The organism is Mesorhizobium sp. J18 (assembly GCF_007829525.1).
GTDB lineage: Bacteria > Pseudomonadota > Alphaproteobacteria > Rhizobiales > Rhizobiaceae > VLJP01.
The window spans coordinates 1-95,837 of record NZ_VLJP01000005.1; the positions used below are offsets into that span (position 1 = coordinate 1).

The window sequence follows — 95,837 nt, forward strand, 5'->3', positions numbered from 1 at the left end:
AGGATCGTGTCACTACTTACTATTCGGAAGGCACGGCCCTCGCGCCCCGCTTCCCGACTGCCCTCATTCTCTCAATGGCCAGACCGGCAACGGGGAGGCATGTGCCGCGGTTCACCCTGTCCTTTGAGGGGGAGGGTCGGCGAGCAATCGGGAGCAGAGCGAAGGATTGCGAGACGAGGTGGGGGTATGGAGGATCAATAGGCCTTGACCCTAAACAATCCGCAAGACGCGCAGGAGCTTCAGCAGCCGCGGCAGGGCAGGCTCGGTGTTGATCGCGCAATAGGTCTGTCGGATGTCACCGCCATAGCTCTCCTTGTGCTGTGCCAAAGTCTTTGTCGGATAGACGAAGCGGTTTGCGAGCGCGTTGGTATAGATGAAGCGGAAAGCGCGCCTGATCAGCCAGTTCTTGGTGAATTCCTTATCCTCGATCCGCCGGAAGGGCATGATGCCGAGATACAGGGTTTCGATGCCTTCGGACTGGAATTTCTCGATCGCCGTCCGCAGGAGGAAATAGGTGGCAAGGGAATCGGTTTCCGGCAACCAGCGCCGCGTGGCGGAAAGATAGCCGATCAGCCTGCCGTCGCGGTAAAGCGGATCGAAAAAGGCGAAGGCGACCGGTTGCCGGTCCCTGTCGAGGATGAAGAATTTGCGCACGCCCGGCTCGTCGTCGAGCACGACCGGCCGCACGAGAAAGGAAAGCTCGCGGCTCTTGGTCGTGCGAGTACGACGCCAGCCTTCGGAGATCGCGCGCACACGCCCGGGATCAAGATCGCCGAGCGACATCTCCTCGACCACATGGCCGCTGCGCGTAAAACGATTCACCGCGGTGCGGAAGCTGCGCCGCCTTGGCCCGGCAAAGTCATAGGAACGGAGATCGACGAAGGTTTCCGCGCCAAGCTCGTTGACGAAGAAGCCGCGCTCGGCAAGCAGCTTTGCCATGCCATGCGTGGTCTGCCAGAAGCTCACATCGCCCTTCTCGGCGATGAAGGCGTCGATCAGCGCGCCCCGACGCTCCCTTGGAGCCAGGGGATCGGCGAGGACAAAGGCCGCGCTGCCGACCATCTTGTAGCTGAGAAAGCCCTGCTCGTCGCCGAAATGCAAAAGGCCCGGCTGATGCGCGACGGAATAGGCGAGCACGAAATCGCCATGGCGCTCGAGAAGCCGGTGGCGCGAGGAAACGTCTATTTGGTGCATCAGGGAGACTTTAGAACGAATATCGCAGGCGGAATCGGCCTGGCGGCCGCATCACATGCGACAAGACCGATCACACTGGCCGCTGTCAACTCCGCCTTGGAAAAACGTGCCCCGACTCGGCACCGGAAAGCGGCGCGGATGCCGCGCGAAAGCTGCGGCTATTTCTTCCCGCGGGCAGGCCGCCCTGCATGGATAGACGAGGTGGCGGAAACGGCATCACTGGCCGGAAACGTATCCTCGAGCCCCTCCTGCAATTCCTCCTCGAGATTCTCGGCCTTCTTTTTCGGCGGAAGCGTCTTCCGGTGTTCATCCGGACCGCCGGTGCGGGTTGTGCCCGTCACCGATACGGGGTCGCTTGCCGGAAAGGTGTCTTCCAGGCCTTGCTCGAGTTCCTCTTCCTCGACCTGCGCATCCCGTTCCCGCCGGCCGGGTTTGTCCTTGATCTGGCGGGATTTCGGCCCCTTCTTCGCATCGGACATTCGATGTTTCTCCATTTGCAAAGAAACGCAGCCGACCGCGTCCGGGTTCCCGCCATCGAGGATTTATGCCGCGTCGCGCGCCGCCTCCGAAAGGAAGGTGAAGACATAGTCGGAGAAGGAACGCCAGCACTCGACGCGGAATGTCTGCTCGTCCGTGCGCAACAGCACGATTTCTGCCTTGCCGAGCACGGTCCGGGAGCAGGCACCCACGGGAAATGCCTCAAGGGAAAGGTCCTGCGGACAGCCGCCGTTCAGCACCGCCTCGGCATTCGGGCCGGAGACGAAGATCGCGAGATTGCGATGCGAAACATCGACCGCGGAATGGAGCGCCCTGACCCTGGACAGGGCGGCGGCAAGGTCGGCCTCGTCCTCGTCGATGATCAGCCATTCGTCGGGGCCGAGCCAGAGCGCCATGCGCGATCCCGATGCCGCGGATGCTTTCGGCTTCTGCGGAAGCTTCACGCCGAGCGCCTTGGAAAGCGCGGCGATGCTGGCATCCGGTGCGCGCAGGGAAATCCGGCTTGCCGGCTCGCCAGGAACCACGGTGACGCCCTCGCCCGCCGCATGACGGCCGGCAAGCGCGAGCGTTCTGCGTGCGACCTCAACCATGGAGATGCTCCCCTTTCTCGTCGAAGAAGATCGGCGACACCACTTCCACTTCGATCACCTTGTCCGGCATCGGCACGAAGAGCCTTTCGCCCATGCGCGCCCGGCCATCGGCAATGAGCGCAAGCGCGATCGAATGGCCGCAATTCTCCGACCAGTAGGAGGAAGTCACATGACCGATCATCTTCATCGGCACCGGCTGCTTCGGATCGGCAACGATCTGCGCCCCTTCCTCGAGCACCGTCTTCGGGTCCCTTGTCCTCAGCCCGACAAGCTGCTTGCGTCCCTTGGCGGTCAGGTCGGGGCGCATCAGTCCGCGAATGCCAACGAAATCGCTCTTCTTCTTGCCGATGGCCCAGTCGAGCCCGGCATCGTTTGGCGTCACCGTGCCGTCGGTATCCTGCCCGACGATGATGAAGCCCTTTTCGGCGCGCAGGACATGCATCGTCTCGGTGCCATAGGCGACGGCGTCATGCTTCTGCCCCTCGGCCCAGACGGCTTCCCAGACGGCAAGTCCATAGTCGGCCGGCACATTGATCTCGAAGCCGCGTTCGCCGGAGAACGACATGCGGAAAAGCCGGGTCGGCACGCCGCAGATCCTGCCTTCACGCACCGACATGTGCGGCATCGCCTCGTCGGAAATGTCGATGCCCTTGACCAGCGGGGCGATGATCTCACGGCTCTTCGGTCCCTGCACCGCAATGACGGCCCATTGCTCGGAGATGGAAGTCAGCCAGACCTTGAGATCGGGGAACTCGGTCTGGAGATAGTCCTCCATGTGGTTGAGCACCCGCGCCGCGCCGCCGGTCGTTGTCGTCACATGGAAGCGGTCCGGCGCAAGCCGGCCGACAACGCCGTCGTCATAGATGAAGCCATCCTCGCGCAGCATGACCCCGTAGCGGCAGCGGCCGACCTCGAGCTTCTGCCACGGATTGGTGTAGAGTAGTTCCATGAAGGCGGCGGCATCCGGCCCGACCACCTCGATCTTGCCGAGCGTGGAGGCGTCGAAGATGCCTGCCGTGGTCCTGACCGCCTTGCATTCGCGATTGACGGCCGCATGCATGTCCTCGCCCGGATTCGGGAAATACCAGGCCCGCTTCCACTGGCCGACATCCTCGAAGACGGCTCCATGACTTTCGGCCCAGGAATGCATGGCGGTGCGGCGTGTCGGCTCGAACAAGGCTCCGCGCGCATGGCCGACCAGCGCACCGAAGGTGACCGGCGTATAGGGCGGGCGGAAGGTGGTGAGACCCACCTGCGGGATCGGCTTGCCGAGCGTCTCGGCCGCGATTGCCAGACCGTGCATGTTGGAGGTCTTGCCCTGGTCGGTCGCCATGCCGTTGGTGGTGAAGCGCTTGACATGCTCGATGGAGCGCATGCCCTCGCGCACCGCAAGGCGGATATCCTTCGCCGTCACGTCGTTCTGGAAATCCACGAAGGCCTTGGCATTGGAGTCCTCGCCCGGAATCGAACCCAGCATGCCGCCGGTCCAGTTTTCCGAGGTTTCAGCCTTGATGCTGACGGGTTTACCTTTTTTCCCGCTGCTTTCCCGAGCAGCCTTCTCGCCCGCCGCGACTGCCTCCTCGATCACGGACGCCAGATCATCCGTGCCGTTGCAGGCGCCGACGGAAACAGCATCTTGAGCATATTCGCCCGGCAAGAAGCGCTGGGTCGCCTCATCAAAGGCGAGCTTGCCGCGCGATTGCGAGAAGAGATGGACGGCCGGCGTCCAGCCGGAGGAAGTCAGCAGCGCATCGACAGGAATAACACGCGTCGAGCCGCCGGATTTCGGCTGCACCGCGATAGAGGAGACCCGCAGCCTGCCGCCAGTCCTCACCACCATACAGCCGACGAGCACCTCGATGCCGAGCGCGCTGGCCTCTTCCACCGCCGGGCCGGCCGGCGCGTCGCGAACATCGACGATCGCAGCGATCTTCACACCGGCTTTATGCAGGTCGATTGCCGCCGCATAGGCCGAATCGGTAGCGGTATAGACACCGACATTGCGGCCCACCGCGACGCCGTAGTGGTTGAGATAAGCGCGCGCCGCCGAGGCAAGCATGATGCCGGGGCGGTCGTTGTCGGCAAAGACCATATGCCGCTCGATGGCGCCCGTCGCGAGCACGACACGCCTTGCGCGCACTTCCCACAGACGCTCGCGCGGTGCAGCCGCATCCGGCGCGGACACATGCTCGGTGACGCGCTCGACAAGCCCGACCATGTTTTGAGCGTAATAGCCGAAAGCCGTGGTGCGGGTGAGCAGGCGGACATTGTCCATGGTGGCCAGCTTCACAGCAGCCTCTTGCGCCCATGCCCAGCCGTCCTGGCCGTCGATCCGCGCTCCCGCCTCGAAACGCAGCGCGCCGCCGACCTGGGCCTGCTCGTCCGCAAGGATGACGCGGCAGCCCGTCTCCGCCGCCGCCAGCGCAGCGGCAAGGCCGGATGCACCGCCGCCGATCACCAGCACGTCGCAATGGGCATAGCAATGGCCGTAACGGTCCGGGTCCGGCTGGTCGGGTGCAACGCCGAGGCCGGCCGCCTCACGGATACGCGGCTCGTAAAACTTCGTCCAGGCGGCCTTCGGCCACATGAAGGTCTTGTAGTAGAAGCCGGCAGAGAACATGGGGGAGGCAATGTTGTTCATCTCGCCCACGTCGAAGGCGAGCGACGGCCAGCGGTTCTGCGAAACGGCGGTCAGGCCGTCATATAGCTCCTGGACAGTTGCCCGCACATTCGGCGTCTTGCGCGCGGCGTCGCGATGGATGCCGACCAGCGCATTCGGCTCCTCGGCACCGGCCGAGAGGATGCCGCGCGGCCGATGATACTTGAACGAGCGGCCGACCAGGTGCACGCCGTTTGCCAGCAGTGCAGAGGCGAGCGTGTCGCCTTCGAGGCCCGAATAGGACTGGCCGTCGAAGGTGAAGCGGGCGGTTCGGGCGGGTGTCAGACGGCCGGCCGAGGAGAGGCGATAGGTTTCGGACATCAATATTCTCCAGCCGGCAAAGTGTCTGCCCTATGTCGCCTCATCGAGAACTCCCCTTCAACTCCGGCTTCGGCTCTCCGGCCTTGTAGGTCATGAGGAACTTGTCGCTCACGGTGTCGCGCACCGCATTGAAGAAGCGCGCGCAGCCATGGATATGCCGCCAGCGCTCGTAGACGATGCCCTTCGGGTTCGAACGGATGAAGAAATAGCCCTCGAAGTCATCGTCCGAAATGTCCGTGATGGGTGCGGGGCGCGCGATATGCGCCTCCCCGGCATGACGGAATTCGAGCTCCGGACGCTCTTCCTCGCAATAGGGACAACGGATGAGAAGCATGGACCTAGATCTTCTCCTTGACGACGGCTGTCTCCGGGTCGCCCGTATTGGGCGTGCCGGCAGGCTCTATCAAAAGCAGATGGGTTTCTTCTTCCGCGACGGGGCAATGCTCCACGCCCTTCGGGACGACATAAAGCTCGCCAGGACCGAGCGTGACGTCGCCTTCGCGCATCCTGATCGTGAGCCTGCCCTTCAGGACAAGGAAGAAATCGTCCGTTTCGGGATGCGAGTGCCAGACGAACTCGCCCTTTACCTTCACCACTATGACGTCGTTGCCGTTGTAGGCGGCGACGATCTTCGGCGACCAATGCTCGCTGAACAGCGAAAGCTTCTGCGCCAGATTGACGGGTTCGGGCATCGCTTTCTCCCTAATGCGCCACGGCCGCCGCGGCGGCTTCGTCGATCAGGCGGCCGGTGCGGAAGCGCTCCAGCGTGAAGGGCGCATTGATCGGATGCGGATTGTCGTTGGCGATGGTGTAGGCGAAGACGTGGCCGGAACCGGGCGTGGCCTTGAAGCCACCCGTACCCCAGCCGCAATTGACGTAAAGGCCCGGCACCGGCGTCTTGGCAAGGATCGGCGAGCGGTCCGGCGTCACATCGACGATGCCGCCCCAGCTCCGCAGCATCTTCATGCGCGCGAAGACGGGGAACATCTCGCAGATTGCGTCCAACGTGTGCTGGATGATGTGGAGGCCGCCCGTTTGCGAATAGGAGGTATACTGGTCCGTCCCCGCACCGATGACGAGTTCGCCCTTGTCCGACTGCGAAATATAGGCATGCACCGTGTTCGACATGACGACGCAGGGGAAGACCGGCTTGACCGGCTCGGACACCAGTGCCTGCAGCGGATAGGATTCGAGCGGCATCCTGAGATCGGCCATCTGCATGATGACCGACGAATGGCCGGCGGCCACGACGCCGATCTTCTTCGCGCCGACGAAGCCGCGCGTCGTCTCGACGCCGGTGACATGCCCGTTGGGGGAGCGGCGAATGCCGGTGACCTCGCAATTCTGGATGATATGCACGCCGCGCGAGGAGGCTGCCCGCGCATAACCCCAGGCGACCGCGTCGTGTCGCGCCGTACCACCCCGCCTTTGCAGCGCCGCCCCCATGACCGGGTAACGCGCATTTTTGGAGATGTTGAGCGGCGGGCAGTATTCCTTCGCCTGTTCCGGCGTCAGCCATTCATTGTCCACGCCGTTCAGTCGGTTGGCATGGATATGACGCTTGAAGACCTGCACGTCATGGACATTGTGCGCCAGCATCATCACGCCGCGCGGGGAATACATGACATTGTAGTTGAGGTCCTGGGACAGGCCGTCCCACAGCTTAACGGCGTGGTCGTAGATCGCCGCGCTTTCGTCATAGAGGTAGTTGGAGCGGATGATGGTTGTGTTGCGACCTGTATTGCCACCGCCGAGCCAGCCCTTTTCCAGCACCGCGACATTGGTGATGCCATGCTCCTTGGCGAGATAATAGGCCGTCGCCAGCCCGTGGCCGCCGGCACCGACGATGATGACGTCATATTCCTTTCGCGGCTCGGGCGAGGACCACTGCTCCTCCCATCCCCTGTGGCCCCGCATGGCCTCGCGGGCTATGGCGAATACGGAATATCTACGCATCTGTCTCGGCTCTCTCGGCTGAATGCGCACGGGGACGCGCATTGCTGAAGCGAGCTTTATCACTGGTGTGGTGGATTTGAAATTCGTCATACAATGGATCGAAGGCGACAAACGAATTTCCAATCCGAAAACCACACCAGGATCATAAGCTTGCTAGTGTCCTTGTCGAAACCGGAATTCGCCTAGCGCCTCCCGGAAGTGATACGAATTTCGGTTTCGGGACACTAGCCAAAAGCTTCTGCCAGTTTTGCGCTGTTTGCGACGGGCCTTGCCGCTTTGCGTCGGATCGGAGATTCACGGCAGGCAGTTGTCCGGTTTCGGGTGGCAGGTAGCGGTATTTCCATAAATCGTGGTTCATGGACATTCCGCTGCCAAATACCGAAGCTCTGCGCGGTTTCAGGTATTTTTACCGCCGATCTCCCTCGACAAAGTCGCGCTGTTCTGCTATCAGCCGCCCCATTTCGCGGTGGAAACGCCGCGGAGGCATGAGGGTTTTGCCCAGTGCCTTTCGTCATCAACGGCTAGACAGGATCACCAGGTGCAGGTACTCGTCCGCGACAACAATGTTGACCAGGCGCTTCGCGCGCTGAAGAAAAAGATGCAGCGCGAAGGCATTTTCCGCGAGATGAAGATGCGCGGGCACTACGAAAAGCCCTCCGAGAAGCGCGCCCGCGAAAAGGCCGAGGCCGTCCGCCGCGCCCGCAAGCTCGCCCGCAAGCGCGCCCAGCGTGAGGGTCTTGTCGGCGGCGGACGCGCGCCGGCCCGTTGAGGCCGCGCCTAGATTTCGTCCTTTTCGAAGGTTAACGGCCAAAGGGTGGCGCGATCGATGTATCGTCGCCGCCTTTTTTGTTGACCAGGATGGACCCGACGGACAACGGGACATAGATTTTTTTGCGAGAGGAAGAGGCGGGACCGGGATGGAAAATTCAGCAGCCGTCAGCAGCAATCTGATCAAGCGCGGCAATTTCATATTCGCGCTGTCGGCATTGGTCATGCTCGCCGCCTGCCAATCCTCCAGCGGTCCGGTTGCCGACCTGACGCGGATCGACACCGCGCAGGGCTCCGAAGAGAACATCGGCTCACTCAGCGCCGTCATTCAGCGCAGCCCTAACGATCCGCAGGCCTATAATGTGCGCGGTTCGGCCTATGGCCGGGCGGGCAGGTACAATGAGGCGCTGAAAGATTTCGACCGCGCCATTCAGCTCGATCCGAACTCGGCGCAATTCTACGCCAATCGCGCATTGATCTATCGCTATATGGGCGAACAGGAACGGGCGATAGCAGACTACAACCGCGCCACCCAGCTCGATCCCAATTACGATTCCGCCTATATCGGCCGCGGCGAGGTCTACCGGCTCGCCGGCCGCACCAACGAGGCATTCCAGGACTTCGACAGGGCGGTCAAGCTCGACACCACCGATCCCCGCGCCTATCACCGCCGGGGCCTGCTCTATCAGGCGAGCGGACAGCATCAGTTCGCCATCGAGGACTTTTCCACGGCGATCTCGCTGGCTCCCAACCAGCCCTATGGCTACAATGGCCGCGGCATCTCCTATCTGGCGCTTGGTGACGACGAGAACGCGTTCTCCGATTTCAACACCGCGATCCGCCTCGACGAGAAGGTTGCTGAAAGCTGGGCCAACCAGGCCCTGGTTTACGAACAGCGCGGCGAGACAGCCAAGGCGGCGAAGTCCTATGCCCGGGCGGCGCAACTGGACCCCAATTACAAGCCGGCACAGGACGGCCTCCTCAGAACCCGCAGTTCCTGACGCGGTTCGTGTAAGGCACCGCCAGGACCAGGGCGACCGGGAGAGACGCGGACAGATCGGCTTCGAGAGCTACCTGCCGGAAGCCCGCGAGCGGACGATCTGACGTTTGATCTTCATCTTGTCCTCCAGCGTCAGCTCGCGCGACGCGCCCGTTCGGGATTCCACGGACATAGGGGACCCGCCGCAGCCTGAGAGCACTGCGGCAGCTATCGTCAGGGCGAGGAGTGCGGCAAATGTCTTCATGCGTCGGACATTAGCCAAGGCCGAGCCTGTTTGAAACCGGATTTTGTCGCAACTTCTGGCGTCATTCACATCTGTTGCATGTCTTTCTGGAACCAGACACCGCACCCACGGGTTTTGCCAGACGACAGGGACATCAACAGGGATTTTACCTATGAGGAAACAGATATTGACCGCTGCGGCGCTGATGACGCTTGCCGTCACACCCGCTCTTTCGCAGGATCGCGTGGAATTGGGCATGCTCGACTGCCTCATCGAAGGCGGCGCGGGCTTCGTTGTCGGCTCCTCCAAGGATCTTGCTTGCACCTTCACCCCGGCCGGCGGCCAGCGACCGCCGGAAAACTACTTCGGCGTAGTCAACAAGTTCGGCCTCGATGTCGGCGTGACGGGCGATGCTGTCATGCAATGGCTGGTGCTGGCTCCGACCGCCGATGCATATGCGCCGGGGGCTCTTGCCGGCGACTATGTCGGAGCGAGCGCCGAAGCGTCGGCAGTGGTCGGCGCGGGAGCCAATGTGCTCGTGGGCGGTTCGGATGAGACCTTCACACTGCAGCCGGTCAGCGTGCAGGCGCAGACGGGGCTGAACCTCGCGCTCGGCGTATCGTCCTTCCAGTTGCGCGCGGTGGCCGACTGACGATCATGGTCTGGATCAGGCGATGGAACGCGATGGCACTTTCGCCATCGCGTTTCCTGCTTGAAGCTCCGTTGTCCTGGAGGCGATGCGCCGGAATCGCTGAAAGTGACACATCATCGTCTCTCAAGGGCGGACAATGCCTGAAACAGCCAATCTCGTTGCCTTCGCCCTGATCGCGCTCGGAATGGTGCTCACGCCGGGCCCGAACATGATCTATCTGGTTTCGCGCTCCATCAGCCAGGGGCCCAAAGCCGGACTGATTTCGCTTGGCGGCGTGGCGCTGGGCTTCGTCTTCTACATGCTGTGCGCCGCTTTCGGCATAACGGCACTGGTCTTCGCCGTTCCCTATGCCTACGACGCACTGCGCCTCGCCGGGGCCGCCTATCTGCTCTGGCTTGCCTGGCAGGCCGTAAAACCCGGCGGACGTTCGCCGTTTCATATCCGGGAATTGCCAAGGGACCGACCGGGGAAGCTTTTCATGATGGGGTTCCTCACCAATCTTCTCAATCCCAAGATCGCCATGGTCTATCTGTCGCTGCTGCCCCAGTTTATCGACCCTGCCCGCGGCAGCGTGCTCGGCCAGTCGGTCGCGCTCGGCTCGACACAGATCGCGATCAGCGTCACGGTCAATGCTTTCATTGCGATAATGGCCGGGTCCATCTCGCTTTTCCTCGCTCGCAACCCGCTTTGGCTGAATATCCAGCGCTGGTTGATGGGCACGGTCCTGGCAGGCCTGGCGATCAGGATGGCAACGGAAGCAAGGCGATAGGGATGGCTCAGCCAGTGCGGGCGCCGGCTGCGGCCTGGCGGCGGCGCACGAACTCATAGGCGACTGCGCCCAGCACCGTCATCGCGATCATGATCAGCGCCAGCGCGTTGACAGCGGGCGTGAGGCCCGTCCGCACCTTGGTGGCGATGAACACCGTGAGCGGCGTTTCGAAGCCGCGCACGAACAGCGTGGTGTTGTAATTCTCGATCGATTGCAGCACGGCGAGGAAGGCCGCGGCAATCAGCGCCGGCCTGAGGAAGGGCAGGAGAATGCGCCGGAACACCATCAGCTTCGACGCGCCGAGGCTGAGTGCTGCCTCCTCCTGCGTGCGGTCGAAGCGCTGGAGCCGCGCCGCCACCATCAGCATGACATAGCAGATGATGAAGCTGGTCTGCGCCACGACGATCAGGAACACCCCGCCGCCGACGCCGAGCTGGCGCCATAGCACCAGAGTCGCGATGCCGATGACCACGCCGGGTGTCAGCAGCGGCGAAACCATCAGCGCATAGAGGAAGCCGCGCGCCCGCGCATGCAGGCTGGTGAGGATCAGTGCGGCGGCCGTGCCGATCGGCAGCGAGATCAGCACCACGAAAAAGGCGACCACAAGGGAGGTCCACACCGATTGCCACATGGCGCGGTCCCTCGCGAGCTCGGCGAACCATTGCAGCGTGGTGCCCTGCCACGGTGTCACTGTCGGGAAGCGGCTCGTGTTGAAGGTTGCCGCTGCCATGATCGTCAGCGGCGCGAACAAGTATACGAAGAATGCCGCCAGGTAGAGGCCGAACAGGAAGCGCGAGATGCGGTCGGCCCGGATCATTTCGCCACATCCGTCAGGTTGACGCGGGCAAGCTTCAGCGTCGCTAGCACCACCACCAGGCACAGCACCAGAAGCACCAGCGCATAGGCCGCTCCCCGGTTCCAGTCCCCGCCTTCGAAGAACCAGTTATAGATGATCTCGGTGAACCAGCGGCTGCCGGGCGCGCCGAGCAGCGCCGGCGCGACATAGGAGCCGGCGGCCAGCATGAAGGTGAAGACGCAGCCGGTCGCGATGCCGGCCTTTGCATGCGGCATCACCACGCGCCAATGGATGCGCCAGGTCGAGGCGCCAAGGTCGCGCGCGGCTTCGATCTGTGCTTTCTCCAGGCTCTCGATCGAATTGTAGATCGGGAACAGCATGAAGAGAATGTAGGCATAGACCATGCCGGCCAGCACGCCGGCATTGCCGTACCAGCGCACCGGCTGGTCGATGATGCCGATGCCCAGCAGCGCCGCGTTGAGGGGCCCGCGGAAAGCGAGCAGGATGTACCAGGCGAGCGTACGCAGCACCTCGTTGATCCAGAAGGGGATCGTCAGCGCCAGAAGCGCAATTCCCAACTGACCGGGCGTGGCGTGCTGGGCGAGCCAGTAGGCAAGCGGGTAGCAGACCACGAAGGTGGCGAAAGCGACGAAGGCGCTGGCCCACACGGTTTTGAAGAAGATGGCGCGGTGCACGCCTTCCTTTGCAAGATAGAGGATGTTGTCGAGCGAATAGACATCGTCCGGCCCGCCGACCTGCGCCGGCGGCAGGTTGGGCCTCAGCGCGTAGTCGATCATCATCACATTGGGCGCAAGCACCATGCCAGCCAGCCACAGGAAAACGAGCCCCACGAAGACGGTGGCGAGACCGCCGCCGAAACGCCTGTAAAGTTCAGCCATCGGGCAGCACCACCGCATGGCTGGAGGCAAAACCGAAGGAGGCGCGGCTGCCGATCTCCGGCGCGCTGGAAAGATCGGTCGATGGGATGGAGGCGATCAGCGCCGCGCCGTCATCGAAGCGGCCATGCGCGAGGGCGAATGCGCCCTCGAAGTCGATGCGCTCGATGCTGGCGGAAAGCGTGTTGTCGCCTCCGGCGCCCGGCACCAAGGCCTCGGGCCGCACATAGAGCTTCGCGCCCTGCCCTGCCGAAACGCCCGGCCCGGCGCGCCCGCGCAGGACGCCGAGCCCTGTCTCGACCGAGGCAATCCCGTTCTCCACGGCCATCACCTTGCCGGAAATGGCGTTGGTCTCGCCGACAAAGGTGGCGACGAAGGGCGTCGCAGGATTGTCATAGAGGTCGCGTGGCGCGCCGACCTGCTGCAACACGCCCGCCGACATCACCGCGATGCGGTCGGACATGGCAAGCGCCTCCGACTGGTCGTGGGTGATGTAGATGAAGGTGACGCCCGTGCGCTTCTGGAGCGCGCGAAGCTCGGCGCGCATGTGCTGGCGCAGCTTCAGGTCAAGCGCCGAAAGAGGCTCATCGAGCAGCAGCACCTGCGGCTCGACCGCAAGAGCGCGCGCGATTGCCACGCGCTGCCGCTGGCCGCCGGAAAGCTCACCCGGCATGCGGTCGCCGAACCCCTCCAGCGCGATCAGCTTGAGCAATTCGTCGGCTTTCCTTCGCCTTTCCGCCTTGGACGCGCCGCGCGCCTCCAGCCCGAAGGCGATGTTCTCCCACACGGGCATCAGCGGAAACAGCGCCAGTGACTGGAAGATCATCGCCGTCGGCCGCTGGTTGGGGCCGAGGCCGGCCATGTCGCGGCCGCCGATCAGGATACGCCCCTCGGTCGGCTGCAGGAAGCCGGCGATCATGCGCAGGATCGTCGTCTTGCCGCAGCCGGACGGGCCGAGAATAGAGAAGAACTCGCCGCCTTCGACGATGAATGTCACGTCGTCCACGGCACGGGTCGCACCAAAGGTCATGCCGACCTGGTGAAGCTCGACGGAATAGGACATCGTCCCCCTCTGGGTGGGCGGGAGGGGCCGCTCGCGGCCCCTCCCGCAAAGGTATCAGGCCGAGAGGAAGCGGTCCTGATATTCGTTTCGCTTGGTGACGTACCAGCTCTCCTGGATCGGCCACCACCACAGCTTGTCGAGCGCGTCGTCGGGATAGGCGGCGGCGAAGAAAGCCTTGGCGTCGTCCGAAAGCAGGTCGGCCGCACCGACCGCCGTCGAGTTGATCGAGGTGGCGTTGGTGTAGAGCGCACCGGCTTCCGGGGTCAGGAACCAGTTGATGAAGGCATAGGCTTGCTCGACATTCTCCGCTCCGGCCGGGATCGAGACGCCTTCCATCCAGGCGAGAGCACCTTCCTTCGGCGCGATGAAGCCAACGGACAGCCCCTCCTTGGCCAGAGCGGCGGCCGAGGAATCCCAGGTCTGGCCGATGGCCGCGCCATTCACACGGAACGCGCCCTGAGCTTCGTTCTCGTTGTTCCAGAACTGCATGATGTTGCCCTTGCGCGCGATGGCCTCGGCAAGGATCACGTCAAAGATCTCGACCTGCGCGTCGGGATCGGAGAAGGCGTCGAGCAGAGGACGCGGCAGCTTGCCTTCCGCCTCCAGCCACAGGCCGAGGCCGACGAGGCTCGAATGGGCGCGCACGGTGGCCTTGCCAGCCATCTCCTCTTTCCAGATGTCGCCGTAGGAGGCGGTGCCGTATTCCAGCGGAGCCTGCTCCTTGTCGAAGGCAAGCGCCTCCGTGCCCCAATCGGTCGGCACCTGATAGCGCTTGCCGTCCACCACCGCGCCGAATTTTGCGGAATTCTCCCAGGCGCTCGCCAAGCAGCGGGAGACCTCGACCTTGGACTCGTCGATCGGCTGGACCAGCCCAAACTCTACATAATTGGGCACGCGGTCGACCGACGGCCAGATGATATCGAAGCCCGTGCCGTTGTTGGCGCGGAGCTGGTTCAGGAGCTCGTCATTGGTGCCGTAAGGCGTGTAGTTCGGCTTGATGCCGGTGGCGGATTCGAAGGCTGCCAGAATCTCGTCATTGATGTAGCCCGCCCAGGCGAAGATGTTGACCGAGCCGGAAGATCCCTGCGCGAAACCCCTGCGGGAAACGAAGGGGGCCGCCAGCGTCAGGCCGGCGGTCGCCGCGGCACTTTTCAGAAGCGTGCGCCGTTTGATCATTGTCATCGGAAGTTCTCTCTGTTGGTTGCCTATCGATTGCGTTTATTTTCACTATGATACATTTCGATGACAATGAAAGTGCAATCCGGCAAGTGAGCCGGCTTATGTTTTCGTGAATGGAAAGCGGGATGCCCGGCCGTAGGGCCGGGCGTTGGACAAAGAGCGGCTGGAGCCGTTCAGTGATCCATCGCCTTGACGATGTCCTCGGTCATCTTCTTGGCGTCGCCGAGCAGCATCATGGTGCCGTCCTTGTAGAACAGCGTGTTGTCGATGCCGGCATAGCCGGAGCCGAGCGAGCGCTTGACGAAGAGGCAGGTGCGCGCCTTGTCCACATCGAGGATCGGCATGCCATAGATCGGCGACGACTTGTCGTCGCGCGCGGCGGGGTTGGTCACGTCATTGGCGCCGATGACATAGGCGACATCGGCCTGCGCGAACTCGGAATTGATGTCCTCGAGTTCGAAGACCTCATCATAGGGAACCTGCGCTTCGGCCAGCAGCACGTTCATATGGCCGGGCATACGGCCCGCGACCGGATGGATGGCGTATTTCACCTCCACTCCATTGGCCTTGAGCTTGTCGGCCATCTCACGCAGGGCATGCTGAGCCTGCGCCACGGCCATGCCGTAGCCGGGCACGATGATGACCTTCTGCGCGTTCATCATCAGATAGGCCGCGTCATCGGCCGAACCTTGCTTGACCGTCCGTTCGATGCCGTCTTCCGCGGCAGCCGTGGTCTCGCCGCCGAAACCGCCCAGAATGACGGAGACGAAGGAGCGGTTCATGCCCTTGCACATGATGTAGGACAGGATCGCGCCCGACGAACCCACCAGCGCGCCGGTGATGATGAGCGCCAGGTTGCCGAGCGTGAAGCCGATGCCGGCGGCGGCCCAGCCGGAATAGGAGTTGAGCATCGACACGACGACCGGCATGTCAGCACCGCCGATCGGGATGATGATGAGCACGCCGAGCACCAGCGACAGGAGAACGATCAGCCAGAAGACCGTGTGGCTCTGCGTCGTCACCAGCATGATGACGAGCACGACAAGTGCAACCCCGATCGCCGCATTGACGATGTGGCGCGCGGGCAGGAGGATCGGCTTGCCCGACATGCGCCCGTCGAGCTTGAGAAAGGCGATAATCGAGCCGGTGAAGGTTATGGCGCCGATGGCCACGCCCAGCGACATCTCGACAAGGGCCTGGGCATGGATGGCCCCGATCGTGCCGATGCCGAAGCTTTCCGGCGCATAAAGCGCGGCCGCCGCCACCATCACCGCTGCAAGACCGACCAGGGAGTGGAATGCCGCGACAAGCTGCGGCATCTTTGTCATGGCGATGCCGCGCGCGATATAGGCGCCGGCGCCGCCGCCAATGGCCAATCCCAACAGGATCAGGGCGAAGCCGCCTGCGGACGGTGTCGCAATGGCGAGCGTGGTGAGGATGGCGATCCCCATGCCGACCATGCCGTAGATATTGCCCTGGCGGCTGGTCGTGGGATGCGACAGGCCTCGGAGCGCCATGATGAAGAGAACGCCCGAGACGAGATAGAGGAAGGCCGCGATATTCTGAGACAAAGCCGCCCCCTACTTCTCTTTTTTCTTGTACATCGCCAGCATGCGCTGCGTGACGAGGAAACCGCCGAAGATGTTGACCGACGCCAGCACCAGCGCGATGAAGCCGAAGCCAGTGGCAAGCCCGCTTGCCGAGATTCCGACCGCGAGAAGCGCGCCGACCACGATCACCGAGGAGATGGCGTTGGTTACCGACATCAGCGGCGTGTGCAGCGCCGGGGTCACCGACCAGACCACATAGTAGCCGACGAAGATCGCCAGCACGAAGATCGCGAAGCGGAAGACGAAGGGATCGATCGCGCCGCCGGACACGGCCTGTGCGACGTTGCCGACTGCATCCGCCGCACCTTCCATGTCCTGCATGGCCATGCGGACCGCGGCCGACGCCTGGTCGAGCTGATCGAGCGCCTGTTCGAGAGCAGTCTTTTCCATCAGGCTTTTCTCCCTGACCTGGCCGAGGCGGCCTTGCGCGCCGGTGCTTTCCGGGTAGCGGTTGGCTTTGCGGCCGCCGCACCGGCTTCAACGGCAGCATCCTGGAAATTGGGATGCACCACCTTGCCGCCATGAGTAAGCATGGTGGCCTTCACAAGCTCGTCCTCGGGATTGATCGCCAGAAGCTTCGTCTCCTTGTCGATCAGTGTCTCGAGGAAGGCGTAGAGGTTCTTGGCGTAAAGCAGAGATGCCGAGGCGGCGACCCGGCCCGGCACGTTGAGATGGCCAATGATCTTCACGTCGTTTTCGGTCGTGACGATCTCGCCAGGGACCGCGCCTTCGACATTGCCGCCGCGCTCGACCGCCAGATCGACGATGACCGATCCCGGCTTCATGGAAGCCACCATCGCCGCCGAAACCAGCTTCGGCGCCGGCCGGCCCGGAATGAGCGCGGTGGTGATGACGATGTCCTGCTTGGAGATATGGTCGGCGACGAGCGCGGCCTGCTTGGCCTGATACTCCTTCGACATCTCCTTGGCGTAACCGCCCGCCGTCTCGGCAGCCTTGAATTCCTCGTCCTCGACGGCGACGAACTTCGCCCCGAGGGATGCGACCTGCTCCTTGGCGGCAGGCCGCACGTCGGTGGCAGTGACCACCGCGCCCAGGCGGCGCGCGGTGGCGATCGCCTGGAGGCCGGCGACGCCTGCGCCCATGACGAAGACCTTGGCGGCCGGAACGGTGCCGGCGGCGGTCATCATCATCGGCAGGGCCCGGTCATATTCGGCGGCTGCATCGATGACGGCGCGATAGCCCGCGAGATTGGCCTGGCTGGACAGAACATCCATGACCTGCGCGCGCGTGATGCGCGGCATGAACTCCATGGCGAAAGTGGTCAGGCCCGCCTTTGCCATCCGGTTCAGGGACGCGTTCGCCTGATAGGGGTCCATGGTCGCGATGACCAGCGCGCCGCTCTTGTAGCCGGCGGTCTCGGTATCGGTGGGCCGGCGCACCTTCAGCACCACATCGGCCCTGGCGACATCCGAAGCCTTGCCGATCTTCGCGCCTGCACCCTGGAAATCGCCATCGGTGATTCTGGAGGCGCGCCCGGCCCCCGCTTCGACAATGACGTCAAAACCGAGTGCCGCAAGCCGTTTCACCGTCTCCGGCGATGCGGCGACGCGCGTCTCACCGGCGTCCCCTTCCTTCGGCACGAAAACTGTCTGTCCCACCCCTCAATCCTTTCGGTTGGAACGCACTCCCCCCTGACGCCTGCCCAAAACCTGCCGCAGGCGGACTGCAAAAAGACAGCCAGCCCCGGCGCTATTCGCGCAGAAGCCAGATCCCCGCCGCGCTGATCAGGATGAAAAGAACGAAACTGGAGAAGAAGCCGGCACTGGTGAAGAAGCCGAAAGCCATTGCGATAAGGATCGCGATGACGTGAAGCGTGCCGTATTTCGCGAGCGTCAGGAACAGCGAATAAGTGCGCTCATGCTCCTTGTAGTCCATTTCAGCGCCGGTTTCGGCGGGAGCGTGCGGCGTATTATCGGCCATCGTTAAACCCTTTGGATTGCAACTCGCAGTCGGAATAGCGAAAAGGCAGGACAAGGGCAATGGGAGGATTGCCGCATCCTGTGTCTCGGCGGCGTTATCCGCTGCCGGTCGGCCGCCGACTGGCGATTGGTTCAACAGGATCAGGAAAGCCAGCGCTTGCGCCGCTTATAGTGCTTTACATCACGGAAGGAGCGCCGCCCCTCGCCGCCAACGCCGAGATAGAATTCCTTGACGTCCTCGTTCTCGCGCAGCGCGGCAGCCTCGCCGTCGAGCACGATGCGCCCGGACTCTAGGATATAGCCGTATTTCGCGTAACGCAGAGCGACATTGGTATTCTGCTCGGCGAGCAGGAAAGATACGCCCTGCTCCTCGTTGAGCTTCTTCACGATCTCGAAGATTTCCTCCACGAGCTGGGGCGCGAGGCCCATGGAAGGCTCATCGAGCAGGATCATCTTGGGCCGCGACATCAGCGCGCGTCCGATCGCCGTCATCTGCTGCTCGCCGCCCGAGGTATAGCCTGCCTGGCTGTTGCGGCGTACCTTCAGGCGCGGGAAATAGGTATAGACGAGTTCAAGATCCTCGCGGATCGCCGCCTGCCCGTCGCGGCGCGTAAACGCACCGGTCAGGAGATTGTCCTCCACCGATAGATGGCCGAAGCAGTGCCGCCCTTCCATGACCTGGATGCAGCCGCGCTTGACCAGCTCATTGGCCGACTGGTTCTGCACCTGGGCGCCATCGAAGACGATATTGCCCTTCGTCACTTCTCCGCGCTCCGCCCGCAGAAGGTTCGAGATCGCCTTAAGCGTCGTCGTCTTGCCCGCGCCATTGGCGCCGAGAAGCGCCGTGATGCCGCCACGCGGAACAGAGAGAGAGACCCCCTTGAGCACGAGGATGACGTGATCGTAAATCACCTCGATATTGTTGACCTCGAGGATGGTGTCCGCCGGGTCGAGCGAGGTTGCAGCGGCTTCGGCCATATCTCAAATCCTGCTTCGGGAAGGACCGGCCCCCGCCAGAGGCGAGGGCCAACCGCGAAGGCGCTTATTCACACTCGTTCATCGTCCACGGCTGGTTGGCTTTGGCGTATTCTTGAGCCGCCTGTTCCACCATCGGATCGATTATCTCGCGATCTGCGGTGAGGACGTCCGATACCTTGGTGAACTTCGAGCCGTCCCACTCGACCATCCATGCGCCGGCATTGCCGGTATGGTTCGCGCAGCTCGTAGAGAAGGGCGCCATCATGCCTTCCACGCCGATCTCCTGCAGCTTGGCCTCATCGATCTTGATGTTCTCCAAACCCCAGCGCAGTTGTTCCTGGTTGATCGTGTTCGTGCCCGCGTGCTCCTGCGCAGCCTTGACGGCCTCGGCAAGGATGACAGACATCAGGACGCCCCGCTGGTATGCGGTGCTATCGAATTCGCCGCTCTCCTTGTTGATCTGGGACTTCCCGGCATCGACCACATGCTTCTTGATGTCCTGCATGACCTTGGCTTCCGAGTCCGGGAAGTTCCAGCTCAGCGCCCGATAACCCTTGCCGTCCTCACCGACGAGCGCCAGGTCCGGCTCGTGTGCGCCCCMCCAGACACTGACGAACTGGTTCATCGGATAACGTGTCTTGACGGCCTCGTTGACGGCGGCGGCGTTCATCGCTCCCCAGCCCCACATGAGCACGAAATCAGGGCGCTCGCGCCGGATCTGCAGCCATTGCGCCGACTGGTTCTGCATCTCCTTCAGGCCGACAGGAATGGGCAGAAGCGTGAAGCCGTACTTCTCCGCCATCGTCTCCAGAAGCGGAATCGGCTCCTTGCCGTAAGGATGGTCAAGATGCAGCAGCGCGATCTTCTTGCCGTTCAGGCTTTCCGGATTGCCGCCGGAGATGCCCTGGATGATCATGGACGCGCCGTCCCAATAGGAGACCGGCGGATTGAACGCCCATTTGAATACCTTGCCGTCCTGCATGGCCGAGAACCCATAGCTCGGCGCGTACATCGGGATTTTGTCGACATTGGTCCGTGGCAATACCTGCAGAGTGATGCCGGTCGACCAGGGCTGGCTGACCAGCGCGCCTTCGGCCTTGGTTTTCTCGTAGCACTCGACGCCCTTTTCGGTGTTGTATCCGGTCTCGCACTCATCGAACTGGACCTTGACGCCGTTGATGCCGCCGTCGCGCTCGTTCAGCATCGTCATATAGTCGAGCTGGCCATTCATATGCGGCGTTCCTGTCGCGGCAAACGGCCCTGTCCGATAGGACATGTTCGGAAGCTTGATCACGTCCTCCGCAGAGGCCGGCATTGCGAATCCAACCGCAATGGTCGTGGCAAGCAGGGCTGCCTTGATCGAGATGTTCATATTCATTCCTCCATTCTCGCCTGATCTTTTCAGGCTCCTCCGTTCCAAGTCCTCAGGCGTCCCGCCATTTTAATGCGGGAACGGCCATATGATCAGCTTCTCGCGAATGATCGCCCAGAAACGAGCAAGTCCGTGCGGCTCAACAATCAGGAAGAAGATGATCACCGAGCCAATGATCATCGTGTTCAGATGTTCGGCGGTCGCAGGGGTGACGGGAATGCCCATGGCCTGCGGAAGGGTGCCGAGTATGACCGGAAGCGCGACGATGACAATGGCACCCAGATAGTTGCCGAGTATGGAGCCGAGCCCGCCGATGATCGCGATGAAAAGCACCCGGAAAGAGAGCGACACGTCGAAGAGGTTCGGCTCCGCCGCGCCTCGCCACGCGAAGACGAAAAGCGCCCCCGAGACGCCGATGATGTATGACGAGACGGCGAAAGCCGAGAGCTTCGCCTTCATGAGGTTGATTCCGACCAGCTCGGCTGCGATGTCCATGTCGCGCACCGCCTTCCACATCCGGCCGATACGGCCCCGCGTGATGTTGATCGCGAACCAGGTGATCACGGCGACGATCACGAGAACGAAATAATACTGGGTGACGGAACTCGCCCGCGGCCCCGCGAATGTGATCCCGAACACGGAAATGTTCGGAACCTGAATCGCTCCCGACACGCTGTAATTGTACAGCCAGCCCCATTTCTCGAAGAGCCAGACCAAGAAGAACTGTGCCGCCAGTGTCGTGATCGCCAGATAGAAGCCCTTGATCCTCAGCGAAGGCAATCCGAACGCCACACCGACTGCGGCCGAGAAGAAGCCCGATAGCGCGACCGCCACCACGATGTTCAACTCGGGAAAGATCGACATCAGCTTGTAGCAGGCATAGGCGCCGACACCCATGAACGCGCCCGTTCCGAGCGAGAGCTGTCCGGCATATCCCGTCAGGATGTTGAGGCCGAGTGCCGCCAGGGAATAGATGAGCACCGGAATAAGCAGCGCGCGGAAGGCGAATTCGCTCGCCGTCAGCGGAAAGACGACAAAGGCGAGCAGCAATATGAAGGCGAGCAGCCAGGCGTCCTGCCGTACCGGGAACAGGGCGTGATCCGCCTTGTAGGTGGTCTTGAACTGGCCCGCCGTACGATAAAGCATCCGCTTACACCCGCTCGATGATTTTTTCGCCGAAGAGGCCCTGCGGCCGGAAGAGCAGCACGATCAGCGCCAGCACATAAGCGAACCATGCCTCCGTATTGCCGCCGAGCAGCGGCTGGCCCCAGTAGATCTCGAAAAGCTTTTCCAGGATGCCGATGGCCAATCCGCCGATGATCGCACCGGTGACGCTTTCCAGGCCGCCCAGCATGAGCACCGGCAGCGCCTTGTAGGCGATAACCTCCAAGGCAAACGAGACGCCGGCCCGAGCTCCCCAGACGATGCCGGTGGCCAATGCGATGATGCCGGCGATGAACCACACGATGACCCATATGGTCGAAAGCGAAATGCCGACCGAGAGCGCGGCCTGATGGTCGTCGCCCAGCGCGCGGATAGCGCGGCCGATCTTGGATTTGTTGAGAAACACCAGAAGCGCGATCACCAGCAGGACTGCGCCTATGACGGCCGTCACGTCCTTCTGCTCTATCAGAAGGAAGCCGCCGAACGGCTCGAATTCGAAGCTTCCCGTCGGGATGTAGAGCTGTTCGGTGATCATCACCTTGTTTTCGCCGCCGAAGATGATCTCACCCAGGCCGATCAGAAAGAGCGTCACGCCAATCGTGGCCATGAACAGGATGATGTCAGGCTGGTTGACCAGCGGCCGTAGCACGACGCGTTCGACCGCTATTGCGAGGATCAGCATGACGAGAAGCGTCAGCGGCAATGCCAGCAGCGCCGGCACCCCATGTTCGTAAAGGCCGACAAGCGTCAAAGCGGCGAAGACGACCATGATGCCCTGCGCGAAATTGAAAATCCGCGACGATTTGAAGATCAAGACGAAGCCGAGCGCGATCAATGCGTATAGAACACCGCTTACCAGACCTTCCCACAGGACCTGAAGCAGGAAATCCGGCGCGCCGATCATATCGGCAAAAGGTTGGACGATGATGGAATTCAAGAAATCCACGGGTTGCCCCCTCTGTGATTATCCAACGCGTAGATCACCATCATCGTCCCTGTCGCTCCTATCCGGCGAGCCCTGGGAACAACCCCAGCAAGCCGATGATGATCAGATAGATGGCGACGATGTAATTCAGCAGCCGCGGTACGATCAGGATCGCCACACCGGCGATCAGTGAAAGAAGCGGGGAAAGCGGCAGATTTTCCATGAAGTCGTTCTCCTTCTCAGTGCGGAACGCCGAGATAGGCGTCGATGACCGCCTGATCGTTCTTCACTTCGTCAGGCGGACCGTCGGCAATTTTCTTGCCGTAATCGAGAACGACCACCCGATCGGAAAGATCCATGACCACGCCCATATCGTGTTCGATCAGCGCGATGGTGGTGCCGCGCTGCTGGTTCACGTCGATGATGAACCGGCTCATGTCTTCCTTTTCTTCGAGATTCATGCCCGCCATGGGCTCGTCCAGCAGAAGAAGGCTCGGCTCCATCGCCAGCGCCCTTCCAAGCTCCACCCGCTTCTGCAGGCCATAGGGCAGCTTGCCGACGGGTATGTGGCGAATGTGCTGGATTTCGAGGAAGTCGATAATCTCCTCGACCTTCTCGCGATGCTCGATCTCCTCGGCGAGCGCCGGCCCGTGCCACAGCATCTGCCAGCCTATGCCACGTTTCATCATGACCGAGCGGCCGGCCATGATGTTCTCCAGCGTCGACATGCCCTTGAAAAGAGCGACATTCTGGAAGGTGCGGGCAATGCCCTGACGCACGGCATGATGCGGCTTCATCGCCCGGCGCTCGATACCGCGAAAGATGATGGTGCCTTGCTGCGGCGTGTAAAAGCCGTTGATGACGTTGAGCATGGATGTCTTGCCGGCGCCGTTCGGGCCGATGATGGCACGTATCTCGCCCTTGCGCACGTCGAAGGAAATGTCGGTGATCGCCTTCACACCGCCGAAGGCGAGCGACACGTTGCGCACCTCCAGAAGCACGGCGCCCTTGGCGATCCCATCATCGGGTGCGGTGAGCTGCGTGTGATCCGGCCGCTGGTTCATTCGGCGGCCTCGCGGATCGTTTCGGCCGGGGCCTCATATATCTTCGCATCGACGATCCTGATCGTCGCGCTGATCTTGCCCTTGCGACCATCCTCATAGGTGACTTCCGTCTCGACATATTTCTCGGCCGAGCCGTCATAGAGGGCTTCGATGAGTTCGCCATAGCGCTCGGCTATGAAGGAACGGCGAACCTTCTGCGTGCGCGTCAGTTCGCCATCATCGGCGTCGAGTTCCTTGTGCAATACGAGGAAGCGCCTGATCTGTGAACCCGCCATCAGCGGCTCCCTGGCCAGCCGCCGGTTGGTCTCGTCCACATGGGCGGCGATGATTTCGTAGACGCGCGGATGGCCGGCAAGCTCCTGATAGGAGGCATAGGCGATATTGTTGCGCTCGGCCCAACTGCCGACGGACTGCAGGTCGATATTGACGAAGACGGCGCAGAAATCGCGTCCGTCCCCGAATGCGACCACTTCCTTCACATCGGGGAAGAATTTCAGCGCGTTTTCGATATATTTCGGGGCAAAAAGCGCGCCCGAAGCCAGACGCCCGACATCCTTGGCACGGTCGATGATCTTGAGATGCCCGTCGCGGTCGAAGAAACCGGCGTCGCCCGTATGCACCCAGCCATCGGCGGTCTTGGTCGACCTGGTCGCCTCCTCGTTCTTGTAATAGCCGATGAATACGCCGGGCGAACGGTAGAGGACCTCGCCATTGTCGGCGATCCTTATCTCGACCTCGGGGGAAGGAAGGCCGACAGTATCCGGCCTGATCTGCCCGTCCGGCTGGGCGGTGATATAGACGGTGGCTTCCGTCTGGCCGTAGAGCTGTTTCAGGTTGAGCCCGATCGAACGGTAGAAGCTGAACAGTTCAGGCCCGATGGCCTCGCCGGCCGTGTAGCCCACACGCAGCCGCGACAGCCCGATGCGGTTCTTCAGCGGGCCGTAGATGACGAATTCGCCGATGGCATAAAGCAAACGGTCGAGGAAGCCCACTCGCTCCCCGTTCAGCAGAGGTTCGCCAACCTTGCGCGCATGCTTCAGGAAATAGTCGAAAAGCCGGCGCTTGAACCGCCCGGCATCCTCCATGCGCACCATGATCGCCGTCAGCATGTTTTCGAAGACGCGCGGCGGCGCGAAGAAATAGGTCGGAGCGATCTCGCGCCGGTCCGCATCGACCGTGTCGGGACTTTCAGGGCAACTGACACAGAAGCCGGCCGTATAGCATTGGGCATAGGAGAAGAGATGATCGCCGACCCAGGCGAGCGGCAGATAGGCGATCGTGCTCTCGTCCGCGCCGAGATTGTCGAAGGCATTGCCATTGATGGCCGATTTCACAAGATTGTCGTTCGACAGCATCACGCCTTTCGGGCGCCCCGTCGTGCCCGACGTATAGAGCATGATGGCAAGGTCGGAGCCCCTGCCCTGCTCCACCTCCGCAAGCCATTCCTTCCCGGCGCCGGCATCTTCGGCAAGACGTTTCAGGCCGACGGCGCGCAAATCCTCGTAGGCGTGGAGATGCGTATGGTCATAGTCGCGCAGGCCGCGCTTCTCGTCATAAACGATCTCGGTGAGCGACGGGATGCGCTCGGCGATCGACAGGAGCTTGTCGACCTGCTCCTGGTCTTCCACGACGGCGAAGCGCACCTCGGCGTGATCCAGCACATAGGCCATCTCCTCGGCCACCGAATCGGCATAGACTGGCACCGGCACCGCTCCCAGCGACTGGATGGAGGCGAAACTCCAGTATAGCCGCGGCCGATTGGCGCCGATGATCGCGACCTTGTCACCGCGCCGCAAGCCGATCGCCTTGAGGCCGAGCGCGAAGGCGCGCACCTCGTCAAGCTGCTCGTCCCAGGTCCAGCTTTGCCAGATACCGTAGTCCTTGTGGCGCATGGAAGGACGGCCGCGGAAACGCTCTGCGTTCAGCAGCAGATATTTCGGAAACGTATCCGGTGACGCCGATATTCGCGTCAATCCTGTTCCTCCCGCAGCAGCGCTTGCCGCCATTCTCCCCACAACCATCCCGAATGTCAGAAATGGCGCTTTTCACCGAAGTTTCCACGAAACGCCCCTCCAGGCAACATGCAGCTTGACAGACACCGTGCCAGATTGTCTTTATAGTGAGCCTGCTTGTGTCACGAGCTATGGTCTTCGCACGTCTGGAAGCGGAAATTCAGGCTCCGTAGCCGTTCAGAGCGGCGATATCGAGCACGCTGATGCGGCCGTGCTCGGCCCGCACGACTCCTTCCTCCGACAATTCCTGAAGGCTGCGATTGACCACCTGCCGAGACAGGCCGACAAGCAGCGCCAGCTCTTCCTGGCTGATCTCGATATCGTTGCCAACGGCAGGATAAAGCACCGGATTGAAGAACCAGGAAAGGTTGCGTGCCACGCGCGCTTTCGGGTTCAGGATGCGGTCATATTCGATGGTGGCGATGAATTGCCCCATTCGCTCATTGAGCTGACGCACGAGAAAGCGGTTGAAGCCGGTGCTGTTCTCGTAGAGCCACATGAAAGTGGCGCGCGTCATCAGGATCATGCGCGTGTCGCGCAATGCCACCACGTCATATTTGCGGGGCTCGCCCTTGAGGACCGAACCTTCGCCGAACCAGCCGCCGGTGGTCACGCCGGCAAAGGTCATCGCCTTGCCGCTATGCGAAATCGTGCTGATCTTGATCAGCCCCTCGCCCACGCCGGTCCAATGGTCAAGCGGATCGCCTCGATGGCAGATATAGGCACCTTTGGAGTACTGCCTCTCAATGGTGCCGCGTCGCGCCCGTTCGAGTTCGTCTTCCTTAAGTTCGCCGGCCCATATCGTGGCGCGGACAATGTCCTCTCTGGTGCTCATCTTTCTCCGAAGCAACGGCGGAGACCGATCCGGCCGCCCATACCCATCGTGTTTATGAACGCGCGATATGGCGATGACAAGGAGAACACCGCAATTGGCAGATGCTTGGGCCAGCCCTGCCGATTTCACGTTGCAGGGCCGCTTCACGGTCCAGGATCAAAATAGTCTGATCGAAAATGGCGCCAGTCACTCCGCCGCGGCAAGGGCGGGGGGCCGCTCTCCCGACTTGAACCGCTCCACAAGCCGCTTTCTTTCGTCGGCGGCACGTTCGGCATTCGCTTCCTTCACATGGCCGAAGCCACGAATGAGCGCCGGCACGGATGCGAGTGCGGCAGCCGCGTCGATGCTATCGGTGGAAAGATCGCGCTCGATCATGTCGAGATCGGCTTCGTACTGGCGCAGCAAATCGCGTTCCATGCGCCGTTCCGCCGAATAGCCGAAGATGTCGAGCCAAGTGCCGCGCAGTCCTTTGAGGCCGGCAAGCACGCCGAAGAGCCTCATCACCCATGGCCCGAAACTGGATTTGCGCAGCCTGCCGTCTTCGTCACGCCGTCCAAGGATGGGCGGTGCGAGATGGAATTCCAGCCTGTCATAGGCTTCAAACTGGGCCGCGAGCTGCCGCCGGAAGGAGCCGTCGGTATAAAGCCGCGCCACTTCATATTCATCCTTCACGGCCATCAGCTTGAACAGATTGCGGGCAGCAGCCTCCGTCACCGTCGTCGAGCCGGGTGCTGCTCTTTCCTCAGCCGCCCGCAGCCGGGCGATGCGCTCGCGATAGCGGCGTGCATAAGCCTCGTTCTGATAACCGATCAGGAATTCCGCGCGCCGGTCGATCACCTCGTCGAGCGTTCGGGAGAGGGGTGCAGATTCCTTCTTGCCTGTCGCCCCGGCGACGACATCGAGCACGAATTCCGGATCATGCGCCGCGCGCCGACCCCAGCGGAATGCCACGACATTCATCGCCACCGCCTGTCCGTTGAGCTCGATCGCCTTCTCGATGGCCTCGGCCGAAACCGGCAATCCGCCGTGCTGATAGGCGAAGCCGAGCATGAACATGTTGGAGCCGAGCGAATTGCCGAACAGCGTGGAGGCCGTTCGGGTTGCATCGACGAAATGCGCCCTGCTTTCACCTGCGGCTGCACGGAGTGCCTTCTTCAGGCGCTCGACAGGAAGGGAGAAATCCGCCGAACGCGCGAAGTCACCAGGCATGACCTCGGCCGTATTGGCGATGACGAGCGTGTGACCCTCGCGGATCGCGCCGAGCACCTTCTTGGCGCCGGAGACGACAAGATCACAGCCGAGCACGAGATCGGCCTTGCCGGCCGAGACGCGGATCGCGTGAATATCGGCCGGGGATTTTGCGATGCGCAAATGGCTGAACACCGCTCCGCCTTTCTGGGCCAGACCGGCCATGTCGATGACACCGGCGCCCTTGCCTTCCAGATGCGCCGCCATGCCCATAACCGCGCCGATGGTGACGACGCCCGTGCCGCCTATGCCGTCGATGATGCCTGACCAGCCATTGTCCAGGGGATATGCCTTCGGCTCGGGAACCCCGGCAAGCGGGTCCGTCGTTCCTGCAGCGCCCTGCGCCTTCTTCAACTTCGCACCATGAACCGTGACGAAGGATGGGCAGAAGCCGTTGAGGCAGGAGAAATCCTTGTTGCAGCTCGACTGGTCGATGCGCCGCTTGCGACCGAATTCCGTCTCGACGGGCTGAACCGAGACACAGTTCGACTTGACGCCGCAATCGCCGCAACCCTCGCAGACAAGCTCGTTGATGAGCACGCGCCGATCCGGATCCGGAAACGTGCCGCGCTTGCGACGACGTCGCTTCTCGGCGGCGCAGGTCTGGTCGTAAATAAGGACGGAAACGCCCTTCACCTCGCGCAATTCGCGCTGCACCCGATCGAGATCGTTGCGGTGATGGATCGTGGTTCCGGCAGGGAACGCGGCCGGTCCCCCATATTTCTCAGGCTCGTCGGTGACCACGGCGATGCGCTCGACACCCTCGGCGCGCACCTGATGGGCGATCATGTCGACGCTGAGACCGCCCTCATGGGGCTGGCCGCCGGTCATGGCCACCGCATCATTATAGAGGATCTTGTAGGTCATGTTGGCGCCGCTCGCGATGGCGAAACGAAGCGCCAGCGTGCCGGAATGATTATAGGTGCCGTCGCCGAGATTCTGGAACAGGTGATCGCGCTTCGAGAAGGGTGCCTGGCCGACCCATTGTGCACCCTCACCGCCCATCGCCGTGAAGCCGACTGTCGACCGGTCCATCCACAGCGCCATGAAATGGCAGCCTATGCCGGCCGCAGCAAGGGAGCCTTCCGGCACCTTGGTGGAGGAATTGTGCGGACAGCCGGAGCAAAAATAGGGCGTGCGCGAGGCGACGTCCCTGGTGTCCGCGAGCATCGCCTGGAACTGCCGCAGGCGGGAGACGCGGGCCGAGATTTCCTCCGATGGGCCAATGACCTTCAGGACGCGCTCGCCTATGGCGATGGCGATGTCGTTCGGGTCCAAGGCGCCCATGGCCGGGAAGAGACGCTCGCCGCGCTCGTCCTTCTTGCCGATCACCTGCGGCTGGTTGGCCGTGCCGTAGAGGTTCTCACGCACCTGCACTTCGATCAGCGAGCGCTTCTCCTCGACAACAATGACGGTCTCGAGGCCTTTGACGAATTCCTGAAGGTGCTCCAGATCCAAAGGCCAGGCGCATGCCACCTTGAAAAGGCGTATGCCGAGTTGATTGGCCCTTGCCTCGTCGATCCCCAGGTCGTCCAGCGCCTGGCGTACGTCGAGATAGCTCTTGCCGATGGTGATGATGCCGAGCCGCGCCTTGCGGCCGCCCGAATAGACGATGCGGTTGAGATTGTTGGCACGCACGAAGGCGGCGGCGGCGGCGCGCTTGTATTCGTGCAGCCGCATCTCCTGGGTGATCTGATCAATCTCATGACGGATATTGAGTCCGTCAGGCGGCATGTCGAACTCCGGCAGGATTATGTTCAGCCGCTCGAGCGCCACATCCACCGCGGCGGTCGATTCGATATTGTCCTTGACGCATTTGATCGCCGCCCAGGTGCCGGCGAAACGCGACAGGGCATAGCCATAAAGCCCGTAGTCGATGAGTTCCTGGACGCCGCCCGGATTGAGCACGGGGATCATCGCGTCGATAAAGGCGAATTCCGACGCATGGGCGACAGTGGAGGATTCGGCGGTGTGGTCGTCGCCCATCAGGGCGAGCACACCGCCATGCCTGGATGATCCTGCCAGATTGGCATGGCGGAAAACATCCCCGCTGCGGTCGACGCCCGGGCCTTTGCCGTACCAGACGGCGAAAACGCCGTCATATTTGCCCTCGCCCAGAAGCTCCGTCTGCTGCGATCCCCAGCAGGCGGTTGCGGCCAGTTCCTCGTTGAGCCCCGGCTGGAAGACGATATTGGATTCCTGAAGCTGCCGCTTCGCCTTCCACAATTGCTGATCGAGACCGCCAAGAGGAGAGCCGCGATAGCCCGATACGAACCCGGCCGTATTGAGGCCGGCTCTCCGGTCGCGCTCGCGCTGCATCAGGAGCATGCGCACGATGGCCTGCGCGCCGGAAACGAAGATGCGCTCCTTCGACAGATCGTATTTGTCGTCCAGCATCACATCGTGAAGGGTCATTCAGTCATCTCCTCCCGGCCACCCGCGACTCATGGCCCGGATCAAAGGTATTTGCCGTCTAGTTTTTCGTCCCTTTGAAAGGGCGTCAAACGAAATCATGTCCGGCGCCGTCGGACGCAAGACAGGGTGCCCGAACGGGATGGAATGTGAAATATTGTTGCCCGGGCCCCGCAAACGTCAGGCTATCGGCCAGCCGTCCCGGATTCCATCCACTCACCGAAAGTTGAAAAACCGGCACCCTGCGCTCCCCACGAAGCCTTGGACATTTTCTTGCCATCTTTGCTTTTTCTGTGCGCGCAAAGCTGCTAAGGAACCGCCGCCTTGACCGGCACGAGTCGAGCGTGGCGGTGCGATCAAATGAAATATCGAAGACAAATCGCGCTTGCGGCATGCCAGATGGAAGCCGTCTCCGGAGAGGAGCAGCTCGATCCGGAAGGAAAGATAAAAGCGCGCACAGCGCTTGAGGGGGAATTGGGAGTGATCATGAAAAATTTGTGGCCCACAGGGCTGTTTCATGCTGGTTCGGAGGAATAGCCCGATGCGAGCCATAGCTTTAATCATCCGCATCATCAGCAGTATCAACAACATCATCGGAAATGTTTTTTCCTGGCTGTCGCTGGCCATCGTCCTGGTGTGCTTCACGGTCGTGGTGCAACGCTACGTCTTCGCGGTCAGCCATGTCTGGATGCAGGATCTGTATGTCTGGCTGAACGGCGCGATGTTCACGGCAGTGGCCGGCTTCGCGCTCCTGCGCAATGATCATGTCCGCGTCGACATCTTCTACCGCCCCGCGAGTGTGCGGCGTAAGGCGATCGTCGATCTGGTCGGCGTGATCCTGTTTCTTCTACCCTTCTGCTATATTGTCTACGCTTATGGCTGGACCTTCGTCGCCCGGTCATGGCGACTACACGAGGCTTCGGGCAATGTCGGCGGCATGCCCGGACTCTACATCCTGAAATCCTTCATCATCGCATTCGCAGCTCTCGTGGCCCTTCAAGGCATCGCCATGGCGCTGCGCAGCGTGCTCGTGCTGGCCGGCAGGGAAGACCTGCTGCCCGAGGATCTAAGATACGAGAGTCCACTGCAAGAACATCACGAGGCGACTGTCTGATGGACCCGGTATTTATTGGAGAACTCCTTTCCGGGCTGATGTTCTTCGGAATCATCGGCTTCCTCATGCTGGGCTTCCCGGTGGCCTTCACGCTGGCAGGCGTCTCGCTGCTGTTCGGCGCTGTCGGCATGTGTTTCGGCGTGTTCGACCCTTCGAATTTCGGCAGCCTCGCCAATCGGTATATCGGCTACATGACCAACGAGGTTCTCGTGGCCGTGCCGCTCTTCATCTTCATGGGCGTGATTCTCGAACGGTCGAAGATCGCCGAGCAACTGCTCCTGACCATGGGCAAGCTGTTCGGCAATCTTCGCGGCGGCCTGGGCATGTCGGTCATCGTCGTCGGCGCCTTGCTCGCGGCCTCCACCGGCGTCGTGGGCGCCACCGTCGTCACAATGGGCCTGATCTCCCTGCCGGCCATGCTGCGCGCCGGCTACAGCCCCAAGCTCGCCAGCGGCGTCATCTGCGCTTCCGGCACATTGGGGCAGATCATACCGCCCTCAACGGTGCTCATCTTCATGGGCGACATGCTTTCCGGTATCAATGCCCAGGTTCAGATGGCGAAGGGCAACTTCGCCCCCGTACCCGTCTCGGTGGGCGATCTCTTCGCCGGCGCCCTGCTGCCGGGCCTCCTGCTGGTCGGGCTCTACCTCGCCTGGACGATATTCAAGGCAGTTTTCGACCCCGAATCCTGCCCCGCCACACCTGTCCCGCAAGATGAGAAAAAGCACCTTTTCGGTGAAGTCGTCACCGCACTGATCCCGCCTCTGCTTCTCATCCTGGCGGTCCTGGGTTCCATCCTTGGCGGCATCGCCACGCCGACCGAGGCCGCTTCCGTCGGGGCGGTCGGCGCGATGATCCTGGCAGCCTTCCGCTGGCGGCTGTCGTTCAAGGTCCTGCGGGAATCGATGATCTCGACAGCTACCATTACCTGCATGGTCTTCATCATCCTGTTCGGAGCATCCGTGTTCTCGATCGTCTTCCGCCTCATGGGCGGCGACAATCTGGTGCATGAGTTCCTCTCCAGCCTTCCCGGCGGACCGCTTGCGGCGGTTGCTATGGTGATGCTGATGATGTTCCTGCTGGGTTTCATCCTCGACACCTTCGAGATCATCTTCATCGTCATCCCGATCACCGCACCGATACTGCTGGCCCTGGATGTGGATCCCGTCTGGCTCGGCGTGCTGGTCGGCGTAAACCTGCAAACGAGCTTCCTGACGCCGCCTTTCGGCTTCTCGCTCTTCTATCTGCGCGGCGTTGCGCCATCGAGCGTATCGACCAGCATGATCTATCGAGGCATCATACCTTTTGTTGGTCTTCAGGTGCTTGCGATAGCGATCATGTTCATGTTCCCCTCGATCGCCACATGGCTGCCGAGATGGATCTACAGCTAGGATAATCCTGTGTCGGTCAGATTTGACGATACCTACCAGTCTCTTCGCGAAACGATCGAGGAAACGATCGATGCCATCAAGGGCCGCGTCGTGACGCTGGGCGAGATAGTCGAGCTGACCGGCGAACAGGGCCTTCTCCTGCTTTGCTCCATCCTTACGTTACCGTTCCTCCTTCCCGTCTCTATCCCGGGAGTAAGCACGGTCTTCGGCCTCGCAATCATCCTGATCAGCGTCGGCATCACACTGAACCGGACCCCTTGGCTGCCGAAGAAGATCACCGAACGGCCGATCGACGCCGAGAAGCTGGTGCCGACGCTGCGGAAGGGAGCCGGGATCATCCAGAAGATAGAGGGCGTCATCCGCCCTCGTCTGCCGGGGCTCGCACAGGGAGCGGCGATCAACCGCATCAACGGCCTTGTCCTGATTCTCGGCGGGGTTCTTCTGATGTTTCCGCTGGGGCTGGTGCCCTTCTCGAACACCTTGCCGGCTTTCGGCATCCTGTTCCTGGCGATCGGCATCGCGCAACGGGACGGCATGTTTGTGCTTGCGGGCTATGGGATGACGATCGCCACGATCGTTTATTTCTCGGCTCTGGCTTATGCGGCTGTCGCCGCTGGCCGCGGGCTCGCCTCGATGTTCGGCGGATAGATCTATCCCGTCGATTGCATTTCTGCCAGATACAAAAAGCCCGGGCGCAACCCGGGCTTTTCATAGACCTGCTCTCGGCGATCAGAGCTTGAAGTACTTCTCGCGAGCGGCGATGAAGCGAGAGTCGGTTCCTTCGGTCTTCTGACGAACGATCTCGAGCGCCGAGATAAAGCTCTCGGTCGTCTTCTTGGTCAACTCGTCACCGGAATCGCGCAGCTCGGCAAGAATCTCGGCGGATGCCTTTGCGCCCGCTTCGAGAATGTCATCCGGGAACTGCTGAACCTTCACGCCGTGCTCGTCGATCAGGGTCTTGAGCGCGCGCGGATCATTGGCCTGGAAATCCGAAGCGACCTGGTCGTATTCGGCCTGGCAGACATCCTTGATGAGCGCCTGCAGGTCTTGCGGAAGCTCCTGATATTTCGCCTTGTTGACCACCAGTTCGGTCGCAAGGCCCGGCTCGACGAAGCTCGGGAAGTAGTAGTTCTTTGCGACCTGATAGAAGCCAAGCGCCAGATCATTGTAGGGACCGACGAATTCCGCAGCGTCAAGCGTGCCGGACTGCAGAGCCTGGAAGATTTCGCCTGCGGCCATGTTGGTGACGGTCGCGCCGAGCTTCTCCCATACGCGGCCGCCCAGGCCCGGAGTGCGGAAACGGATGCCCTTGATCGAATCGACGCCCGTCAATTCATCGCGGAACCAGCCGCCGGCCTGCGTGCCCGTATCGCCCGACAGGAAGCCTTGCACACCGAACTGATCATAGATCTCGTCCCAGATTTCCTGACCGCCGAGGTGCCGCACCCAGGCAGTAAGCTCGCGCGAGGTCATGCCGTAAGGCACGCCGGTGAAGAAGCTGAGGCCAGCACTCTTGTTCTGCCAGTAGTAGGCCGCGCCATGGCTCATTTCCGCCGAGCCGTCGATGACGGCATCGAGCGACTGCAACGGCGGAACAAGTTCACCGGCGGCATAGACCTGAATGGTCAGGCGTCCGCCGGAAGCAGCCGTGATGCGATCAGCAAGACGCTGTGCACCTACGCCGAGGCCGGGAAAATTCTTCGGCCACGTGGTGACCATGCGCCAGGTCTGGTTGCCCTGCGCGATTGCCGGTGCCGCGAGCGCGGCCACGCCGGCGCCGGCGAGGCCAGCCTTCTTCATGAATGAACGACGATCCATTGAGTTACCTCCCATATTTGGATCCCAAGAGCGTACGAGCGGATGGACGCAAACCTGTCATCCTCCCCCGAAGCCGGGCCGTATCAATACATGCTGGATTTCGCAAGTCCAATCCCATCTGCCTGCGGCAGGCCTGACGACATTGTGCGATGTGAGATTGGCAAACGACCCGCATCAGGCATAGATGTAGCCGTGGATCGGTGCCCGCACCGCCCTTTCAGGATCGAAAGCAATGCTACAGCCTCTGGTCGCCGTCTCGACCGATACGAAGCAATTCGAGAACTATCTCTGGCACTCCACGCCGGAGCAGTATCTCGAAGCCGCGATTTCCGCCGCCGGCGTGCTGCCGGTCCTCGTCCCTTCCTTCGGCGGCCGGCTCGACCTCGACAGCCTCCTGGCTTCGGTCGACGGCGTCATGCTGACGGGCTCGAAGTCTAATGTCGATCCGGAGCTCTATGGCGGAGAACGCAGCGAGCAGAACGGTCCCTACGATCCGAGGCGGGATGCCACGACCCTTCCGCTCATCCGCAAGGCCATTGAACAGGGCATTCCGCTGCTTGCGATCTGCCGCGGCATACAGGAACTGAATGTGGCGTTAGGTGGCACGCTGGCGACCGAAATCCAGGAGCGCGAGGGTATGCTGGACCATCGGGCACCGGAGAGCCCAAGCCAGGACGAGCGATTCGCCATCCGCCAGCCCGTATCGATAAAAGCCGGCTCATGTCTCGCCGATGTTTTGGGACCGGGCGAGGTCATGGTCAATTCGGTGCACCGCCAAGCCATCGATCGTCTCGGATCAAATCTTCAGGTTGAGGCCGTGGCGAGTGATGGAACCGTAGAGGCCGTCTCGGTCAGGAATGCCCGAGCCTTTGCCATGGGCGTTCAATGGCATCCTGAATACTGGGCAAAGAGCGACCAGGCGTCCGGCCGCATCTTCAAGGCTTTCGGCGAAGCCGTGCGCGCGCACGCCGCCGCCCGCCTTGCCATGAAAGCGGCAGCGGAATAGCCCCGCTCACCGCATGGCAACGAGCGAAACCAGCGGAGCGTGAGGCCGGAACGTCTCATAGGCGACGCCGTCGGCGACCGAGAATTCCAGCACGGCGCCGCCATCGGCCTTGGCGAAAGTGACGGAACCGTCACTGGCTTCGCGCCAGTAGCGGGCTTGCTCGAGGCCCGGCATTACTGTCGAACAGGTCCTTTCCACATACAGTTCCGCAAGTCTGTCCGAAAGGGCCTCGCCCTTGGTAACGGCACAGGTGCCTTCCTGGCCGACCGCGACGACGCGATAGCGCGAAGGCGCCGACGCTTCCTTCACGGCTGATACGGTCGAACCGCCGTCCTCCGGTGCCGACGTGACGGCTGCCGCGGCGCCGATGAAACCAACGGCGGCGACGGTCGCGATCAACAAGCGCATCTTTTCTGCCCCTTTTGTTTTGAGCTTGGCTGCCGCTTTTTGCTGCGGCCTGCCCGTTCCTTAGGAGCAGAATGTGGCGATTATGGTTAACGGATTCCTTATCAGGCGGAGCGCCGCGCGATTCCGACCGATTCAGGCACGGGTGTCAGAGCCTTCCCGTCATTGAACCAGCTTATCAGATTATCGACCATAAGGTCGCCCATTGCCTGGCGGGTATGCACGGAGGCAGACCCTACATGCGGCAGAAGGCAGGCGTTGTCGACCCGCAGGAGGCTTTCCGGGACATGCGGTTCCCTGGCGAAGACATCCAGCCCGGCTGAAAGGATCGTCCCGTCGGCAAGCGCCTGGGCGAGCGCTTCCTCGTCCACTGTGCTTCCACGGCCGACATTGACGAAAATACCGTTCGGCCCCAGCGCCTCGAACACTTCCCGCCCGATGACCTTCTCCGTGGCGGCGCCGCCGGGAGCCACGCAGATCAGCGTATCGACGGCTTCCGCCAGCGACAGCAGCGTCGGATGATAGGTATACGGACAGGCCTCCACCTTGTTCCGGTTATGATAGCTGATCGGCAGGCCAAAGGCTTCGAGCCTTCGCGCAACGGCCATGCCGATGCGCCCGAGGCCGAATATACCGATGCTGCGGCCGCGCAGCGTCCCTTTTGTCAGCGGATACGGCCCCTCGCCTGCCCAGCGCCCCGCCCGGAGCCAAGCCTCCGCCTTCGACAGCTCGCGGACGGTGTTGATGAGCAGACCGACGGCCAGGTCGGCCACTTCATCGGTCAGCACATCGGGCGTGTTGGTGACCATGATGCCCTTGGAAGCCGCATGCTTGGCATCCACGGCATCATAACCGACGCCGAAATTGGCTATGATCTCAAGATTGGGCAGCGCATCGATCAGGCGGGCATCAACCACAGTCATGGCAGCGATTCCAGCCACTTTTTCCGCCGCCTCGGGGCTAAGCAAATCCGGATCCGAACGCTCGATACGGATCACGCTGAAGTTCTCCTCCAGGCGCCCGAGCGCATGAGGAAGGAGCTTTCCGGGTACAAGGATGGTATTTGCTGACTGTCTCAAGATCGTCATCCCTTTGAAGATGCTCTTCCAGCCTAGGCAGCCGGAACGCGTCTCGCAAGGCTAAGCATGTCGGATGTTTACACAGTCCGGCCGTTTCGAGGCTACCGCTCCTGCGGCTTGCCGGTCGATTGGCGGATATGCAGTTCCGGCCGGATAAGCTCCTGCGTCAGATTGACCTCGGCACCGTTCAGCCGATCGAGAAGGACGCGCGCCGCCCGCCGCCCCACTTCGCGCTGCCCGTTCCATACGGTCGTCAGCGCGGGCGTGGCAATGGCTGCCTCTTCAAGATCGTCATAGCCGGTGACCGAAATATCCATGCCCGGAACCAGCCCCGCCCGCGCAATGCCGTTCATCAGGCCAATGGCGACGAGATCGTTCCAGCAGACGGCCGCGGTCGGCTTGTCCTTGGCCGCCAGGAACTCGCCGGCAACTTCAAATCCCGCCTGCTTGGTTCTTGGGCCGGGAAAGCGCCATTCGGGCCGGACTTCCAGCCCTGCCTTTTCCATTGCCGCCACATAGCCCTGATAGCGATGCCGGCCGGTGGAGGTCTGATCGGTGCCGCCGATCATGGCAATGCGGGTATGGCCGAGGGAGATCAGGTGATTGGTGGCGAGACCCGTGCCGTAGGCGTCATCGCCGCGAAATACGGGAACATTGGCGCCCTCGACGCTGCGGGCGATGAGAACGGTGGGCAGACCGTTCTGCTCGACCATGCGGATATCCTCAGGCGGCGTGCCGATCGCCGGGGACATGATGACACCATCGGCGCCGAGCTGCAGCAGCGTGTCTATGAAGGTGCGCTGTTTCTCGAGCTGGTCGTAGTGGTTAGACAGCAGGAATGTCTGCCGCGACCGGTCGAGCTCGCTTTCGATTGAGCGCAGGATTTCGGCGAAGAATGGGTTCATGATGTCGTGCACTACGACGCCAATGATCCCGGACCGGGATGTGCGAAGGCTGGCGGCACGACGGTTGTAGATATAGCCGATCTCGCGCGCATGTTCCTTGATGCGCTCGCGTGTGGAATCGGCCACCAGCGGGCTGTCACGCAGTGCCAGCGAAACGGTGGCGGTCGAGACGCCCAAGGCCTCGGCGATCGTCGAGAGCTTTATCTTCTGCGCCAGGGCTTCCCCTCCGCGGACTTGTCTAAACAGTTTAAATCCGCCTTATGGCACCGAGCCCGAAGGGTCAAAGCTTTTTTGCCAGCGTCTCGTTCTCGGCATTGGGCGCGGCACGGGTCCTGACCCGCAGGCGGTGTTCGCGATGCACGATGTAGAGACCGCTGGCCACGATCACCGCCGCGCCCGCAAGCGTCCAGCCATCGGGAAACTGGCCAAAGACAAAGTAACCGAAAGCAATCATCCAGACCATCTGCAGATAGGGATAAGGCGCCAGAGCGTGGGTCGTGGCCTGCCTGTAGGCCAGGATCAGCAGATAGTGACCGAGGCCGCCAAACAGGCCAAGGGCCAGCAGAATCGTCCAATGCCACAGCTCGGCTGGCAATGAAGCATATTGCGGCACGATCGGCAGCATCAGGATGACCGGCGTCAGCGCCGAATAGAAGATCAGGCTCTCGGCCGTCTCTCTCGCCCCCATGCTTCGCGTCATGATCACATAGAAGACATAGCTGAGCATCGAGCAAAGAGAGAAAACATAGCCAATGCCGAAAACACCGAAACCCGGACGCGTGATGATCAGCACGCCGACGAAACCGACCAGAACTGCGCTCCAGCGCCGCCAGCCCGCCCATTCTCCCAGAAGCGGCCCTGCCAGCGCGGTGGTCACCATGGGCGCGAAAAAGGCGATGGATACCGTTTCGGCAAGCTGCAATGTCTGCAAAGCGAAGAAATTGAATATGGTGGAGCCGAACAGGAAGCCGCCGCGGAGCACCTGCATTGGCAGGCTTGTGGTCCTGAAGGCAAGATGGCTTCTCCAGGTGCGCAGGAAAAAGAGCACCAGCACCAGATGCACGGCAAAACGCATCCATGCAATGAAAGGTGCGGCCATACCCGTCCCCACCAGATATTTCGCGCTGGTGTCCAGACAGGAGAAAAGGAAGCCGGCTGCGAAGACGAGCGCGATTGCCGAACCCGGCGTTGCGCTCTCGGTGGGTCTGTCGATTTTACTCACGCTCCGGGCGCGGATTTGTTGATGTCAGGCCTTCTTTCCGCGAGTCGGCGAGGCCTTGCAAGTCAAATTCCAATACGGATAAGGGAACGATCAGGCGGCCTCTTCTTCCGCCTCGCTTTCGTCGGGCAGTTGCTCCTCGCCATTCTGGGAAAGATTGGTCTCGACGCGCCGCAAAAGCTTCGCCAAGGCCTTCTGCTCTTTTTTATCGAGCCCTTTCAATGCCTGCTTTTCGGTTCGACGCACCGATTTCTCGATTGCGCGGATTGCTTCCTGGCCGGTTTCGGTCAGAAAGACATGTGCCTGGCGCGCATCCTGATCCGACGCCCGCTTTTCGAGAAATCCCTGGGCCATTAGCCGGTTGATCGTCTTTGTGATCGTGGGCGGCCGCACGCCCAGCTTTGTGGCGAGCTGACTTGGTGTCTGCCCATCCTCACTCGCAAGCGCGAGCATGATCTGATCCTGCCCTGCATAGAGCCCCAGGCTGAGAAGGCGTGTTGCGAGCGAAGTGCGCGATAGCCGGGCCGCCGATTGGAGTCGACCGATAACCGCGCCCTTGGCAGTCTTCGTCATGCAGGCCCTCCTTTGTTCCGGCACCTTGCCTGATGCCCATGCTGCACGATAACTTTGCCGGCACAATCGCGCCAATGCCAGAACGGCATGTCAATCTGATGACACGGAAACCGCCCATGCCTTCACGGCCGGAAAAGATTGCCGTCCTGCCGCTCGGCGCAACCGAGCAGCACGGACCGCACCTGCCCTTCGAGACGGATGCCATCATCGCCGAGGCTATCACCTTGCGCGCAAAGGCAAAACTGCCCGCCGACCTCAATATCGATTTCCTTCCGGTCGAGAAAGTCGGCTATTCGATTGAACATTCGGATGTCGCCGGCACGAAAACCCTTGCCTATGACGATGCGATCCGACGCTGGATCGGCATCGGCGAGAGCCTCTTCAGGACCGGCACGCGCAAATTCGTCATGCTCAACGCCCATGGCGGCAACTCGCCCCTGATGACGATCGTGGCGACGGAACTGAGAGCGCGTTTCGGAATGCTGGCGGTCGCCACGAGCTGGACGCGATTCGGCTATCCTGACGAAATCGTGACTGCAGAGGAAAAGGCGTTCGGCATTCATGGCGGACTGATCGAGACCTCGGTCATGCTGGCGCTGCGGCCCGATCTGGTCGATATGGCGAAGGCCCGGAACTTTCCCTCCAACCAGGAGGATTTCAGTCGCGAATTCAAGCATTTGCGCGCCTACGGGCCACATGCCTTCGGCTGGATGATGCGTGACCTCTCCAAGGAAGGAGTGGCGGGAAACGCTGCTGCCGCCACCGCCGACGCCGGCGAGAAGATCCTCGACAATGCCGTTGCCGGCTTCATCGAGCTTCTGGTCGACGTCGATCGCTTCGATATGTCCCGGCTGGCGTGAAGCGGGTCGTGCAATTTCGGATGTGCCGGCCTATATGGAAGCCATATTCATCACATACCGCCCGCGAGGGAATTCATGGCCGATACACAGACGCAAATCCCGGTCACGGTGCTGACCGGCCATCTCGGTTCCGGCAAGACCACGCTGCTCAACCGCATCCTCTCGGAGGATCATGGCAAGCGTTATGCCGTCATCGTCAACGAATTCGGCGAAATCGGCATCGACAATGACCTGATCGTGGAATCCGACGAGGAAATCTACGAGATGAACAATGGCTGCGTCTGCTGCACTGTGCGCGGCGATCTCGTGCGTGTCGTGGAAGGGCTGACCCGCCGTCCCGGCCGTTTCGACGCCATCATCGTGGAAACCACCGGGCTGGCCGACCCCGCACCGGTGGCGCAGACCTTCTTCATGGACGATGATGTGCGCGCCAAGACGCGGCTTGACGCCGTGGTGGCGCTGGTCGATGCCAAGCATCTGCCGCTGCGGCTCAAGGACAGCAAGGAGGCCGAGGACCAGATCGCCTTTGCCGATGTGGTTCTGCTCAACAAGACGGATCTCGTCAGCCAGGAGGAGTTGACCCAGGTCGAAGCGATGATCCGTGCCATCAATCCTTCCGCACGCATCCATCGCACCACGCGCGCCGGCATATCGCTTGACGAGGTTCTCGACCGTGGCGCATTCGACCTGAAGCGCGCGCTCGACAACGATCCCCACTTCCTCGACCACGATCATCCGGACCATGTCTGCGGGCCGGACTGCGATCACGACCATCATCACCACCATGATCATGATGGACATGACCACCATCATCACGGCGAGCTTTCGGCCATTCACGACGTGACGGTAAATTCGATCTCGTTACGCGCCGGCGAAATGGACCCGAAGAAGTTCTTTCCCTGGATTCAGAAAACGACCCAGATGGACGGCCCGAACATCCTGCGGCTGAAGGGCATCATTGCCTTCAAGGATGATCCGGAACGCTATGTCGTGCAGGGCGTACATATGATCATCGAGGGCGACCATCAGAGACCGTGGAAGGACAATGAGAAGCATGAAAGCCGTCTTGTCTTCATTGGCCGCGACCTCGACGCCGAGCGGCTGAAGCGCACCTTCGAGGCGTGCCAGGCGGCCTGACGAAAGAATGCCAACCGTTGCCCCGCTCGATCTCGATGGCCACTGCGTGGCCGTCGCATGGCTTTCCGACATTCCCCATTTCGCGCTTGCGGACGGGATAGTCCACCGTCTCGACAACGGCCACAAGCATGTCGAAGCGCATGATGGGCTGCTCTGCGCGGTTACAGACCTCGACGGCAGAACGTTGATCACCGGTGGCGAGGACGGCAAGGTCATGTCGGTCGCTTCCGACGGGACAGCGGTGCAGTTCGCCGAACTCGGTCGCAAATGGATCAGCAGCGTTGCATCGGGACCGCAAGGTGCGGTCGCCTATGCCAGCGGACGCGCCGCCTATGTCCGTTTTGCGGACGGGAACACCCGCCAGTTCGATCATCCGCGATCGGTGGAAGGACTGGCCTTCGCGCCGAAGGGAATGCGCCTGGGCGTGGCCCGTTACAACGGCGCAACGTTGCATTTTCCGGCAACCGAAGGCAAGCCGACCGAACTCGAATGGGCCGGAGCGCATACCGGCATCACCTTCTCGCCCAACGGTGAATTTCTCGTCACCACCATGCAGGAAAATGCGCTGCATGGCTGGAAGCTCTCCGACGGTCGCCATATGCGCATGACCGGTTACCCGGCCAAGGTGAAGAGCATATCCTGGAGCGTGAAAGGCCGCTGGTTGGCAAGCTCCGGAGCCCCAGCCGCAATCGTCTGGCCTTTTCAGGGCAAGGACGGCCCGATGGGCAAGGCGCCGCTGGAACTCGGCACGCGCGGCGACCAGATGGTCACGTCGGTTGCCTGTCATGTTACAGACGACATAGCAGCCATCGGCTATACGGACGGCATGGTGCTGGCGGCCCGCTTCGCCGACGAGAAGGAGGTCTTGCTGCGCCGGCCCGGCAAGGGAGCCATAACCAGCATGGCCTGGGACCGCGAAGGCCGCCGCCTCGCCTTCGGCACGGAAGCCGGCGATTGCGGCGTGATCGACATTTCGGCCTGAATATCTTGGGAACTTTTCGGCCCGCGGCCGCTTGTGCCGGCAGCGAGAATTTCCATGATTTCCCAGGATGACAAGGAAGCGCGGTCCAAGACCCTGAAAACGGTGCGCGAGGAGGCGGAGGGCTGCACACGCTGCGATCTCTACAAGAACGCGACGCAGACCGTCTTCGGTGAAGGCCGGCGCTCGGCAAGGGTGGTTTTCGTAGGCGAACAGCCGGGCGACAAGGAGGACATCGAAGGGCGCCCATTTGTGGGGCCGGCCGGGACGCTGTTCGACAACATCCTCGAGGAAGCAGGCATCGACCGGAAGAAGACCTATGTCACCAATGCCGTGAAGCATTTCAAATTCGAACCGCGTGGCAAGCGGCGCATCCACAGCAAACCCAATGCGGGTGAAATCCGCGCCTGCCGCTGGTGGCTGGACCAGGAACTGACCATCATCCGGCCGGACGTGGCCGTCGCCCTGGGCGCGACCGCAGCACGGGCCCTGACCGGAAAGCAGGTGCCGATCACCAGACTGCGCGGCAGCGTCGTGGAAAGCGCCGAGGGCGTTCCGGTTCTCATCACCGTTCACCCCTCCTATTTGCTGCGCATTCCCAATGCAGCCGAGAAAGAGCGGGAGCGCGAGCGGTTCGCAAAGGACATGCGCAAGGTGAAGGAGCTGATGAAGGGTTAGCGAGATGAACTCAGATGGGATCATCTCGCTCTGATGTCGTCGGTGCCGGGTTTACCGAACAAGCACCGCCCGCAGGTCGTTGACATTTGTTCCCGTCGGTCCCGGAACGAAGAGATCGCCCAAAGCTTGGAATGCGGCCCAGGCGTCATGTCCGTTGAGGAGTGCCTTCGGATCAAGCCCTGCCTCGCGCAGCCGCGAAGCAGTTGTGAAGTCGGCAAAGGCGCCTGCATTGTCTTCCGAGCCGTCGATTCCATCCGTATCGGCAGCAAAGGCATGGATACCCGCAATACCGTCTATGCCGAGCGCTAGGGCGAGCAGGAATTCCGTGTTGCGTCCGCCGCGCCCGCCCTTCTTACGGATCGTCACGGTCGTCTCGCCGCCTGAAAGCATCACGACCGGTTTTGCGAAGGGCCGGTTCTTCCGCGCTATCTCACGCGCGATGGCCGCATGGACCGAGCCCACTTCGCGGGCCTCCCCCTCGATGGCGTCGGAAAGGATCACGGCCTCGATACCTTGCCGCCGCGCTTCCGCGGCGGCCGCTTCGAGCGAGACGGCGGCCGATGCGATGACATGCACTTTGTTGCCGGCGAAACGCTGATCATCCGGATACGGGGCATCGGCCTCCGGCGATTCCAGATGGCGCATGGCGGCAGGCGGGAGATCGAGACCATAGGTCTTGACGATCCGAAGCGCGTCTTCGCGGCTGGCCGCATTCGGAACGGTGGGCCCCGAGGAGACCAGGGCAGGATCGTCGCCGGGAATATCCGAGACGACAAGGGTTACAACGCGCGCCGGATGCGCAGCAGCGGCCAATCGGCCACCCTTGATCACAGACAGGTGCTTGCGCACCGTGTTCATGGCGGAGATCGGCGCACCCGAGGAAAGCAGCGCCTTGTTGACGGCAATCTCGTCCTCCAGTGTCAGGCCGGTCGGAGGCGCCGGCAACAGTGCCGACCCGCCGCCCGAAATCAGCGCCACCACGAGATCGTCCGGCGTCAGATTGCTGACGAGATCAAGCAGGCGGCGGCTTGCCTCCAGCCCCGCCGCATCGGGCACCGGGTGCGATGCCTCCACCACCTCGATGCGTTCGCATGGCGCGCCGTAGCCGTAGCGGGTGACAACGAGGCCTTCCAGCAGCCCTTGCCATTCCCGTTCGAAGGCCTGCGCCATTTGCGCGGCGCCCTTGCCGGCGCCGACAATGATGGTGCGTCCCTTCGGCGGCTTCGGCAAAAAATTGCGGATTGTCTTTGTAGGGTCGGCCGCGGCCACAGCGGCTTCGAAGAGGGAAGTGAACAGAGTACGCGGCTCGATCATGCGGCAGCATCCTGTAAATGGATCTCAACCGCCGGCCTTCCCTTCATTCTTCACTGCCCTCCCCGCGACGTAGACCTCCCGCACGGCGCGGTCGTCGCCGAGTGTCTGCAGGAGAAAGAGCTCTTCCGCAAGGGTCCCGACCCTTTCCATACGCAGGGCCATCCCCGGTGTCGCCTTCGCATCGAGCACGACGATATCCGCATCCGTACCGGGCTCCAGCGTACCGACATGATCGACGAGCGACAATGCCTCGGCATTGCCGCGCGTGATCTGCCAGAAGGAAGCCAGCGGATTGAGCTTCTCACCCTGCAACGCGACCACCTTGTATCCCTCGTCCATGGTACGCAGCATGGAATAGTTAGTGCCGCCGCCGACATCGGTCGCGCAAGCCACGCGGAGCGGCTTCTCCCGCCTTTTATAGCGATGGTAGTCGAACAGGCCGGAGCCGAGGAAAAGATTGGAGGTGGGGCAGAAGACGGCTACGGACTGCGTTTCCGACATGGCATCCACCTCACGTTCCGACAGATGGATGCAATGCCCGAGCAGGCTCTTCGGGCCAAGCAGCCCGTATTTCTCGTAGATATTCGTGTAGTCGAGCGCAGACGGATAAAGCTCCTGCGCCACAGCGATCTCAGCAGCATTTTCAGACAGATGCGTCTGGATATGCAGATCGGGATGCTCTCGAGCGAGCGCGGACGCTACATCCATCTGCTCGGGTGACGAGGTAATCGCAAAACGCGGTGTAATGGCGTAATGCAGGCGGCCCTTGCCGTGCCAGGCGGCGATGAGCGCCTTGGTGTCGTCGTAGCTCGATTGCGGCGTGTCGAGGACTCCATCGGGCGCGTTGCGATCCATCATCACCTTGCCGGCGATGACGCGCATGTTTCGCTCCAATGCCTCCACGAAGAAAGCGTCGGCGCTTTCCTTGTGCACCGAACAATAGGCCGCGACCGTGGTGGTGCCGTGCCGCACAATCTCGTCGAGGAACAATCGTGCGATACGACGGCCGTGCTGCGTGTCGTGGAACTTCGCCTCCTCCGGAAAGGTATAGGTGTTCAGCCAGTCGAGCAGTTCCGCGCCGTAGCTGGCGATGACCTGCATCTGAGGCACATGCACATGCGCATCAATGAAGCCGGGCAGGATGAGGTTCGGCCTGTGATCGACGACGTCAACCCCTTCGCCGGCCTGGTGCGCAATATCGTCATATGCGCCGGCAGCAAGGATTCGCCCGCCTTCGAGCAGGATCGCACCGTCTTCCTCATATCGGTACGAGGCATGATCGTCAGGAGCCTTCGGTTCGCTGAGAAAGCTCAAGATGCGCCCGCGAAGGAAAAGCCTTCTCATTGCGTCTCCTCGAACCAGGTGACGAGCAATGCGCGCTCCTCAGGCGTGATGCCGGAAACATTCCCCGGCGGCATGGCATGGCTGCGGCCCGCCTGCAGGTAGATTTCACGCGCATGGGCGGCGATTGCCGAATCCGTATCCAGGACGACGTCCTTGGGCGGCCAGCGGACGCCTTCATAGCCGGGCTCGGCCGCATGGCACATGGCGCAGCGTCCCATCACCGTATCGCGAACGGCCGGGAAATGTGCCGAGGCGATGAGGTTCTTTTCGGCAGCCGACAGCTTCTCCTCGTCGGTAAGCATTTTCGGGACCGAGGATAGCCACATGACGGTGATGAAAAGAACGGCCGCCGCGCCCCATGTCCAGTGCGGATTGCCTTTTCGCGCATGCACCGTGTTGAAATAGTGCCGGATCAGGACGCCGATGATGAAGATCAGCGATGCGATTATCCAGTTGAACTCCGTGGCGAAGGCCAGCGGGTAGTGGTTCGAAAGCATCAGGAAGACGACGGGTAGCGTCAGGTAGTTGTTGTGCAGCGAGCGCTGCTTGGCGATCCGGCCATATTTCGGATCCGGCTTGCGGCCGGCGATGAGGTCGGCCACCACGACCTTCTGGTTGGGGATGATGATCAGGAAGACATTCGCCGTCATGATCGTCGCCGTGAAGGCGCCGAGATGCAGGAAGGCCGCACGGCCGGTGAAAAGCTGCGTGTAGCCCCAACTCATGAAGACAAGAACGGCGTAGAGGACCAGCATCAGGCCGGTATCGCTCTTGCCGAGCGGCGACTTGCACAGAAGGTCATAGACGATCCAGCCGAGGCCGATCGAAGCGAGCGAGATGAGGATGGCGACCGGCACCGAAACGTCGAGCACATTGCGGTCGATGAGATAGAGTTCGGCGCCGCCATAATAGACGATGCAGAGCAGCGCGAAGCCTGAAAGCCAGGTAGAATAGGACTCCCATTTGAACCAGGTGAGGTGTTCCGGCATCGCAGCCGGCGCAACCAGATATTTCTGCACATGATAGAAGCCGCCGCCATGCACCTGCCATTCCTCGCCATAGGCACCCTCGGGCAGACCGGGCCGCTGGCGCAAGCCGAGATCGAGCGCGATGAAATAGAAGGATGAGCCGATCCAGGCGATGGCGGTGACCACATGCAGCCAGCGCACGCCGAAGCTCAGCCAATCCCAGGCAATCGCGAACTCGTTCATTTTCTTGGTCCCTCGCCTTGCGACGATGCGACTTTACGGCCTCGCATTCAAACGGAAAGGGGAGTCATGCACGATGACTTTCAAAAAAATCTGGAAAATAATGGTCCGTTTAGGAGGGGAACCGAAAAATGACGTGGTTCTGAATGGCCTATCTCGACAATATCGCGGTGTTCGTGCGGGTGGTTGAACTCGGCAACCTGTCTGCTGCCGGTCGCGACATGCGCATTTCGCCCGCCGTGGCGTCCAATCGTATCAAGGAACTGGAAAGGCATCTGGGCGTGCGGCTTCTTAACCGCACCACGCGCCAGCTCACACCGACCGAGCAGGGCAGCGTGTTCTACAAGGGCGCCAAGCAGGTTCTGGAGGCTGTCAGCGAGGCAGAGGCCGCCGTCGCGGCCCTTTCCGGCAAACCGCGCGGCACCATCCGGGTCACCGCGCCGCTCGGGCTCGGACGCCGCCTCATCGCAAGCGGCATACCCGAATTCCACGACAAATATCCGGAGATCGAGGTGCGTCTCAGGCTGTCCGACCATGAGGTCGACATGATGAAGGAGGGAATCGACGTCGCCTTCAAGCTCGGCCTGCTGGAGGATTCCAGCCTGCGCATGCGCGGCATCATGGATTGCGAACGCGTGCTGGCCGCCTCGCCGAAATACCTCGAAAAGCGCGGCGAGCCGACAAAGCCTCGTCAGCTCATCGATGACCGTCACGACTGCCTGATGCTGCGATTTCCGGGCGTGCGGGAGCACTACTGGACGCTTCTAACGGAAAACGGACCGAAAAAATTCGAGGTTAGCGGCCCGTTCGATTCCGATGATGGCGACGTGATCACCGGCTGGGCGCTCGCTGGACGCGGCATCATCAACAAGCCGCGTTTCGAGATAGAACCTTTCATCCGGGACCGCCGACTGAAAGTCATCCTGGCCGACAATCCGCCTGTACCGGTGAAGTTGGCTGCCGTTTACCCGCACAAGAAGTTCCAGGACCCGAAGGTGCGCCTGCTCCTGGATTTCATGGCCGAACGCTGTCAGCGTATGATTGGCGACATTCTTGCAGGACGGTAATCACAACAGCTCCGACGAGCTTATCTTCCAGCCAGCGCAACCATCACCTCCGCTGCCGCCAAGGCCGCAATGACTTCGGGGCGCTTGTCGCGAACCGCCTTGCCGCCGATCGGTGTCACCAGGCGAGCAAGGCGTCTCTCGTCGCCGCCATTCTTCAGATACCAGCTTCGGAAACTCGCCTTCTTCGTCTTCGAGCCGATCATGCCAACATAAGCAGCGTCCTCGCGCGCCAGCGCCTCCGAGACGATCAGAAAATCCAGCGCATGATCATGAGTCAGCACCAGGAAGGCGGAATGCAGCGGGGCAATCCGCACCTGTTCCTCGGGGACCGGAGTCAGCTTCCGTTCGACCTCCGGAGGCAGCCTTTCGAGCGCTTCGGCACGGGTCTCCACGACAATGGCCCGCACCGGCAGCAATGAAAGCGCGGCGGCAAGCGCGTGGCCGACATGCCCACCGCCGAACAGGTAGACATGCGGGCGCGCCGCATCCTCGGCATCCACCCGGCGCAGAAGTTCTGCCCGCCGGGCATCATCAATGATCGAGATATCAAGACTGACCCTGCCACCGCAGCATTGGCCGATTTCCGGTCCCAGCGGAATGTCGAGCGTGCCGGAAGCGGCATTCGCAATGATCAGCTCGCGCGCCTTGGCAATAGCGAGAAATTCGAGCTGTCCGCCGCCGATGGTGCCCAACGATGACGAGGATCCCACCACCATCCACGAGCCTTTCTCGCGCGGGGTCGATCCTTGAGCTTCTCGGACTTCGACCAGTGCAAGGCGAGGCTCTGTATCGAGAAAGGCCGAAAGGCGATTGGATGCCGAGTTCATTTCTGTCTGCCGGCTTCAGTCCTCAGCCGTTCGATCGTCATGAGCACGCGTTCGGGGGTGGCGGGTGCATCCAGCCGCGGGCAGAGCCGGTGATCCGCGACACTCGCCACCGCATCGGAAAGGGCGTGCAGGACCGACATGGCAAGCATGAAAGGCGGCTCGCCGACCGCCTTGGAGCGATGGACCGTCTTTTCGGCGTTCTCCGCCCATTCGGCCAGCGTGACGTTGAAGACCTTAGGGCGGTCGGAGGCGAGCGGGATCTTGTAAGTGGAGGGGGCGTGGGTCCGAAGCCGCCCCTTCTCGTCCCACCGCAGTTCTTCCGTCGTCAGCCAGCCCATTCCCTGCACGAACCCGCCCTCGATCTGGCCGATATCGATCGCCCGGTTAAGGGAGCGGCCTGTTTCGTGAAGGATATCGGTGCGCTCCACCATATATTCGCCAGTCAGCGTATCGACCGACACTTCGGAACAGGCAGCCCCGTAAGCGAAATAATAGAAGGGATGGCCCCTGCCCTTGTCGCGGTCCCAATGGATCTTCGGCGTCTTGTAGAAGCCGGCGGCCGATAGCTGGACGCGCGCCATATAGGCCTTGCGGACGAGATCAGCGAAAGCGACCTCATGATTGCCGATGCGCACGCGATTGGGCAGGAATTTGATCTGCTCCTTTCCGATGCCATACGTCTCGGCGGCGAAGGCTATGAGCCTTTCCTTGATCTGGCGCGCAGCATTCTGCGCCGCCATACCGTTGAGGTCGGAGCCGGACGAGGCAGCGGTAGCGGAAGTGTTGGGCACCTTGCCGGTCGTGGTGGCGGTGATCTTCACCTGATCGATGTCGATCTGGAATTCCTCAGCGACGATCTGGGCGACCTTCACATAGAGTCCCTGCCCCATCTCCGTGCCGCCATGGTTCAGATGCACCGAGCCATCCGTATAAACATGGACCAGCGCGCCTGCCTGGTTGAAATGGGTGGCGGTAAAGGAGATACCGAACTTGACCGGCGTCAGCGCGATACCATGCTTGATCACATCGCTGTTGGCATTGAAAGCGGCGATCTCGCGCCGACGACGAGCATAGGCGGCACGCTCCTCCAGTTCCGACACGATCCTGTGGACGATATTGTCCTCGACCGTCTGGTGATAGGGCGTCACGTTACGCTCGCGCTCGCCATAGAAATTGCACTTTCGGATTTCCAGCGGGTCCTTGCCGCAGGCGAAAGCCACCTCGTCGATGATGCGCTCAGCGCCCAGCATCCCCTGCGGCCCGCCGAAGCCGCGGAAGGCGGTGTTCGATACCGTGTTCGTATAAAGCGGCGCGGAAACCGCCTTCACCGCCGGATAAAAATAAGCGTTGTCACAATGAAACAGCGCCCGATCCGTCACGGCGCCGGAAAGATCGGCCGAAAAGCCGCAACGGGCGCCGTAGGTGAAGTCGACGCCGAGGATGTTGCCGTCGTCGTCAAACCCGACTTCGTAGTCGATCACAAAATCATGGCGTTTGCCCGTAGCAGTCATGTCGTCGTCGCGGTCGGGGCGGATTTTTACGGCACGACGCAGACGCTTGGCAGCGATGGCGGCAATGGCGGCAAACTGGTTGGCCTGCGTCTCCTTGCCGCCAAAGCCGCCGCCCATACGCCGCACTTCCACGGTTACCGCATGGGAGGGTACGCCGAGCGCATGCGCCACCATGTGCTGCACCTCGCTCGGATGCTGCGTGGAGGAATGCACGGTGACATCCATATCCTCGCCGGGAATGGCAAGCGCGATCTGCCCTTCCAGATAGAAGTGATCCTGCCCGCCACAACGCATTCGGCCTTTCACGCGCCTTGGAGCGGCTGCGATGGCCTTGGCCGCCTCGCCGCGCGCAAGGGTGAGCGGCGCGGTAACGAGCTTGTCCTTGGCTGGATCGAGGTCGCCTATATCGATCACTGCGGGCAGTTCGTCATATTCGACCTTGGCAAGCACGCAGGCGCGTCTTGCCTGGTCGCGGGTACCGGCGATCACCGCGAAGATCGGCTGGCCGAAGAATTGCACCACCCCGTCCGCCAGCACCGGCTCGTCCTGCTTGCCCGTTGGGCTGATGTCATTGACGCCAGGGACATCCTTCGCAGTCAGCACATCGACCACGCCCGGTGCTGACCGGACAGCGGAAAGATCCATCGATCGGATGGTGCCATGCGCAACGGTGGAAAGGCCGAGATAGGCATGCAGCGTGCCTGCCGGCTCGGCCATGTCATCGATATAGACGGCCTCGCCGGTCACATGTTTGTGGGCCGAATCATGCCGCTGGTCGGTCGCCACACCGCCGGCAATCCTTTGCGCGGTCAAATCCTGTGCGGCATGCTTGTTCATGCCATCACCTCATACCGCTTCACCTGCAATGGCCGGCCGGAATCGGCGCTTTCGAGGAAGAAGCGTTTCAGAAGGTTCCTGGCCACCAGCATACGATATTCCGCAGAGGCCCGCATATCGGTGATCGGTTTGAAGTCGGAAGGATAGGCACCCACAGCCTTCTCGACAGTTTCCATTGTCCAAGGCTGACCGACAAGTACCGCCTCTACCGCCCGCGCCCGCTTCGGTGTCACCGCCATACCGCCATAGGCGATGCGGGCTGATGTCACGGTGCCATCGGAGTCGATGGAGATATTGAAAGCTCCAAGCACGGCCGTGATATCCTCGTCGCGCCGCTTTGTGACCTTCCAGACGGCAAAGCGCGCACGCTGCTTCGGCAGTGGAATATGCACTGCCTCCACGAACTCGCCGGGGCGGCGGTCCTGCTTTCCATAGTCGATGAAGAAATCTTCCAACTCGACAGTGCGCCGGCTGTCTCCCTTGCGCAGTGTGAGCCTTGCTCCGAGTGCGATCAGCGGCGGCGGCATATCCCCGATGGGCGAGCCGTTGGCAATGTTGCCCCCGATCGTGCCCATATTGCGGATCTGTTCGCCGCCGATGCGGTCGAGCAGGGGCCCCAGCGAGGAAATGCGCGACGAAAGTACCTCAAATGCATCGGTGTAGCTGACGCCGGAGCCGATGGTTATTGCATCATCCTCCACCGAAATGCGCCGCAACTCATCGATGCCGCCGACAAAGACGACCGGCGCGATCCGACGCATGAACTTCGTCACCCAAAGCCCGACATCCGTCGAACCGGCAACGATGGTTGCAGTCGGTTCGGCTTCGAGGATGCGCGCCAGATCATCGGCGTCGGCGGGGATCAGCAGTTGCTCGTCGCCTGATCCGATCTTCACACGCTTTCCATCTTTCATCTCTTTCAGCGTTGCAAGAACGCTTGCGCGCTCGGTTTTCAGCGGGTCCCTCGTCGCATCGCCATAGGATGAAACAGCACAGGCGGCTTTCACGATCGCCTCATAGCCCGTGCAGCGGCAGAGATTGCCCTGCAAAGCCTTTTCGATCGCATAATTGGAGGGCGACGGATTGCGCATCCACAGTGCATAGAGCGACATGACGAAGCCAGGCGTGCAGAAGCCGCATTGCGATCCGTGGAAGTCGACCATTGCCTGCTGCACCGGGTGCAGCGTCCCGTCAGGCCGCTTCAGATGCTCGATCGTAACAACATGACAACCATCGAGCGACCCGAGAAAGCGTATGCAAGCATTCACGCCCTCATAGACGAGGTCGCCATTCGCCAGCCGTCCGACAAGCACCGTGCAGGCTCCGCAATCGCCTTCGGCGCATCCTTCCTTCGTACCGCGCATGGAGCGACGCAGCCGCAGGAAGTCGAGCAGTGTCTCATCGGGCCTGACGTCAGCCAGCGCGACGGCCTCTCCGTTGAGGAGAAAGCGGATTTCAGAGCGGGTAGTGCTCATTGGGGTGCCGCTCCGAAACACGTGTCAGGCTTACTGCAAAGCGTACAGGCTACCGACATCTCAACTTCCCCTGTAGGTCGAATAGCCATAGGGCGAGAGCAGCAGCGGCACATGATAATGTGCGTTTTCGGCCACGCCGAAGCGAATGGGGATTTGATCAAGGAAAGGCGGGTCCGGCAGCACAGCACCATTCGCCCGAAGATAGTCGCCGGCGAAGAAGACCAGTTCATACCGACCTGCCTCGAAGGCGGGACCTTCAAGCAGCGGAGCACCGCAGCGTCCGTCCGCATTGGTGACCACCTCTTTCAGCTTGCGGTGCAAATTGCCGCTAATGCGGTAGAGCGCGATCCTGAGGCCCGCCGCCGGGCGGCCGGAAGCAGTATCCAGCACATGGGTGGTCAGGCGTCCGCCTTGTTCATGCGGCATGAAATCTCCCTTATCGTTCTTGTCCGACGCCAGCTATTCGATTGTGCTGCAATTTCAGGCACTGCATAAGGGGCCGGCATCTGAAACGGCACGAAAAGAGTTTCAAATTTTTTCAGGGGAATGATCCCCTGTCGTTCGATTATCGTCGGGAAGAGAATAGCAGAATGTCCTAGTGGAGCGAATTTGACATTTGGGTCCCTGAACCGTCACCCACTCGCTCAAATGTCAAATTCAAAAGTTCCACTAGAATCAAATAACTGGCTAGTGGTCCTTTGATTCCGACATTTGCTCAGGCAGGTCCACAAACGGGTAGCAAATGTCGGAATCGGACCACCAGGATCGGAAAAGCATGAAGCGATATCCCAGAGATATGCGCGGTTATGGCGCCAATCCGCCGAATGCCGACTGGCCGGGCGGAGCGCATGTGGCCGTGCAGTTCGTGGTCAATTACGAGGAAGGCGGCGAGAACTGCATTTTGCATGGCGATGCGACATCCGAGGCTTTCCTGTCCGAGATCGTCGGTGCCGCGCAATGGCCGGGCATGCGCCATTGGAACATGGAATCGATCTACGAATATGGCGCGCGCGCCGGTTTCTGGCGGCTGCACCGCATGTTCACCCAGGCCGGCGTGCCCGTCACCGTCTATGGCGTCGCGACTGCGCTTGCGCGCGCGCCGGATCAGGTAGCGGCCATGCAGGAGGCTGGTTGGGAAATCGCATCTCACGGCTACAAATGGATCGAGTGCAAGGATCTGGATCCCGACACGGAGCGCAAGCAGCTTGCCGAGGCGATCCGGCTTCACCGGGAAGTCACCGGCGAGCGTCCGCGCGGCTTCTATCTCGGCCGCAGTTCGATCAACACGGTCCGGCTCGCGGCCGAAGAAGGCGGCTTCGATTATATCTCCGACACCTATGACGACGACCTGCCCTATTGGCTCGACCATGACGGGCACGGCAACGCCATCACGCCGCAGCTCGTCATCCCCTATACGCTCGACGCCAACGACATGCGCTATGCTACTGCGCAGGGATTCAATTCGGGCGACCAGTTCTTTGCCTATCTGAAAGATGCCTTTGACACGCTCCGTGAAGAAGGGGAAGCCGGTCGACCGGCCATGATGAGCGTCGGGCTGCACTGCCGGCTTGTCGGACGTCCCGGAAGGGCCGCCGCTCTCAAGCGCTTCATCGACTATGTGAAGAGCCACGATAAAGTCTGGCTGGCGCGGCGCATCGATATTGCCCGGCACTGGATGGAGCATCACCCCTACCAGTCGCGCGAATTGCGGCCAAGCAGGATGGATCGCGATGCTTTCGTGAAGCATTTCGGCGGCATTTTCGAGCATTCGCCCTGGATTGCCGAACGGGCCTTCGAACTCGAGCTAGGCCCGGCACACGACTCCGCCGGCGGCCTTCACAATGCGCTTGCCCGCATGTTCCGCGCGGCCAGCGAGCAAGAACGTCTCGCAGTGTTGACGGCTCATCCGGATCTGGCCGGCAAGCTCGCCCAGGCGAAACGCCTGACGCCGGAATCTGCCAGGGAACAGGCTTCAGCCGGCCTTGATGCACTGACGGATGTCGAACGGGAAAGATTCACCGAGCTGAACGAGGCTTATGTGCAGAAGTTCGGCTTTCCCTTCATCGTCGCTGTGCGCGGGAAGACCAAAGGCGAGATCCTTTCGGCATTCGAACGCCGCATCGAGAACAACCGCGAGACCGAATTCGAAACGGCCTGCAAGGAAGTGGAGCACATCGCATTGCTCCGGCTGAAGGAGATCCTGCCCCAGTGAAGGACACCACCATGCCCGCCCGCAGCTATTACGCGCCGCATGGCGGCCTGCCGCCTCAGGATCAGTTACTGACCGGCCGCGCAGTATTCACCGAAGCCTATGCCGTCATTCCGAAGGGAGTGATGAGTGACATCGTCACAAGCTATCTGCCCTTTTGGGAGAAGACGCGCGCCTGGATCATCTCACGGCCGCTTTCCGGCTTTGCCGAGACCTTCTCGCAATACATCCTGGAAGTGGCGCCCGGCGGCGGAAGCGAAAGACCGGAGCCCGACCCGCAGGCCGAGGGCGTCCTTTTCATCCTTGAAGGCGAACTCACGGTTACGCTTGCCGGCCGAAGCGAGATCATGAAGCCAGGAGGCTTTGCCTTCATTCCTCCTTCCAGTGACTGGACTGTCCGCAACCATGCCGACAAGCCTGTGCGCTTCAACTGGATCCGCAAGGCCTATGAGGCTGTTGAAGGGATCGAGAGGCCGGAAGCCTTCTTCGTCAACGAGGCGCAAGTGGAGCCTTCGCCCATGCCCGATACGGAAGGTCGGTGGGCGACGACGCGCTTCGTCGACCCGGCCGACCTGCGCCACGACATGCATGTGACCATCGTTACCCTGCAGCCCGGCGCAGTCATCCCTTTCGCCGAAACGCATGTGATGGAGCACGGCCTTTATGTGCTGCAAGGCAAGGCTGTCTATCGGCTTAACCAGGATTGGGTGGAGGTGGAGGCTGGCGACTATATGTGGCTACGCGCCTTCTGCCCCCAGGCCTGCTATGCCGGCGGTCCGGGGCCTTTCCGCTACCTTCTCTACAAGGACGTCAACCGGCACGCGAAGTTGGGCTGAGGCGCCGCATGAATGTGATCGTTGCCCGCCCCCTCACCCGCGATGCCTTCGCCCCTTTCGGCGATGTGATCGAGACGGAAGGCGCGCAAAGCTTCCTGATCAACAACGGTAAGACACGGCGCTTCCACGATCTCGCAAAAGTGGAAGCGACCGGACCCAATGCGCGTGTGCTGGTCAGCATATTTCGCGGCGAGCCCTATGATTTCCCGTTGAGGCTCGAAATGGTGGAGCGTCATCCTTTCGGCAGCCAGGCCTTCATGCCACTATCGCCGCGCCCATTTCTCGTCGTGGTCTGTCCGGACGAAGACGGCCGCCCTGGCCTGCCGCATGCCTTTCTGACGAAGCTCGGGCAAGGCGTGAATTATGCCCGCAACACATGGCACGCCGTGCTTACGCCGATTGGAGAGACGCAGGATTTCCTTGTTGTCGATCGCGGTGGCGACGGCAACAATGTCGAAGAGTTCTTCTTTCCAGAGCCCTTCAGCATACGGCTTGGGGATATGCCGTAAGGAGCCGGATTTTCCGGCTTTTGTGCGCGGCCGGCACAGCCTTCCACAACTTTTCGGACGGCCGGCCGAGATTGACGGTATCGCACGCGCCGCTCACCGTCCCGGCACCCGCGAAACACATGTCTTGCATCCGGCAAATGGATGATCCGGGTCTTTTTCAAATCATCCAATTGTACGTTTCCGACAAGCAAATGTCGCTAACGGAGCAGGCTCGTAGCGCTATCGGACTTGCCGTGAATGTTAAGCTGCTGAATAATCGACATGGGAAAAGATCACGCGGCTCACCGCGGAAGAATGGGAGCAGTCTTCATGTCAGACGAACTTGCTTATCTCGGCCGACGCGTCGTGGCCGGCAAAATGAGCCGCCGGGATTTTCTCGGCCGCGCGGCAGCGCTTGGTGTTGCCGCTCCCTTCGCCAATATGATTCTTGCCAATACCGCCGGCGCCCAGACGCCGAAGAAGGGCGGCGCGCTGAAGATGGGACTAGTTGGCGGCGAATCGACCAACAGCCTCGACCCTGCCTTGTGGCTGACGCAGGTACCACAGAATTTCGGCTCGACCTGGGGCGAACTCCTGGTGGTGCAGTCGCCGGAAGACGGTTCGCCGCAGCCGGTACTGGCCGAATCCTGGGAAGCTTCTGACGATGCCGCCGAATGGCATTTCAAGATTCGCAAGGGCATTACCTTCCACAATGGCAAGGACCTGACGCCGGACGACGTCGTGCAGACGATCACCCGCCACGCAGACGAAGCAACCAAGTCGGCCGCTCTCGGCGTTCTGGGCGATATCGATACGGTAACGACCGACGGTGACTATGTCGTCTTCAAGCTGAAGCGCGGCAATGCCGACCTGCCGCTGCTGCTGACCGACTATCACCTGGTCATCCAGCCCAATGGCGGGCGCGACAAGCCGGATGAAGGAATCGGGACAGGCCCATACAAGGTTGAGGTGAACGAACCCGGCGTGCGCCACATGTCGGTGAAATATGACGGCTACTGGCGCGACGATGTCGGCCATGTCGATTCCGTCGAGGTGATTGTCATGAACGACAACACCGCCCGCATGTCGGCGCTGCAGTCGGGCCAGGTGCACATCATCAACCGTGTCGAGCCGAAAACGGTTTCGCTCCTGGAGCGGGTGCAAGGCGTAGTGATCGAAGCCGTGCCGTCCAAGGGGCACTATGTCTTCATCATGCATTGCAATACCGCGCCCTTCGACAATGCGGACCTTCGCATGGCGCTGAAATATGCCGTTGATCGCCAGCAGATGATCGACCAGATCCTGCTCGGTCATGCCTCACTCGGTAATGATTTCCCGATCAACCAGTCCTACGCGCTCTTCCCCGAAGGCATCGAGCAGCGCGCCTATGATCCTGAAAAGGCCGCCTTCCACTACAAGAAATCCGGCCATTCCGGCCCGATCCTGCTGCGCACATCGGAGGTCGCTTTTCCCGGCGCCGTCGATGCTGCGCAACTTTTCCAGCAGCAGGCACAGGCCGCGGGCATCCAGATCGACGTACAGCGCGAGCCAGGCGACGGCTACTGGACCGAGGTGTGGAACAAGCAGCCCTTCTGCGCCTCCTACTGGGGTGGCAGACCGACGCAGGATTCCATGTATTCGACAGCCTACATCACCGATGCGGACTGGAACGACACGCGCTTCTTCAATGAAGGCTTCGACAAGATCATTCTCGAGGCGCGCGCCGAGCTCGATGATGCCAAACGCGCGGAACTCTACCGCGAAGCTGCGACGATGGTCCGCGACGATGGCGGCCTGATCCTGCCGATGTTCAACGACTTCCTCGACGCTCATCGCGAGGAGGTTAAAGGATGGGTCAAGGACCCGAACCACGAAACCTCCAATCTAAGGGCGGCGATCCGCGTCTGGCTGGATCAAGCCTGATCGGACGGTCGGATGGGGAGTTCCCGAATCCTGATACTTATTGCCCAGCGCATTGCGATGGGCGTTCTTCTCCTCTTCGCCGTGTCGGCGCTGATCTTCGCCGGCACCCAGATCCTGCCGGGTGACGTTGCACAATCGATCCTGGGACAGGCCGCCACGCCGCAGGCACTCGCCAATCTGCGCGAGGAGCTCGGGCTAAACGATCCCGCCATCGTACGCTATTTCCGCTGGCTCGGCGGTGTGCTGACCGGCGATCTCGGCACCGCTCTCTCCAACGGCCGCGACATAGCATCCTCGCTCGAGGACAGGCTGGGCAATACCCTCTTCCTCGCGGCGATTGCAGCAATCGTCTCTGTTCCGCTGGCGATCCTGCTCGGCCTGCTCGCGGTGCGCTACCGCAATGGCGCCATAGACAAGATCATCTCCGGTCTGGCACTGGCCTCGACCTCGTTGCCGGAATTCTTCATCGGCTATGTGCTGATGCTTTTCTTCGCCGTGAAGCTGCAATGGTTCCCGAGCGTCTCGACCGTCTATGACACGATGAGCTTCGTTGAAAAGCTCAGGGCGGTCGCGCTGCCTGCAACCGCGCTCACCTTCGTCGTGCTGGCGCATATGATGCGCATGACACGCGCCGCGATTCTCAACGTCATGCAGTCCGCCTATATCGAGACCGCCGAGCTCAAGGGCCTGTCACCCTTCCAGATCATTCGCCGCCACGCTTTTCCGAATGCCGTTGCCCCCATCGTCAATGTCGTGATGCTGAACCTCGCTTATCTGGTCGTAGGCGTCGTGGTCATCGAGGTGATCTTCGTCTATCCGGGTCTAGGCCAGTATCTTGTCGATCATGTCACCAAGCGTGACGTGCCGGTTGTCCAGGCGGTCGGTCTCATATTCGCTGCCGTCTATATTGGGCTGAACATGATTGCCGATATCGTGGCGATCCTCGCCAATCCGCGTCTCAGGAATCCGAGATGAGAGGCGCGGCGAATGCTTGATATCAGACAGATCCCGATCGGCGCGCTCCTTGGTCTGATCATCACGACACTGCTTGTCCTTTCCGCGATCCTCGCGCCCCTGATCGCGCCCTACGGCATCGGCCAGATCGTCGGCGGCGTATGGGAGCCGGCAACATCAGAGCATTGGCTCGGCACCGACAATCTCGGCCGCGATTTGCTCACCCGCATGATCTACGGCGGCCGGATCACCATCTTCATCGCCGCGCTCGCCACGGCCCTCTCCTTCATCCTCGGCTCCGTGCTCGGCTTCACGGCTGCAGTCGTCGGCGGCTGGTTCGACACCATCATGTCGCGTCTGGTCGATCTTCTGATGTCCATCCCGACGCTGATCTTCGGCCTTGTCGTGCTTTCGGTTCTGCCCTCTTCCACTTTGACGCTCATCCTCGTCATGGGCATCCTTGATTCCACGCGCGTCTATCGCCTGGCGCGCGCCGTGGCCGTCGACATCAATGTCATGGACTTCGTGGAAGCGGCCAAGCTGCGGGGCGAAGGCCGCGCATGGATCATCTTCCGCGAGATCCTGCCGAATGCGCTGTCGCCGCTGGTGGCCGAACTCGGCCTGCGCTTCATCTTCGCCGTGCTTTTCCTTTCCGCCCTGTCCTTCCTCGGGCTCGGTGTGCAGCCGCCGGAATCGGACTGGGGCGGCATGGTGAGGGAAAACAAGGAAGGCATCGTCTTCGGCATTCCCGCCGCACTGATACCCGCTGGCGCCATCGCCGCGCTTTCCATCTCGGTCAATCTCGTGGCCGACTGGGTCCTGAACCGCACCAGCGATCTCAAGGGAGGCCGCGGCAATGCCTGACGCCGGCGGAACCGAAACGCTCCTCGACATCCGCGATCTTCGCATCGAGGCAACCGTTTATGCGCCCGGAGAGGACCCGCGCGATGTCGTGATCGTTGACGGCATCTCGTTCAAGCTTGCCAAGGGCCGGGTACTGGGCCTCATAGGCGAGTCCGGCGCCGGCAAATCCACCATCGGATTGTCGTCCATGGGCTACGGCCGCGGCGGCGTCCGCATCACCGGCGGCGAGATCATCGTGAATGGCCGCGACATCAGGAAGCTCGGCCCGCGGGGCTTGCGGAAACTGCGCGGCAGCGAAGTTTGCTATGTCGCCCAATCGGCTGCCGCTGCCTTCAATCCGGCACACAAGCTGATGGACCAGGTGGTCGAGGCCGCGCTGAGGCACGGCACCGCCAATCGACGAGAGGCCGAGGCGCGCGCGGTGGAGCTCTTCCGCAAGCTCAGCCTGCCCAATCCGGAAACCATAGGCAAGCGCTATCCGCATCAGGTCTCCGGCGGGCAGTTGCAGCGCGTCATGACGGCAATGGCCTTGTGTTCCAAACCCGATCTCATCGTCTTCGACGAACCGACCACGGCGCTCGACGTGACAACCCAGATCGACGTGCTGGCGGCGATCAAGGACGCCATCGCCGACACCCATGTCGCCGCACTCTATATCACCCATGATCTGGCGGTCGTCGCACAGGTTTCCGACGAGATCATGGTTCTGCGCCATGGCAAGATGATCGAGCATGGCGAGACCCGGCAGATCATCGAGGCACCGCGCAAGGACTATACGAAGGCACTTGTCTCCGTGCGCTCCATCGAGCACGAGGAGAAGAAGCCGGCCACACAGCCGATCCTGCGGGTGGAGGACGTGACTGCCGCTTACGGCGGCGGGGTCGTGAGGGTTCTGCAGGACGTTTCCGTCGATATCTTCCCTGGCCAGACGCTGGCGGTGGTCGGCGAATCCGGCTCTGGCAAATCGACCCTGGCGAGGGTCATCACCGGCCTGTTGCCGCCCCTCGAAGGAACGGTCAGCTTCGAGGGCAGGCCTCTGCCTCCGAGACTGGCAAATCGCACCAAGGACGATCTCCGCGAATTGCAGATGATCTACCAGATGGCGGATGTGGCAATGAACCCGCGCCAGACGGTCAAGACCATCATCGGCCGGCCGCTTGAATTCTATTTCGGCATGCGCGGCGCGGAGCGCGATCGGCGCGTGGCGGAACTGCTTGAAGAAATCGAGATGGGAAAGGGTTTTGCCGATCGCTATCCAGCCGAACTCTCCGGCGGCCAGAAGCAGCGTGTTTGCATCGCACGGGCGCTTGCCGCCAAGCCGAAGCTGATCATCTGCGACGAGGTGACGAGTGCGCTCGACCCGCTGGTGGCCGACGGCATTCTGAAGCTGCTGCTCGACCTGCAGAAGCGGGAAGACGTGGCCTATCTCTTCATCACCCACGACCTTGCAACCGTACGCGCGATCGCCGATTCCATAGCGGTCATGTATCAGGGAAAGGTGGTGCGCTATGGCACGAAGACGGAAGTGCTGACGCCGCCTTACGACGACTATACCGAACTTCTCCTGTCCTCCGTGCCGGAAATGGAAGTCGGCTGGCTGGAAAAGGCCATTGCCGGCCGAAGGATGGAAGCGGCGGGGAATTGAGAGCTGGGCTTCCTGGCCGCTTTCGAATAATCGGCAATCTCAGCGCCCCTTCCATACCGGATCGCGCTTTTCGGCAAAGGCACGAAAGCCTTCGAGATTGTCTTCCGAGACATAGAGCCGGTCGACCGTGCGGAACTTGCGCTTGGTGATCCAGTTCATCGCTTCCTGAAAGTTCATCGCCTCGGCCTCGCGCGCCACTTCCTTGACCGCCGCGAAGACGAGCGGCGGCCCGCCGGCAAGCAGGCGGGCGATCTCCCAGACGCGGTCTTCCAGCTTCTCCTTGGGCAGGACTTCATTGACGAGACCCCAGCGATGCGCCTCCGCCGCATCCATCCAGCGACCGGTCAGCAACAGCTCCATGGCAACATGATAGGGCATGCGTTTCGGCAGCTTTACCGTGGCGGCATCGGCAAGCGTGCCGGCGCGAATTTCCGGCAGCGCGAAGCGGGAATGCTCTGCGGCATAGATCAGGTCGCAGGAAAGCGCGAGTTCGAAGCCGCCGCCGACCGCCATGCCGTTGACGCATGCTATTACAGGCTTGTTCATGTCGATGAGTTCCTGCAATCCGCCGAAGCCACCGACTCCGTAGTCGCCGTCCACTGCATCGCCCGCGGCCGCCGCCTTCAGGTCCCAGCCGGCGGAGAAGAACTTGTCGCCCGCTGTTTTCACAATTCCCACGCGCAGACCGGGATCATCGCGAAACGCCTTGAATGTCTCACCCATCAGCCGTGAGGTGGCGAGATCAATGGCGTTGGCCTTCGGCCTGTCGAGCGTGACCTCGAGGATTGCGCCTTCCCGGCGGGTAGTGATCACTTCAGTCATTCTTCACTCCTTCGAACCACCAGCGCATCCGCGATCCAGGCGCCTTGTCTTTCGGCGCAGACAATCAGCGGATTGATATCCATCTCGGCGATCTCGCTGGCATGTATCCGCGCAAACTGCCCAATTTCCCCAATCGCCTCGACCGCGGATGAGAGATCGGCCTTCGCCCGCCCGCGATAACCGTCGAGCAGTGGAAACAGCTTCAGGCCGCGCAAGGCTTCATCGATTTCCTCGCGGCTCGCCGGCAAAAGCAGCGTCGCGCTGTCCTGTAGGAGTTCGACCAGCACGCCGCCGAAACCGACAGTCATCACCGGTCCGAACACAGAATCGTGCCTGACGCCGACGATCAGTTCGGCGGCACCGCCCGCCACCATACGCTCGACATAAAGGCCTGAACCGAGCGGAAGCAGGCTCTCGGCTGCCGCCTTCACCGCCTCGGAGTCGCGCAGGTTGAGCCGCACGGCTCCGTGCTCGCTCTTGTGGGGGAGACCGAGCGCCTTCAACGCTACCGGGAAACCAATCTCTGCGGCGGCCGCTGCGGCCTCTGCCACCGTTGTGGCGCGCCGGCCTTTCGGCACGGGCAGACCGGCAGCGGCCAACATGGCCTTGGCGGCGGCTTCGTCCAAGAAATTCGCCCCCCTGTCCGCCTCGCTTACGCTCGGCACCCCTCCCCCGATCAGCGGGGGAGAAGAAGAGCAGCCGTCATCGCGGCCGGCATTTCCTTTCCCCCATGACACGGGGGAGAGGTGGCTCGGGCTAAGCCCGAGACGGAGTGGGGTTTCCTCGGCAACGTCCGCTCGAATAGAGGCGGACGTGGGTCTCTTCCACATCTCCCCAATCACGGCCGCAGCTTCGGCCGCCGCCAGCGCCTCTTCGATACCACAGAGCGGCACCATGCCATCTGCCAGCAGGACGGACGCATAGGCTTCCGGCATATTCTCCGGCATCGAGGCCACGACCGCGCCATGGGCGCCGTTGGCCTTTAGCGCCGTCTTGAAGGCGCGCAGCGCCGGCCACCAGTCCGCATCGGAACAGCGATCGGCGCGCGGGAAATCAAGCACCAGAAGGTTGAGATCGAAGCCGCCCGAAACGAATGCGGAGAACGTCGCCGTCATCGCTGCCTCGTCGTTCCAGATGAAGGTGTGATAGTCGAGCGGGTTGGCGATCGCGACCAGAGGCCCGAGCGTTTCCTTCACGCACAGGCTATGCGACTCGTCGAGAGTCGGAAACCGGATGCGCCTGCCTTCCGCACTGTCAGCCATGACAGCGGCCTCGCCGCCGGAGCAACTCACGGAAGACAAGCGAAAACCCGGAAGCGGCCCGACCGCATGAAGAAGCTTTAGTGTCTCCAGAAAAACGGGAATCGAATGAACGCGGCTGATGCCGAGCCGTTTCAGGAAGACGTCGGACGCCGCAGCCGTGCCGGCAAGCGAAGCAGTATGCGAGATTGCGGCCGCGCGCGCCTGTTCGGAGCGCCCGATCTTCATAGCAACGACAGGTTTCCTCAATTCCCGCGCCCGAGCCGCCAGCCTTTCAAAGCCGGCGGCGGAATCGAAGCCCTCGATATGCAGGCCGAGCACCGAGACACGCTCATCCTCGATCAGCCCCAGCGCGATCTCGGACAATCCCGTCTGCGCCTGGTTACCGGCCGTCATCAGATAGGCGATCGGCAGACCGCGCTTCTGCATCGTCATGTTGATGGCGATGTTGGAGGATTGCGTGATGATGGCGACGCCGCGCTCGCCTGCCGCCAGCCGCTTGCCGCCATGCTGGTCGGGCCAAAGCAGCGCCCCATCGGCATAGTTGATGAGACCGTAGCAATTCGGCCCGATGATCGGCATCTGGCCTGCGGCTTCGACCAGTTGACGCTGCAGCGCCTCACCTTCTGCATCGTCGCCTGCTTCCCGGAAGCCGGATGCGAAGCACACCGCGCCGCCAGCCCCGTGTGCCGAAAGCTCGCGCACAATTTCGATCGTCGCGTGGCGGTTGACACCGACAAAGGCGGCATCGGGTGACCGAGGGAGATCGGCAACGGAGCGATATGCCCTCAGGCCGGCAATTTCGCCCTTAGCCGGATGGACCGGCCAGATTTCGCCGGCGAAGCCCATTTTTCGTGACTGCTCCACGACCGCTCTGGCCTGCGTGCCGCCAAAGACGGCGATCGATTTCGGACGCAGGAGGCGTTCGAACTGGCGCACGCTCACCCTCCCAGTGGCCGCAGCAGCGCCCTCGAGATGATATGCCGCTGGATTTCGGACGTGCCCTCCCAGATGCGCTCCACCCGTGCGTCGCGCCAGATGCGCTCCAGAGGAAGTTCTTCCATCAGTCCCATGCCGCCATGAATCTGGATCGCCTCGTCGGCGATGAAGGCAAGCACTTCCGTCGCCTTGAGCTTGGCCATCGCCATCTCGGCATCGGTGACGATACCCTGGTCGTATTTCCATCCGCCTTCCATCACCATCAGCTCGGCGGCCTTCAGTTCCATGGCCATGTCGGCGAGCTTGAAGGAGATGCCCTGGAAGCGACCGATATTCTGGCCGAACTGCCGGCGCGAGACTGCCCATTCAACCGCATGGTCGAGGGCCCTTTCAGCCCGGCCGAGGCAGGTTGCGGCGACCTGAAGGCGGGTCGCCCCGAGCCATTGATTGGCGATCTCCATGCCCCTGTGGGGCTCGCCGAGCACCTGGCTCGCCGGCAGCCGGCAATCATCGAATTCGAGGATCGAATTGGTGTAGCCGCGGTGCGAGACGTTGCGGTAGCCATCTCGCACGGTGAAGCCTGGCGTGCCCTTGTCGACGAAGAACGCAGTGATGGCCTTGCGCCCGCCACGCGGCCCTTCCTCCTCGCCCGAAGCCATGAAGACGATGGCGAAATCGGCCATATCGGCATGGCTGATGAAATGCTTGGTGCCGTTCAGCACCCAATCGTCACCGTCCTGTCGCGCGGTGGCCTTCATGCCGCGCAGGTCGGAACCGGCTTCCGGCTCGGTCATGGCGAGGCAGTCGCGCTTCTCCCCACGTATACAAGGATATAGATATTTCTTCTGCTGCTCCTCGGTGCCGACCAGAAGGATGTTGGAAGGCCGGGCGACGCAGCTCCAGTGCAGCGCATAGCTGGCACGTCCAAGCTCCTTCTCGTAGAGCAGCCAGGTCAGCGTATCGAGCCCCGCTCCGCCGAATTCGACGGGCATGTTAGCGGCATAGAGGCCGGCTGCAATCGCCTTGTTCTGCAATTCCAGCCTCAGATCGTCGCGCAGCCGTCCCGACCGCTCGACCTCCGCCTCGTGCGGGAAAAGTTCGTTTTCCACAAAAGCGCGCGTCGTTTCGACAATGAGGCGCTGCTCCTCCGACAGCGAAAAGTCCATTACCGTCCCTCCTTCGCTTTCGCGGCAAGCCTAGCGGCGAAATCCTTGTAGAGCGCGCCGGCGCCCCAACCCTTGCCGCCATTCTGGCGCGACAGGGCTTCCATGATGGCGACGAGATTGTCGTCGCGGATGCGCTCAAGCTCGCGGATCGAGAGGCCCGCCGCCTGCTCGTCGGATTGCGCCGCGATCTTGTCGACCAGCTCGTCCGTCAGTTCGGGAACGTCCATGAGCTTGGTCCACGGCCAGGCGAGGCAAGGGCCGAACTGGGCCATGAAGTGGCGCATGCCTGCCTCGCCGCCGGCGATGCGATAGGTCTGGAAGAGCCCCATCTGTGCCCAACGCAGGCCGAAGGAGTAACGGATGATATCGTCCAGTTCCTCGACGGTGGTCACATCATCATTGATCAGCCAGAGCGCCTCGCGCCATAAAGCCTCCAGCAGCCGGTCGCCGACGAAAGCCTCGATCTCCTTGCGGATCACCACCGGCTTCATGCCGATCGAGGCATAGAGTTCGCGGGCCCYGGCGATCATTTCAGGGCTCGTTTTCTCGCCGCCGACAATCTCCACAAGCGGCAGCAGGTAAACCGGATTGAAMGGGTGGGCGACGACCAGCCGCTCAGGATGCTGCATCTTAGCCTGCATCTCCGTCGGCTTGATGCCGGAGGTGGAGGAACCAATCAGCGCAGTCACCGGCGCCGTCGCGTCGATCTCGGTGAGCACCCTGTGCTTCAGGTCCAGCCGTTCCGGCACGCTCTCTTGGATCAAGTCCGCACCATCGACCGCGTCGGCAACCTTTTTGGCGAAGATGATGTGCCCTTCCGTGGGCAATCCTTTCGGCAGCATGGTGCGATAGGCGCGCCGGGCGCCTTCCAGCACCTCGCCGACCTTGCGCTCTGCTTCCGGATCCGGATCGAATACTGCAACGTCGATACCGTTGAGCACCATGCGGGCGATCCACCCTGCCCCGATGACACCGCAACCGATGGCGGCAGCTTTCCTTATCCCGGCCATCGGATCACCAGCGCTTCGTGAGCTTGAGCTTTTCGCGAACCTCCTGCGGCCCCAGGACCCGGCTGCCCATGCTTTCCGCGATCTTCACCGCCCGTTCCGTCAAGGCGCCGTTGGTGGCCAACACACCCTTGTCGAGCCAGATATTGTCTTCCAGCCCGATGCGGATATTGCCGCCGGCGAGCGTGGCCAGGGCCGCATAGGGCAACTGATTGCGGCCGATGGAAAAGGTCGAGAACACCCAGTCGGTCGGGAGATTGGCCGTCAAGGCTGTCAGCGTCGCGATGTCGTCCGGCGCGCCCCAAGGGATGCCCATGCAAAGCTGCACCATGACCGGATCATCCAGAAGCCCTTGGTTGTAGAGCCATTTGGCAAGCACCAGATGTCCGGTGTCGAATATCTCGACCTCCGGCTTGACGCCGAGCTTCTGTATGCCGGCCGCCATCGCCTTTAGCATGGCCGGTGTGTTGGTCATGATATAATCGCCCTCACCGAAATTCATCGTGCCGCAATCGAGCGTACAGATTTCGGGCAGCAATTTCTCGACATGTGCGAGCCGTTCCAAAGCGCCCGCCATGTCCGTGCCGGCATCCGACGGCGGCAAGGGTTTTTCGACGCTGCCGAGTGTCAGGTCGCCGCCCATGCCAGCAGTCAGATTGATGATGACGTCTGTATTGGATTGCTTGATGAGGTTCACGACCTCTTCATAGAGCGCCACATCACGGGCGCCCTTGCCCGTCTCGGGATTGCGCACGTGGATATGCGCGATCGCGGCGCCCGCATTCGCCGCCTCGATCGCTGCGTCGGCAATCTGGCGCGGCGTGACCGGCACCTTGTCGGAGCGTCCGGTGGTGTCGCCCGCTCCTGTCACGGCGCAGGTGATGAAGACTTCGCGGCTGGGTGACAGGCTCATTTCCATCCTCCTCGGTCATGTCCGATCATGCGCCCCTTGCGTACGAATGCTGCACACTTTACGAAGTGTAATTGATGAAAAACGAAATCCACACGATCTTTCGCGCGGACGGCATGGCGTTGAATCTGGTCTTTCTCGTCCTGCCCGGCTCGTCGATCATGTGTGTGGCGTCTGCCATTGATCCGCTGAGGGCGGCAAACCGGGTCACTGGCAGGCAGAACTTTACCTGGACGATCGTCTCAACCGATGGCAAGGCTCCTGTGACCACCTGCGGCCTGCCGATCGGCGTCGGCGGCGCTTTCCGGCCTGACCTGAAAGCGGACGCCGTAATTGTGATCGGCGGTTTCGGCAGCCGTTTGCAGGCGACATCCACCCTCACCGCCGACCTGCGGCGGACGGCGCGCGCGGCCCGCGCCATCGGCGGCATCGAGGCCGGCGCGTGGGTTCTCGGGCGCGCCGGTTTTCTGGAGGGGCGCGCGGCCACCACCCATTGGGAGGATCTGGAGGATTTCGCCGCCGCCTTTCCGGGCGCAGATGTCCGTCCGGACCGCTACGTCATTGATGGACCGGTCTTCACGACGGGTGGCGCATCGCCCACCTTCGACCTGATGCTCCATCTGGTCCGTACCCGGCTCGGCATGGCCGTCGCGCTCGATGTGGCAAGCGTCTTCATCTATGACCAGGCGCGCGAGGCGACCGAAGCCCAGCCCCTCGTCTCGCTTGGCCGGCTCGACGGCTACGATCCGCGCGTGGCGCAGGCGATCCGCCTCATGGAAACCCATGTCGACCAGCCCTTGCCGGTCTCGGCCATCGCCAGACGCGCTGGCGTAACCGCACGTACGCTGGAGAAGAGCTTTATCAAAGCGATTGGCGAAACCCCCGGCGCCTACTATCTGCGGCTGCGGCTGAGTGCTGCCCGCCGCTTGGTGCTCGATACGCAGATTCCCATGGCAGACATCGCCGCGCGGACGGGATTTTCTTCTGCCGCCGCGTTTTCCAGAGCTTTCTCGAATGCTTTCGGAAAGGCCCCGGTCAAGATACGGAAAGGGTGAAGTGTTGAAATGGCCCGTGGCGTGGTATATACCTTGGTATATACCATTTCAATGAGGTGACGAATGGGCGCCGTGGGCAAGCTCTTCATGAATGGCCGCAGCCAGGCTGTACGCATCCCGGCAGAGTTCCGGTTCGAAGGGACGGAGGTCGAATTCCGCCCCGGACCGAATCCCGGTGAGGTGATCCTCTCACCGCGGCCGCAGCGGACCGGAAAATGGGACGCCTTTCTCCAGGCAGTCAGCGAACTGAAACCAGAGGATATCCCTGAAGGTTTCCCGTGGCGGGACCGCAGACCGCATGACCGCGATCCCTTCGCATGAGCGGGCGCTTTCTTCTCGACACGAACACTGTGAGCTATGCAACATCGGGACGATCAGCAGCCGCACTGCAGCGGATAGCCGAGCAACCGTCCGGTAGTATTTTGATCTCGAGCATCTCCTATGCGGAGATCTGGTACGGGCTGAAGCGAAGGCCTGGCGCAACGAAGCTCGCAAAGGCAACCATGGCACTTTTCGCCGAAGCAGAAATAGTACCGTGGTCAGCTTCCACGGCAGATATCTATGCCTCTACTCGCGCCGAGATGGAACGGCTGGGCAGGTCTCTCGCTCCCCTCGACATGCTTATTGCCGCCCATGCGCTTGAGGCCGATGCCACGCTTGTCACAAGCGACCGCGCTTTCCGCTTCCTGCCGGGGCTGCGGGTCGAGGACTGGACTATCGGATAAGCTGCGGAAAACCTAAACCCGCTCCAGCGCGATGGCGATCCCCTGACCGACGCCGATGCACATGGTGGCGAGGGCCCGTGCTGCGCTTCGCTGCTTCAGTTCCAGGGCAGCCGTGCCCGTGATGCGCGCGCCTGACATGCCGAGAGGATGCCCAAGCGCGATCGCTCCCCCATTCGGGTTCACGTGCTCCGCGTCCTCGGGAATACCGAGTTCGCGGAGCACGGCAATGCCTTGGGAGGCGAAAGCTTCGTTGAGCTCGATGACATCGAAGTCAGCCGGCTGCAGACCGAGACGGGCGCAGAGCTTTTTCGTCGCAGGCGCCGGGCCGATGCCCATGATGCGTGGCTCCACACCGGCAACCGCGCCCCCGATAATACGAGCGATCGGCGTCAATCCATATTTCTTCACTGCATCCTCGGAGGCCACAATGAGCGCGGCCGCACCATCATTGACGCCGGAAGCATTGCCCGCCGTTACCGTGCCGCCTTCCTTCCTGAAGGGAGTGGGCAGCTTGGCCAGAGCCTCGATAGTCGTACCAGGGCGCGGATGCTCATCCTTCTCCACAACGATGGGGTCGCCCTTGCGCTGCGGGATTGTGACGGGAATGATCTCGCGGGCGAGACGCCCGTTCTCCTGTGCGGCGACCGCCTTGTTCTGGCTGCGCACGGCGAAGGCATCCTGGTCGGCGCGGCTGACCTGGAACTGTTCGGCGACATTCTCGCCGGTCTCCGGCATGGAATCGATGCCGTATTGCTTCTTCATCAGCGGGTTGACGAAACGCCAGCCGATGGTCGTGTCATAGATTTCCGCATTGCGCGAAAAGGCCGTGTCCGCCTTCGGCATCACGAATGGGGCGCGGCTCATGGATTCCACGCCGCCCGCGATCATGATCTCGGCTTCGCCGGCCTTGATGGCCCGTGCTGCGATAGTGACGGCATCCATGCCGGAGCCGCAAAGACGGTTGACCGTCGAGCCTGGAACATGGGTCGGCAATCCGGCAAGCAACGCCGCCATACGCGCCACGTTGCGGTTGTCCTCGCCGGCCTGGTTGGCGCAGCCGTAAACGACATCATCGATCGCGGCCCAGTCGACACCGGCATTGCGCTCCATCAGCGCCTTGATGGGAATGGCGCCGAGATCGTCGGTGCGGACGGAGGAGAGCACACCACCGAAGCGGCCGATCGGAGTACGGATATAGTCGCAGATGAAGGCGTCAGCCATTTTCAAACCTCCGGAACCAAAAGATCCTGCACATCGCCATCGACCACAAGCTTTGCGCCAGTCAGTGCCTGCAACTCGTCGAGGCTCATGCCCGGCAGCTTCTCACGCAGGACGAAATGCTTGTTCACGATGTCGACGACCGCAAGGCTGGTATAGACGGTGGTCACACAGCCGACGCCGGTCAGCGGCAGGCTGCATGCCTCGACGAGCTTGGGGCGGCCGTCCTTGGTGACGTGGTCGGTGATGACCGCGACCCGCTTCGCTCCATGGACAAGATCCATCGCACCGCCGACGGCTGGCACGGATTTCGGGCCAGTGCTCCAGTTGGCAAGGTCGCCATTCTGGGCAACCTCGTAAGCGCCGAGTATCGCGACATCGAGATGACCGCCACGGACCATGGCGAACGAGTCTGCATGGTGAAAGAAGGCAGCGCCCGGGTTGAGCGTGACCGCCTTCTTGCCGGCATTGATCAGATCCCAATCTTCCTCGCCCGCGGGAGGGGCTTCCCCGAAATCAAGAATACCATTCTCTGTATGGTAGATGACCTCACGGCCCTCGGGCTTGAACTTGGCAACCATCTCGGGAAAACCGATGCCGAGATTGACATAGGCGCCATCGGGAATGTCCTGCGCGGCACGCCATGCGATCTGCGCATTCGTCAGCTTGGCAGTCATCACTTGGCCCCCTCGCGCAACAGAGCTTCTTCCTGTTTCGGCTCCGCCACCTCCACGACGCGGTCAACGAAAATGCCCGGTGTCACGACATGCTCGGGATCGATCTCGCCAGGCTCGACGACCTTTCTCGCCTGGACGATGGTGGTTTTCGCCGCAGTCGCCATCAGCGGAGAGAAGTTGCGCGCAGCCTTGTTGTAGGTGAGATTGCCCTTGCGGTCGGCCCGCTCCGCCTTGATGAGCGCCACATCGGCCTTCAGCCAGCGCTCCCGCACATAGTGCTTGCCGTCGAATTCCTCGACCGGCTTGCCCTCGGCAAGCTGGGTGCCATAGCTGGTCGGGGTATAGAAGGCCGGAATCCCGGCACCGCCGGCGCGAATGCGTTCGGCCAGCGTTCCCTGGGGCACGAGCTCAAGCTCGATCTCGCCGGCCAGATATTTCTCGGTGAAGGCCTTGGGATCGGACGAGCGCGGAAAGGAGCAGATCATCTTCGCGACCATGCCCGCATAGATCATGGCGGCAATGCCGACCGCGCCGTTGCCCGCATTGTTGTTGACCACGGTCAGCGAGCCGGGCGAGCCTGTCTTTTTGTAGCGTCCAATGAGCGCGTCAATGAGCTCTATCGGTGCGCCCGCGCCGCCGAAGCCTCCGATCATGACGACCATGCCATCCTCAATATCGGCAACCGCCTTCTCAAGGCTTGGGCAAATCTTGTTCATTTCCGGCCCCATAAAGTTCGCATTGCGAACATTTGTTTTCTATGCGATATTTGATAGATGACTGACCGCGACCTGTCAACGCAGATCGACACCGCTGGAGACACCGGCCGCGACATCGTCGGCTCGCTCCAGCGCGGGCTGACGGTCCTGGAGATACTGGCCACGAACCCGGCCGGGCTGACTCTGACAGAAACCGCCGAGAGAGCCGGCCTGACACGCGCGGGAACTCGCCGTTTTCTTCTCACTCTCGTCGCCAGCGGCTATGCCACCCAGGACGGACGCCGTTTCAGGCTTTCACCCCGGCTTCTCTCGCTGGCGCGGACCTCCCTAGGAGGCGCATCATTGTGGACATATGCCGAGCCTTTCATGCGCGAGGTTTCTGACGGATTGGGCGAATCCTGTTCGGCCGCGGTGCTGGACGGCGAGAACGTGCTCTATGTGGCCCGCATAGCGGGTCAGCGCATCGTTTCCGTCGCCCTTCATGTCGGCACACGCCTGCCGGCCTATTGCACCGCCATGGGCAGAGTCCTGTTGTCGGACATGCCGGAGGAGGAACTCAACGCCTTTTTCCGGCGGGCAGATATCCGCGCCAACACTCCCAAGACGATCACCGATCCTCGGCGTCTCAGCGAGAAGGTGATGGAGACGCGGCAGAACGGCTATGGGATCGCCGACGAGGAACTGGAGCTTGGATTGCGTTCCATCGCCGTCCCGATCCGCGACCGCACGGGGCGGATCGCCGCAGCGATCAATGTTTCGACGCAATCGGCGCGTTTCACCTGCGACGAGATGCGGGAGGTGATCCTGCCGCATCTGCAATCAGCGGCAGAGCGTATCGAGGATTTCTTCGCCGTCCAGTAAGAGGTCAGGCGGCCGATTTCCGCTCTTTCCGGCTGTCGGATCCGATGGCCTGGCGCATACGTTCGGCCAAGCGTGCTTGCAGCCGATTATAGACCGCACGGTCAAATTCGCTGCCGTTGTCTTCCACGACCCTGTCGTCCGTCAGGGCCAGAACTGAATCAATGATGGACACCGGCTCCGCGCGGGTCAGCAGCCGCTCGATCTTGCTATCGAACGGCTCGTCGAAATGGGCATTTTGCGCTGTCCTGTTCATGGCCGCAATATACGGAATCGTTCCTGACGCTTTGAAGGCAGGCAAATGACGTTTTGACGACATTCGGGGAAATTTCGCCCAAGCCATGACAAGGCCAGGGCGAAAAATTCCGGAGCGCGGAAGATTGGATTTCATACATAGCGGTTGACAATATTCTCCAGCTTCTCCTGCCTGCCGGAGCGCGGCCTGGGGTCGACCTTCTCCTTCTCGACGCGTTCTGCGATCTCCTCAAGGGATCGCTTGCCGGAAAGCATCGCCTGAGCTTCCCTCGAGTTCCAGCCGGCATAGCGCTCCTCCAGCGGGCCGCTCAGCGCCTTGTCCTCGAGCATTCTGGCTGCAGCCTTCAGGCCACGGGCGCAGCAATCCATGCCGCCGACATGGGCGGCCAGCAGATCGTCCGGATCGAGCGACTGGCGGCGCAGCTTGGCGTCGAAATTGGTACCGCCTGTCGAAAAGCCCCCGGCCAGGAGCACCTGATAATAAGCAAGTGCCATCTCGGGCACATTGTTAGGGAACTGGTCCGTATCCCAGCCCGACTGGTAATCATTGCGGTTCATGTCGATGGAGCCGAAGATGCCGAGCGCGTTGGCAAGCGCCAGCTCATGCTCGAAGGAATGGCCAGCAAGCACGGCGTGGCCCTGCTCGATATTGACCTTCACCTCGTTCTCGAGGCCGTAGCGCCTGAGAAAGCCATAGACCGTGGCAACATCATAGTCATATTGATGCTTGGTTGGTTCCTGCGGTTTCGGCTCGATCAGGATCGTGCCTTTGAAGCCAATCCTGTGCTTGTAGTCGACCACAAGCGAAAGAAAGCGGCCCATCTGGTCGAGTTCCCGGCCAATATCGGTGTTAAGCAGGGTCTCGTAGCCCTCGCGGCCGCCCCACAGGACATAGTTCTCGCCGCCAAGCCGCTTTGTGACATCCATGCAGGCCTTCACCGTCGCTGCGGCATGGGCGAAAACGTCGGGATCGGGATTGGTGGCAGCACCCGCCATATAGCGGCGATGCGAGAAAAGATTCGCGGTTCCCCACAGCAGCCTGACGCCCGTCTCCTCCATCTTCTTCTGGAAATAGTCGGCGATTTCGTCGAGCCGCTTGCGGCTTTCCGCGAAGGTGTCGGCCTCGGGCCGCACATCCGCGTCGTGGAAAGTGAAAAAGGGCACGCCGAGCAGGCTGAACATCTCGAAGGCCACGTCCGCCTTCCGCTTCGCCAGTTCCATCGTGTCACCTGATCCTGCTTTGGGAAACCAGGGCCTTTCAAACGTCTGGCCGCCGAAGGGATCGCCGCCGGGCCATGTGAAACTGTGCCAGTAGCAGACGGCGAACCGCAAATGATCCTCCAGCCGCTTCCCCATCACCATCTCGTCGGGATCATAGTGGCGATAGGCAAGCGGATTGTCGCTGTCCGGGCCCTCGAACCTGATGGGCTTGATATCGCCGAAAAATCCTGTGCTCACGTCTCAACTCCTTCGCTTGGGCAAATTGCGGGAAATCCTGCCCGCAAAAGAATTCCGCTCTTCATTACCTCTGGCGTAATTGGTTCGCGGATCGGCATGGCTCAGAAAGGTCCCGTCAAACAATCGAGAAGGACGACAGATCGTGACCGACATCAAAGCAATTGCCGAAGCCTATATCTCCGCCTGGAACGAGACCGATGCCGCCCGCCGTAGTCCGCTTCTGGAAGCCGCTTTCACCAGCGATGTTCGCTATGCCGATCCAGTCATGCAGGGCGAAGGCCATGCAGGCGTAGGTGCGCTGATCGACGGCGTTCATCAGCAGTTTCCCGGTTTCCGTTTCGCGCTGAAAAACGGGCCTGATGGCTTCGACAACCATATCCGTTTTTCCTGGACCCTCGGGCCGGCCGGCTCCGAATCCGTCATAGAAGGTACGGATTTCTGCGTGATCGAGGACGGTCGTCTGAAAAATGTCACCGGTTTCCTGGACAAGGTGCCGGCGCAGTAAAGCGACACCGGAATGGGACGAGTTTTTCACATCGTCCCCCTGATCGCCGGATAGAGAGCACGATAACGCTGATAAGCCTCCTCGAAGGCCCCTGTTAACGCAGTCTCCGGCTCCACCGTCGCCGCGGTCGAAGGCGGTGTACAGACCGCAAGCGGATCCGCCTTCTCGGCGGCGATGAGCCCAAGCCGCGCCGCGCCAAAGGCCGCTCCGAAATCACCATCGGCGGGAATATCCACCGGCAGGCGGAGCGCCGTCGCCACCGCCTTCAGCCAATAGGAAGAGCGCGCCCCGCCGCCGATGGCGGTCACGCGGGAAAGCCTTGTTCCGGCCTGCTTCAACGCTTCGAGACTGTCGCGGAAGGCGAAGGCCACCCCTTCCATGACTGCCTGCGTGAGTGCGGAGCGGTCTGACTGATGGGCAAGACCGGTAAAGGTTCCTCGGATGACCGCGTCGTTGTGCGGAGTCCGCTCGCCAGACAAATAGGGCAGGAAGGTGACGCTGCCCGGCGCCCGGAGTTCGTCGCCAAGCTCGGCAGCCAGTTCGCCAGCGGATTTGCCGGTAACGCCCGAAAGCCAGTTGAGCGAATCCGTCGCCGAAAGGATCACACCCATCTGGTGCCATGTCTCCGGCAGGGCATGGCAAAAGGTGTGAACCGCGCTTTCCGGATTCGGCATATAGGAGCCGTTGGCGACGAAGAGCACGCCGGAAGTGCCAATGGAGACAAATGCCTGCCCTGGTTTGACCGTGCCCGCACCGCAGGCGGAAGCCGCATTGTCGCCTGCACCGCCGGCAACCACAACATTGTTTGCCATGCCCCATCTGGCAGCAAGTTCGGACCTCAGCGAACCGGCTGGCTGCGTGCCTTCGACCAGGGCAGGCATCCTGTTTTCGTCCAGACCGGTCGCCGCGAGCAGATCGCCCGACCAGACCCGCTTTTCGACGTCGAGCCAGGAAGTTCCGGCAGCATCCGACATTTCGGACAGGTGCTCGCCCGTCAGCCAAAGCCTCAAAAAGTCTTTGGGCAGGAGCACCTTGGCCACCCTGGCGAATATCTCCGGTTCGTTATCGCGCACCCAGACGAGCTTCGGTGCCGTGAACCCGGGGAAAACGATATTGCCGGTGATCCTGCGGAAGCGCGGATCGGCGTCGAGCAGCGCCGCCTGCGCGTGGCTGCGCGTATCGTTCCACAGGATGCAGGGACGTAAAGACCTGTCTTCGGCGTCAAGCAACGTCGCACCATGCATCTGGCCCGAAAGACCGATGCCGCGCACAGCGGCAAGAGCCTTTGCATGCGAGGACTTCAGGGCATTAATTGCCTCTTCCGTCGCCGCAATCCAGTCCCTCGGATCCTGTTCGGACCAACCGGTGTGCGGCCTTGAAACGGTCAATGCTGCTGTCGCCGACCCGACCGGCTTCTGGTCGACATCAATGAGCATCGCCTTCACCCCGGATGTGCCGAGGTCGAGACCGAGATACATGGACAGTTTCCTCCTCGCCCGTTCCTTGCCGGCAGCGGGCGGTATTTTTTCGAGCTCCGAAACAAATATGCACGAACTGCCCCGGCTGGCAAAGAGCGCCGGAGGAGAAAACCGCAATTCGTAAGCCGGGCTAGTCCGGACCGATCAACTTGCGACCTGGCGCGCGACAAGCCGTGCGACTGACGGCCCGAGAAACAGCACAAAGAGGAAGCGCATGGTCTGCAGCGCCATGATCAACGGCAGATCGACCTGCGGGCTCGCCGCAGCGATGATTGCGATGGAGTCCATTCCGCCTGGGCTTGTCGCAAGATAGGCCGTCAGCATGTCGATGCCGAGTGTGCTGCTCAGGATGAAGGCTAGTCCCCAGCAAAAGGCGATCAGAGCCACGATGGAGGAGACAATCTGCGGCAGAGCGCGCGCCGCATGCTGGATGATGGCGCGCGTGAAGCCGAGCCCGATATTCCATCCGATAAGGGCATAGCTGGCGGCAAGCAGCCATTCCGGCAATTGGAACGAGGCAAGCCCCGCGATATGAAGCACGCTGCCGAAAAGCATCGGCGCCATCACAGCGCCGGCGGGAATCTTCAGCCTCACTCCGAGTAAACCGCCGATCACCACAAGCGCGATCGTCGACGCGAACGGAATCGGCTCGATGGCGGGGAACCATACCGTGGTAGGCATTTCCACGCCGGATGTATCGACAAAAAGCCGCGCTACCAGCGCCGCTACGGCAGCGACGCAGATGACGCGCAGATATTGCATGAAAGCAACAAGCCTCGCATCTGCGCCGAAGGCCTCGGCCATGATGACCATGGCGGTCGCCGCACCCGGCGACGAGCCCCAGACGGCCGTACTGCCGGGAAGGATTCGCCATCGGCTGATGAGATAGCCAAGCAGGCTCGAGGCCACGACCGTGGCGAGCACCAGGGCGGTAAAGAGCAGCCAGTCATCCAGGATGACGCGCATGATCTCAAGCGTCATCGCCTGCGCGATGAGAACGCCGATCACGCCCTGCGCCGCGAGATAGGGCAAGCGCGGCACCCGCACTGTCGCGCCGTTCGTACCTGCAATGATGCCCGCAACCATGGGCCCGAGCAGCAATGCGGCAGGCAGCCCCGTGCGCTGAAGCGCATATCCACCTCCCACCGACAAGGCGATGATGATCATCCACTGCAGTGCAGGTCGCATGCCGGCCAAAGGCGCAGCCGAAGAAGTCTCGGTATTTTCAGTCATCAGGCGGGAATCTCACCCGCCAATTGTGGTCCATAGTAGATGTCAATTCAACGACGAAGGCTCGCTTCAACGGGGCGGGCGCTCCGCGCCTGGTACATTATCGGGATTCAGAGCATATCCGGGGCCTATGGTAAGCGGCTTGTCCGGCACGACATCATCGCTGATCTGGCTCGTATAGTCTCGAGTTGTCGCCCACAGGAGTTCCTTGCGCTCCCTGTCGTAAATGCGGATGGCGACATTGTAGGGTTTATCTTTTTCCACGCCGCGCACCGGGGGAGACCGCAAGGCATATGTGTCGGTCATGGTGCTCACGCGCTCAAAGACCACCAAAGACTCGCCGCCCCCGGGATTTTCGAATTCCGCCTCGATGATCGACCCGCTGGCAAGAGGTCGCTCCACCAGCGCCGTGAACCCGTAGAAAACCTCGGCCTCACGATAGTTGAACATGAAACCGCCACCGAGGATCTTGAGGTAAGGCTTGTCGGACGGATCCTCCCGCATCGTCCAGCCAATGGCGAAAAGCACAACGCAGAGCCCGGTAGCTGCTGCGAGCAGCCTCATCGGCGAAAGATAGCGGATCATCCTATTCCTCCTGCTGCGACCGGCACCGCCTTTTGTCGCTCGGCGAAGCGTCTTGCCTTGGCCGTGCTTCCGCAATGCTCCATGCTGCACCAGCGGCGTGACCTGTTCTTGGTCTGGTCGTAGAACAGCCAGCCGCACCCTTCCAGCGCCGGGCACTCCTTGAGCCTCGAAAGGTCTTCCCGCGTCAGCAGCTCGACAGCGGAAAGGGAAACCGCGAATACCGGCACAAGAAGGCCAGCCGCTTCTTCCTGCCAAATCCACCTGAAGCTTCGTCCTTCCGGCACAAGCTCCTGCGCCTGCCGGGCCTGTCTCGCCAAGCCGCTCAGGATATCCAGATCCGCGCGATCCGGCGCCATCTGGTGGATGATGGAATGGAAAATCCGATAGAGCGTCTCGCGCAATTCGATCGCGGTCTCATAGGCGATTGCAGCATCTTCCGGCGTCTCCCTTGCCCGCTTCCTCAACCTGACGATCGTGCCGTCGTCGAGCAGTCCGACTTGCCACGTCCAGTCGATCAGGTCTGAGGCGCCCGAAAGATAGTCTCGCGTGGCAGGACGCGATCGGCTGTTCACCGTATTGACAAAATCCAGGCACAGCCGTCCACCCAGAAGAAACGGGACCGGTCCCATGCGCCCCTCCTCATAGCCTGAATCGTGCGACATCCGGCCCCATATCCATAAATTTCAGCCTCTAACCATCTAAATACTTTTTACCGGTTAGGTCAACGGAAGCAGATGCCTGTCGTATACGATTGTGACGACCCGCTTGTTTGAACACGCATCAACCATCATCATGGATGCACCACGCTGATTTGCTGGGAGGACAATGATGGGTGAGGCAAGCGGAAAGCTTCGCGAAACCATGGCAGATCCGGAATTCGGCCCTTGGCTCGCCAAGGCATCCATCCTCGTCGTCGACGACGAGCCTGGCATGCGCAACTTCCTCATGCGCACACTGGCACCGCGCTGCCGGAAGCTTGAGACCGCCGCCGATACCGAAGAAGCCTCCCGCAAGCTGGATGAGAGCCATTTCGACGTCGTCATTCTCGATAACATCATGCCGGGCAAGAACGGCGTCGACTGGCTTGCCGAGCAGCGCGCCATCGGCTTCTTTTCCGATGCTATCCTGATGACCGCCTATGCCGATCTCGATACCGCAATCCAGGCCTTGCGGGCAGGAGCGGTCGATTTCGTGCTCAAGCCGTTCCGCTCGAACCAGCTTCTCAACGCAGTCGCGCGATGCCTCGACCGCGTTCGCCTGCAGCGCGAGAATTACGTGCTGCGCTATGAACTGACATCAACTTCCGACCATATCCTGCTGCGCGACAAGTTCATCGGAGAATCCGCCACGATCCGCCGCGTCAGGGACACGCTGGCCAAGGTTGCTCCGCTTCCCACCTCGGTTTTGCTCACCGGCCAGTCGGGAACAGGCAAGGAGGTGGCGGCTCGCTCCCTCCATTCGCTCTCCGACAGAGCTGACAAGCCTTTCGTGCCGATCAATTGCGCCGCGATCCCGCCGGATATGATCGAGAGCGAGCTTTTCGGCCATTTGAAAGGTGCCTTCACGGGCGCTGAAACAACACGCGAAGGACTGTTCATGCATGCCCAGGGCGGCACTCTCTTCTTGGATGAGATCGGGGAACTGCCTCTGGCGACCCAAAGCAAGCTTTTGCGGGTCATCGAGGACCGGCGCGTGCGGCCGGTCGGATCGGAGCGTGAAATCCCCGTGGATTTGCGTTTCGTCTTCGCCACGAATGCGGATCTCGAAAGGGAGGTGCAGGCTGGACGCTTTCGTGCCGATCTCTATTTCCGCGTCAATGTGATGCGAATCCACCTGCCGCCGCTCAAGGATCGCGAGAACGACGTGCAGGAGCTTGCGACACTCTTCATGCGCAAGCTGTCGCTGCAATTGGGCATGCCGCCGGTGCCGATCCCTGACAGCGTGCGCGCCGCGCTGGCGCGCTACGACTGGCCCGGCAATGTGCGCGAGTTGCGCAACCTGATCGAACGGACATTGATCCTCGGACGTTTCCCGGAGGAATTCGGCTCCTACGGTGAAAGGCACGAAACATCGGGCAATGCCAGTCTTGCCGAGGTCGAAAAGCGTCACATCCTGGCGGTGCTGAAGGAAGCCGGCGGGAATCGAGACGAAGCAGCGCGACGGCTTGGCATTTCCCGAAAAACAATTGACCGCAAATTCGCATCCTGGAATGCGTGAGGCCGCCGCCCGTTCCACAGGCACTGGTGCCGGGGGTCGTTCAGTCCGCTTCCGCCTGCTGGCGATCGCACTCCTGCCGACACTGGTCGTCCTGCCCTTGTTGCTGGCGGTAACGGTCACCCGGTGGAATGCCAAATTCGACGCCATGCTGATCTCGAAGGTCAATGGCGACCTGACCATCGCGCATCAATATCTGGCGCGCATCCTGGAGAATACAGGCGAACAGGTGCAGGCGCTCGGAGCATCGGTAGAATTCCGCGACGCGATCAGCGGACCGGCAGCATCCCAGGCCGCCATCGACCGGCTACTGGAAGAAAGCCGTAAGGCCTTGGTTCTGGATTTTCTGTTTGTCGCGACTGAAACGAGCATTGAAGCTTCCGCCCGCAAACATCCTTCGTCCAAACCGCGGACAAACTGGCCGATTGTCATTTCAGCTCTTGCCGGCAAGCCGGCTACGGCAATCGACATTTTCGATAACGAGGAACTGGAGCAGATCGCGCCCGAGCTTGCCGAGCGGACGCGTATCGAACTGGTGCCGACGCCGAACGCGGTCCCGACCGACCGCACCGAGGAAACACGCGGCATGGTGGTGCAGTCGGCAAGTCCCGTTACTCTCGCCGACGGTCGCCGCGCCGCCCTTGTCGGCGGTACGCTTCTCAACCAGAATCTTGTCTTCATCGATACGATCAATGATCTGGTTTATCGCGAGGCAAGCCTCCCCGAGGGTAGTCAGGGGACGGCAACCCTTTTCCTTGACGATGTGCGCATCAGCACCAATGTCCGCCTTTTCGAAGGTCGGCGGGCGCTCGGCACGCGGGTCTCGGCCGCTGTCCGCTCTGCCGTTCTCGGTGAGGGGCGCACCTGGCTCGACAGCGCCTTCGTCGTCAACGACTGGTACATCTCTGCCTATGAGCCGATCGTCGACAGCTATGGCGAACGGGTGGGGATGCTGTATGTGGGCTTTCTGCAAGCGCCGTTCACCGCCGCAAAATACCAGACGTTAGCAATGATCCTGTTCGCGTTTCTGACGGTCGCGGCAGCCACGATCCCCATTTTCCTGCGTTGGGCGCGCGCGATCTTTCAGCCCCTGGAGCAGATGACCGGAACGATCGCCAAGGTCGAAAGCGGCGATCTCGGCGCGCGCACGGGCCACAAGGACGGCAAGGACGAGATCGGACGCGTAGCGCTTCACCTCGATCATCTTCTCGACCAGCTGCAGGAACGCGATCGCGAATTGCGCAACTGGAACGAGGAGCTGAATGCACGCGTGGAGGAAAGGACGCGCGAATTGCAGCTCGCAAACCGGCAGCTCGAGGCGACGACCAAGCAGCTCATCATGTCGGAAAAGCTCGCCGCGATCGGCGAGATAACCGCTGGTGTGGCGCACGAGATCAACAACCCTATCGCCGTGATGCAGGGAAATCTGGAAGTTGTCCGCAACCTCATGGGCGAAAAGGCGGAACTCGCGAAGACGGAATTCCGGCTGCTCGACGAGCAGATCTATCGCATCAGCCAGATTGTCACCAAGCTCCTGCAATTCGCCAAGCCGGAGGAGTATGCCGGCTATATCGAGCGGCATGCACCTGGTGAAGTCATCGCGGATTGCCTGCCTCTAGTGCAGCACCTTCTCAACAAGGCGGCGATAGAGGTCGTCCGCGAAGATCGAGCGACGCGGCTCGTGCTGATGAACCGGACCGAATTGCAGCAGGTGCTGGTCAATCTGATCGTGAACGCCATTCATGCCATGCCTGATGGCGGCAGGCTGACGCTGCGGACATTCGACGAAGATCTGGATGGCAAGCAGGGGCTTGTTGTGGAGGTAGTGGATACCGGCATAGGCATGTCGCCGGAAGTCATGCGGAAGGTCTTCGATCCCTTCTTCACCACCAAGCGCCGGGAGGGAACCGGCCTCGGGCTGTCCATCAGCCAGACCCTGATTACGCGTCAGGGCGGCAGGATCTCAGCCGCAAGCGCGCCGGGCAAAGGCACTACCTTCTCGATCTGGCTTCCGGAAGCAGCCTGAACCTGGCCAACTGGACATTTTGTCCAACTGGCATGGACATTTTGTCCATAGATGTTTTCTCTCGACCGATAAGCCTTTGAAATTACTTATGAGGTCCACCTGGCATGAGAGTTGCAAGCTATTTGCGCAAAGGAGGTGGATGGATGCGGCGACGAAGCCGGTAGGGTAATCCGTGTCAGTTCGCGGATGGCGGGTGGCCCGAACAAACGCCCATAATCAAATACAATCAACCAGTTGGACAACCGCCGGGGGATTCTGGCGGATGGAGGAGATTGAATGTCCACAGCAAGTGATACCGTTTCCGGTAGCCCCGGCGGCGTCGGAATTCTCGATCGTGAGAGGATCATAGCCAAGCCGGGATTCAATCGTTGGCTGGTGCCGCCAGCCGCACTCGCCATTCATCTGTGTATCGGAATGGCCTACGGCTTCAGCGTGTTCTGGCTGCCGCTTTCGCGAGCCATCGGCATCGACCAACCGGTTGTCTGCGCCGACCTGAACCTTCTGACCGCACTCTTTACTACCAGTTGCGATTGGCGCGTTGCCGACCTTGGCTGGATGTATACCTTGTTCTTCGTCTTTCTTGGCTCGGCMGCCGCAATCTGGGGCGGCTGGCTCGAACGTGCTGGTCCACGCAAGGCAGGCATAGCCGCGATGTTCTGCTGGTGCGGTGGCATCCTCATCGCGGCCTTCGGCATCATCACCCACCAATTGTGGATCATGTGGCTCGGCGCCGGTGTCATCGGCGGCATCGGCCTCGGTCTGGGTTACATCTCCCCGGTCTCGACGCTGATCAAATGGTTTCCCGACCGGCGCGGCATGGCGACCGGCATGGCGATCATGGGTTTCGGCGGCGGCGCGATGATCGGCGCTCCGCTGGCGAACTTCCTGATGAACTATTTCCGCACCGAGGATTCGGTCGGCGTCTGGCAGACTTTCGTGGTCATGGCTCTGATCTATTCCGTCTCAATGACGCTGGGGGCGTTCGGTTATCGGATTCCGCCGTCGGGCTGGCGTCCTGAGGGATGGACCCCGCCTCCGACCAAGGGGATGATCACGACGCGCCACGTACACTTGCGCGACGCGCACAAGACAAGCCAGTTCTGGCTGATCTGGGCCGTTCTTACGCTGAACGTTTCGGCCGGCATCGGCGTCATCGGCATGGCCTCGCCTATGCTGCAGGAAATCTTCGCCGGCCAGCTCATCGGCCTGCCGGAACTCTCGTTCAACGACCTGAATGCGGAGCAGAAGACTGCAATCGCCGGAATTGCCGCCGGCTTCGCAGGGCTGCTGTCGCTGTTCAACATCCTGGGCCGGTTCTTCTGGGCATCGCTGTCGGACTATATCGGCCGCAAGAACACCTACTATACGTTCCTCATCCTCGGCATTGTCCTCTATGCGCTGGCGCCGACCGCGGCCCATATGGGCAGTCAGGTGCTGTTCGTGCTTATGTTCGGCATCATCCTGTCCATGTATGGCGGAGGCTTCTCCACCATTCCGGCCTATCTCGCCGACATTTTCGGCACCCAGTTCGTGGGCGCCATTCACGGCCGCCTGCTTACGGCATGGTCGACGGCGGGCATCATCGGTCCGGTGGTGGTGAACTATATCCGCGAGTTCCAGCTCGCGGCAGGCATCCCCCGTGCGCAGGTCTATGACTTCACAATGTATATTCTCGCCGGCATGCTGGCTCTTGGGGTCATCGCCAACTTCTTCGTGAGGCCGCTTGCCGACAAGTGGTTCATGTCAGACGAGGAAGTCGCCGCGCTACAGGCCGAAACCGCAGCCGCACAAGGCGGTGAGACGGGAGCCTTCGGCATCGGCAAGGGCGGCCTCGATGCAAAGGCAGCCCTCGCCTGGGCCGCTGTCGGCATACCAATTCTGTGGGGTGTGTGGATCACGCTGCAAGAGACGGCAGCCATGTTCTGACCAGCATTACGGTCACGGCACACCTGTGCCGTGACCGCAGGCCCTCCGGTCCCGCGAGCCCACCGGAGGGCCACAATGCCATCGGCCTTGCCTTTCCCAAAGGATGCAAAGCTGACCGGACCGGAACCTTCCAAGTACGCGCCCGTCCTGCCTGACCATTGCCGCACTACCCAACCCAGATTGCCGGGCGGGGTGGGCGTTGGTTTTCCTGCCAGATGACGGCAAGGGCCGCGAATTCCTGCGCCGTGCAACCCAGGTGAAGAACATCTGGGTGCCTTATGGCGAATGACCCGCCTCGTTTGGCCTATCGGAACCGCGAAGCGCCGTCATCGTGTTCTGACGGATTGCTGGGCCAGCCACGAGACGATCTGATAGATCTTCGCGCTGTTCGATCCCTTGAAAAGTACTGTATCTCCGTCAGCGATTTCCTGGAATACCCGCAGCCGCAACGCGCTCAGCGACGGCTCAAAGCCACCCCGTCGATCGCGGGGCAAGCTCTCCCAGAACTCCGAATAGAGCTCGCCTGTTACATAGAAACGATCAATGTCCAACCCGTCAATCAGTGTCGAAAGTTCCGAATGATAGCGTCGCGCCTCCGGGCCGAGATCGGCCATTTCGCCAAGAACAGCGATCTTGCGGCCCGCCGTTACCCGTAGACTGAGCTGTTCAAGCGCCACCGTCATCGAGCCCGGATTGGCATTGTAGGCATCATCGATCATGGTGATGCGTTTGCCGTCGACAATGACTTCGGACTCCTCTCCTCGGCCGGGTAGCGGCTGGAAGGTCTCGAGTTGCCGGAAAGCCTGTTCCAGCGGAAGGCCGAGCGCGCTGACAGCCGCCAGGATGGCCAGACTGTTGAGTGCCATATGCTTGCCGGCGGCTGGGAGGCTGTATCCATGCTCTTCGTCCCTGAGACGGACTGATACGCGCTTGCTGCCCGCATCATAGTCGAGCAACTGGAAGTCGCTTTCTCCGGTCGTACCGAAGTGGAAAACCTCCAGCTTTCGCGCAGTTGCTGCCGCGTGAACTGTCTCCCACTCGAGCATATTCCTGTTGATGACTGCCACTCCTCCCGGCGACATGGCGGAAAAGATGGCGCTCTTGGTGCGCGCGATGTCCCGAAGCGAACTGCCCTCGCCGAGATGGGCGGGAAAAATATTGGTGAACACGGCAATGTCCGGCCGGGCCATGCGCGCGCTCTGGCCCATCCGCCCGATGGCCAGTTCGAGCACGATATGCGGTGCGTGAAGTGGCATGGAGGCCAGATTCCATGCCACGCCATGCGGCAGGTTGGCATTGTAGCCGGTTCGGCCCACCCTCCCCCACGCGCTCAGCACGTGAGCAAGCATGGCGACGGTCGTCGTCTTGCCGGCACTTCCCGTAACCGCCAGCACCTTGCCGGTCATGCGTTCGCGAGCATGGCGCCCCATGGCCAGGATCGCCACACCCGTGTCGCCGACGCGAAGCACCGGCATGCTGGGCGGGCCCGGAATCATATCGGAACTGGTAATGATGCCGGCCGGCGGATGCGGCAGCGTGGAAAGCAAATGCTCCTGTATACCCTTACTGCCCGGCTCGCTGCCGCGAACGACAACCAGATTGCCGGCCTGCATGGTCGGCCCGTGAATACATAGTCCGCTGGCAAACCAGCGCTTGGGCGGAGAGATGATCCAGCGACCTCCGGCTGCTTCGGCAACTTCATCGGCTGTCCAATGTCCGGCGCTATCTCTCTGGAGGAATCTCCCGCTCATCTTTGGTGGATCCCTTTCCGCCAGGAGTGATACAGCGCCTTGTCCCGGACAGCGTCAGCCATTCGCGGCAATCGGTCCGCCGGCAACCGGCCCGTCAATAATCTGACCGCCGTGCCTTCTCACAAGATCCAGGAATTTCGGCCGTTCCTCCATGTAACGCAGATAGGCGGCGAAGCCTGAGAGGTAGTGCTCGACATCATCGATGCGTACCCGGAAGGCATGGTGGCGGATGAAGAAGGATCCCACTATCCTGTCGGGATTGCGATAATACATCGCCATTTCGGGCCAGAAGTGGCCGTTGAGCAGATAGTGGGCGCGTTTTTCCAATGCGCGCTCGAAAAGCACCAGGTCGATATCGGCAAAAAGACCATGCAGTTCCGGCCTCTCGTCAATTCGGGCGAGAGCCTCGCGCGCCGCCATCATCAGCTCAAGCAGCGTGGGAAAAGTGGTAATCCGCTCGGAGACGAAATCCAGATAGCCAGCGACGTTCTGGATAGCGAAGCGGAAATAGCCTTCCTCCGGGCGATAACGGGTCAACTCGTTGACGCAATAGCTCAGCCAGTGATCATGATACTTCCAGTGATCGCTGGCGATGAAATGCTCGAACGCCTTTTCCACGATATGCAACCAGCGCGGATCCTGCCTTAGCCCGTAAAGCCGCATCAACCCAAAAGCCGCTTCGCCATCATAATAGATAATGCGGAATGCCTGCTTCACGCTCAGATCGGGATAGTTCAGGACGTGGACGAAAGCACCAGTTTCAGGATCTTGCATGTGGCGGATACCAAGCGCCAGCCGCTCCATCATCTCGTCATAGAGGTCGGTTCCGTTGAGTGCCGCATATTTGGCAAGGGCAAGGATTGCGACGGCATTGGCGCCAAGCTTGATCTCGTTGCCGACGTCGACAAGGAATGCGGCCTGCGTTCCGTCCGGCAGGTTGCAGCGCTTGACCAGGGTTCCGCACAGATAGGTGAGTGCGCGGTCTATCGCGGACTTGAGTTCAGCCTTTCTGGTGATCTCCCATGCCTCGAGCATCGAATAGATCGTGCTTGCATGGCGCAGCCCGTTATAGGATGCGATCTGGCGGTCGAAGCAGGGGTGATAGCCATAGACGAAGGAGCCGTCCTCGTTCACCTGCCGGGCCAGATAATCCGATGAATCCGCGATCAGTGAAATGACCTGTTCCTTCGAAAGCCGCTCGATGCTACGTCGCCCGGCGTCGGGTCCAGCGCCATTGAGCCTATGCACTTCACCGTCCTCTCCGCAGAACACACCTCTGGTGGAAAGGATGAAAACCTCGTCCTCGTCGGCAAAGCTTGGAACCGGCATGTCCGGATAGCGCGTTCGGGCGTAGAGGGCGAAGTTCTTTTCGTTGAGCACAGCATGCGCGGTGGCGTTGCCGCCATAAAGGGCTGCGTTGGCATTGAGCTCCATTTCCGTGAACGCAACCTTCATTTCCCGGTCCAATGCCAGCCCATACCGGAAATAGTTGCGCTTGGTCCTAGCGAGGATCGCGCGCAGCTCCTTCCAGGTCGCCGGTTTGACCTCATCGATCCAGTCCACCCGGATCCAGCGCCCTTCAAGCTTCCGTCTCTTCATGACGGTGCGCAGGGCCAGAAGCCCTTTCTGCCAGGCGGCTTCCAGGGAAGATCCAGCCACATTGACCACACGGGCCCGCGCCGTCCCGTCGGAGACCGAAAAGAAAAGCACTACCGGAGAAAAACCGCCCTCTGTTCCCTTGAGGACGGGGCGGATCGAAGCCCGCATTCGCGAAAGCTTCTCGGCGAAACCCGGTAGTGTCGCTTGCAAGTCGAACTCCGTCCTAACGCTCTCTCAGAGCCTCACGTGCCTTGTTGAACGGCTTGATGAGATAGTCGAAGACAGTCTTGCTGCCGGTATGGATATCGACTGTGGCGATCATGCCTGGAACGATGGGAAAGCGTTTGCCGGCATCGTTAACTAGCGCGTCGGACTCCGTCCGGACGAAAACGCGATAGTAGTAGACCTCCGGGTTGATCTCGTCCTGGATCGTATCGGCAGAGATTGATGTCACGGTTCCATCCAATCCGCCGTAGATGGCATAGTCGTAAGCTGTGATCTTGACGTTGGCCCGTTGCCCCGGATGGATGAAGGCGATGTCGCGTGGCGAGATTCGCGCTTCGATAAGGAGCTGGTCGTCAAGCGGCACGATGTCCATCAGCTTTCCGCTCGGTGGAATGACGCCGTTGATGGTAGACACCTCGATGTTCTTTACGATGCCATGCACCGGCGAGCGGATCGTGAGGCGCGTCAGGGAATCCGCACGCCCTTTCACCACCGAAGACAGGGCCTCGACCTCCGCATTGGCTTTGGCAAGTTCCTCGCGAGCCTGGACTATATATTGCGACTGGACTTCAGCCTGCCTGAGCTCCAATTCGGCCAATTGCCGACTTAGGCGGATAACCTCGACATTGCTGGCCGCGCCGACATTGGTCAGCGACTGATTGATCTCGAGCTCGCTGCGAACGAGCCCTATCAGTTCACGGATCCAGCGCAGCGATTCCTCCAGGCTCGTTTGGCGGGATTGGTAGAGTTCTGTTTCGGCAGCCTTCAGTTCGGGATATGCGTCCAGTTCCGCCGGAAAGACCAGTGATGTCTGGTTTACCTCCGCCTCGAGGCGCGCGGAACTGGCCAGTGCGGCCCGGTATCGGGCGGCGCTTTCCTCGACATTGGACTCGGTTTGCGTGGGATCAAGCTGGGCCAGGATCTGTCCCGGTTCCACAATGTCATCCTGACGGACGTGAAGTTCAGCCAGGATACCACCTTCCAGAGACTGGATGACCTGCTCGCGCATGGTCGGCACCACACGCCCGCTCCCTGTCGATACTTCGTCGAGTTCGGCGAAGAATGCCCATGCGAGTGCGAATGCCAACGACAGGGCAACGACCCAGATGATACGTACCGAGCGGGTCAACCGAACGTCGTCGGCTTCGTCGAAGCTCCATGATTGATCGACATCAGCCCGCAAATTCGCCATGGCTTCTTCCTTGGCCGTGCCCCAGCATCAGCTTAGTCCTTGTCATAGTGCTCGGACTGGATCGGTCTTGCGTTCCTGGAAAGGCGCCTCTTGCCTCCAGCCGGCTTCACATCGGCAAGCCCGCGCAGAACCAGCAGCGCACGCTCCTTGGAATCATCGAGGGCAACAAGGCCGTTCTCGATGACAATGATGCGATCCACGAGTTCGAGTATGCGCATCCGGTGTGTGGCAATCACCACCGTCGAACCCTTGCTCCAGGACCTGAATTGCCGAATGAAATGCCGCTCGGCTGCCTCGTCCATCGAAGCCGTCGGTTCATCGAGAAGAACCACATTCGGCTGGCGGATCAGCAGTCTCGCCAGAAGGATAGCCTGTTTCTGTCCTCCCGACAGGCCATAGCCGCCCTCAAGCACCATGTGATCGAGCCCTTTGGGCAGCTTGCGGACAAAATCCTCCGCGCCCACCATGGACAGAGCCCGCAGGATTTCCTCCTGTGAAGCCTGGGGAGCGCCCATCATGATGTTGTCGCGGAGCGTTCCGTGAAACAGGCGGGCGTTCTGCGTCAGCAAACCGACATCACGTCTCACATCGGCCGGATCGATGTGCCGAAGTGCCACGTCATCCAGCAGGATCTCACCAGCGCTTGGTACAAGCAGGCCCGAAAGGGCCTGCAGAAGGGTCGACTTTCCAGCGCCGTTCTTGCCCAAAACCGCGATCTTCTCTCCCGGCTGGATCTCCAGGTCACGTATCGACAGCGCCGTCGGCGAGGAATCGTCGCCATATCGGAAGGTGGCGGATTTGAGCTTGTATTTGCCTGCGATCAATGGAGAGTGAATCCGGCTTTCCTTGTCCGGATGATCGATAGGCAGTTTCATTATCTGGTTCAGGCTGTTCGCAGCGACCTTTGCCTGTTGAAAACGGCTCATGATCTGGGTGACCTGGGCCATGGGCGCCATCATGCGTGAACCCAGAATCGAAGCTGCGACCAATGCTCCGGTGCTCATATCGCCGGCAATCACCATAGGCGCACCGAGAAAAACGGTAACTGCGTATACCGCCATCTGAACATTGTGAGTCCAAACGGAAAGAGTGTTCGTCAGCGAACGCAACTTGATCTGCGCCTCGCCGGTCACGGCGTTCACATGGTTCCATTGTTGCTCAAACCGTTCCTCGGCCTGAAGGGTCTTGATATCCTCGATGCCCTGTATTGCCTCCACCAGCATGGCATTGCGCAACGCAGCCTCTCGCATGGACTCCTGCGCATATGCGCGGAGCTTGCGTTGCGCGAGCAGGCCGGGAATCACCATCAGCAAAAGCGCGCCGATTGGCACCAGAACCAGAATCCCGGAGATGGACCAGAAGACAGCCAGGAAAAGCAGGAAAAACGGGATGTCCGCCAGCGCCCCGACCGTGGTCGAGGTCAGCATCTCGCGCACCTTCTCCAGATCGCGCAACTGGGCAATGAATGTACCCGCCGATCCCGTTGTAACCTGATTGCGCACCCTCAATGCATGTCCCATGACGCGGTCGGACATGAGAAGATCGGTGCGCTTGCCCAGCAGGTCTATAACACCCATGCGCATGCGGCGCATGATGAAGTCAAAGCAGATCGCCAGAAGGACGCCGCTGAAGAGTACGTACAGCGTCGGGAACGATTCAGACGGGACGACGCGGTCATAAACCTGCATGGAGAACAGGATGCCGGCAAGGCCCAGGCAGTTGGCGATCAGCGAGGCGACCATCACATGGCCGTAGGGCCTCAGGTCGCGAAGAATGATGCGGCGAAGCCAATTCTCTTCATAGGGCCGAATATAGGTGTCGACCCGTTCGTCCGGTATTGCCCGTACGGGACGCGGTATAACAACGAGTTCCAGCTCCTGCAGCAGTGTTTCGATCGGCATAGGGGTCTGAAGCCCCTCACTGCCGGCCAGCATGACAGCTGCTTCGCCAGATTTGCTGAACGATGTAACCACGCCGACCTGTCCGTGGCGGAGCTGGACGATCAGGGGCAGTTGCCAACTCGACAGCTCGACGGTTTTCGGTTCGGCGAATTTGACCCGCAAGCCAACACCACGGGCGAGATCGCGTATCCGTGCCCGATCATTTTCGAGCCCGGACCATCGGGCTACCAGCCATGCCCGCTGAATCGACATGGGCAACCGGTAGTGCTGCGCAACATGGCGCAGCGCCTCGATCCAGCCCTTGGTCGGAAATTCGGCGGCTTGCTCCGGGGCATCTTTGGCGCTTGCCGCCTCGTCGGTCAGACGCGGGTCCTCTCTCATGGCTAAAGCGTCACCCCTCTGATGGCCATGCCATCCACCGAAAACGCCTTGCGGGCTTTTCCAGTATTGAAGATACAGGCTATGCCCAGTCTGCGCAGGTCATGGATTGCATTCGCCGTATCGAAGCCCGCCTGATGCAGTTCCTGCTCCGCATTGAGAAGATCCAGCAATGTGCGCGTCCCGAGCTCCACATATTGCTGGCGATAAAGGTCGCGAGTCTCTCGCATCATGTCTTGTCGTCCCGACAAGGAAGCGAGCAATTGCTGCAAACTGCTCGTTTGGGCCCGCGCCTCCATGAAGGCACTGCTGACCTGGAGCCGGCTGTTGCTTGTGGCGGCCCTGGCTGCGTTCAGCGCCGAATCCGCTGCAGTGCGCCTCGCCGCGGTAGCGCCTCCATCATAGAGATTTCCCGACAATCGCAATCCAACCGACAGGTCCGGCTCTTCCGTCGACGCTCGCGACGAAGAAGAGTCATGGTTGAGATCGTACCCGGCATTCGCTTCCAAAGAAAGTGTCGGGAAACTTTGGGCGCGGGTGACGCCAAGCTGCGCGGACGCCTCTGCCTGCCGGGCCTCCGCTTCCATGACGGCTGGAACCTGGGACCAATCGGGCTCTGCCGCGCTGCAGGCATTCAAGAGCCATTGAGGTGCATCCGCAAGAACGCTCACCGGCCCGCCCCGGCCGATCAGGTTGGCAAGGACGGTTTCCCAGCGGCCCAGTTCGGCGCTGATTTCGAGCACGGTGGATTGTGCCGCCTGTACGCGGGCGTCGGCCTGTATTTCATCCGACCGGGTGCTGGCTCCCCGGTCGCTGCGCTGACGGACCAGATCGGCGATCGCCTGGACTCCCGCGAGCTGCGTTTGGGCGACATCGGAAAGCGCCCGGTAGCGCTGGACCTCGATGACCGCGTTCGCGGTGTCGCGAATGAGGGTGTCTATGCCCAGCAAAAGCTGTGCACGGCTGACATCCGCTCCCGCGGCCCTCGCTTCGACCGATCCGGCAACCTGGCCGAAGTCATAGATCATCTGCGAGGCGGAAACGCTGAACCTGGGCCGCCAGCCGTTCCGAGTGCCATTTTCGTATGCCGAATCGATCCCTGCCCGCACCTGCGGCAAATATCCCGCTCTGGCCACATCCACTTCCGCGGCGCTCTCGTTCAGCCTGCCGATGGCTTCATCGATCGACGGGTGCCAGGCCAGGGCCATGCGAACCGCGCTTTCAAGCGTGATCGCCGATCCGCCTGCGGAAGAGCCCGCCGCGGGTTTTCCGGCTGGTTGCTGTCCCGCGGTTGAGGATTCCTGCTGGCCCTCCCCTGCGGAAATCCGGGCAGAGGTGGATGGGGTCTGCGGGGCATGGTTAAGCGTAGGGTCGGCAGTCGTGCATGAGGAGAGGAGCATGCAGGCAATCGCCATTGCCGCAAAAGCCCGTCTCCTTGAAGTCTGTCTTCGCATTCGTCTGCCCTGCCGCGGGCCATCAAATCCATGCCTGCTCAATTCAGATGTCCATAGCCATGAACGCCGGACCCCAATCCGGGCCCGGCGTTCACCAGGAACATCCGTATCGAGATACTAGATCACAGTATGATGGTCGGTCTCCTGATGGTCCAGGTCGTCAATAGTGCCGCTCTCGAGATATGCCAGCGGGTCGTCGACCCCTTGATCCGATGACGGCGGAACCGTCTCCACCTCCTGGGAAGCGCCATCCGAATCTGGATCGGCGGATTCGTCCTCGCTCAGCAAGGTTCCAAGCGGCACTGTCCCATCTTCGGTGTCCTCGACAAGCAAGTCTTCGGAAGAGGATTCCAAACCCTGGGGCTCCACAAGATCCCCTTCTTCTGCCGTGTCGAAGTCTCGAAGGGCCACAACATCCTCCTCTCCTCCCTCCAGGAAGGGGTCGGCGAACATCGCTCCAAAGGCAGCAACGCCCGCAACTCCGGCTCCGCTGGGCTCGACCGTCACATCCAGCGTTCCCTGCGCAATCTGCTCCGATGGATGCACTAGCTGGTAGTCGAAGCTATCGATCTGCGGCGTGTCGAAGTAATCCGCGCCGGTATCGGGGGTGTAGGTGTAGCTTCCATCAGCCTGCACCGTGAGCGAGCCGTAGGCCCCGGTCACCGTGACCGGGGAACCCGGTTCGACGGCTTCGTAGGAAGTGCCGTTCCAGACCTGAAGAACGGTTTCCGCCGAGCCCGGCTCGTCATTGGCGAGCAGATTTCCGGTAGAACCGGTCACGCTCTCGACCTCAAACTGATCGAGATGGGTAATGGATTGCTCTACCAACACTGCCGTATTGAAGCTCAGACTCAAACCGGCACTAGACACGCGGATCGTGTATGTGCCCGCCTCAAGGCCCGCTACAGATAGGGAGACAGTCGGCCCAAGATCGCCGATACCCGCCAGTACGGTGGACGTTACTGTGGAGATTGTCGCATTGGAGTCGTCGATAACGGAAATTGTGTATGTCGGCGCCACACCTAGCCCTGAGATTTGCTCCGCATAGATGATGATATCCGCTACGTCGTCATCTTCCACGATGAAAGGAATTTCGGTGCTTTCAGATGAAAGCAGAGGAGTATTAAAGGTTCCGATGGATTCTAGCTCCACTTCCTCAACCAAGTTCTGGAATGTTACTCCGGCCGTAGCCGCGTCGCCCTCCGCCATTACCACCGTGCCGTCGATCTCGATCGTCAGCGTTGCCGTATCCGAGTTGACCCCATCGGACAGCGTGTAGGTGAACACCTCCGACTGACCAACGGAAGCGGGATCTCCGAATGCAGTATAAGTGTAGCTGCCGTCGGAGAATATCTCCAGCTCGCCGTACTCGCCGAGGATCGTGACGCTGCCGCCATCCGGCACCTCGACGGGCTCGCCATCGCCGAAGGCCACTTCGGTAACGGTCGCGCCGCTTCCGATATCGTCCTCCCCCTCGCCATCGTCGCCGTCGATCACATTGCCCGAGGCTTCGTTATTCGGGAAATCGTACTCGGTCAGGGTTGTCGTGATCGTGGTCGATTGCAGCAGGGTAAGCGTATTGCTGAGCAGGGCTTCGGCGACAGCGTCAACGACCGTATCGAGCAACTCTGTAGCGCCAACCGTGCCGAGGATATCAGACAGGATTCCGACCAGTTCTCCCACACCAAGATCGGTGGTGAGATTGAGGGCCGTTTCCAACAATCCCCTTACGGTTGCTCCTAGGGCACCACCACCAAGAGCATCCTCGACCGTATCCAGTACCAGGTCCTGGTTGTCCGGCCCGAGAACGACCCCGGCATCCCCCAGTTCTTCCAGGGAAATACCGCCGCCATCTGTATCCAGAAGCCCGCCGAGCGCGCTCTGATCGTTGCGCACCACGACGCGGTATTCGCCAGGCGGCAGGCCGGTCACGTTTGCAACCAGCGTATCGTCGCCCGTTACACCAAGGATATCGAGTCCGGCGACGTCACCCACCAGGGAATTCTCGGTGACTGCCGCATAGACGACGTTACCCTCGGCATCGATGACTTCGAGTCTGAAGGCGTCGGCCACCCCGACCAGTGCCGTTTGACTGACCTCGATTTGCAGGTCGCCGGTGTCTTCTGACACAGTAATGGCAACGGAGTTGTCATCACCGACTTCCGCTTCCGCCAGCCCTAGTACGCCGACATTGGTGTTTGTCTCCGGTTCGCCGACGGTGCGCGACATTTCGCCCATATCGAGCGTGGCAACATCGTCCACCGCATCAATGGTCACATCCACAGTCACCGGCCCGAGCGAAGTTGCCGCGCTGGCGTTGCCCGCCGCATCGGTCTGGCGAACCTGCACATCCTCGTACTCGCCTTCCTCGAGCACGAAGCTGTCRCCTTCACCCTCGGTCCAGGTCTCACCRCCATCGGTCGAGTACTGCCAGGTCGCACCTTCCTCGAGGCCGGTCACATTGACCGTGCCGTCACTGGTGATCCCGTCACCATCCGTGCCGGTGTCATTTTCCAGC

86 protein-coding genes are annotated in these 95,837 nt (G+C 61.3%); 29 read left to right on the forward strand and 57 right to left on the reverse strand.

Annotated features, from left to right (window positions below; translation table 11 throughout):
• Positions 1-210: 210 nt before the first annotated feature.
• The 7 genes from L598_RS02925 to L598_RS02955 form a co-directional block, all read right to left on the reverse strand.
• Positions 211-1,194 carry a DUF2156 domain-containing protein gene (locus L598_RS02925; protein ID WP_144860190.1) on the reverse strand — a complete coding sequence of 328 codons (984 nt, stop codon included), beginning with the start codon at positions 1,192-1,194 and terminating at the stop codon, positions 211-213.
• Between the two features lie 158 nt (positions 1,195-1,352).
• Positions 1,353-1,673, reverse strand: coding sequence for a hypothetical protein (locus L598_RS02930; RefSeq protein ID WP_144860193.1), 321 nt, complete (start codon positions 1,671-1,673; stop codon positions 1,353-1,355).
• Positions 1,674-1,736: 63 nt separating this feature from the next.
• Positions 1,737-2,282 (reverse strand): sarcosine oxidase subunit gamma, encoded by a 546-nt coding sequence (locus L598_RS02935; protein WP_144860196.1) that lies wholly within the window; start codon positions 2,280-2,282, stop codon positions 1,737-1,739.
• Entirely contained in the window at positions 2,275-5,262 is a 2,988-nt protein-coding gene (locus L598_RS02940; RefSeq protein ID WP_144860199.1) for a sarcosine oxidase subunit alpha, read from the reverse strand. The genes L598_RS02935 and L598_RS02940 overlap by 8 nt, the downstream gene beginning before the upstream one ends.
• A 40-nt stretch (positions 5,263-5,302) precedes the next feature.
• Positions 5,303-5,596: a sarcosine oxidase subunit delta gene (locus L598_RS02945; RefSeq protein WP_144860202.1), complete on the reverse strand. Its 294-nt coding sequence runs from the start codon at positions 5,594-5,596 to the stop codon at positions 5,303-5,305.
• A gap of 4 nt (positions 5,597-5,600) precedes the next feature.
• Entirely contained in the window at positions 5,601-5,954 is a 354-nt protein-coding gene (locus tag L598_RS02950) for a cupin domain-containing protein (protein ID WP_144860206.1), read from the reverse strand.
• 10 nt (positions 5,955-5,964) lie between these two features.
• Positions 5,965-7,218 (reverse strand): sarcosine oxidase subunit beta, encoded by a 1,254-nt coding sequence (locus L598_RS02955; RefSeq protein ID WP_144860209.1) that lies wholly within the window; start codon positions 7,216-7,218, stop codon positions 5,965-5,967.
• Positions 7,219-7,756: 538 nt separating this feature from the next.
• Here L598_RS02955 and rpsU point away from each other — a divergent pair.
• The 4 genes from rpsU (at position 7,757) to L598_RS02975 (ending at position 10,630) form a co-directional block, all read left to right on the forward strand.
• On the forward strand, positions 7,757-7,987 hold the full coding sequence (gene rpsU, locus L598_RS02960; protein WP_144860212.1) for a 30S ribosomal protein S21: 231 nt from the start codon (positions 7,757-7,759) through the stop codon (positions 7,985-7,987).
• A gap of 148 nt (positions 7,988-8,135) precedes the next feature.
• Positions 8,136-8,987 (forward strand): tetratricopeptide repeat protein, encoded by an 852-nt coding sequence (locus L598_RS02965; protein ID WP_144860215.1) that lies wholly within the window; start codon positions 8,136-8,138, stop codon positions 8,985-8,987.
• 394 nt (positions 8,988-9,381) lie between these two features.
• Positions 9,382-9,861, forward strand: a complete 480-nt coding sequence (locus tag L598_RS02970; protein ID WP_144860218.1) for a DUF992 domain-containing protein — start codon at positions 9,382-9,384, stop codon at positions 9,859-9,861.
• Positions 9,862-9,997: 136 nt separating this feature from the next.
• A complete protein-coding gene (locus tag L598_RS02975; RefSeq protein WP_144860221.1) occupies positions 9,998-10,630 on the forward strand; it encodes a LysE family translocator in 633 nt (210 codons plus the stop codon).
• A gap of 7 nt (positions 10,631-10,637) precedes the next feature.
• Here L598_RS02975 and L598_RS02980 read toward each other — a convergent pair whose 3' ends face one another.
• From L598_RS02980 to L598_RS03060, 17 genes are all read right to left on the reverse strand, one after another.
• Positions 10,638-11,447: an ABC transporter permease gene (locus tag L598_RS02980; RefSeq protein WP_144860224.1), complete on the reverse strand. Its 810-nt coding sequence runs from the start codon at positions 11,445-11,447 to the stop codon at positions 10,638-10,640.
• Complete coding sequence (locus tag L598_RS02985; protein WP_144860227.1) at positions 11,444-12,325, reverse strand: ABC transporter permease; 882 nt, start codon at positions 12,323-12,325, stop codon at positions 11,444-11,446. The genes L598_RS02980 and L598_RS02985 overlap by 4 nt, the downstream gene beginning before the upstream one ends.
• Positions 12,318-13,385, reverse strand: coding sequence for an ABC transporter ATP-binding protein (locus L598_RS02990; protein ID WP_144860229.1), 1,068 nt, complete (start codon positions 13,383-13,385; stop codon positions 12,318-12,320). Before L598_RS02990 ends, L598_RS02985 begins: the two co-directional genes overlap by 8 nt.
• Positions 13,386-13,439: 54 nt before the next feature.
• On the reverse strand, positions 13,440-14,567 hold the full coding sequence (locus tag L598_RS02995; RefSeq protein ID WP_144860232.1) for an extracellular solute-binding protein: 1,128 nt from the start codon (positions 14,565-14,567) through the stop codon (positions 13,440-13,442).
• Between the two features lie 170 nt (positions 14,568-14,737).
• On the reverse strand, positions 14,738-16,135 hold the full coding sequence (locus L598_RS03000) for an NAD(P)(+) transhydrogenase (Re/Si-specific) subunit beta (protein ID WP_144860235.1): 1,398 nt from the start codon (positions 16,133-16,135) through the stop codon (positions 14,738-14,740).
• A gap of 9 nt (positions 16,136-16,144) precedes the next feature.
• Positions 16,145-16,564 carry an NAD(P) transhydrogenase subunit alpha gene (locus L598_RS03005; protein ID WP_144860238.1) on the reverse strand — a complete coding sequence of 140 codons (420 nt, stop codon included), beginning with the start codon at positions 16,562-16,564 and terminating at the stop codon, positions 16,145-16,147.
• Positions 16,564-17,793: a Re/Si-specific NAD(P)(+) transhydrogenase subunit alpha gene (locus tag L598_RS03010; RefSeq protein ID WP_144860240.1), complete on the reverse strand. Its 1,230-nt coding sequence runs from the start codon at positions 17,791-17,793 to the stop codon at positions 16,564-16,566. Before L598_RS03010 ends, L598_RS03005 begins: the two co-directional genes overlap by 1 nt.
• A gap of 91 nt (positions 17,794-17,884) precedes the next feature.
• A complete protein-coding gene (locus L598_RS03015) occupies positions 17,885-18,115 on the reverse strand; it encodes an aa3-type cytochrome c oxidase subunit IV (protein WP_144860242.1) in 231 nt (76 codons plus the stop codon).
• A gap of 140 nt (positions 18,116-18,255) precedes the next feature.
• Positions 18,256-19,092: an ABC transporter ATP-binding protein gene (locus L598_RS03020; RefSeq protein ID WP_144860244.1), complete on the reverse strand. Its 837-nt coding sequence runs from the start codon at positions 19,090-19,092 to the stop codon at positions 18,256-18,258.
• A 64-nt stretch (positions 19,093-19,156) separates the two neighbouring features.
• A complete protein-coding gene (locus L598_RS03025) occupies positions 19,157-20,464 on the reverse strand; it encodes an ABC transporter substrate-binding protein (protein WP_144860246.1) in 1,308 nt (435 codons plus the stop codon).
• Between the two features lie 69 nt (positions 20,465-20,533).
• Positions 20,534-21,610 (reverse strand): branched-chain amino acid ABC transporter permease, encoded by a 1,077-nt coding sequence (locus L598_RS03030; RefSeq protein ID WP_144860248.1) that lies wholly within the window; start codon positions 21,608-21,610, stop codon positions 20,534-20,536.
• Between the two features lie 4 nt (positions 21,611-21,614).
• Positions 21,615-22,574, reverse strand: coding sequence for a branched-chain amino acid ABC transporter permease (locus tag L598_RS03035; RefSeq protein ID WP_210244962.1), 960 nt, complete (start codon positions 22,572-22,574; stop codon positions 21,615-21,617).
• A 58-nt stretch (positions 22,575-22,632) separates the two neighbouring features.
• On the reverse strand, positions 22,633-22,776 hold the full coding sequence (locus tag L598_RS03040; protein WP_144860250.1) for a DUF3096 domain-containing protein: 144 nt from the start codon (positions 22,774-22,776) through the stop codon (positions 22,633-22,635).
• A 16-nt stretch (positions 22,777-22,792) separates the two neighbouring features.
• Complete coding sequence (locus tag L598_RS03045; protein WP_144860252.1) at positions 22,793-23,617, reverse strand: ABC transporter ATP-binding protein; 825 nt, start codon at positions 23,615-23,617, stop codon at positions 22,793-22,795.
• Positions 23,614-25,623 carry an AMP-binding protein gene (locus L598_RS03050; protein WP_144860254.1) on the reverse strand — a complete coding sequence of 670 codons (2,010 nt, stop codon included), beginning with the start codon at positions 25,621-25,623 and terminating at the stop codon, positions 23,614-23,616. The genes L598_RS03045 and L598_RS03050 overlap by 4 nt, the downstream gene beginning before the upstream one ends.
• A gap of 166 nt (positions 25,624-25,789) precedes the next feature.
• Positions 25,790-26,464, reverse strand: a complete 675-nt coding sequence (locus L598_RS03055; protein ID WP_144860256.1) for a Crp/Fnr family transcriptional regulator — start codon at positions 26,462-26,464, stop codon at positions 25,790-25,792.
• Between the two features lie 186 nt (positions 26,465-26,650).
• On the reverse strand, positions 26,651-30,127 hold the full coding sequence (locus L598_RS03060; protein WP_144860258.1) for an indolepyruvate ferredoxin oxidoreductase family protein: 3,477 nt from the start codon (positions 30,125-30,127) through the stop codon (positions 26,651-26,653).
• Between the two features lie 357 nt (positions 30,128-30,484).
• On the opposite strand from L598_RS03060, the gene L598_RS21350 reads away from it, so the two are divergent.
• From L598_RS21350 to L598_RS03075, 4 genes are read left to right on the forward strand one after another with little or no spacing between them, the layout of a single operon-like run.
• Positions 30,485-30,661, forward strand: coding sequence for a hypothetical protein (locus tag L598_RS21350; RefSeq protein ID WP_186444915.1), 177 nt, complete (start codon positions 30,485-30,487; stop codon positions 30,659-30,661).
• Positions 30,662-30,665: 4 nt separating this feature from the next.
• A complete protein-coding gene (locus L598_RS03065; RefSeq protein WP_144860260.1) occupies positions 30,666-31,238 on the forward strand; it encodes a TRAP transporter small permease subunit in 573 nt (190 codons plus the stop codon).
• Positions 31,238-32,629: a TRAP transporter large permease subunit gene (locus L598_RS03070; RefSeq protein WP_144860262.1), complete on the forward strand. Its 1,392-nt coding sequence runs from the start codon at positions 31,238-31,240 to the stop codon at positions 32,627-32,629. The genes L598_RS03065 and L598_RS03070 overlap by 1 nt, the downstream gene beginning before the upstream one ends.
• 9 nt (positions 32,630-32,638) lie before the next feature.
• Positions 32,639-33,277 (forward strand): exopolysaccharide biosynthesis protein, encoded by a 639-nt coding sequence (locus L598_RS03075; RefSeq protein ID WP_144860264.1) that lies wholly within the window; start codon positions 32,639-32,641, stop codon positions 33,275-33,277.
• An 81-nt stretch (positions 33,278-33,358) separates the two neighbouring features.
• Here L598_RS03075 and L598_RS03080 read toward each other — a convergent pair whose 3' ends face one another.
• On the reverse strand, positions 33,359-34,447 hold the full coding sequence (locus L598_RS03080; protein ID WP_144860266.1) for a TRAP transporter substrate-binding protein: 1,089 nt from the start codon (positions 34,445-34,447) through the stop codon (positions 33,359-33,361).
• Positions 34,448-34,679: 232 nt separating this feature from the next.
• Between L598_RS03080 and L598_RS03085 the strand changes: the two genes are divergently transcribed.
• Positions 34,680-35,453: a gamma-glutamyl-gamma-aminobutyrate hydrolase family protein gene (locus L598_RS03085; RefSeq protein ID WP_144860268.1), complete on the forward strand. Its 774-nt coding sequence runs from the start codon at positions 34,680-34,682 to the stop codon at positions 35,451-35,453.
• Positions 35,454-35,459: 6 nt separating this feature from the next.
• Here L598_RS03085 and L598_RS03090 read toward each other — a convergent pair whose 3' ends face one another.
• From L598_RS03090 to L598_RS03110, 5 genes are all read right to left on the reverse strand, one after another.
• On the reverse strand, positions 35,460-35,861 hold the full coding sequence (locus tag L598_RS03090; protein WP_144860269.1) for a hypothetical protein: 402 nt from the start codon (positions 35,859-35,861) through the stop codon (positions 35,460-35,462).
• Between the two features lie 101 nt (positions 35,862-35,962).
• Complete coding sequence (locus L598_RS03095) at positions 35,963-36,946, reverse strand: 2-hydroxyacid dehydrogenase (RefSeq protein WP_144860271.1); 984 nt, start codon at positions 36,944-36,946, stop codon at positions 35,963-35,965.
• Between the two features lie 92 nt (positions 36,947-37,038).
• A complete protein-coding gene (locus tag L598_RS03100; protein WP_144860273.1) occupies positions 37,039-38,058 on the reverse strand; it encodes a LacI family DNA-binding transcriptional regulator in 1,020 nt (339 codons plus the stop codon).
• A 64-nt stretch (positions 38,059-38,122) separates the two neighbouring features.
• Positions 38,123-39,016, reverse strand: coding sequence for a DMT family transporter (locus L598_RS03105; protein WP_246658606.1), 894 nt, complete (start codon positions 39,014-39,016; stop codon positions 38,123-38,125).
• Positions 39,017-39,154: 138 nt separating this feature from the next.
• On the reverse strand, positions 39,155-39,634 hold the full coding sequence (locus L598_RS03110) for a MarR family transcriptional regulator (RefSeq protein WP_144860277.1): 480 nt from the start codon (positions 39,632-39,634) through the stop codon (positions 39,155-39,157).
• 116 nt (positions 39,635-39,750) lie between these two features.
• Here L598_RS03110 and L598_RS03115 point away from each other — a divergent pair, with 116 nt between their 5' ends.
• The 4 genes from L598_RS03115 to L598_RS03130 all read left to right on the forward strand — a co-directional run bounded on the left by L598_RS03115 (position 39,751) and on the right by L598_RS03130 (position 43,288).
• A complete protein-coding gene (locus L598_RS03115; protein ID WP_144860279.1) occupies positions 39,751-40,494 on the forward strand; it encodes a creatininase family protein in 744 nt (247 codons plus the stop codon).
• A 75-nt stretch (positions 40,495-40,569) separates the two neighbouring features.
• Positions 40,570-41,631 carry a GTP-binding protein gene (locus L598_RS03120; protein WP_144860282.1) on the forward strand — a complete coding sequence of 354 codons (1,062 nt, stop codon included), beginning with the start codon at positions 40,570-40,572 and terminating at the stop codon, positions 41,629-41,631.
• 7 nt (positions 41,632-41,638) lie between these two features.
• On the forward strand, positions 41,639-42,613 hold the full coding sequence (locus L598_RS03125; protein ID WP_144860284.1) for a WD40 repeat domain-containing protein: 975 nt from the start codon (positions 41,639-41,641) through the stop codon (positions 42,611-42,613).
• A gap of 54 nt (positions 42,614-42,667) precedes the next feature.
• Complete coding sequence (locus L598_RS03130) at positions 42,668-43,288, forward strand: UdgX family uracil-DNA binding protein (RefSeq protein WP_144860286.1); 621 nt, start codon at positions 42,668-42,670, stop codon at positions 43,286-43,288.
• A 51-nt stretch (positions 43,289-43,339) separates the two neighbouring features.
• Here the strand turns inward: L598_RS03130 and L598_RS03135 are convergent, their stop codons facing one another.
• The 3 genes from L598_RS03135 to L598_RS03145 are packed head-to-tail and all read right to left on the reverse strand — an operon-like array spanning position 43,340 to position 47,157.
• Positions 43,340-44,602: a glycerate kinase gene (locus L598_RS03135; protein ID WP_144860288.1), complete on the reverse strand. Its 1,263-nt coding sequence runs from the start codon at positions 44,600-44,602 to the stop codon at positions 43,340-43,342.
• Between the two features lie 24 nt (positions 44,603-44,626).
• Positions 44,627-45,946, reverse strand: coding sequence for a guanine deaminase (gene guaD, locus L598_RS03140; protein WP_144860290.1), 1,320 nt, complete (start codon positions 45,944-45,946; stop codon positions 44,627-44,629).
• The gene (locus L598_RS03145) at positions 45,943-47,157 is read right to left on the reverse strand and encodes a urate hydroxylase PuuD (protein ID WP_144860292.1); all 1,215 of its coding nucleotides are present in this window, start codon (positions 47,155-47,157) and stop codon (positions 45,943-45,945) included. The genes guaD and L598_RS03145 overlap by 4 nt, the downstream gene beginning before the upstream one ends.
• A 143-nt stretch (positions 47,158-47,300) precedes the next feature.
• Here L598_RS03145 and L598_RS03150 point away from each other — a divergent pair, with 143 nt between their 5' ends.
• Positions 47,301-48,221: a LysR family transcriptional regulator gene (locus L598_RS03150; RefSeq protein WP_144860294.1), complete on the forward strand. Its 921-nt coding sequence runs from the start codon at positions 47,301-47,303 to the stop codon at positions 48,219-48,221.
• Between the two features lie 20 nt (positions 48,222-48,241).
• On the opposite strand, the gene xdhC is transcribed toward L598_RS03150, so the two are convergent.
• From xdhC to uraH, 4 genes are read right to left on the reverse strand one after another with little or no spacing between them, the layout of a single operon-like run.
• Positions 48,242-49,048 (reverse strand): xanthine dehydrogenase accessory protein XdhC, encoded by an 807-nt coding sequence (xdhC, locus tag L598_RS03155; RefSeq protein ID WP_144860296.1) that lies wholly within the window; start codon positions 49,046-49,048, stop codon positions 48,242-48,244.
• A complete protein-coding gene (gene xdhB, locus L598_RS03160; protein ID WP_144860298.1) occupies positions 49,045-51,396 on the reverse strand; it encodes a xanthine dehydrogenase molybdopterin binding subunit in 2,352 nt (783 codons plus the stop codon). The genes xdhC and xdhB overlap by 4 nt, the downstream gene beginning before the upstream one ends.
• Positions 51,393-52,871, reverse strand: a complete 1,479-nt coding sequence (xdhA, locus tag L598_RS03165) for a xanthine dehydrogenase small subunit (protein WP_144860300.1) — start codon at positions 52,869-52,871, stop codon at positions 51,393-51,395. Before xdhA ends, xdhB begins: the two co-directional genes overlap by 4 nt.
• Positions 52,872-52,931: 60 nt before the next feature.
• On the reverse strand, positions 52,932-53,297 hold the full coding sequence (gene uraH / locus L598_RS03170; RefSeq protein WP_144860302.1) for a hydroxyisourate hydrolase: 366 nt from the start codon (positions 53,295-53,297) through the stop codon (positions 52,932-52,934).
• A 349-nt stretch (positions 53,298-53,646) separates the two neighbouring features.
• Here uraH and puuE point away from each other — a divergent pair, with 349 nt between their 5' ends.
• The 7 genes from puuE to L598_RS03205 all read left to right on the forward strand — a co-directional run bounded on the left by puuE (position 53,647) and on the right by L598_RS03205 (position 61,790).
• Positions 53,647-55,083 (forward strand): allantoinase PuuE, encoded by a 1,437-nt coding sequence (gene puuE, locus L598_RS03175; RefSeq protein WP_144860304.1) that lies wholly within the window; start codon positions 53,647-53,649, stop codon positions 55,081-55,083.
• Between the two features lie 11 nt (positions 55,084-55,094).
• Positions 55,095-55,916 (forward strand): bifunctional allantoicase/(S)-ureidoglycine aminohydrolase, encoded by an 822-nt coding sequence (locus tag L598_RS03180; RefSeq protein WP_144860370.1) that lies wholly within the window; start codon positions 55,095-55,097, stop codon positions 55,914-55,916.
• 8 nt (positions 55,917-55,924) lie between these two features.
• Positions 55,925-56,425, forward strand: coding sequence for an ureidoglycolate lyase (locus L598_RS03185; RefSeq protein ID WP_144860306.1), 501 nt, complete (start codon positions 55,925-55,927; stop codon positions 56,423-56,425).
• Positions 56,426-56,734: 309 nt separating this feature from the next.
• Positions 56,735-58,327 carry an ABC transporter substrate-binding protein gene (locus L598_RS03190; protein ID WP_144860308.1) on the forward strand — a complete coding sequence of 531 codons (1,593 nt, stop codon included), beginning with the start codon at positions 56,735-56,737 and terminating at the stop codon, positions 58,325-58,327.
• Between the two features lie 12 nt (positions 58,328-58,339).
• On the forward strand, positions 58,340-59,302 hold the full coding sequence (locus L598_RS03195; protein WP_144860310.1) for an ABC transporter permease: 963 nt from the start codon (positions 58,340-58,342) through the stop codon (positions 59,300-59,302).
• Between the two features lie 12 nt (positions 59,303-59,314).
• On the forward strand, positions 59,315-60,145 hold the full coding sequence (locus L598_RS03200) for an ABC transporter permease (RefSeq protein ID WP_144860312.1): 831 nt from the start codon (positions 59,315-59,317) through the stop codon (positions 60,143-60,145).
• Entirely contained in the window at positions 60,138-61,790 is a 1,653-nt protein-coding gene (locus L598_RS03205; RefSeq protein WP_144860314.1) for an ABC transporter ATP-binding protein, read from the forward strand. The genes L598_RS03200 and L598_RS03205 overlap by 8 nt, the downstream gene beginning before the upstream one ends.
• A gap of 39 nt (positions 61,791-61,829) precedes the next feature.
• Here L598_RS03205 and L598_RS03210 read toward each other — a convergent pair whose 3' ends face one another.
• The 5 genes from L598_RS03210 to L598_RS03230 are packed head-to-tail and all read right to left on the reverse strand — an operon-like array spanning position 61,830 to position 67,896.
• Positions 61,830-62,612: a carnitinyl-CoA dehydratase gene (locus L598_RS03210; protein ID WP_144860316.1), complete on the reverse strand. Its 783-nt coding sequence runs from the start codon at positions 62,610-62,612 to the stop codon at positions 61,830-61,832.
• Positions 62,609-64,810 carry an acetate--CoA ligase family protein gene (locus L598_RS03215; protein WP_144860318.1) on the reverse strand — a complete coding sequence of 734 codons (2,202 nt, stop codon included), beginning with the start codon at positions 64,808-64,810 and terminating at the stop codon, positions 62,609-62,611. Before L598_RS03215 ends, L598_RS03210 begins: the two co-directional genes overlap by 4 nt.
• 2 nt (positions 64,811-64,812) lie before the next feature.
• On the reverse strand, positions 64,813-65,976 hold the full coding sequence (locus L598_RS03220; protein WP_144860320.1) for an acyl-CoA dehydrogenase family protein: 1,164 nt from the start codon (positions 65,974-65,976) through the stop codon (positions 64,813-64,815).
• Positions 65,976-66,986 (reverse strand): carnitine 3-dehydrogenase, encoded by a 1,011-nt coding sequence (locus L598_RS03225; RefSeq protein WP_144860322.1) that lies wholly within the window; start codon positions 66,984-66,986, stop codon positions 65,976-65,978. The genes L598_RS03220 and L598_RS03225 overlap by 1 nt, the downstream gene beginning before the upstream one ends.
• A gap of 4 nt (positions 66,987-66,990) precedes the next feature.
• A complete protein-coding gene (locus tag L598_RS03230) occupies positions 66,991-67,896 on the reverse strand; it encodes a 3-keto-5-aminohexanoate cleavage protein (protein WP_144860324.1) in 906 nt (301 codons plus the stop codon).
• Between the two features lie 71 nt (positions 67,897-67,967).
• On the opposite strand from L598_RS03230, the gene L598_RS03235 reads away from it, so the two are divergent.
• The 3 genes from L598_RS03235 to L598_RS03245 all read left to right on the forward strand — a co-directional run bounded on the left by L598_RS03235 (position 67,968) and on the right by L598_RS03245 (position 69,673).
• On the forward strand, positions 67,968-68,948 hold the full coding sequence (locus L598_RS03235) for a GlxA family transcriptional regulator (protein ID WP_144860326.1): 981 nt from the start codon (positions 67,968-67,970) through the stop codon (positions 68,946-68,948).
• 63 nt (positions 68,949-69,011) lie between these two features.
• Complete coding sequence (locus tag L598_RS03240; protein ID WP_144860328.1) at positions 69,012-69,269, forward strand: AbrB/MazE/SpoVT family DNA-binding domain-containing protein; 258 nt, start codon at positions 69,012-69,014, stop codon at positions 69,267-69,269.
• Positions 69,266-69,673, forward strand: coding sequence for a type II toxin-antitoxin system VapC family toxin (locus L598_RS03245; protein WP_144860330.1), 408 nt, complete (start codon positions 69,266-69,268; stop codon positions 69,671-69,673). Before L598_RS03240 ends, L598_RS03245 begins: the two co-directional genes overlap by 4 nt.
• Positions 69,674-69,685: 12 nt before the next feature.
• Here the strand turns inward: L598_RS03245 and pcaF are convergent, their stop codons facing one another.
• Genes pcaF through L598_RS03260 form a run of 3 tightly spaced genes read right to left on the reverse strand, consistent with a single transcriptional unit; the run spans position 69,686 to position 72,284 of the window.
• Entirely contained in the window at positions 69,686-70,894 is a 1,209-nt protein-coding gene (pcaF, locus tag L598_RS03250) for a 3-oxoadipyl-CoA thiolase (protein WP_144860332.1), read from the reverse strand.
• Positions 70,895-70,896: 2 nt separating this feature from the next.
• Positions 70,897-71,568: a 3-oxoacid CoA-transferase subunit B gene (locus L598_RS03255; protein WP_144860334.1), complete on the reverse strand. Its 672-nt coding sequence runs from the start codon at positions 71,566-71,568 to the stop codon at positions 70,897-70,899.
• Positions 71,568-72,284 (reverse strand): 3-oxoacid CoA-transferase subunit A, encoded by a 717-nt coding sequence (locus L598_RS03260; protein ID WP_144860336.1) that lies wholly within the window; start codon positions 72,282-72,284, stop codon positions 71,568-71,570. Before L598_RS03260 ends, L598_RS03255 begins: the two co-directional genes overlap by 1 nt.
• 57 nt (positions 72,285-72,341) lie before the next feature.
• Here L598_RS03260 and L598_RS03265 point away from each other — a divergent pair, with 57 nt between their 5' ends.
• Entirely contained in the window at positions 72,342-73,145 is an 804-nt protein-coding gene (locus L598_RS03265) for an IclR family transcriptional regulator C-terminal domain-containing protein (protein WP_144860338.1), read from the forward strand.
• Positions 73,146-73,149: 4 nt separating this feature from the next.
• Here L598_RS03265 and L598_RS03270 read toward each other — a convergent pair whose 3' ends face one another.
• Positions 73,150-73,533 (reverse strand): hypothetical protein, encoded by a 384-nt coding sequence (locus tag L598_RS03270; protein WP_144860340.1) that lies wholly within the window; start codon positions 73,531-73,533, stop codon positions 73,150-73,152.
• On the reverse strand, positions 73,530-74,855 hold the full coding sequence (gene xylA, locus L598_RS03275) for a xylose isomerase (RefSeq protein WP_144860342.1): 1,326 nt from the start codon (positions 74,853-74,855) through the stop codon (positions 73,530-73,532). The genes L598_RS03270 and xylA overlap by 4 nt, the downstream gene beginning before the upstream one ends.
• A 142-nt stretch (positions 74,856-74,997) precedes the next feature.
• Between xylA and L598_RS03280 the strand changes: the two genes are divergently transcribed.
• Positions 74,998-75,360: a nuclear transport factor 2 family protein gene (locus tag L598_RS03280; protein ID WP_144860344.1), complete on the forward strand. Its 363-nt coding sequence runs from the start codon at positions 74,998-75,000 to the stop codon at positions 75,358-75,360.
• A gap of 26 nt (positions 75,361-75,386) precedes the next feature.
• Here L598_RS03280 and xylB read toward each other — a convergent pair whose 3' ends face one another.
• The 4 genes from xylB to L598_RS03300 all read right to left on the reverse strand — a co-directional run bounded on the left by xylB (position 75,387) and on the right by L598_RS03300 (position 79,315).
• Positions 75,387-76,838, reverse strand: a complete 1,452-nt coding sequence (gene xylB, locus L598_RS03285) for a xylulokinase (RefSeq protein ID WP_144860346.1) — start codon at positions 76,836-76,838, stop codon at positions 75,387-75,389.
• Between the two features lie 144 nt (positions 76,839-76,982).
• Positions 76,983-78,071, reverse strand: a complete 1,089-nt coding sequence (locus L598_RS03290) for an AbrB family transcriptional regulator (protein ID WP_144860348.1) — start codon at positions 78,069-78,071, stop codon at positions 76,983-76,985.
• A gap of 66 nt (positions 78,072-78,137) precedes the next feature.
• Positions 78,138-78,653, reverse strand: a complete 516-nt coding sequence (locus L598_RS03295; RefSeq protein WP_144860350.1) for a hypothetical protein — start codon at positions 78,651-78,653, stop codon at positions 78,138-78,140.
• On the reverse strand, positions 78,650-79,315 hold the full coding sequence (locus L598_RS03300; protein WP_246658603.1) for an ABATE domain-containing protein: 666 nt from the start codon (positions 79,313-79,315) through the stop codon (positions 78,650-78,652). Before L598_RS03300 ends, L598_RS03295 begins: the two co-directional genes overlap by 4 nt.
• 166 nt (positions 79,316-79,481) lie before the next feature.
• Here L598_RS03300 and L598_RS03305 point away from each other — a divergent pair, with 166 nt between their 5' ends.
• From L598_RS03305 to L598_RS03315, 3 genes are all read left to right on the forward strand, one after another.
• Entirely contained in the window at positions 79,482-80,870 is a 1,389-nt protein-coding gene (locus L598_RS03305) for a sigma-54 dependent transcriptional regulator (RefSeq protein ID WP_246658604.1), read from the forward strand.
• Positions 80,863-82,893 (forward strand): HAMP domain-containing sensor histidine kinase, encoded by a 2,031-nt coding sequence (locus L598_RS03310; protein ID WP_144860354.1) that lies wholly within the window; start codon positions 80,863-80,865, stop codon positions 82,891-82,893. The genes L598_RS03305 and L598_RS03310 overlap by 8 nt, the downstream gene beginning before the upstream one ends.
• Positions 82,894-83,169: 276 nt before the next feature.
• The gene (locus L598_RS03315; protein WP_144860356.1) at positions 83,170-84,819 is read left to right on the forward strand and encodes an OFA family MFS transporter; all 1,650 of its coding nucleotides are present in this window, start codon (positions 83,170-83,172) and stop codon (positions 84,817-84,819) included.
• A gap of 326 nt (positions 84,820-85,145) precedes the next feature.
• Here L598_RS03315 and murF read toward each other — a convergent pair whose 3' ends face one another.
• The 6 genes from murF to L598_RS21355 all read right to left on the reverse strand — a co-directional run.
• Complete coding sequence (murF, locus tag L598_RS03320) at positions 85,146-86,570, reverse strand: UDP-N-acetylmuramoyl-tripeptide--D-alanyl-D-alanine ligase (RefSeq protein WP_144860358.1); 1,425 nt, start codon at positions 86,568-86,570, stop codon at positions 85,146-85,148.
• Positions 86,571-86,624: 54 nt separating this feature from the next.
• Positions 86,625-88,379, reverse strand: coding sequence for a hypothetical protein (locus L598_RS03325; RefSeq protein ID WP_144860360.1), 1,755 nt, complete (start codon positions 88,377-88,379; stop codon positions 86,625-86,627).
• 13 nt (positions 88,380-88,392) lie between these two features.
• The gene (locus tag L598_RS03330) at positions 88,393-89,586 is read right to left on the reverse strand and encodes an HlyD family type I secretion periplasmic adaptor subunit (RefSeq protein ID WP_144860362.1); all 1,194 of its coding nucleotides are present in this window, start codon (positions 89,584-89,586) and stop codon (positions 88,393-88,395) included.
• Between the two features lie 32 nt (positions 89,587-89,618).
• Positions 89,619-91,868, reverse strand: a complete 2,250-nt coding sequence (locus L598_RS03335) for a type I secretion system permease/ATPase (RefSeq protein ID WP_144860364.1) — start codon at positions 91,866-91,868, stop codon at positions 89,619-89,621.
• A 2-nt stretch (positions 91,869-91,870) separates the two neighbouring features.
• Complete coding sequence (locus L598_RS03340; RefSeq protein WP_281407358.1) at positions 91,871-93,097, reverse strand: TolC family outer membrane protein; 1,227 nt, start codon at positions 93,095-93,097, stop codon at positions 91,871-91,873.
• Positions 93,098-93,436: 339 nt separating this feature from the next.
• Positions 93,437-95,837: BapA/Bap/LapF family large adhesin (locus L598_RS21355; RefSeq protein WP_210244963.1), on the reverse strand; the 2,401-nt coding region annotated here is incomplete at its 5' end.

Coding starts and splice junctions, on each gene's coding strand:
- L598_RS02925 (WP_144860190.1), bottom strand. CDS start 1,194: ATGCACCAAATAGACGTTTCCTCGCGCCACCGGCTTCTCGAGCGCCAT.
- L598_RS02930 (WP_144860193.1), bottom strand. CDS start 1,673: ATGTCCGATGCGAAGAAGGGGCCGAAATCCCGCCAGATCAAGGACAAA.
- L598_RS02935 (WP_144860196.1), bottom strand. CDS start 2,282: ATGGTTGAGGTCGCACGCAGAACGCTCGCGCTTGCCGGCCGTCATGCG.
- L598_RS02940 (WP_144860199.1), bottom strand. CDS start 5,262: ATGTCCGAAACCTATCGCCTCTCCTCGGCCGGCCGTCTGACACCCGCC.
- L598_RS02945 (WP_144860202.1), bottom strand. CDS start 5,596: ATGCTTCTCATCCGTTGTCCCTATTGCGAGGAAGAGCGTCCGGAGCTC.
- L598_RS02950 (WP_144860206.1), bottom strand. CDS start 5,954: ATGCCCGAACCCGTCAATCTGGCGCAGAAGCTTTCGCTGTTCAGCGAG.
- L598_RS02955 (WP_144860209.1), bottom strand. CDS start 7,218: ATGCGTAGATATTCCGTATTCGCCATAGCCCGCGAGGCCATGCGGGGC.
- L598_RS02965 (WP_144860215.1), top strand. CDS start 8,136: ATGGAAAATTCAGCAGCCGTCAGCAGCAATCTGATCAAGCGCGGCAAT.
- L598_RS02970 (WP_144860218.1), top strand. CDS start 9,382: ATGAGGAAACAGATATTGACCGCTGCGGCGCTGATGACGCTTGCCGTC.
- L598_RS02975 (WP_144860221.1), top strand. CDS start 9,998: ATGCCTGAAACAGCCAATCTCGTTGCCTTCGCCCTGATCGCGCTCGGA.
- L598_RS02980 (WP_144860224.1), bottom strand. CDS start 11,447: ATGATCCGGGCCGACCGCATCTCGCGCTTCCTGTTCGGCCTCTACCTG.
- L598_RS02985 (WP_144860227.1), bottom strand. CDS start 12,325: ATGGCTGAACTTTACAGGCGTTTCGGCGGCGGTCTCGCCACCGTCTTC.
- L598_RS02990 (WP_144860229.1), bottom strand. CDS start 13,385: ATGTCCTATTCCGTCGAGCTTCACCAGGTCGGCATGACCTTTGGTGCG.
- L598_RS02995 (WP_144860232.1), bottom strand. CDS start 14,567: ATGACAATGATCAAACGGCGCACGCTTCTGAAAAGTGCCGCGGCGACC.
- L598_RS03005 (WP_144860238.1), bottom strand. CDS start 16,564: ATGGAAAAGACTGCTCTCGAACAGGCGCTCGATCAGCTCGACCAGGCG.
- L598_RS03015 (WP_144860242.1), bottom strand. CDS start 18,115: ATGGCCGATAATACGCCGCACGCTCCCGCCGAAACCGGCGCTGAAATG.
- L598_RS03020 (WP_144860244.1), bottom strand. CDS start 19,092: ATGGCCGAAGCCGCTGCAACCTCGCTCGACCCGGCGGACACCATCCTC.
- L598_RS03030 (WP_144860248.1), bottom strand. CDS start 21,610: ATGCTTTATCGTACGGCGGGCCAGTTCAAGACCACCTACAAGGCGGAT.
- L598_RS03040 (WP_144860250.1), bottom strand. CDS start 22,776: ATGGAAAATCTGCCGCTTTCCCCGCTTCTTTCACTGATCGCCGGTGTG.
- L598_RS03045 (WP_144860252.1), bottom strand. CDS start 23,617: ATGAACCAGCGGCCGGATCACACGCAGCTCACCGCACCCGATGATGGG.
- L598_RS03050 (WP_144860254.1), bottom strand. CDS start 25,623: ATGGCGGCAAGCGCTGCTGCGGGAGGAACAGGATTGACGCGAATATCG.
- L598_RS03055 (WP_144860256.1), bottom strand. CDS start 26,464: ATGAGCACCAGAGAGGACATTGTCCGCGCCACGATATGGGCCGGCGAA.
- L598_RS03060 (WP_144860258.1), bottom strand. CDS start 30,127: ATGACCCTTCACGATGTGATGCTGGACGACAAATACGATCTGTCGAAG.
- L598_RS21350 (WP_186444915.1), top strand. CDS start 30,485: ATGAAATATCGAAGACAAATCGCGCTTGCGGCATGCCAGATGGAAGCC.
- L598_RS03065 (WP_144860260.1), top strand. CDS start 30,666: ATGCGAGCCATAGCTTTAATCATCCGCATCATCAGCAGTATCAACAAC.
- L598_RS03070 (WP_144860262.1), top strand. CDS start 31,238: ATGGACCCGGTATTTATTGGAGAACTCCTTTCCGGGCTGATGTTCTTC.
- L598_RS03080 (WP_144860266.1), bottom strand. CDS start 34,447: ATGGATCGTCGTTCATTCATGAAGAAGGCTGGCCTCGCCGGCGCCGGC.
- L598_RS03085 (WP_144860268.1), top strand. CDS start 34,680: ATGCTACAGCCTCTGGTCGCCGTCTCGACCGATACGAAGCAATTCGAG.
- L598_RS03090 (WP_144860269.1), bottom strand. CDS start 35,861: ATGCGCTTGTTGATCGCGACCGTCGCCGCCGTTGGTTTCATCGGCGCC.
- L598_RS03095 (WP_144860271.1), bottom strand. CDS start 36,946: ATGACGATCTTGAGACAGTCAGCAAATACCATCCTTGTACCCGGAAAG.
- L598_RS03110 (WP_144860277.1), bottom strand. CDS start 39,634: ATGACGAAGACTGCCAAGGGCGCGGTTATCGGTCGACTCCAATCGGCG.
- L598_RS03115 (WP_144860279.1), top strand. CDS start 39,751: ATGCCTTCACGGCCGGAAAAGATTGCCGTCCTGCCGCTCGGCGCAACC.
- L598_RS03120 (WP_144860282.1), top strand. CDS start 40,570: ATGGCCGATACACAGACGCAAATCCCGGTCACGGTGCTGACCGGCCAT.
- L598_RS03125 (WP_144860284.1), top strand. CDS start 41,639: ATGCCAACCGTTGCCCCGCTCGATCTCGATGGCCACTGCGTGGCCGTC.
- L598_RS03130 (WP_144860286.1), top strand. CDS start 42,668: ATGATTTCCCAGGATGACAAGGAAGCGCGGTCCAAGACCCTGAAAACG.
- L598_RS03135 (WP_144860288.1), bottom strand. CDS start 44,602: ATGATCGAGCCGCGTACTCTGTTCACTTCCCTCTTCGAAGCCGCTGTG.
- guaD (WP_144860290.1), bottom strand. CDS start 45,946: ATGAGAAGGCTTTTCCTTCGCGGGCGCATCTTGAGCTTTCTCAGCGAA.
- L598_RS03145 (WP_144860292.1), bottom strand. CDS start 47,157: ATGAACGAGTTCGCGATTGCCTGGGATTGGCTGAGCTTCGGCGTGCGC.
- L598_RS03150 (WP_144860294.1), top strand. CDS start 47,301: ATGGCCTATCTCGACAATATCGCGGTGTTCGTGCGGGTGGTTGAACTC.
- xdhC (WP_144860296.1), bottom strand. CDS start 49,048: ATGAACTCGGCATCCAATCGCCTTTCGGCCTTTCTCGATACAGAGCCT.
- xdhB (WP_144860298.1), bottom strand. CDS start 51,396: ATGAACAAGCATGCCGCACAGGATTTGACCGCGCAAAGGATTGCCGGC.
- xdhA (WP_144860300.1), bottom strand. CDS start 52,871: ATGAGCACTACCCGCTCTGAAATCCGCTTTCTCCTCAACGGAGAGGCC.
- uraH (WP_144860302.1), bottom strand. CDS start 53,297: ATGCCGCATGAACAAGGCGGACGCCTGACCACCCATGTGCTGGATACT.
- puuE (WP_144860304.1), top strand. CDS start 53,647: ATGAAGCGATATCCCAGAGATATGCGCGGTTATGGCGCCAATCCGCCG.
- L598_RS03180 (WP_144860370.1), top strand. CDS start 55,095: ATGCCCGCCCGCAGCTATTACGCGCCGCATGGCGGCCTGCCGCCTCAG.
- L598_RS03185 (WP_144860306.1), top strand. CDS start 55,925: ATGAATGTGATCGTTGCCCGCCCCCTCACCCGCGATGCCTTCGCCCCT.
- L598_RS03190 (WP_144860308.1), top strand. CDS start 56,735: ATGTCAGACGAACTTGCTTATCTCGGCCGACGCGTCGTGGCCGGCAAA.
- L598_RS03195 (WP_144860310.1), top strand. CDS start 58,340: ATGGGGAGTTCCCGAATCCTGATACTTATTGCCCAGCGCATTGCGATG.
- L598_RS03200 (WP_144860312.1), top strand. CDS start 59,315: ATGCTTGATATCAGACAGATCCCGATCGGCGCGCTCCTTGGTCTGATC.
- L598_RS03205 (WP_144860314.1), top strand. CDS start 60,138: ATGCCTGACGCCGGCGGAACCGAAACGCTCCTCGACATCCGCGATCTT.
- L598_RS03210 (WP_144860316.1), bottom strand. CDS start 62,612: ATGACTGAAGTGATCACTACCCGCCGGGAAGGCGCAATCCTCGAGGTC.
- L598_RS03220 (WP_144860320.1), bottom strand. CDS start 65,976: ATGGACTTTTCGCTGTCGGAGGAGCAGCGCCTCATTGTCGAAACGACG.
- L598_RS03230 (WP_144860324.1), bottom strand. CDS start 67,896: ATGAGCCTGTCACCCAGCCGCGAAGTCTTCATCACCTGCGCCGTGACA.
- L598_RS03240 (WP_144860328.1), top strand. CDS start 69,012: ATGGGCGCCGTGGGCAAGCTCTTCATGAATGGCCGCAGCCAGGCTGTA.
- L598_RS03245 (WP_144860330.1), top strand. CDS start 69,266: ATGAGCGGGCGCTTTCTTCTCGACACGAACACTGTGAGCTATGCAACA.
- pcaF (WP_144860332.1), bottom strand. CDS start 70,894: ATGGCTGACGCCTTCATCTGCGACTATATCCGTACTCCGATCGGCCGC.
- L598_RS03255 (WP_144860334.1), bottom strand. CDS start 71,568: ATGACTGCCAAGCTGACGAATGCGCAGATCGCATGGCGTGCCGCGCAG.
- L598_RS03260 (WP_144860336.1), bottom strand. CDS start 72,284: ATGAACAAGATTTGCCCAAGCCTTGAGAAGGCGGTTGCCGATATTGAG.
- L598_RS03265 (WP_144860338.1), top strand. CDS start 72,342: ATGACTGACCGCGACCTGTCAACGCAGATCGACACCGCTGGAGACACC.
- L598_RS03270 (WP_144860340.1), bottom strand. CDS start 73,533: ATGAAATCCAATCTTCCGCGCTCCGGAATTTTTCGCCCTGGCCTTGTC.
- xylB (WP_144860346.1), bottom strand. CDS start 76,838: ATGTATCTCGGTCTCGACCTCGGCACATCCGGGGTGAAGGCGATGCTC.
- L598_RS03290 (WP_144860348.1), bottom strand. CDS start 78,071: ATGACTGAAAATACCGAGACTTCTTCGGCTGCGCCTTTGGCCGGCATG.
- L598_RS03295 (WP_144860350.1), bottom strand. CDS start 78,653: ATGATCCGCTATCTTTCGCCGATGAGGCTGCTCGCAGCAGCTACCGGG.
- L598_RS03300 (WP_246658603.1), bottom strand. CDS start 79,315: ATGTCGCACGATTCAGGCTATGAGGAGGGGCGCATGGGACCGGTCCCG.
- L598_RS03305 (WP_246658604.1), top strand. CDS start 79,482: ATGGGTGAGGCAAGCGGAAAGCTTCGCGAAACCATGGCAGATCCGGAA.
- L598_RS03310 (WP_144860354.1), top strand. CDS start 80,863: ATGCGTGAGGCCGCCGCCCGTTCCACAGGCACTGGTGCCGGGGGTCGT.
- murF (WP_144860358.1), bottom strand. CDS start 86,570: ATGAGCGGGAGATTCCTCCAGAGAGATAGCGCCGGACATTGGACAGCC.
- L598_RS03330 (WP_144860362.1), bottom strand. CDS start 89,586: ATGGCGAATTTGCGGGCTGATGTCGATCAATCATGGAGCTTCGACGAA.
- L598_RS03335 (WP_144860364.1), bottom strand. CDS start 91,868: ATGAGAGAGGACCCGCGTCTGACCGACGAGGCGGCAAGCGCCAAAGAT.